This is a genomic window from Microbulbifer variabilis (assembly GCF_052468405.1).
Map to the genome: position 1 here is coordinate 865,774 of NZ_CP174343.1, position 113,971 is coordinate 979,744.

Annotated in this window: 112 protein-coding genes, 8 tRNA genes and 1 pseudogene (2 of these 121 running past the window's edge); 84 read left to right on the forward strand and 37 right to left on the reverse strand. The window is 48.5% G+C overall.

Going from position 1 to position 113,971, the window contains the following annotated elements; translation table 11 throughout:
* From ACJJJB_RS04220 to ACJJJB_RS04250, 7 genes are all read right to left on the reverse strand, one after another.
* On the reverse strand, positions 1-416 hold the 5' end (the start) of the coding sequence (locus ACJJJB_RS04220) for an alpha/beta hydrolase (RefSeq protein ID WP_353375007.1). It extends 484 nt beyond the left edge of the window; the window shows 416 of its 900 coding nt (coding positions 1-416); the start codon lies at positions 414-416; the stop codon falls past the left edge of the window.
* Positions 417-647: 231 nt separating this feature from the next.
* Complete coding sequence (locus tag ACJJJB_RS04225; protein ID WP_445365789.1) at positions 648-887, reverse strand: hypothetical protein; 240 nt, start codon at positions 885-887, stop codon at positions 648-650.
* A gap of 217 nt (positions 888-1,104) precedes the next feature.
* Positions 1,105-1,362, reverse strand: coding sequence for an ROK family protein (locus tag ACJJJB_RS04230; protein ID WP_445365790.1), 258 nt, complete (start codon positions 1,360-1,362; stop codon positions 1,105-1,107).
* Between the two features lie 574 nt (positions 1,363-1,936).
* A complete protein-coding gene (locus tag ACJJJB_RS04235) occupies positions 1,937-5,035 on the reverse strand; it encodes an efflux RND transporter permease subunit (RefSeq protein WP_445365791.1) in 3,099 nt (1,032 codons plus the stop codon).
* Positions 5,032-6,108, reverse strand: coding sequence for an efflux RND transporter periplasmic adaptor subunit (locus tag ACJJJB_RS04240; protein WP_444945379.1), 1,077 nt, complete (start codon positions 6,106-6,108; stop codon positions 5,032-5,034). Before ACJJJB_RS04240 ends, ACJJJB_RS04235 begins: the two co-directional genes overlap by 4 nt.
* Positions 6,109-6,843: 735 nt before the next feature.
* Positions 6,844-7,137 carry a hypothetical protein gene (locus ACJJJB_RS04245; RefSeq protein WP_020411841.1) on the reverse strand — a complete coding sequence of 98 codons (294 nt, stop codon included), beginning with the start codon at positions 7,135-7,137 and terminating at the stop codon, positions 6,844-6,846.
* A 17-nt stretch (positions 7,138-7,154) separates the two neighbouring features.
* Positions 7,155-8,717, reverse strand: coding sequence for a VCBS domain-containing protein (locus tag ACJJJB_RS04250; RefSeq protein ID WP_020411842.1), 1,563 nt, complete (start codon positions 8,715-8,717; stop codon positions 7,155-7,157).
* A gap of 1,344 nt (positions 8,718-10,061) precedes the next feature.
* Here ACJJJB_RS04250 and ACJJJB_RS04255 point away from each other — a divergent pair.
* The 6 genes from ACJJJB_RS04255 to ACJJJB_RS04280 all read left to right on the forward strand — a co-directional run bounded on the left by ACJJJB_RS04255 (position 10,062) and on the right by ACJJJB_RS04280 (position 23,097).
* Positions 10,062-19,649, forward strand: coding sequence for an RHS repeat-associated core domain-containing protein (locus tag ACJJJB_RS04255; RefSeq protein WP_445365792.1), 9,588 nt, complete (start codon positions 10,062-10,064; stop codon positions 19,647-19,649).
* 13 nt (positions 19,650-19,662) lie between these two features.
* Positions 19,663-20,109, forward strand: coding sequence for a hypothetical protein (locus tag ACJJJB_RS04260; protein WP_445365793.1), 447 nt, complete (start codon positions 19,663-19,665; stop codon positions 20,107-20,109).
* A gap of 68 nt (positions 20,110-20,177) precedes the next feature.
* Entirely contained in the window at positions 20,178-21,524 is a 1,347-nt protein-coding gene (locus tag ACJJJB_RS04265; RefSeq protein WP_445365794.1) for an RHS repeat-associated core domain-containing protein, read from the forward strand.
* A 1-nt stretch (position 21,525) separates the two neighbouring features.
* Positions 21,526-21,957: a hypothetical protein gene (locus ACJJJB_RS04270; protein WP_444945365.1), complete on the forward strand. Its 432-nt coding sequence runs from the start codon at positions 21,526-21,528 to the stop codon at positions 21,955-21,957.
* Between the two features lie 107 nt (positions 21,958-22,064).
* Positions 22,065-22,601 (forward strand): hypothetical protein, encoded by a 537-nt coding sequence (locus ACJJJB_RS04275; protein ID WP_445365795.1) that lies wholly within the window; start codon positions 22,065-22,067, stop codon positions 22,599-22,601.
* Positions 22,602-22,698: 97 nt separating this feature from the next.
* Positions 22,699-23,097, forward strand: a complete 399-nt coding sequence (locus ACJJJB_RS04280) for a hypothetical protein (protein WP_444945363.1) — start codon at positions 22,699-22,701, stop codon at positions 23,095-23,097.
* A gap of 249 nt (positions 23,098-23,346) precedes the next feature.
* Here ACJJJB_RS04280 and ACJJJB_RS04285 read toward each other — a convergent pair whose 3' ends face one another.
* The gene (locus tag ACJJJB_RS04285) at positions 23,347-23,754 is read right to left on the reverse strand and encodes a hypothetical protein (RefSeq protein ID WP_282951159.1); all 408 of its coding nucleotides are present in this window, start codon (positions 23,752-23,754) and stop codon (positions 23,347-23,349) included.
* 110 nt (positions 23,755-23,864) lie between these two features.
* On the opposite strand from ACJJJB_RS04285, the gene ACJJJB_RS04290 reads away from it, so the two are divergent.
* The 10 genes from ACJJJB_RS04290 to ACJJJB_RS04335 all read left to right on the forward strand — a co-directional run bounded on the left by ACJJJB_RS04290 (position 23,865) and on the right by ACJJJB_RS04335 (position 30,033).
* Positions 23,865-24,599 carry a hypothetical protein gene (locus tag ACJJJB_RS04290; RefSeq protein ID WP_445365796.1) on the forward strand — a complete coding sequence of 245 codons (735 nt, stop codon included), beginning with the start codon at positions 23,865-23,867 and terminating at the stop codon, positions 24,597-24,599.
* Entirely contained in the window at positions 24,593-25,024 is a 432-nt protein-coding gene (locus ACJJJB_RS04295; RefSeq protein ID WP_444945360.1) for a hypothetical protein, read from the forward strand. Before ACJJJB_RS04290 ends, ACJJJB_RS04295 begins: the two co-directional genes overlap by 7 nt.
* Before the next feature lie 54 nt (positions 25,025-25,078).
* Positions 25,079-25,567, forward strand: a complete 489-nt coding sequence (locus ACJJJB_RS04300) for a hypothetical protein (RefSeq protein ID WP_444945359.1) — start codon at positions 25,079-25,081, stop codon at positions 25,565-25,567.
* 142 nt (positions 25,568-25,709) lie between these two features.
* A complete protein-coding gene (locus ACJJJB_RS04305) occupies positions 25,710-26,180 on the forward strand; it encodes an RHS repeat-associated core domain-containing protein (RefSeq protein WP_445365797.1) in 471 nt (156 codons plus the stop codon).
* A gap of 11 nt (positions 26,181-26,191) precedes the next feature.
* A complete protein-coding gene (locus ACJJJB_RS04310; protein ID WP_444945357.1) occupies positions 26,192-26,914 on the forward strand; it encodes a hypothetical protein in 723 nt (240 codons plus the stop codon).
* A 64-nt stretch (positions 26,915-26,978) separates the two neighbouring features.
* On the forward strand, positions 26,979-27,287 hold the full coding sequence (locus tag ACJJJB_RS04315) for a hypothetical protein (RefSeq protein ID WP_444945356.1): 309 nt from the start codon (positions 26,979-26,981) through the stop codon (positions 27,285-27,287).
* A gap of 77 nt (positions 27,288-27,364) precedes the next feature.
* A complete protein-coding gene (locus ACJJJB_RS04320) occupies positions 27,365-27,949 on the forward strand; it encodes a hypothetical protein (protein ID WP_444945355.1) in 585 nt (194 codons plus the stop codon).
* On the forward strand, positions 27,939-28,643 hold the full coding sequence (locus tag ACJJJB_RS04325; protein ID WP_444945354.1) for a hypothetical protein: 705 nt from the start codon (positions 27,939-27,941) through the stop codon (positions 28,641-28,643). The genes ACJJJB_RS04320 and ACJJJB_RS04325 overlap by 11 nt, the downstream gene beginning before the upstream one ends.
* Before the next feature lie 137 nt (positions 28,644-28,780).
* Positions 28,781-29,539, forward strand: a complete 759-nt coding sequence (locus ACJJJB_RS04330) for a hypothetical protein (protein ID WP_444945353.1) — start codon at positions 28,781-28,783, stop codon at positions 29,537-29,539.
* An 8-nt stretch (positions 29,540-29,547) separates the two neighbouring features.
* Positions 29,548-30,033: a hypothetical protein gene (locus ACJJJB_RS04335; RefSeq protein WP_020414683.1), complete on the forward strand. Its 486-nt coding sequence runs from the start codon at positions 29,548-29,550 to the stop codon at positions 30,031-30,033.
* A gap of 546 nt (positions 30,034-30,579) precedes the next feature.
* Here the strand turns inward: ACJJJB_RS04335 and ACJJJB_RS04340 are convergent.
* The 3 genes from ACJJJB_RS04340 to ACJJJB_RS04350 form a co-directional block, all read right to left on the reverse strand.
* Positions 30,580-30,807, reverse strand: a complete 228-nt coding sequence (locus tag ACJJJB_RS04340; protein WP_445365798.1) for a hypothetical protein — start codon at positions 30,805-30,807, stop codon at positions 30,580-30,582.
* 197 nt (positions 30,808-31,004) lie between these two features.
* Positions 31,005-31,325: a helix-turn-helix domain-containing protein gene (locus ACJJJB_RS04345; protein WP_040629199.1), complete on the reverse strand. Its 321-nt coding sequence runs from the start codon at positions 31,323-31,325 to the stop codon at positions 31,005-31,007.
* 39 nt (positions 31,326-31,364) lie between these two features.
* Complete coding sequence (locus ACJJJB_RS04350) at positions 31,365-32,369, reverse strand: tRNA dihydrouridine synthase (RefSeq protein ID WP_020414686.1); 1,005 nt, start codon at positions 32,367-32,369, stop codon at positions 31,365-31,367.
* 481 nt (positions 32,370-32,850) lie between these two features.
* Here ACJJJB_RS04350 and ACJJJB_RS04355 point away from each other — a divergent pair, with 481 nt between their 5' ends.
* The 4 genes from ACJJJB_RS04355 to ACJJJB_RS04370 all read left to right on the forward strand — a co-directional run bounded on the left by ACJJJB_RS04355 (position 32,851) and on the right by ACJJJB_RS04370 (position 37,046).
* The gene (locus ACJJJB_RS04355; protein WP_020414687.1) at positions 32,851-33,084 is read left to right on the forward strand and encodes an OadG family protein; all 234 of its coding nucleotides are present in this window, start codon (positions 32,851-32,853) and stop codon (positions 33,082-33,084) included.
* A 56-nt stretch (positions 33,085-33,140) separates the two neighbouring features.
* Entirely contained in the window at positions 33,141-34,931 is a 1,791-nt protein-coding gene (oadA, locus tag ACJJJB_RS04360) for a sodium-extruding oxaloacetate decarboxylase subunit alpha (protein ID WP_020414688.1), read from the forward strand.
* A 16-nt stretch (positions 34,932-34,947) separates the two neighbouring features.
* Positions 34,948-36,264, forward strand: coding sequence for a sodium ion-translocating decarboxylase subunit beta (locus ACJJJB_RS04365; protein WP_026305252.1), 1,317 nt, complete (start codon positions 34,948-34,950; stop codon positions 36,262-36,264).
* A 320-nt stretch (positions 36,265-36,584) separates the two neighbouring features.
* Positions 36,585-37,046: a hypothetical protein gene (locus ACJJJB_RS04370; protein ID WP_020414690.1), complete on the forward strand. Its 462-nt coding sequence runs from the start codon at positions 36,585-36,587 to the stop codon at positions 37,044-37,046.
* A gap of 163 nt (positions 37,047-37,209) precedes the next feature.
* On the opposite strand, the gene ACJJJB_RS04375 is transcribed toward ACJJJB_RS04370, so the two are convergent.
* Together ACJJJB_RS04375 and ACJJJB_RS04380 are read right to left on the reverse strand one after the other, a co-directional pair.
* Positions 37,210-37,842 carry a type 1 glutamine amidotransferase gene (locus tag ACJJJB_RS04375; RefSeq protein WP_445365799.1) on the reverse strand — a complete coding sequence of 211 codons (633 nt, stop codon included), beginning with the start codon at positions 37,840-37,842 and terminating at the stop codon, positions 37,210-37,212.
* Position 37,843: 1 nt separating this feature from the next.
* Positions 37,844-38,497: a hypothetical protein gene (locus tag ACJJJB_RS04380; protein ID WP_445365800.1), complete on the reverse strand. Its 654-nt coding sequence runs from the start codon at positions 38,495-38,497 to the stop codon at positions 37,844-37,846.
* Between the two features lie 97 nt (positions 38,498-38,594).
* Between ACJJJB_RS04380 and ACJJJB_RS04385 the strand changes: the two genes are divergently transcribed.
* Positions 38,595-39,476: a LysR family transcriptional regulator gene (locus ACJJJB_RS04385; protein ID WP_282951132.1), complete on the forward strand. Its 882-nt coding sequence runs from the start codon at positions 38,595-38,597 to the stop codon at positions 39,474-39,476.
* A gap of 91 nt (positions 39,477-39,567) precedes the next feature.
* Here the strand turns inward: ACJJJB_RS04385 and ACJJJB_RS04390 are convergent, their stop codons facing one another.
* Positions 39,568-40,191: a hypothetical protein gene (locus ACJJJB_RS04390; RefSeq protein WP_444945350.1), complete on the reverse strand. Its 624-nt coding sequence runs from the start codon at positions 40,189-40,191 to the stop codon at positions 39,568-39,570.
* 234 nt (positions 40,192-40,425) lie between these two features.
* Between ACJJJB_RS04390 and djlA the strand changes: the two genes are divergently transcribed.
* The 3 genes from djlA to ACJJJB_RS04405 all read left to right on the forward strand — a co-directional run bounded on the left by djlA (position 40,426) and on the right by ACJJJB_RS04405 (position 42,905).
* On the forward strand, positions 40,426-41,208 hold the full coding sequence (gene djlA, locus ACJJJB_RS04395; protein ID WP_020414695.1) for a co-chaperone DjlA: 783 nt from the start codon (positions 40,426-40,428) through the stop codon (positions 41,206-41,208).
* Between the two features lie 84 nt (positions 41,209-41,292).
* Positions 41,293-41,607: a BolA family protein gene (locus ACJJJB_RS04400; RefSeq protein ID WP_282951129.1), complete on the forward strand. Its 315-nt coding sequence runs from the start codon at positions 41,293-41,295 to the stop codon at positions 41,605-41,607.
* Between the two features lie 455 nt (positions 41,608-42,062).
* Positions 42,063-42,905 carry an OmpW/AlkL family protein gene (locus ACJJJB_RS04405; protein WP_020414697.1) on the forward strand — a complete coding sequence of 281 codons (843 nt, stop codon included), beginning with the start codon at positions 42,063-42,065 and terminating at the stop codon, positions 42,903-42,905.
* A 383-nt stretch (positions 42,906-43,288) separates the two neighbouring features.
* Here the strand turns inward: ACJJJB_RS04405 and ACJJJB_RS04410 are convergent, their stop codons facing one another.
* On the reverse strand, positions 43,289-44,800 hold the full coding sequence (locus tag ACJJJB_RS04410) for a CoA-acylating methylmalonate-semialdehyde dehydrogenase (protein ID WP_020414698.1): 1,512 nt from the start codon (positions 44,798-44,800) through the stop codon (positions 43,289-43,291).
* 102 nt (positions 44,801-44,902) lie between these two features.
* On the reverse strand, positions 44,903-46,705 hold the full coding sequence (recQ, locus tag ACJJJB_RS04415; protein WP_353375041.1) for a DNA helicase RecQ: 1,803 nt from the start codon (positions 46,703-46,705) through the stop codon (positions 44,903-44,905).
* Between the two features lie 152 nt (positions 46,706-46,857).
* Here recQ and ACJJJB_RS04420 point away from each other — a divergent pair, with 152 nt between their 5' ends.
* Positions 46,858-47,289 (forward strand): hypothetical protein, encoded by a 432-nt coding sequence (locus ACJJJB_RS04420; protein WP_282951126.1) that lies wholly within the window; start codon positions 46,858-46,860, stop codon positions 47,287-47,289.
* Here ACJJJB_RS04420 and ACJJJB_RS04425 read toward each other — a convergent pair.
* Positions 47,270-48,097: a glutaminyl-peptide cyclotransferase gene (locus tag ACJJJB_RS04425; RefSeq protein ID WP_020414701.1), complete on the reverse strand. Its 828-nt coding sequence runs from the start codon at positions 48,095-48,097 to the stop codon at positions 47,270-47,272. The two genes, ACJJJB_RS04420 and ACJJJB_RS04425, sit on opposite strands and share 20 nt — an antisense overlap.
* Before the next feature lie 9 nt (positions 48,098-48,106).
* On the opposite strand from ACJJJB_RS04425, the gene ACJJJB_RS04430 reads away from it, so the two are divergent.
* Positions 48,107-48,748, forward strand: a complete 642-nt coding sequence (locus ACJJJB_RS04430) for a DUF502 domain-containing protein (RefSeq protein WP_020414702.1) — start codon at positions 48,107-48,109, stop codon at positions 48,746-48,748.
* Positions 48,749-48,756: 8 nt separating this feature from the next.
* On the opposite strand, the gene mnmC is transcribed toward ACJJJB_RS04430, so the two are convergent.
* The 4 genes from mnmC to ACJJJB_RS04450 form a co-directional block, all read right to left on the reverse strand.
* Positions 48,757-50,742 carry a bifunctional tRNA (5-methylaminomethyl-2-thiouridine)(34)-methyltransferase MnmC2/FAD-dependent 5-carboxymethylaminomethyl-2-thiouridine(34) oxidoreductase MnmC1 gene (gene mnmC, locus ACJJJB_RS04435; protein ID WP_445365801.1) on the reverse strand — a complete coding sequence of 662 codons (1,986 nt, stop codon included), beginning with the start codon at positions 50,740-50,742 and terminating at the stop codon, positions 48,757-48,759.
* 13 nt (positions 50,743-50,755) lie between these two features.
* Entirely contained in the window at positions 50,756-51,295 is a 540-nt protein-coding gene (fldB, locus tag ACJJJB_RS04440) for a flavodoxin FldB (protein WP_020414704.1), read from the reverse strand.
* 17 nt (positions 51,296-51,312) lie between these two features.
* The gene (trmL, locus tag ACJJJB_RS04445; RefSeq protein WP_020414705.1) at positions 51,313-51,783 is read right to left on the reverse strand and encodes a tRNA (uridine(34)/cytosine(34)/5-carboxymethylaminomethyluridine(34)-2'-O)-methyltransferase TrmL; all 471 of its coding nucleotides are present in this window, start codon (positions 51,781-51,783) and stop codon (positions 51,313-51,315) included.
* Between the two features lie 94 nt (positions 51,784-51,877).
* A complete protein-coding gene (locus tag ACJJJB_RS04450) occupies positions 51,878-52,408 on the reverse strand; it encodes a glycine cleavage system transcriptional repressor (RefSeq protein WP_444901908.1) in 531 nt (176 codons plus the stop codon).
* Positions 52,409-52,538: 130 nt separating this feature from the next.
* Between ACJJJB_RS04450 and ACJJJB_RS04455 the strand changes: the two genes are divergently transcribed.
* From ACJJJB_RS04455 to ACJJJB_RS04470, 4 genes are all read left to right on the forward strand, one after another.
* On the forward strand, positions 52,539-52,838 hold the full coding sequence (locus ACJJJB_RS04455) for an MTH1187 family thiamine-binding protein (RefSeq protein WP_020414707.1): 300 nt from the start codon (positions 52,539-52,541) through the stop codon (positions 52,836-52,838).
* A gap of 22 nt (positions 52,839-52,860) precedes the next feature.
* Positions 52,861-53,673: a class I SAM-dependent methyltransferase gene (locus ACJJJB_RS04460; RefSeq protein WP_445365802.1), complete on the forward strand. Its 813-nt coding sequence runs from the start codon at positions 52,861-52,863 to the stop codon at positions 53,671-53,673.
* A gap of 79 nt (positions 53,674-53,752) precedes the next feature.
* Positions 53,753-53,977, forward strand: a complete 225-nt coding sequence (locus ACJJJB_RS04465; protein ID WP_020414709.1) for a YheU family protein — start codon at positions 53,753-53,755, stop codon at positions 53,975-53,977.
* Positions 53,970-54,608, forward strand: a complete 639-nt coding sequence (locus ACJJJB_RS04470) for an alpha/beta fold hydrolase (RefSeq protein ID WP_445365803.1) — start codon at positions 53,970-53,972, stop codon at positions 54,606-54,608. The genes ACJJJB_RS04465 and ACJJJB_RS04470 overlap by 8 nt, the downstream gene beginning before the upstream one ends.
* Here the strand turns inward: ACJJJB_RS04470 and ACJJJB_RS04475 are convergent.
* Positions 54,583-54,870: an antibiotic biosynthesis monooxygenase family protein gene (locus ACJJJB_RS04475; protein WP_020414711.1), complete on the reverse strand. Its 288-nt coding sequence runs from the start codon at positions 54,868-54,870 to the stop codon at positions 54,583-54,585. The two genes, ACJJJB_RS04470 and ACJJJB_RS04475, sit on opposite strands and share 26 nt — an antisense overlap.
* Before the next feature lie 113 nt (positions 54,871-54,983).
* Here ACJJJB_RS04475 and tusA point away from each other — a divergent pair, with 113 nt between their 5' ends.
* On the forward strand, positions 54,984-55,214 hold the full coding sequence (gene tusA, locus ACJJJB_RS04480; RefSeq protein ID WP_026305254.1) for a sulfurtransferase TusA: 231 nt from the start codon (positions 54,984-54,986) through the stop codon (positions 55,212-55,214).
* A gap of 100 nt (positions 55,215-55,314) precedes the next feature.
* Here tusA and ACJJJB_RS04485 read toward each other — a convergent pair whose 3' ends face one another.
* On the reverse strand, positions 55,315-56,001 hold the full coding sequence (locus ACJJJB_RS04485; RefSeq protein ID WP_020414713.1) for a hypothetical protein: 687 nt from the start codon (positions 55,999-56,001) through the stop codon (positions 55,315-55,317).
* 293 nt (positions 56,002-56,294) lie between these two features.
* Between ACJJJB_RS04485 and ACJJJB_RS04490 the strand changes: the two genes are divergently transcribed.
* From ACJJJB_RS04490 to ACJJJB_RS04510, 5 genes are read left to right on the forward strand one after another with little or no spacing between them, the layout of a single operon-like run.
* A complete protein-coding gene (locus tag ACJJJB_RS04490) occupies positions 56,295-56,879 on the forward strand; it encodes an elongation factor P hydroxylase (protein ID WP_445365804.1) in 585 nt (194 codons plus the stop codon).
* Positions 56,876-57,769, forward strand: coding sequence for a 5'-3' exonuclease (locus tag ACJJJB_RS04495; protein ID WP_444901906.1), 894 nt, complete (start codon positions 56,876-56,878; stop codon positions 57,767-57,769). Before ACJJJB_RS04490 ends, ACJJJB_RS04495 begins: the two co-directional genes overlap by 4 nt.
* Positions 57,766-58,896, forward strand: coding sequence for a 4-phosphoerythronate dehydrogenase (locus ACJJJB_RS04500; protein ID WP_020414717.1), 1,131 nt, complete (start codon positions 57,766-57,768; stop codon positions 58,894-58,896). The genes ACJJJB_RS04495 and ACJJJB_RS04500 overlap by 4 nt, the downstream gene beginning before the upstream one ends.
* Positions 58,887-60,035, forward strand: coding sequence for an ATP-NAD kinase family protein (locus ACJJJB_RS04505; RefSeq protein WP_445365805.1), 1,149 nt, complete (start codon positions 58,887-58,889; stop codon positions 60,033-60,035). Before ACJJJB_RS04500 ends, ACJJJB_RS04505 begins: the two co-directional genes overlap by 10 nt.
* Positions 60,036-60,974, forward strand: coding sequence for a class I SAM-dependent methyltransferase (locus tag ACJJJB_RS04510; RefSeq protein WP_445365806.1), 939 nt, complete (start codon positions 60,036-60,038; stop codon positions 60,972-60,974).
* A gap of 179 nt (positions 60,975-61,153) precedes the next feature.
* Here ACJJJB_RS04510 and ACJJJB_RS04515 read toward each other — a convergent pair whose 3' ends face one another.
* Together ACJJJB_RS04515 and ACJJJB_RS04520 are read right to left on the reverse strand one after the other, a co-directional pair.
* Positions 61,154-61,555, reverse strand: coding sequence for a hypothetical protein (locus ACJJJB_RS04515; RefSeq protein ID WP_020414720.1), 402 nt, complete (start codon positions 61,553-61,555; stop codon positions 61,154-61,156).
* Complete coding sequence (locus ACJJJB_RS04520; RefSeq protein WP_020414721.1) at positions 61,555-62,769, reverse strand: pyridoxal phosphate-dependent aminotransferase; 1,215 nt, start codon at positions 62,767-62,769, stop codon at positions 61,555-61,557. Before ACJJJB_RS04520 ends, ACJJJB_RS04515 begins: the two co-directional genes overlap by 1 nt.
* Before the next feature lie 128 nt (positions 62,770-62,897).
* On the opposite strand from ACJJJB_RS04520, the gene msrB reads away from it, so the two are divergent.
* From msrB to cyoD, 17 genes are all read left to right on the forward strand, one after another.
* A complete protein-coding gene (msrB, locus tag ACJJJB_RS04525) occupies positions 62,898-63,311 on the forward strand; it encodes a peptide-methionine (R)-S-oxide reductase MsrB (RefSeq protein WP_445365807.1) in 414 nt (137 codons plus the stop codon).
* Positions 63,308-64,114, forward strand: a complete 807-nt coding sequence (locus ACJJJB_RS04530; protein WP_020414723.1) for a DUF1499 domain-containing protein — start codon at positions 63,308-63,310, stop codon at positions 64,112-64,114. Before msrB ends, ACJJJB_RS04530 begins: the two co-directional genes overlap by 4 nt.
* Before the next feature lie 135 nt (positions 64,115-64,249).
* Positions 64,250-64,325, forward strand: a tRNA-Glu gene (locus tag ACJJJB_RS04535).
* Between the two features lies 1 nt (position 64,326).
* Positions 64,327-64,402, forward strand: a tRNA-Gly gene (locus ACJJJB_RS04540).
* A 121-nt stretch (positions 64,403-64,523) separates the two neighbouring features.
* Positions 64,524-64,599, forward strand: a tRNA-Glu gene (locus ACJJJB_RS04545).
* A gap of 34 nt (positions 64,600-64,633) precedes the next feature.
* Positions 64,634-64,709: transfer RNA gene (locus tag ACJJJB_RS04550), tRNA-Gly, on the forward strand.
* A gap of 120 nt (positions 64,710-64,829) precedes the next feature.
* Positions 64,830-64,905, forward strand: a tRNA-Glu gene (locus tag ACJJJB_RS04555).
* Between the two features lie 39 nt (positions 64,906-64,944).
* A tRNA-Gly gene (locus ACJJJB_RS04560) sits at positions 64,945-65,020 on the forward strand.
* A gap of 211 nt (positions 65,021-65,231) precedes the next feature.
* Complete coding sequence (locus ACJJJB_RS04565; RefSeq protein WP_020414724.1) at positions 65,232-66,167, forward strand: ABC transporter ATP-binding protein; 936 nt, start codon at positions 65,232-65,234, stop codon at positions 66,165-66,167.
* Positions 66,164-66,937 (forward strand): ABC transporter permease, encoded by a 774-nt coding sequence (locus ACJJJB_RS04570; RefSeq protein WP_020414725.1) that lies wholly within the window; start codon positions 66,164-66,166, stop codon positions 66,935-66,937. The genes ACJJJB_RS04565 and ACJJJB_RS04570 overlap by 4 nt, the downstream gene beginning before the upstream one ends.
* An 8-nt stretch (positions 66,938-66,945) precedes the next feature.
* Positions 66,946-67,776 (forward strand): NADPH-dependent 7-cyano-7-deazaguanine reductase QueF, encoded by an 831-nt coding sequence (gene queF / locus ACJJJB_RS04575; protein WP_020414726.1) that lies wholly within the window; start codon positions 66,946-66,948, stop codon positions 67,774-67,776.
* Positions 67,777-68,014: 238 nt separating this feature from the next.
* Positions 68,015-69,436 (forward strand): DcaP family trimeric outer membrane transporter, encoded by a 1,422-nt coding sequence (locus tag ACJJJB_RS04580; RefSeq protein WP_444945336.1) that lies wholly within the window; start codon positions 68,015-68,017, stop codon positions 69,434-69,436.
* Between the two features lie 140 nt (positions 69,437-69,576).
* Entirely contained in the window at positions 69,577-69,993 is a 417-nt protein-coding gene (locus ACJJJB_RS04585; protein ID WP_445365808.1) for a hypothetical protein, read from the forward strand.
* A 238-nt stretch (positions 69,994-70,231) separates the two neighbouring features.
* The gene (locus ACJJJB_RS04590; protein WP_445365809.1) at positions 70,232-71,263 is read left to right on the forward strand and encodes a ubiquinol oxidase subunit II; all 1,032 of its coding nucleotides are present in this window, start codon (positions 70,232-70,234) and stop codon (positions 71,261-71,263) included.
* A complete protein-coding gene (locus ACJJJB_RS04595; RefSeq protein WP_020414731.1) occupies positions 71,260-73,329 on the forward strand; it encodes a cbb3-type cytochrome c oxidase subunit I in 2,070 nt (689 codons plus the stop codon). Before ACJJJB_RS04590 ends, ACJJJB_RS04595 begins: the two co-directional genes overlap by 4 nt.
* A gap of 8 nt (positions 73,330-73,337) precedes the next feature.
* Positions 73,338-73,970 carry a cytochrome c oxidase subunit 3 gene (locus ACJJJB_RS04600; protein ID WP_020414732.1) on the forward strand — a complete coding sequence of 211 codons (633 nt, stop codon included), beginning with the start codon at positions 73,338-73,340 and terminating at the stop codon, positions 73,968-73,970.
* Positions 73,963-74,283, forward strand: a complete 321-nt coding sequence (gene cyoD / locus ACJJJB_RS04605; protein WP_020414733.1) for a cytochrome o ubiquinol oxidase subunit IV — start codon at positions 73,963-73,965, stop codon at positions 74,281-74,283. The genes ACJJJB_RS04600 and cyoD overlap by 8 nt, the downstream gene beginning before the upstream one ends.
* A gap of 25 nt (positions 74,284-74,308) precedes the next feature.
* Here the strand turns inward: cyoD and ACJJJB_RS04610 are convergent, their stop codons facing one another.
* Entirely contained in the window at positions 74,309-75,703 is a 1,395-nt protein-coding gene (locus tag ACJJJB_RS04610) for an adenylate/guanylate cyclase domain-containing protein (RefSeq protein ID WP_020414734.1), read from the reverse strand.
* A gap of 239 nt (positions 75,704-75,942) precedes the next feature.
* Between ACJJJB_RS04610 and ACJJJB_RS04615 the strand changes: the two genes are divergently transcribed.
* The 3 genes and pseudogenes from ACJJJB_RS04615 to ACJJJB_RS04625 all read left to right on the forward strand — a co-directional run bounded on the left by ACJJJB_RS04615 (position 75,943) and on the right by ACJJJB_RS04625 (position 77,893).
* Complete coding sequence (locus ACJJJB_RS04615; protein WP_353375056.1) at positions 75,943-76,509, forward strand: nitroreductase family protein; 567 nt, start codon at positions 75,943-75,945, stop codon at positions 76,507-76,509.
* Between the two features lie 140 nt (positions 76,510-76,649).
* Positions 76,650-76,737 (forward strand) — tRNA-Ser (locus tag ACJJJB_RS04620).
* A gap of 1,003 nt (positions 76,738-77,740) precedes the next feature.
* Positions 77,741-77,893 (forward strand): annotated as a pseudogene (locus tag ACJJJB_RS04625) (DUF4113 domain-containing protein).
* Between the two features lie 91 nt (positions 77,894-77,984).
* On the opposite strand, the gene ACJJJB_RS04630 reads toward ACJJJB_RS04625, so the two are convergent.
* Positions 77,985-78,308 (reverse strand): hypothetical protein, encoded by a 324-nt coding sequence (locus tag ACJJJB_RS04630; protein WP_353375057.1) that lies wholly within the window; start codon positions 78,306-78,308, stop codon positions 77,985-77,987.
* Between the two features lie 237 nt (positions 78,309-78,545).
* On the opposite strand from ACJJJB_RS04630, the gene ACJJJB_RS04635 reads away from it, so the two are divergent.
* From ACJJJB_RS04635 to ACJJJB_RS04655, 5 genes are all read left to right on the forward strand, one after another.
* Positions 78,546-78,689 carry a DUF4113 domain-containing protein gene (locus ACJJJB_RS04635; protein ID WP_445366264.1) on the forward strand — a complete coding sequence of 48 codons (144 nt, stop codon included), beginning with the start codon at positions 78,546-78,548 and terminating at the stop codon, positions 78,687-78,689.
* Positions 78,690-79,276: 587 nt separating this feature from the next.
* The gene (locus ACJJJB_RS04640) at positions 79,277-79,777 is read left to right on the forward strand and encodes a GmrSD restriction endonuclease domain-containing protein (protein ID WP_020414737.1); all 501 of its coding nucleotides are present in this window, start codon (positions 79,277-79,279) and stop codon (positions 79,775-79,777) included.
* A gap of 459 nt (positions 79,778-80,236) precedes the next feature.
* Positions 80,237-80,917, forward strand: a complete 681-nt coding sequence (locus tag ACJJJB_RS04645) for a hypothetical protein (RefSeq protein ID WP_282951098.1) — start codon at positions 80,237-80,239, stop codon at positions 80,915-80,917.
* Between the two features lie 484 nt (positions 80,918-81,401).
* Positions 81,402-81,842 carry an acid-activated periplasmic chaperone HdeA gene (gene hdeA / locus ACJJJB_RS04650; protein WP_445365810.1) on the forward strand — a complete coding sequence of 147 codons (441 nt, stop codon included), beginning with the start codon at positions 81,402-81,404 and terminating at the stop codon, positions 81,840-81,842.
* Positions 81,843-82,002: 160 nt separating this feature from the next.
* Positions 82,003-82,140, forward strand: a complete 138-nt coding sequence (locus ACJJJB_RS04655) for a hypothetical protein (protein ID WP_020414740.1) — start codon at positions 82,003-82,005, stop codon at positions 82,138-82,140.
* 30 nt (positions 82,141-82,170) lie between these two features.
* Here ACJJJB_RS04655 and ACJJJB_RS04660 read toward each other — a convergent pair.
* A tRNA-Arg gene (locus ACJJJB_RS04660) sits at positions 82,171-82,246 on the reverse strand.
* Positions 82,247-82,690: 444 nt separating this feature from the next.
* On the opposite strand from ACJJJB_RS04660, the gene ACJJJB_RS04665 reads away from it, so the two are divergent.
* A complete protein-coding gene (locus tag ACJJJB_RS04665) occupies positions 82,691-82,873 on the forward strand; it encodes a PA3496 family putative envelope integrity protein (protein ID WP_020414742.1) in 183 nt (60 codons plus the stop codon).
* Positions 82,874-83,251: 378 nt separating this feature from the next.
* Here the strand turns inward: ACJJJB_RS04665 and ACJJJB_RS04670 are convergent, their stop codons facing one another.
* Positions 83,252-83,959, reverse strand: a complete 708-nt coding sequence (locus ACJJJB_RS04670) for a 2OG-Fe(II) oxygenase (RefSeq protein ID WP_020414743.1) — start codon at positions 83,957-83,959, stop codon at positions 83,252-83,254.
* Between the two features lie 311 nt (positions 83,960-84,270).
* Here ACJJJB_RS04670 and ccmA point away from each other — a divergent pair, with 311 nt between their 5' ends.
* The 8 genes from ccmA (at position 84,271) to ACJJJB_RS04710 (ending at position 90,318) form a co-directional block, all read left to right on the forward strand.
* Positions 84,271-84,945, forward strand: coding sequence for a cytochrome c biogenesis heme-transporting ATPase CcmA (gene ccmA / locus ACJJJB_RS04675; RefSeq protein ID WP_445365811.1), 675 nt, complete (start codon positions 84,271-84,273; stop codon positions 84,943-84,945).
* Positions 84,932-85,645: a heme exporter protein CcmB gene (gene ccmB / locus ACJJJB_RS04680; protein ID WP_444901896.1), complete on the forward strand. Its 714-nt coding sequence runs from the start codon at positions 84,932-84,934 to the stop codon at positions 85,643-85,645. The genes ccmA and ccmB overlap by 14 nt, the downstream gene beginning before the upstream one ends.
* Positions 85,646-85,658: 13 nt before the next feature.
* Positions 85,659-86,402 (forward strand): heme ABC transporter permease, encoded by a 744-nt coding sequence (locus ACJJJB_RS04685; RefSeq protein WP_445365812.1) that lies wholly within the window; start codon positions 85,659-85,661, stop codon positions 86,400-86,402.
* Position 86,403: 1 nt separating this feature from the next.
* Positions 86,404-86,628 (forward strand): heme exporter protein CcmD, encoded by a 225-nt coding sequence (ccmD, locus tag ACJJJB_RS04690; RefSeq protein ID WP_020414747.1) that lies wholly within the window; start codon positions 86,404-86,406, stop codon positions 86,626-86,628.
* 101 nt (positions 86,629-86,729) lie between these two features.
* Complete coding sequence (gene ccmE, locus ACJJJB_RS04695) at positions 86,730-87,179, forward strand: cytochrome c maturation protein CcmE (protein ID WP_020414748.1); 450 nt, start codon at positions 86,730-86,732, stop codon at positions 87,177-87,179.
* On the forward strand, positions 87,176-89,161 hold the full coding sequence (locus ACJJJB_RS04700) for a heme lyase CcmF/NrfE family subunit (RefSeq protein WP_445365813.1): 1,986 nt from the start codon (positions 87,176-87,178) through the stop codon (positions 89,159-89,161). The genes ccmE and ACJJJB_RS04700 overlap by 4 nt, the downstream gene beginning before the upstream one ends.
* A gap of 16 nt (positions 89,162-89,177) precedes the next feature.
* Positions 89,178-89,762 carry a DsbE family thiol:disulfide interchange protein gene (locus ACJJJB_RS04705; protein ID WP_353375060.1) on the forward strand — a complete coding sequence of 195 codons (585 nt, stop codon included), beginning with the start codon at positions 89,178-89,180 and terminating at the stop codon, positions 89,760-89,762.
* A complete protein-coding gene (locus ACJJJB_RS04710) occupies positions 89,725-90,318 on the forward strand; it encodes an IMPACT family protein (protein WP_026305260.1) in 594 nt (197 codons plus the stop codon). Before ACJJJB_RS04705 ends, ACJJJB_RS04710 begins: the two co-directional genes overlap by 38 nt.
* Here ACJJJB_RS04710 and ACJJJB_RS04715 read toward each other — a convergent pair whose 3' ends face one another.
* Entirely contained in the window at positions 90,319-91,518 is a 1,200-nt protein-coding gene (locus tag ACJJJB_RS04715) for a CaiB/BaiF CoA transferase family protein (RefSeq protein ID WP_353375061.1), read from the reverse strand.
* A 266-nt stretch (positions 91,519-91,784) separates the two neighbouring features.
* Between ACJJJB_RS04715 and ACJJJB_RS04720 the strand changes: the two genes are divergently transcribed.
* The 3 genes from ACJJJB_RS04720 to ACJJJB_RS04730 all read left to right on the forward strand — a co-directional run bounded on the left by ACJJJB_RS04720 (position 91,785) and on the right by ACJJJB_RS04730 (position 93,760).
* Positions 91,785-92,633, forward strand: a complete 849-nt coding sequence (locus ACJJJB_RS04720; RefSeq protein WP_353375062.1) for an HpcH/HpaI aldolase/citrate lyase family protein — start codon at positions 91,785-91,787, stop codon at positions 92,631-92,633.
* Positions 92,634-92,745: 112 nt separating this feature from the next.
* Positions 92,746-93,207 carry a MaoC family dehydratase gene (locus ACJJJB_RS04725; protein WP_353375063.1) on the forward strand — a complete coding sequence of 154 codons (462 nt, stop codon included), beginning with the start codon at positions 92,746-92,748 and terminating at the stop codon, positions 93,205-93,207.
* A 34-nt stretch (positions 93,208-93,241) separates the two neighbouring features.
* Complete coding sequence (locus ACJJJB_RS04730; protein WP_445365814.1) at positions 93,242-93,760, forward strand: MaoC family dehydratase; 519 nt, start codon at positions 93,242-93,244, stop codon at positions 93,758-93,760.
* An 86-nt stretch (positions 93,761-93,846) separates the two neighbouring features.
* Here ACJJJB_RS04730 and ACJJJB_RS04735 read toward each other — a convergent pair whose 3' ends face one another.
* Positions 93,847-94,569 (reverse strand): 4'-phosphopantetheinyl transferase family protein, encoded by a 723-nt coding sequence (locus ACJJJB_RS04735; RefSeq protein WP_445365815.1) that lies wholly within the window; start codon positions 94,567-94,569, stop codon positions 93,847-93,849.
* A gap of 1,325 nt (positions 94,570-95,894) precedes the next feature.
* Between ACJJJB_RS04735 and ACJJJB_RS04740 the strand changes: the two genes are divergently transcribed.
* The 5 genes from ACJJJB_RS04740 to ACJJJB_RS04760 all read left to right on the forward strand — a co-directional run bounded on the left by ACJJJB_RS04740 (position 95,895) and on the right by ACJJJB_RS04760 (position 101,439).
* Positions 95,895-96,320 carry a GNAT family N-acetyltransferase gene (locus ACJJJB_RS04740; protein ID WP_353375064.1) on the forward strand — a complete coding sequence of 142 codons (426 nt, stop codon included), beginning with the start codon at positions 95,895-95,897 and terminating at the stop codon, positions 96,318-96,320.
* Positions 96,321-96,799: 479 nt separating this feature from the next.
* Positions 96,800-97,252: a hypothetical protein gene (locus tag ACJJJB_RS04745; protein WP_445365816.1), complete on the forward strand. Its 453-nt coding sequence runs from the start codon at positions 96,800-96,802 to the stop codon at positions 97,250-97,252.
* A gap of 110 nt (positions 97,253-97,362) precedes the next feature.
* A complete protein-coding gene (locus ACJJJB_RS04750; protein ID WP_020414759.1) occupies positions 97,363-97,668 on the forward strand; it encodes a DUF2845 domain-containing protein in 306 nt (101 codons plus the stop codon).
* Between the two features lie 296 nt (positions 97,669-97,964).
* Positions 97,965-98,552 (forward strand): GNAT family N-acetyltransferase, encoded by a 588-nt coding sequence (locus ACJJJB_RS04755; protein ID WP_445365817.1) that lies wholly within the window; start codon positions 97,965-97,967, stop codon positions 98,550-98,552.
* A gap of 1,387 nt (positions 98,553-99,939) precedes the next feature.
* Positions 99,940-101,439, forward strand: a complete 1,500-nt coding sequence (locus ACJJJB_RS04760; protein WP_445365818.1) for a vanadium-dependent haloperoxidase — start codon at positions 99,940-99,942, stop codon at positions 101,437-101,439.
* A 287-nt stretch (positions 101,440-101,726) separates the two neighbouring features.
* On the opposite strand, the gene csrA is transcribed toward ACJJJB_RS04760, so the two are convergent.
* From csrA to ACJJJB_RS04775, 3 genes are all read right to left on the reverse strand, one after another.
* Positions 101,727-101,915, reverse strand: coding sequence for a carbon storage regulator CsrA (gene csrA / locus ACJJJB_RS04765; protein ID WP_020414762.1), 189 nt, complete (start codon positions 101,913-101,915; stop codon positions 101,727-101,729).
* A 670-nt stretch (positions 101,916-102,585) separates the two neighbouring features.
* The gene (locus tag ACJJJB_RS04770; protein ID WP_282951086.1) at positions 102,586-103,053 is read right to left on the reverse strand and encodes a GNAT family N-acetyltransferase; all 468 of its coding nucleotides are present in this window, start codon (positions 103,051-103,053) and stop codon (positions 102,586-102,588) included.
* Between the two features lie 102 nt (positions 103,054-103,155).
* Positions 103,156-103,572 (reverse strand): rhodanese-like domain-containing protein, encoded by a 417-nt coding sequence (locus tag ACJJJB_RS04775; protein ID WP_444945323.1) that lies wholly within the window; start codon positions 103,570-103,572, stop codon positions 103,156-103,158.
* Positions 103,573-103,692: 120 nt separating this feature from the next.
* Between ACJJJB_RS04775 and ACJJJB_RS04780 the strand changes: the two genes are divergently transcribed.
* The 6 genes from ACJJJB_RS04780 (at position 103,693) to ACJJJB_RS04805 (ending at position 112,392) form a co-directional block, all read left to right on the forward strand.
* Entirely contained in the window at positions 103,693-104,706 is a 1,014-nt protein-coding gene (locus ACJJJB_RS04780; protein ID WP_445365819.1) for a helix-turn-helix domain-containing protein, read from the forward strand.
* A 128-nt stretch (positions 104,707-104,834) separates the two neighbouring features.
* Complete coding sequence (locus ACJJJB_RS04785; RefSeq protein ID WP_020414766.1) at positions 104,835-105,845, forward strand: tryptophan--tRNA ligase; 1,011 nt, start codon at positions 104,835-104,837, stop codon at positions 105,843-105,845.
* Positions 105,846-105,940: 95 nt separating this feature from the next.
* Positions 105,941-107,512 (forward strand): AbgT family transporter, encoded by a 1,572-nt coding sequence (locus tag ACJJJB_RS04790; protein ID WP_445365820.1) that lies wholly within the window; start codon positions 105,941-105,943, stop codon positions 107,510-107,512.
* Positions 107,513-107,943: 431 nt separating this feature from the next.
* Entirely contained in the window at positions 107,944-110,163 is a 2,220-nt protein-coding gene (locus ACJJJB_RS04795; RefSeq protein WP_445365821.1) for a TonB-dependent siderophore receptor, read from the forward strand.
* Positions 110,164-110,268: 105 nt separating this feature from the next.
* The gene (locus tag ACJJJB_RS04800) at positions 110,269-110,856 is read left to right on the forward strand and encodes a hypothetical protein (protein ID WP_353375074.1); all 588 of its coding nucleotides are present in this window, start codon (positions 110,269-110,271) and stop codon (positions 110,854-110,856) included.
* Positions 110,857-110,883: 27 nt separating this feature from the next.
* On the forward strand, positions 110,884-112,392 hold the full coding sequence (locus ACJJJB_RS04805) for a PepSY-associated TM helix domain-containing protein (protein WP_445365822.1): 1,509 nt from the start codon (positions 110,884-110,886) through the stop codon (positions 112,390-112,392).
* Positions 112,393-112,415: 23 nt separating this feature from the next.
* Here the strand turns inward: ACJJJB_RS04805 and ACJJJB_RS04810 are convergent, their stop codons facing one another.
* The 3 genes from ACJJJB_RS04810 to ACJJJB_RS04820 form a co-directional block, all read right to left on the reverse strand.
* Positions 112,416-112,919: a GNAT family N-acetyltransferase gene (locus ACJJJB_RS04810; protein WP_445365823.1), complete on the reverse strand. Its 504-nt coding sequence runs from the start codon at positions 112,917-112,919 to the stop codon at positions 112,416-112,418.
* Positions 112,920-112,986: 67 nt separating this feature from the next.
* Positions 112,987-113,730 carry an esterase/lipase family protein gene (locus tag ACJJJB_RS04815; RefSeq protein ID WP_445365824.1) on the reverse strand — a complete coding sequence of 248 codons (744 nt, stop codon included), beginning with the start codon at positions 113,728-113,730 and terminating at the stop codon, positions 112,987-112,989.
* Positions 113,731-113,838: 108 nt separating this feature from the next.
* Positions 113,839-113,971: the 3' portion of a PH domain-containing protein gene (locus ACJJJB_RS04820; protein WP_445365825.1), read on the reverse strand. Its footprint extends 365 nt past the window's final position; 133 of the gene's 498 nt are visible here — the last part of the coding sequence; the start codon falls outside the window, past its right edge; it ends in the stop codon at positions 113,839-113,841.

Below are 113,971 nucleotides of genomic sequence, written 5' to 3' on the forward strand. Positions count from 1 at the left end.
GCACCACCACCCAGGGTATTACCCCTGATTTCTCCAGGTACCGGAGTAAAATCCGTTAAGCGCAAAGTGAAGTTGGAGCTGTCCAAGGGGTGTGAGATACCTACAAGGATCACCGGCGGAAGCTTGGTATTACCCTGCTCATCGGGAACTTGTTCATGGATCAGGTTCGGTGCCACCATGGGGAAGTTCATATAACCATCGGTCATATAAATCACTGGGTATCTGGTATTGTCTTCGGGGTTAAAGGAGAGCGGCAGTAGCACATCAATAACAAATCCACGCCCCAATAAATCGGAATGGAAGTTGTAAGAGAGAATGCCCTGGCGGGTAAATGTTGTAGGTTCAGCAGTGCCGGCTTGCACAAGCTGCGTGGCCATAACCATTAAGCCAACTGTCAATATTTTAATTATTTTCATCTTCATCCCTTATTGAGCAACGCTTAAGTGTGCTCAGCCCCGTCATAAGGCGGTCAAGACTGACAAGCCTATCAGATCGGATACAAGACTAGCTACCTTGCGCTGTGCCAACAGTCGCAAAGATGAGTATATAAGTTGGAAAGGGAGTTGTGGGGCGCAGTTTGGCGGGTGGAGTGGCGCCAGGAATATTCCCCTGGCGCTTCCACATCCCGTGAGGGAGGATTTGGTTATCTAACAGTTGGGGCAAAGTACCTGGGCCATACGCAGAGAGCCCACCTCGCCAGAGCGGCCGGCGAATTTTGGTGGGACTATAAAAGAGCGGATGTTGCCTTGGGATACCTGGGGTAAATAACCACTTGCCAGGTTGAGAAACTTGTGGTGAATGTGTGCAAATAGGCACGCTTGTTCCATGAAGCCACCACCGAGGATGATTCGCTCCGGTGAGTAGCGGCAGGTCAGGTTCACGCACATAGTGGCCAGATATCCGGTTTGAGGTCCCGGGCGGCATGGTCCCTGTCTATACTCTGGCCGCGCAAGCCCCAGCGGGATTCAATGCGGGGCCGCAGACGAGGCCTTCCAGACAATTGCCATGGAATGGGCTGTGGCCTGGATAGGGATCTCTTTATCGGTCCTGTGGCATCAACATATGGCCGATTTCCGAGAGCATGGCGCCGGTTACCATCCACTATTACCCGGCGCTGATACCGGTGCCGATGGTAATAAATAAACTCTTTACATCTATAGCGGCCCTGCGCAGGTGTTCTCCTAACGCTGCGCCATTGACATCAGTGTCAAAAGCCACGGGGATAGAGAGGGCCTTCTTCAGTTGGCCGGCCATGTTGGTGTTGGGGCACCCGCTTTTAGGGATGGCAGTGATATATCCGTAGTGTTTGGGTTGTGGATCCAGATCTTCTGGTCCAAAACTTGCGATATCCAGTGCAGGCATAGAGCCATGAGGTTGGGTGCCGGCGTGGAAAAATTTGGTTACCTTGCCCTTTCCTTTACTCTATTCGGCCCGGCGGCGATTGCATAATTTAACTTTGTACCGCCGGCTTCTATACCTCCAAGCAAGGTATTCACTGCTTTGCCTTGCACTTCCATCCGTATCTGCTCCGCAGTCTGGATAATGTATTCAATGGAATTATTAACCGGTTTGTCTTAACAGGTGACACCGTTAGGGGAGTGACTGCACTGCGGTTAGTTTTTGCTAAAGAAAAAGACCGGATGCCAACAGAGAAGTTGAGCTTTCGCTGTTTGCACGAGGCTCTAAATGGACTGTAAGCGAATTCCGGGAATAGGGAAGACAACGATCAAAAAGCGAAATGAAGCTGACACTCGTGGAGCGGCTGCTAATAGTCGTATTAACAATGTGGATACAAAATGCTCGAATATGAATCCTTGCTTTTTTCTGGCGAGAAAGACTAACAAGTAGCTCTCTTTTGGGTCGCCAAGGGTTAAGGCCAGTGTTTTCAAACTGGCCAAAGGACATTTTTAATTTTGAATAGAATAATCTTTAATGGCTATATTCCGCCCTCGGGTGTAAGTTCCCTAACTACCGAAGTTGGATTTATCCGATGTGCCGCAAACACTTTTAAAGATAGCATGGCAGACATAAAGCCCAATACAAAAAGAGCGCTGAATAACATGCCTCCGGTAATCACTGTTGCAAGACCCCGATAAATTGCGGCGCTGTCTCCTGGACTGAGTACTAACGGAAGGTTGCCAAAAATACAGGTTGTGGTCGTTAACATTATCGGACGAATGCGCAAGCTCACAGCACTTTTAATGGCATCAAATTGATGCATGCCTTTATTAATGGAACTTTGGAATTGATTCACTAAAAGTATCGCATTATTCACTACCAATCCCATCAGAATTACGAATCCGATCATCGTAATCACATCTAGATTTTGCATTACAAACAGGTTGAGTAGACGAAGACTGAGCATACCCCCGGCAAAGGAGAGTGGAATTGCAAATAAAACAGCCAAAGCTAATTTAAGGGACTTGAGAGCAAAGTACATAAGCAATGCAAGAATCAACAAAGCTACACAAAAGATCTGAAAGAACTCCTGCAGAAATAATTTCAGCTCGTTGGCACTGCCCCGAAATTGGGTATGCAGGTCTCCATACTGGCTCTTATTAAGAAAGGCCAAAACGCTTCGATCTACCTGCTCAGTAAAATCCTTCATGGCAACACCCGTTGGTGGGGTCAGATTTAGGGAGGTACTTACTTCCTGGCCGACACGAAGAATGCTGTCTGGAGCTTGCGTAATCTGTGCTGACGTTAACTGCCTCAAAGGAATCAGGCCCTGCCCAGCAATCATAATTTCTGTATTTAAGAGCTGCTCAAGGTTGGCTGGTTCTTTGGCTTTAAAGTAGAAGGGAAGGGTATTGGTGCCTGTGTAAAAATTACCGATATAAATGCCATCAGTAAGTGCCATCAAATGACGATTAAACTCCGGTAATGTCATTCCCATACGAATCAGTTGATCCTGGTTGGGCTCAAATTCAATACGCAATCCGCGATTGCTTAATGCGCTCCCTTCAAGAATTTGTGCGCCAGGAAACTCTGAACGAAGATGTTCTAATAAGTCGCGCCCAGCTGCTTGAAGAACCGGTAGTTCAGCTCCTTTGATATCCAGTTGGCTTACACGGCTATTGGGCATTGCAAACCGGAGAAGGCCCCCTTGCTGCGTATGAATTCTGGTACCTATCAGTCCGGAGACAATATCCTTGTCAATCCATTTCTTAAATGCTTCGAAATCCCAGTCCCCTTGAGTATAAATGTAAAGGTGACACATGGTTGGATAACAGAGTGTGCCATAAGTAACTATTTGCTCTTCGAATCTCCCTTTTCCTTGTTCAATGCGATCCATAATTACCTGACCGACTTCGCGCTCAACAACTTCAACCGCCATAGGGCCTTCAAAGTTTATAAAGGTTGAAATCATCGCCTGTTTGGGGTCTGGAAGCACATCGACTGAGGGCGAACTGAGATAAGTCACTAATAAGGCAACAGGTAACCCAAGCACTAAAACGCAGTTACGAAAAGTGACTCGACCAATTGGTATCACTGATATAGCAGTCCAGCGTTGTAATATTCTATTAAGGGATTGAGTTCTTCCTTTTGGATTTACCTGCGGTGAGCCTTTTAGAAGATGTCGTGCCAATGCTGGCAAGAGCAGGAGGGCAAATAACAATGATGCAATAAGTGCGCTGGAAATGGTATAAGCTAGATCTGTAAAAAGTTGCCCCGTGGCTGACTGCATCGCCAGGATAGGTAAGAAGACGATGACACTCGATATCGTAGATGCTGTCAAGGCACCGGTAACCTCCTTAGTCCCTTGCCTGATACTGGTTAGCAAGCTAGCTCCCTGGCCGCGTAAACGCTGGATATTCTCGATAACAATAATGGCGGCATCTACCATCAAGCCAATCGAGAGTGCAATACCTGCTAGTGAGATAACATTTATGCTTCTTCCGCCCAGATACAGACCCAAAATTACCAGTGCAATACAAGCCGGTATGCTAGTGAAAATCAATACGAGTGTTCTAAAGTCTCGCAAGAACCAATACAAAATAATGCAGGCGAGAAAAGCTCCCAGGATCAAGCTGCTATAGACTAATTGCAATGAGTTGCGAATGCTTTTGGAATCATCGCGGCTGATCGCCACTTCCATTCCCAATCTACCGAGTTCTCCCTCGTTTAGATCTGATATTAATGTTTTGATCATATCGATGGTATTTAAAACATTAATATCCTCAGTAGGCATTAAATAGAAATAGAAAGAGCGGTTGCCTTCTAAAGCAAAATAATTCCAGTCGGAGGCCATTCTATTTTTTACTTTTGCAACGTCACCTAGGCGAATAATATGTGGCCCCCTGGTAGCAATTGGTAGTTTCTCAATATCAGCAATAGGGATCTGGCCTTTAAAGTGAAGGGCGTATTCTCTTGATCCGATAGTTAAATTACCGCCAGAGCGGTCAACCAAGTCACTCAAGCGAGACTGCACTTCATTAATGGTGAGTGATGCCTGAGTCAGGCCCCTGGGATCGAATTCGATATCTATCCTTTGCTCAATAGGTGTGCCGGCTACAGTAACGGAGGCTACGCCTGGAATCTTACTAAATGCAGGTTGAACATGATCTCGGAATGCCTGGGAAAGCTCCTGTTCAGTGGCCTGGTTAGTGGAATAAAGAAAGAAACTGGCCAAGGTTGCTCCGGCACCATTACTAAAATTATAAAGGCGGGGAGCAGATACTTGGCTAGGCCAGTTGGGTACCTGGTTAAGCCGGGATAGAACGTCAATATACATCTGTTCCATATCGGCATTTGAATGAAAGGTAATCAATGTCCAGGCAAACCCGTTGCTAATGGTGGTCTGGATTTCCTCCAGAAAACCAAGGCTGGAGAGTTCCTGCTCCAATGGGGCGACAAGTGCCTGTTCTATTTCCATAGCTGTCTTGCCCGGCCAAGAGGTAGCAAGAGCTATTTGCGGTCTGTCTATATTTGGTAGTAGCGTATTTGGAATTTTTATCCCATAAAATACACCTAGGCAAATAAGAAGAAGGCCGAAGCTGATAATAACCGGACTATATTTTTCAATAATATTCATGAGTCGCGGTCCACCGGTACTACTTCTTGATCTGCTTGCAGGTTCCCATTACCGAGAACTACAAGCTGATCGCCGGGCTGAATCTCTGAGATAACAATAAAATGATCAGCAAGTGTATCCAGGATTTCAACTTCGACTTTACGAACTTTGTTTTCCAGTCCTAATGCCCATGTATGGTACTTTCCCCCCTCTAATAGCACTGCATCGGAAGGTAACTTGGTAATATTGCCTGCTTTTTCTCGAGGCCCTGTAGGAGAGAGCATGGCGATCTGGAAACGTTGGCCCACCAACAGAGACTCAAAGTGCTTCCCGTGGCCATCGAAGTATAGGGACAGATTCTGAGTGTCCCCGTCCATGGTTCGACCGATGTTTTTTAGGGAAAGCGGCTCTCCATCGTAACGAAATTCGTTCTTTTGAATAGCTAAATTCATTCCTACTTGATCCCTGGGTACCAAGCACTCCAGTTGTTTCTCATTCAAGGGAAGAAGCTGGAGAATCCGTTGTCCCTGAGTGAGTCTCTCACCAGGATGTGCCTCGACTTGTAAAACCTGGCTGTCTCTGGAGGCAAAGTGCTTCAGTCGCTCGAACCTATACTGATCTATTTCAAGTTGTTGCTTAAGTCTTTGCTTGCTCAGCCTGAAAGTACTGGCATTAAGTTTAAGGTCATTGAGTTGAGAGGGGGAAACCATTTGAGCCTCGCGAAGAGGCATAAGTCTGGCTAGTTCCTCCTCAGCATGAGAAAGCTGACGTTCTGCAATTTCCAGGTCTGTTTTCAGGATATCCATACCTCTGGACAGGTAAAATCCATCCTGTTCTGCGACCAGCTCCCCTGCCTTGACAATAGATCCTACAGGCTTTACTGATTTCAGTTCGGCTTCAGCATGACTGGAAATTTGTGTTAGGGGTGGAGAGTTGACTGTGCAATAAATTATTGACCGCGTAGCTTGAAGCCATTCTTGTGCAGGTTGTATCCTGACTTTCTGCAGATCTGAAGCGTAACACTGTGATTGATATAGTACAGTTGAAAAGGATAGCGAGACCATAACGGCTGCTACTTTGATAGTCTTTTTCATCCTTGATAGCTTTCTTATTTTTTATGGCAAATAATTGACGAAAATCGATTTGCTAAGCAACTTGATGTTGTGTGAGGGGACTAAGACTGTATTTTACTAGTAGAGTCAGCAAGGCGAATGAGATCAGTTGAGAGATAGAAGAGACAAGATAATTAGTTTACTTAGTGTACTCCCTATAAATGAGGAATATCTGCAGAGAAGAGCGCCAAGGCTTTATTTATCTTCTATCTTAATAGATCTTTTCCCGGTAGCATTCGTAGTGGCTGAAGCTTACAGATGTTTTTGCCATATATGCGGACAAGAAAAGTGAGACTATCGTATCATATGCCTCGGGTTCATCTTTCACTAATATGAAAGTTTTAGTATCAGGGCATCATATTTCAGTGTCGACGTTTTCGAACCATTTCAGCTGAATATCTAATCCCCAGCTATGAATCATTAAATAGTCAATTCGTGCTTCCGGGGCCCAAAAGACTGGCTGGATACTAGCAGCCAAGGCACGAAGGAGAATAGCTGATACTATAGTTTTTATTTGCGCATCCTTGTAAAAAAGCCAGCGACAACTTGTGGCTGGCTGGTTCCTTAGTGTTTTTATAATAATAAATAGCAAATTAATTGGAGGGGTTCGAAGCCTCTATTGCTGTCGTAGTAGGCAAGGAAAAGAACTGTATGTGTGCCTAAGCATGTTTAATAGTGCACACTTGCATAGTCTTGTCCGCTCCATAAATAGAGTTTCTATTTTTCCAATACTATTCTTTGCGACTCCCTAATCCTAATTCTGCGATTTTTCTGCCGCTCCCCTCTAATTCTTACGCGCTCTCCAGACTTCATTCCCTTTTCTTTTAATTCTTTTGCATCGACAAAATAATATCGACCGGTGCTCTCATCCTTGATAGAGAATCTATGGTCAATTTCTCCAGTTTCAAAGTTTTCGGAAATTTCTTCTTCCAATATACCAGTTACGGTTTCCTCAGCTTGGGAATAAGTGGTTAAGGAAATTAATATAATTATAGTTACGAAATATTTCATGGTCTTGCCCTCATTTGCTAGTTGCTGTAGTTAACAGCAATAGTGGCGCTGTTATTACTGCTGTCCTTGGATTTAAGCTCAATGGTGACCCCAGCAGATGAGTCACTAAATTGATCGCCAGTAGTGGTAAGGGTTGCCACTTGATTAGCGGTTCCGTCATTTAAATAATGAATTGTTACCGCATTTGCATGGTGAGGATAGGGGTTCAAAACATTATGGGGAATATGGTATTCCACGTAATAGTGATTTTCTCCATTTGTACTGCCGTTACTTTCAACTTTTAAAAGTTGCGGTAGAGAGCTATTGAGTTCACCTGCAGTAAGCTCTACGGCCTGCACTACATAATCGGCATTGTTGCCAGCAGACTGCCTGATGGTTGTAGTATATCCAGGGAAGCTCTCATACCAGCCCATAAATTCTCTATGGGCACTACCGAATAACCGTGACTTCCAGCTGTTACCCATAAAGGCACCATTAGCTCCGTATTCGCTTTCGCCTTGGTCATTGGTATCGCCATCGTTATTGTCATCGTTACCGGCGTGGCTAAGTCCAATATTGTGGCCCAACTCATGCCCCATCACTAGTTGATCGGTATCTGCGGTAATGATGCTCCATCCCCCCCGTACCGAAGCAACTCCTGTACCAACCAAGCCAGCATTATTTGCGGCTCGGGGAAAAATAAATACACGGTGTCTCCAGTCATTGAGATTCACAGGGCGGCTATTGGAATCTACAAAGTTATTTTGAATCCAGGTGGTAGCATTATCTCTCCAGGTATAGCCACCATCTGAATATTGACCATCCTGTGAGGAGCCAGAGCGAGCCTGGGCATTCCCAACACTTAGTACGCCCCCACTTTGACTATCGGGGATGCTATAAACAAAGCAATCAATTGAGCTACTCTCATTATTGTCTTCTCCATAACAGTATTGTGCGAGTGACTGGTCGCTAATGAGATGGCGCTTAAATTTCAGTTGGCCGAAGGAGTTTTCTTTGTAAGTATTGTCCAGAGAATCCGTATCATTGAATGTCATATTGGCGAGTTGTGAAATACTAACGTCGTCAGTGACAGCGGCATCTGAAAAATTCATCAGAATAAAAACTATGCTATTTTCGGTAGCTTCAATAGTTTGTATTGCAAAGGTAATGGAGTGTTGATCTCCGTTTGTTAATTGAATAGAGATGGTGTCTTCTACAGATTGACCATTGTTGAGACTGGATGTATTGCTATTTAGCTGGTACTCCCAGTTCCCGCTATCATATAGTTTAAAGCTACCGTATTGACCTTCGATAGTGGACGCTTGGAAACCAGGGCTTTTGCTATCAGTGCCCTCCAGCTCCAAAGTACCCTCTGCATACTCATTGGTACCTACAACCAAGGTGGCCAAGGGGTTAGCTGGATTGAATGTGTATTCACCGGTATCCGAATTCCCCCCATTTGTTCCGGTATCCGACCCTGTATTTGAGCCGCTGTCAGCTTGAGGGGTATCTGTACTTTCCCCTCCACTGGAGCCGCCGCCACAAGCGGCCAAGAGGGCGGATAAGGTGATTGCGGTAAATATCTTAAGTGAACCGTGCATTGCTCTCTCTACTTATCTGTATATGCGTGGTAGCTGATGAAAATAGATATCTGGTGGACCGTCGTTATTTGGTACGGTTCCTGTGATTTGGCTGATTGATAACTTAGTAAGGTCAATTAGTCACCTTACGCAATAAACCAGTCTTCTTGTTGAGTGTTTAGGAGCTTTGTGGGGCATTAGTAACAGGTTTCGGGTGTTACTTTTCTACATCGCATCCAATCTTGTTTTTTTATCTATTGGTGACATTGCTGGAGTGCTATTAAGTGGAATGACGCTGGGTGGAGGAAGGGGTAGCAGTGTTTCTTTTTTGGTTTGTTTGTGCTCCGTGTGACTTACTTTTTTAGCATGGTGAAAGGGTTGCCCCGTTGGCCTGATTACCCGTTATTAGTTTGTTGACAGGCAGCAGGTCATAAGTGAGAGAACTCAAGATCCGCATAGCAGCCTTATTATTGGTGTATTTGGATTTGGTGAGATGCAATTTAGCAAATGCTGACAGGGAGTAGCACTATATTATTGTGCTGCGGGTATCTCACTGGTGGTTCTTAGAATCTAGAGTGCTAATGAAGTTTATCGTGTTCTTCGCCTCTACATTGGTAACTTGAGGTTGTTCTGCCGTAGCTTGAGAGAGTATTTGTTTACTTCTAATTACAAGTGGAGGCTGGGTACTTAGGTACTTGGTGTTTTAAAGATTGGAAATCGCCTGTTAAATTTAGGGATGACGTTGTTAGGCTGGCTTCCGTTGATAATTTTTGGTCGAAATAGGTTTACTTTTTGTTGTGATCCTCAATGTTAATTGATGGTGGGTGCCTATTCATAAAAGGAGGGTCCTAGACTGTAAGAATATATTTTAATGATAGGGAATCACTTTTTTCTGGAATTGATTTTTTGCTGCCATAGGTGCTGTTTTTTCATGGTTTCTAGTATTGGGGGTTATGCAATCAACCAGTGAGTTTAGTAATTTAATGAAAGTACGTGGATGACCTGGAAAAGCGATGCTGTGGCAGTCGATGCAGTATAATAGCTGCCCCAAACACGAATTTTTGGTGTTTTGATGTATATATTTTCTTATTTGTTAGTTTCTAATAAGGTCTTTTGAGGTGAAGATTTATATGGGATGGGGTTGCTTAAACAATAAACAATAAACAATATAGAGGATTTAGAGTAGAAAAATAGAGCCTGTCAATTCATTATAAGCTGTCTTATTGGTTGATTTTTTCCGCGAAAAGGCACTTGTTATAAGCTGTAATTGGAGGAGTATTGACGCTCGGCTATACTGCCGATCCCACCTAATTCTTGAAATAGGTGGGAGAGAACTATAGTTTGCATAATAAGAGTATTTTTGCTGTGTCCAAGAGTTTTAGTGCACTTTCCAGTGCCTGGTTGTCTGGATTATTTTTTCTTTGGCTACCTGCTCTGGCCCTGGCTGGCATATCGGGCCCCTCATCCAGTTCTACAGGAAAATTTACAATAACTGGGGTTGCACGTGCTCAGTTTCTTACTGAATACAGAAATGGTCTTGCAATAAGAGATATCCCAGTCAGTGGGGACTCGGTAACAATTACTGTTTCATCGTCTGGAACCTACAAGTATGAGGGCTGGTGGCGGTTCTGTTTGCTTGATCAGCCCGGGCCTGGTCCTCTCGCGTTGAGTCTTCCCAACTCTGACCAGCCTGATGACAGCTGTGAAGCATGGGATAGTAAGAAGAACTCCATCGGCAGCCATACAGTTGAAGTTACTTTCGAACCTGACGTAAATCCCCCGGGTCCTATTTACTTTCCAGCTATTAGCACTTTACCTGATGTTAGCGAGGACATTAAATTGAACCTCCCTGGGAACAACTTGAGGGTGGCCTGGGGCGAGGCTTCTGGAAAACCGAACAGATATGAGCTTTGGCGAAAAAGTGGGGAGAGTACCAGCTGGCAAATGGATTACTCTGGCCCAGCTCTTTATAAGGATTTTACTAATCTGTTAACCGACACGTATCATTTTCGCGCCCGCGCTTGTAATTCTGGTTGCAGCAGTTTTACGGATATAAAGAGTATTACGTTGATTGGAACCCCTTTAGAGGTGCATGCGACTAACCTAAACGGGAGTGTGCTTGTATCTTGGCTTCCGGTTAGTGGTGCAGACAAATATATTCTTCAGGAACAAAAAGACGGCGGAGCCTGGACTCAGGTTTACAATGGTATAGAGACGTCCAATACTTTAACTGATCGCAGTACCGGTAGTTATCTATATCGTGTTGCCGCGATCAAGGGCGGTATTACTGGTGCATTTAAATACTCCTCTGCTGTTACTGTAGTCAGATCTCCACTCTCTATTAGCGTGCCTGTTGCGAGTGCCAATGGCATTTTGGCAATATCTTGGGCGGCAGTTTCTGGAGCGGACAAATATATACTTCAGGAACAAAAAAATGGCGGCTCTTGGACTCAAGCCTACAGTGGTAGCGAAACGCAAAAAACGTTAACTGGTCGGGGTATTGGCAGCTACAGTTACCGCGTTGCCGCAGTCAAGGGTAGTACCACTGGCCCCTATAAGCAGTCCTCCACGGTTACGGTAATTAGTACCCCTCAGTCGATTACAGTACCAGCATCGAGCACTACTGGCAGTGTGACTGTATCTTGGTCGCAAGTTGCCGGTGCGGACAAATATGTTTTACAGGAGCAAAAAAATAATGGTAACTGGGCCCAAGTATATGAGGGCCCTGAAGTCAAAGAGACCTTAAGTGGGCGGAGTAATGGCAGTTACAACTATCGAGTGGCCGCAGTTAAAGGCAATGTCATTACAGCTTTTAAGAATTCCTCGACTCTTACCGTATCCCGGCCTCCTTCGGTACCTGGTAACCTCACGGCGCCTGGTAATTCAGCTGGCTCCTATAGCGTCAGTTGGAACTCTGTTTCTGGGGTATCAAAGTATCACCTAGAACAATCAGGTGCCTCTATCGGAAGCTGGACACTAACCGCTACCAATAAAACTTTTACTCAGACTAATAATGGTAGCTATTCCTATCGAGTTCGGGCTTGCAGTACCTACAACTCGGTTGAGGCCTGCAGTGGCTGGTCGAGTAGCAAGACTGTTGCTGTCAGCCTGCCAGTTTTGGCGATTCAGTCAATTAACGGCGGGTCTGTCAAATTATCTTGGAATATCGACGCGCAGGCACAAAGGATAACCCTGAAGCGAGGTTCCACTACTATTTATGACTCTGGCTGGAAAGAATCAGTAAGTAAGCAGGGTACGTTTACCGACTCCATAAGCACCAGTGGTAGTTACTCTTACTTCCTCACCACCTGGTACTGTTCCGTTGGGATTCCCGGCGGAGGCTGCCAAGAAGGCGAGCCATTAAATAATTTTGGCCCGGAGACAGCCAATATTATTTTGAAGCCAGGCCCATCAAGTTTACTTGCAAGCGTATCCAGTAGTTATGACGGTTCTGTGGGATTAACCTCCAATAGCTCTGGCCCTATCGAGTCGGTGCGTTGGCAAAAAAGAAAAGCGGAAAGCGACTGGCCGGCAGATAGTTCCTACGGCTCTGCTGGGAGCAGTACCTTTTCCGTAACCGGGCTTACCGATGGTAATTGGGAGTTCCGCAGTAAAAATTGTAATTCCTCTGGCTGTAGTAATAGTTGGAGTACATCGGTTGGACTGCTGGTACGGAATCAACCCATACCTACGGCCCCGACGCTGGATACCATTACTAACAGTTCTACCGGTACACTTAAATTGAACTGGAGTGACCGCTCTGCCCAGCAAGTTTACAGGTACAAGCTCTACGAAGGCGGCAAGCTACTTGAAGAATTAACCACGAGCTCTGCGAGTCCAGCGCCTCTCTCTGGCACCACGCTTCAGCGAGATGATGGCAGTTACAGTTACTACCTGATAGCTTGTAATCTGCGTGCTTGTTCCACAGCCAGCAATGCTCAATCTGTTATCGTCGCTAAAACCCCAGGTGCACCCAAATCCCCTAATCTATCGACAACTTTCTCGCGCACCGGCGAGGTTGATCTCACTTGGGGTAGTGCTAGTGGCACGATAGTGCACTATGAGATTATTGCCGGTACCGCATCGTCGGCAGAGGGGCCAGTAAGTTGGGATGAAACCGCACCGAGTAAACATACAGACTTAACGCGTTTGAGCAAAAAGCTGTCGTTGGAGAATGGCTTCTTCGCCTATCAGGTGCGCGCCTGCAACCAGGTATCGAGTTTTAGTAGCTGCTCAAATACGGTTGCCACGGATATTGTTCAGGTTGACCAGACCCCACCACCTGTAATCGTGGCGGTGCCCCCTTACAAAGCCTCAGCACTATCTACTACCGACCCTAGTGTGTTGGCCTCCGATCGCGTCGGCATCTTGCCCGGGGAATTCCGCGTGAGTGAATCCGGCGCGGCGACTTATACCATTCCGCTGCAGGTGGGCCCTTCATCCGGTGGCAGTACCCCGGCGCTCAGTGTGACTTACAGCAGCTCCGGCAGTAACGGCCCGCTCGGGGCCGGTTGGGGAATTAGTGGATTGTCCGCTATTAGCGCCTGCCGTAGAACTTTTGAAGAGGACGGTGCCAATGGCAGCGTCTTCGATCGGTTCTGTTTGGATGGCCAGCGTTTGAAACTAGTGTCGGGTCAGTACGGTAGCCTCGGCAGCGAGTACCGTACAAGCCTGGACAGCTTTGTGCAGGTACGGCTGGTTTCCAGTCCGGTAGGTAGCGGCCAGGGTTTTGAAGTGTACCGCAAGGATGGCTCTATCTCTTATTACGGTATGCATGAGGATGCACAGCAGGAGAAAACCTGGTACCTGAATACCCAGGAGGATAGTGTTGGCAACCGTATCGAATACACCTACCTGAAAGACACCGCGCTCGGGGAGCACCTGATAGAGGCGGTCGATTACTCTGCGAATGGTCACGATGCAACGCTGAATCGGATTCAGTTCCACTACGATACCAGCCGCAGCGATAAACGCTACGGATACAGTTTCGGACAGAAAATGGCATCAACCCGCAGACTCACCGCAATTACATCCACTGCGGACTCGATGGAGTTGCGCAGCTACAACTTCAGCTACCAGGAAAGCGCTACTGGCCGTTTACTGCTCGAAGAGGTTGAGGAGTGTGTGCAGGGTAACTGTCGCAAGCCCACGATATTTACTTATGCCCAGTCTGCCGGAGCGGGCATGGTGAGTGCGGCTGCTAATCCTAATATCTTCCACTCCGGTTACGAGGGTGGCAAGTATGGAGATGTCAACGGTGACGGACTGACAGATCTGGTGTTTATCCGTTACGACGGCAGTCATGGCAAACGCTATCTCCGTGTTGCCCTGGGCACTGCCGAGGGGGAGTTGGCCCTGCAATCCGAACAGATGCGTATCCGCGCCAATGAGCGCAAGGAATGGCATCTGTTGGACTACAACAACGATGGTAAGGATGACCTGCTCCACGCGCCGATAGATGACACCGGCACCCACTGGGCCGTGAATTTGTCTAATGGTAGCGGGTTTAGCAGCACTGATAACCCCACGGCAATCAGCTATCAGAAAGATCAGCTGGGTCAGATGCACGACTTTAATGCCGACGGCTTGCCGGACTTCCTGTCATTTACTCACGCTGTGGGCCTTCCTTCAGTGAGTGATACGCCCACCATGAAAATCCGTGAGCTGCAGCGCGGCAGTAGCGGAACACTCTCCTTCAAAAGCTCTGAGACGACTCGCAGCTTATCCCTGCCCACGGTCAGCGCTCCCGGAGGAGTGTCCTCAGCAAACTTCCTACGCAGCACTCGAGTGAAACTGCGTAATACGGATATGGTGGCCGATTTCAATGGTGACGGTATTGCCGATCTGACTGCGATAATGCAGACAGATTGGACTTGTATCGAGGCACCGAGCGACTGCAACAATCAAAGTCATGTGACCGACAATCACTTCGTTGTACTGATGTCAGAGGGCGATAATAGCCACAGGGCGGTATTCCATCGTGCACTCAACGGAGAGATAGCACAGGTGGATGATGCCGAGCACCGGATCGCGGATCTCAATGGCGATAGTCTGCCAGACATGTTATTCCGCTCCAGCGCAGACTGGGATTGGGGCGTATATTACTTTACTGGTGAAGGGTTTATCTCCACGGGAACACTTCCAGGGGCTGTGGACGATAAAATCCAGCTATATGACTGGGATATGGATGGCCTGGTGGACATTCTCTATCCCAATGCCAACGATAAAGAAAACAACGAATACCAGTACCTCTATATGCTGCCCAACCATTCCAATGGTTTTGGCAGCGCCATTGATACTGGCTTGCTGTTCGGCGCCGATACCAATGATCACAGCCATTTGGTGATGGATTTGACTGGTGATGGGCGACCTGAAATAGTCGAGAACTGTGCGAACCGCGATGAGCAGGAAAATCATTGCGATGATATGCGCAATCACTCAGGCTTTTTTAGTGGTCTAGGCGCTACAGATAAATATGTGCGTGTCTTTAAGCCCAAACATGCCGACAAGCCGGTGGATGTTCTTGAGTCTGTAGTGAATGGCTTTGGGGTGAAAACGGAAATCCGCTACGCGCGCCTGAATGATACCAGCACTAGTGTCTACTCACGTAAACTGGGTTCTTTCAAACTGAACTACGGGCGCAGTTCACCGGTATTCGATCTCTACTCACCGATGTACGTGGTACAGAAAGTAATCTCCGATGCACCGGCGGCCAATGACAATAACAATACGGTTGAGGCCCATTACCACTATGCCGGTGGGCGCATGCAGAGCGGTGGGCGCGGCTTTCTCGGTTTTGAATCGGTCACCACCTATGACCCGCAAAACCAAGTGAAGACCACCACTCACTACCGCCAGGATTATCCCTTTATTGGTATGCCTTCACAGACGGCCAAGGTGATTGAGTCCAATGCCAGTAATATCAAAACCCCGGCTACCTGTGAGGGTAGTGGACTCACCCTGATCAGCTGCTCTATCAACACCTTGGAATCCATAGCACCGGTATCGGGCAAAACGGTAATGCCCTATATCAGCCAAGCGGAGGACAAATCTTACAGCCTGAGCGGGAGTTACCTTGGCAAGGTGGTGACAACCACCAACTACACCGCAGCCAATGATATTCAATATGGCAATGTCAGCTCGGTAACTGTGAAGCACTATGATGCTTCTAATAATTTAGTGCAGAGCAAATCTACAAGTAACACTTACGACAATGTGGTGAGCAGTGATCGCTGGCATTTGGCGCGCTTGCGTGAGAGCAGCGTCACCACCCAGCGATATGGTGCTCTGGTAGCACCGCAAATCACGCGAACCGCTCATTTTGATTACGATAACCAGACTGGCCTGTTAACCGATGAGTGGGTAGCTAAAGGTAGCGCACAAGAGTTACACACCCACTATGAGCACGACCGCTTCGGCAATCGTGTTGCATCCACGGTAACCAATGCGCAGGGCGAAAGCCGTACCAGTCGCACGGGTTTTGACGGCTATGGCCGCTACGTATTAAATCGGGTTAATGAACTCAAACAGACTGCCGAGCAAGCTCTGGAGATGGACCCCTTCGGCCAACCGCAGCGCGTGCTGGATATCAGCGGTGTGGAAACGCACTATGCCTATTCCCCGTTCGGCAATCGCTATTTTGAACACCACGAGACCGGCAGCCATGCTACTACCTTGAGCACACTCTGTGCTGACAGTGGTGGCTGCCCCACAATAGCCGGTGTGCCAGCTCACTTTAAAGTGACCACAGCCGGTATCGATCAGAGCCAGAGCGTGATGTACCACGATCGACTGGGTCGAGAGATCCGTAAACAAACTCAGGATTTCCATGGTAATCCAGTGTTTGTCGATACCCAGTATGATGAACAGTCCCGCGTTAAAAAGGTTTCCGACCCTTATGGCAGCGGCGGCTCTCCACGCTGGACCATTTACTCCTACGATATTCTCGGTCGCACCACTAATGTGGATACCCCCAGTGACCAGTGTGACAGCACGATCACTTATAATGGCCTCACGGAAACTGCTACGAACTGTGCCCAGCAAAGTAAAGTAACGGAGAAAAACGTCCTCGGTGAGTTGGCTCAGGTTACCGACAATATCGGCGGCAAACTGCAGTACAGCTACTATGCCGATGGCAACCTCAAACAGGTGCGTACCCTTAACAGCGGTGGCGGTGAAACTTCAGCAACCAACATTGAGTACGATAATCTCGGCCGCAAGACCCGCATGGTAGACCCGGATAAGGGCACATGGACTTACGGTTACACCGGCTTTGGTGAACTGGCCTGGCAGAAAGATGCCAAGGGGCAGGGCACCGCCATGAGCTATGACGCCCTCGGCCGTATGGTGACTCGCGCCGATTACACCAGCTTCGATAGCAATAGCCAAACGGGCACTCTGCAGAACTTCAGCCGCTGGTACTTCGACCAGGATCCCGGCTGTGATTCCAAATTCCGCTTCGAAGGCAAACTGGTGGCCGTAGCCCAGGCCCCTGTCGCTATTGCCGCCGGTTGCAATGCCAATCTGGAGGATGTCAATTACCTCAAGCTGCTGCAATACGATACCTACGGTCGTCTGGGTGAAACGAATACCGGGCTCGGTGTACTCGATGGCGAAGGGGATTTTTATGAAAAAGTCACCTACGACCAATACAGCCGCGTTAGCCGCAGTTTCGACGCCAGCAATCAGCAGGTGGGCGATAATGGGGATTATTTACGCGGTGTAGAAACTGTCTACAACAACTATGGCTTTAAAGTGGGTGTGCGCGATGTAACCGCCCCCGCAGACAGTGGTTACTATTACCGGGTTAAGCGCATGAATCTGCGCGGCCAGGTGGAAGAAGTGCTGCTAGGCAACGGCCTCACCACTACCTATGCCTACGATCCACAACATCACCGCCTCACCAGCATCTTAACGGATATCAATCCCGGTGTGGGTCAGGTGCAGAACCTGCATTACGATTGGAATACTATCGGCAATCTGCTCTCTAAAACCGACCTCAGTGGCGATGGCAGCTACCGCAAGGACCTGCAGGAACGTTTTGAGTACGACGGCCTCAACCGCCTGCGCTATGCGCGCCTCTATCAAGCCGGCAGCCAAACTGCCACCCAGGAGGTACGCTACGATGATGCCGGCAATATCACCTATAAAACGGGCATCGGTAGCTATGAGTACAGTGGCCCACGCCCTCATGCCGTAACCAAAGCCGGTAATACCAGCTATCACTACGACGACAACGGCAATATGAGTAGCGACTCAGGCAGTCGTACGCTGGACTACACCGTCTTTGATAAACCCAGCCTGATTAGTAAAGGCGGCCACGATACGCGCTTCTCTTACGGCCCGGACCGCAGCCGTTTCAAGCGGGTGGATGACAACGGCAAAGGCACAGTGACCACCTTGCAGATCGGCAGCGTCGAGAAAGTGATTGAGCGCAGCACCTCCGGTGCTTTTATAAAGAGCTTTTATCGCCGCAATATCGCAGGGGTTGCTATCGAGCGTATCGAGCTGAATGCATCGGATGAAATTGCCGGTACCAGCACCCAGTATTTACACAAAGACCTCCAGGGTTCCCTGGATGTAATTACCGATAGCACCGGTCAGGTTGCCAAAGATGCCACTGGTAACAAACTGGTTTACAGCTTTGATGCCTGGGGCAAACGCCGCAACGCCCTGAGCTGGGAGCAGATTGCCGGTGTACCTGAAAATACGGTTAGCACACTTAATGTAGGAATCTTTAATCACCTGAGTAGTAACCGCGGTTATACCGGCCATGAAATGCTGGATGAGGTGGGCCTGATCCATATGAACGGACGGGTCTACGACCCGACCCTGGCCCGCTTTGTCTCCGCAGATCCGCTGATCGATGGGGTGACTTCGGTCCAGGGCTACAACCGCTACGCCTATGTGCACAACAACCCGCTGACTTATACGGATCCTTCGGGGTATAGTTCTTGGAATAAGTTCAGGGACGCCTTTGTCAATGGCCGGGATGTAATGCGCTATCTCGGCAGCAAACCGCTGCTGAATGCTGTCGCCCAGATAGCACTTTGTGTCTCTACGGGGCCTAGCTGTCCTGGTGCGCTGGCAGCTTACAGTGCGGCGCAAACTTATCATGTTACCGGTGAGATCGGCCGGGCCTTTGCGAATGGCGTACTCGCAGCAGCTTCAGCGGCGGCCTTCAGTGGTATGCCTGGGGGCTGGAGTACGACCAATATTACCATTCGCGGTGTGATCGGGGGGGTGTTGTCGCAGATCGGCGGGGGCAAGTTTGGCCACGGCTTTATTTCAGCGGGGGTCGGTGGTGGTTTTGCCCAGGATACCCATGTGGTGGTGAAGATGGCGGTTACAGGGCTGGTATCTGAGGCTACTGGTGGGAAGTTTATTAATGGGGCGGTCACGGCGGCATTCGCTGCTGTTGTTAGGGAGCCTGCACATGAGGCATCTACAGAGTACGCATCTGGAAGAAATAGGAAAATAACGGACCCAGAAAAGATAGCTGCAATTGATGCAGATGTGGCAGCTGCTAATGCTGAGGCACTGAATGTTAGTGGTACTGAGGATGAGGTCGTGGCTTGGGCTAAGCAGAAGTCTACAGCTCTATATTCAAAACATAAGGTAGAGTTTGGTGGGACTATTGTTCGAGATGGCGATGCATTTGGTATTGGTCGCATAGTTACTGATTATCAGACTCATAGCTTGCCGTCACTTAGTCGGGTTTCGGGATATGCCCAGTTTCATACACATCCTGGGCCTGGCACATTCAGTACTGGAGATATATCGGTGGCGGTTGTGAAATGGCTCAATAAAAGTTATATGTTTCCACCTGATGGAAGTACATATATCTTTGATGCAGCGGGATACCGTCGAGTGCATGACTGGCGAAGTTTGTTGCATTATATGTCTCCCGAAGAGGCTGCAACGGCATCTCAATATATAACCATTAGGAAGTAGCGGAAGATAGATCATGAAAAATGGGGTTTTATTGCTGGTGATATCCTTTGTTTCTGCTATTGCCCTGGCGGGAACATGGACGCGTGTTGAAGCGAAACTAGTAGAGTTTCGCTATAGCCTTCCGGAAGGTTTTGGTGATACCAAGTTGGTATTTAATGTGTTAGGTAGTCAGTTAACAGGGGTAACAGCTTTTTACAAAGGTCATAAAGTGAATGCCGATCAAGATTTAGTTAGTGATATATCCCTGCCCTCATGGGACTCTTTAAATATTGTTTATGAAGATATTGACGATAACGGTTTTATAGAAGCATTTTCTTTTTGTTTTTATGAGAAGCCTGAATTAAATAGCGGCCAGCTGCAGAGATATATTACTTACTCGTTGTATAAGGGAAAATTCTACAAAGAAATCATTAAAAGCGAAAACTTAGTAAGACGTTGTGAGCCCAAAACGATAAAATAATCTGATCAGTTCGAACCAACCCCCTTTCAAATACCGGTTGACCGTCTTTCCTATGACTTTAGTCAGGCTTGCCTTCTTCACTAAACTGTTCATCATCACTATTAGCGCCTGCTGGTCCTCATCCGGTAACTCATCGCACTACCGGCCATGAAATTCTGGATCAGGTGGGCCTGATCCATATGAACGGACGGGTCTACGATCCGACCCTGGCCCGCTTTGTCTCCGCAGATCCGCTGATCGATGGGGTGATTTCGGTCCAGGGTTACAACCGCTACGCCTATGTGCACAACAACCCGCTGACTTATACGGATCCTTCGGGGTATAGTTCTTGGAATAAGTACCGGGACTCTGTTGTGAAGCCGGTGGTCGCCGTGGCCATTGCCATTTGGACCGGGGGACAGTCTCTCGTGGCCCTGCAAGCTACAAATTATGCAGCGGCGGTGGGCTGGGCCGCTGCCGGCGGCGCCGCGGCGGGAGCGGTGCAAAGTGGCACGGTGAAGGGGGCCTTTTTTGGTGCCTTCAGTGCTGTGGCATTTATGGGCATTGGCAATGCCTTTCAGGGGGCGACATGGGCAACGAAAGGGGTTGTCGGCAAAGGTATCATGGGTACGGGCCTGAACGGCTATGGCTATGCAGCGAAAGTCTTTGCTCACTCGGTTACCGGTGGTTTACTGTCTGCGGCTCAGGGAGGGAAGTTTAAACACGGCTTTGCCGCAGCGGGTGTGACCCAGGCCTTTGCAGGAGGTATAGATTCAATAGATGCTGGCAATGTTGGCTTTAGTGCGGCGAGAGTCATTGCAGCAGCGATCGTTGGCGGTACAGCCTCTGCAGTATCGGGTGGTAAGTTTGCCAATGGGGCAGCTACGGCGGCTTTCGCTATGGCGATGAGCTCTTTAGGCCAAAGAGGAACTCCAGAAGGTGCCCCAAATCAGGAAAGTATTGATCGAGTTAATGCCATTCCGGATTCTCTTGAGGAGCGCCAAGCTATATATGCTGAAGGTCTAGAGGCTGCGCAGAATGTTGATGCGGCAAATATTGATGCGGATTTAGAGACGATTATGCTCGGTCGTCGAAGCGGAAATGGTTGGGATTATCAAGGGTTTTCAACTAAGTCTGATGCCATCGCTTTTTTGGAGGCTAATTCTAGCTGGGGTATTGTGGATGGAATTCACTTTGGCGGTAACAGCATAGGTATTTATGCAGGAGCCACTGCTTCGGGAACTACGCTGCGAAGTGGCTCAATGTTAAAAGCCTACCTGCTAAGCGGAAGAACTTTCTCGACTAACATGACTGGAGTTGAGAACGTTATTCAAACCCTTGCACACGAAACCGGTCACGCTGCTGGTATTTCTCATGGTAATGCCATGCTGAATCGAGAGTTCAAGGCTATACGACAGTACCGAAGAGGATTTTGATATGCGTGCAAGTTTTTGCTTATTCCTTTTTCCTCTTTTTATTTTTGGTTGTGGTGCAGTACCGGTAGCCTCAGCTACGGAGTCTGTAGTTAATGAGGCGTTTATTACTGGTGAGGTTGCTAAGATTCCAGCATCGGACGCAAAAGAGCTTGGGATTAAAGTTGAGGTCGAGAAAAATACTGAGTCGGTATCGACTGTTTCTTTGCTGCTTTCTAGCGATTTGTCTGAGTCTGTGAAGCGAGGCGACGTGGAGATCTCTGGAAATGTATTCTCCCTTGCTGGAGAACTAATCGTAAGCACGCCCCCGATATCAAAATCTGCAGATTTTAATGTGAAGAAAGGCTTAATCTTCCGAATTTCTTTCGTTTCCAAAAGGGATATCGGTGTGTACAAAGCTGGTACGACCTATCTATTTGATTTAATTGATTATTAGCGGCTCTTGTTTTAGTCGTTGAGCACACAAAGTTGGCTTTAGTGCGACGAGAGTCATTGCAGCCGCGATCGTTGGCGGTACAGCCTCTGTGGTATCGGGTGGTAAGTTTGCCAATGGGGCCTTTTGCTTCATTGATGAGCTCGATAGGGCAGGATAGGCAAAGAAAGCCCTCTACATCCTATGATTCAGCAGGTGGAACGGAAAGTGTTGTACCAGAAGGAGAGAGGCAGGCTTATCTTGATAAACGATTAAGTGAATTTAAGAAAATAATTAGTGAAACGGAATATCCTTCGAGTTATGCGAGACCTAATGCTGAAAAACTAACGGTTAGTTACGATAGTTCTTATCGTGGTTTTGCTGTAATTAATTCAAGATCAGGAGAGATCACTGTTGATCCAAGATTTTTTACTGCCCTTGGCGCTCCGGTAGAGGCTACGCCTGCACAAGCAGTATTTATTAAGTCTTTAAATGCCAGTCAATATGAAATGTTTGTTTTTAGACATGAATTGGCTCATATGCATCCATCCAACATCAAAATGGTAAACAATTGGGTTGATCCTGTACCTTCCCGTGAGACTGCTCCCTGGGAAAAAGATGCTACTTCGAGGGCTGTAAATTGGGCGAGGAGAGTTTATACAGACTAATTTCCTTACATTGATTTTATATTTAGCTTTAATGTCTTCTGCAATTGCAGATCAAAGAGAGTTATCTTTCAGAATTCAAGGAGGGAGTGAAATTCCAATGAACATTGACTTTTATAAAAATGGTCAATTCCATAATAATGAGTACGATGTTAGTTGGAATTATACGGTTTGTGAAAATAGTAAAAGGTACAAATGTATTGTAACGTCTACCCCATTTTTAGTTTTCTCTGTTCCTAAGATTCCTTTATCAAAAGGTGACAAGTGGGAGTTCTCTGGGTATAGGTTTGAAGTGTTGTCGGAAAATGGTGGTGCGGGGGAAAAATTATATTTTATAGAATCAAAAGCTACTGATGATTTGAAGCGTAAGCTAACCGGGAGTAAGTCATCTTTTTCTTTGCAAAGGACGGTGTTTTTATATTCATTGGCTGAGGGGCTTGTGTCCTTTAATAAATATTTTGATAGCGCAACGGAAAGTTGGACGATTATTAAGCCCTAAAATTCCAGTTAACCGCCATTATTGGTAGCTGAGTTCGGCACTAGCTTTAGTGATTAGTTTCTGATGTTAGCAGGATAATCTGCCGGGGCTTTGTTGTTTTTGTGGGTCAGCAAAACCGCCTGAGCTGTTGCTCGATCTTGTCAAGCCCTGTTTGGTGAATGTCGGGAAACCTATCCACGGCGGCCACCAGCTCCCGCGCCGTTGGCGCAATCCAGGTAATGGCCTCCAGTGTGTCCCGATGTTGCCGGGCTAGGTCTTGCCAATGCCAGATAGGTTCATGATGAAAATCCGGTTGCGCAGATGGCAGATGCGCTGAAAGCGTCGGGAAAGGTTGTTGCGGGTGCGCAGGCGGCGGGGCATTTCTGGGAAGGCAGTTTTTAGCAGGCGAGGCCACAGTACCTGTTTATAGCGCCGATCCAGTAGGCTGGTCCAGAATCCAAAACTGAGTTCCGCGATCACGCGTCCGGCATCCAAACCACCCAAAGCCTGCTGCAAACCGGCAGCAGCGGAGTCAGCACCAGCGAACAAATTGCCGCCGCGTTCATAACGGAGCGCATGGAATACCTGCCGCAAGGCTGGAGCGTTATCGAAGCCTGGAAGCGGCTTGATACCGAATGGCAGTACTACGTGAGGCTGCTGCAACAGGAATGCCGGCACCTGATCGAAGCCATCGAAGAAGCGGCACCACCGTTCTAGCCAAGCACCAAGAGGGGCACAAACGTCCCTCGGCTTTAGCCGCCTGTCGGCGGTCAGGCGCTGGCTATGCAGTGAAAGTCTTTGCTCACTCGGTGACTGGTGGCTTACTCTCAGAAGCGCAGGGAGGGAAGTTTAAACACGGCTTTGCTGCAGCGGGTGTGACCCAGGCCTTTGCCGGGGGGATAGATTCAATAGATGCTGGCAACTCTGGCTTTAGTGCGGCGAGGGTAGTTGCGGCGGCGGTTGTAGGCGGTACAGCCTTGGTGGTCTCTGGAGGCAAATTTGCCAATGGGGCGATAACCGCGGCGTTTTCCAGGGCCTTTAATCATGAGAATCATCCTACTGCACAAAAGAGCAGATCTCCGCTAGATGAGGCTATTGGTAACGCTCATTCGCGACTTGATGCTCTTAGACGTGGCCTTGAAGATGCAAACTCAATTTGGGAAGGTCAACACTTAGGAATGTATGTATATGAGGTCGATGGGAAGTATATTCTATCACAACCCTTTCCAGCAGACGTGGAGGGTGGTTATTTGATTAACCCAGATAATCAAGGGTTTGCGGGCACCTCATTTTCTGTTGATCTTGACGAAGTAAATATAGCTGCTGTAGCTATTAATGATGTAACTGGGACATGGCGGTCTCCAGAACAATGGAGTAAAGGGGTTTATCTAAACTGGTCTAGTCAAATTGATGGGCCTGTTTCTGTGACTATTAATAATAATAGTTATCCTTGGTATAAAACTAGCTGGAGATTTCAACAGGATCAATGTATGAGAACTGGATGGAAAGATGGGCCATGTTGACAAAAACGATTGCTAAAATTATCTATGTAGGGCTAGTCAGTTTACTTGCTTGTAATGTACAGGGAGGTGAATTAGCGAAGCATGTATCAATTTATAAGCTCATAGTCGAGCCTGAAAAATATGATGGCCAGCTTGTGATGGTGTCCGGTTATATTGGTGGAAGGAATGGTCCTAGTAGAGGCTTGTTCGTTAGGAAAATTGATGCATTAATTACTAACACGGTGAACAAAATAAATTTTGATAGATCTTCTGCATCTGAAGCTGTATTCGAAAAATGTCCATGGTCTTATGCGACTATCGTTGGGAATTTTTCAGTTTCACCTGCCGCTGGTAAATTATCATTAAAAAATATTCGATCTGTTAGCTCCTTTGATATCTCTAATGAGGAGCAAGGGGTTAAACGCCTATCTTGCTATCATGAATAGTCGGAATCAGTATGGATCTGGAGCAATTTTCACGCTGCATATAAGCAATAAACAATGATTAATAAAATTTTTTTTAGTGTAATCTTGGTCTTAAGTTCTGTTTTTGCTCAGAGTGACGAAGTGGTAAATCAATTTAATAAAAAAGAGTTTATTTCTCACTTAAATGAGGATATGGATAGGTTGTATAGTTTGTCTCAATTAAAGACGTACGACAAAAATTCTTCGTGTAAAGAAGCTGAGATACTGCGTAAATATCTTTTGAAAAACCCTGTTGTAGAAGCGAATAATGCAATAGATAAAGGTGAGCTAAAATACTTGGTTGTCAGTGGACCGCAGTTAGAGATAGTTGCGGATGGGATGCCAGAGACGATAAGTCGGCAGTTAATAAATAGTGGGAAATTTGAAGTTGTTGAGGGAGTTGCCGATAGTGTCTCTTGTGGTGAACAGCTTTATCTAACGAGATATGCTCATTGGTATATCTATGTATATAACTCGGTTTTGTATATTAATTCTGTGAGTGCTATTCAAGATACACGCAGATAGGGAGATATGAAACACATTCTGGATATCCGGTGCACAGAGATATACCGGAAAAAAGGGAAGACTTGGGCTTTCTTCAAATCGTAATCTTACTGAACCGAATAAAAGCCCCGGCAGAATAACCTGCCGGGGCTTTTATTCGGGTATGCGTCCAGCGCCGAGCCTCATACTTCACAATCATGCTTTCCAGCAGTTCGCGGATAATCAACTGTTCCTCGTCCGCTTTGTCTCCGCAGATCCGCTGATTGATGGAATCACCTCGGTCCAGGGCTACAACCGCTACGCCTATGTGCACAACAACCCGCTGACTTATACGGATCCTTCGGGGTATAGTTCTTGGAATAAGTTCAGGGACGCCTTTGTCAATGGCCGGGATGTAATGCGCTATCTCGGCAGCAAACCGCTGCTGAATGCTGTCGCCCAGATAGCACTTTGTGTCTCTACGGGGCCTAGCTGTCCTGGTGCGCTGGCAGCTTACAGTGCGGCGCAAACTTATCATGTTACCGGTGAGATCGGCCGGGCCTTTGCGAATGGCGTACTCGCAGCAGCTTCAGCGGCAGCCTTCAGTGGTATGCCCGGGGCTGGAGTACGACCAATATTACCATTCGCGGTGTGATCGGGGGGGTGTTGTCGCAGATCGGCGGGGGCAAGTTTGGCCACGGCTTTATTTCAGCGGGGGTCGGTGGTGGTTTTGCCCAGGATACCCATGTGATGGTGAAGATGGCGGTTACAGGGCTGGTATCCGAGGCTACTGGTGGTAAGTTCTCAAATGGTGCCGCAACGGCGGCTTTTGCGGCGGCGGTGCAAGCTTTATCTCAAGATGATATTCCAGTAGCCGGGGAAGGTGAAGGAACAGGTGGCCAGGGTCAAGGTGATTACTCACAAGTAGAACAAGAAATAGCTGAAGCCTTGGGAATTGACGGAGAATATACTATTGTAAAAAAACGGAAATCGGAAATTTTCTCCGTTACCAAAGATAAAAATGCTCATGGGACAGTTCAGCGTGGCAAAGATGTCAATTATGAAATATGGATAGATAAAAGCTACAGGGGGAAAGATTATTGGACTTTAGTCTACCATGAGATGCGCCACGTTTGGCAAAAGGCAAATGGACTAACTTTACCGAAAAATTATTTCCCTGCCGGTCTTAACAATCGTCAAATACGGATTGTTAGAAATATGCTTGAGTATGACGCATGGAGGTATACTAAATATATTTCGCATACATCAGGAGTCGGATTGAGCAACGCCTGGATTTCTGAAAGATTTAATTATTATAGCGGCAGGCATTTTGATCAAAGTATTTTAGGGCGAGGAATGCCTCCTGTAGAAATAACGTGCTGTAATTGACTGGTAAAAGATAAAAAAGATAGATAACCACTTTATTGATTTATAGATTTTTTAAGAGACTGTAATGGTGAAATATTTTTTAGTCACTGTGTTGTTTTTAATGGCTGCACAAAGTTGCGCTATTAATTCTCAAGTAAGTTTTGCTACAAATGAGTCAGATATTGATGGGTGTAGCTATTTGGGAAGTGTAAGCACCAGTGGAAAAACAGAAGTTCAGGCAAAGAAGGATGCTTTGCAGCAATCAAAAAAAATTGGTGGTGACATTTTATTAGATGAGCCTGGTGTGGAATTAGCATTTTCTCATGGTAAAACTAATGACGGTCAATATTTCACATACTATGGGAGGGTATATACCTGTAAAAATAGAGATTGACGTGAATATTTGGGGGCGGAGTAAAATTTTGACGCATTTTTATTAATGGGGCGACCACTGCTGCATTTGCTGCTTTGATGAGTGAGGCAGCTGCCGGTTCAATTAATGGTAATGGAGATGGAGGGTTGAATGAACCTGGAGGAAGTGGCGGCAAGTTCAAAGCACCTGTGAATGTGGATGAGTCGGTAGCCTATTCATCGAGATCAGAGGCGCTAGCAGCAGCAGACGCTTCTGTAGCTGCTATGGGCGATGCTTATGAGTGGTCGAGTTTCGTCGTTGAAAAAGGGGGACTTTACTATACGACACACCCCACAACTTCACTACTTCAACATGGTGTAAGGTACGATGGCGCAAGTCTTCAACGGTTATATGATGATGGATTTTCCATTAAAGTTGTCCACCATAACCATCCCACGAACCCTTATTTCTCCGATTCAGACCGGAACTTCTCTGGAGGTGTAAGGCTTTCAAATATGACCACCAATAGTTTTGTGGTTACTTTGCGTCATGGTAATTCATTTAGGTATGTGACATCGATGATGTCGAGTATGAGCGATCGTGCTATAAGACAAAATTATGGCCTAACATCAAGACAAGTAAAGCTCCAGAAATTGAGCGGACGTATTGTTAAAGGACAAGTGTGTAATAATTATGGCTGTTAAGAAAAGTGTTTTAGTTGTATATGTTATTACTCTGCTATTTAGTCAGTATGCATATTCATGTGAAGGAGACGTTTGCTCTGAGCACTTTATCTATAAACTGTATGACTCTGTAGCCGATTATTATGATGCTGACGCTGTAAAGGAATACAGAGAGGTATTTCTTTCAGAGAAATCGACTATCGAAGATCAAAAAAAGTTGGCAGAGAGGTTTATAAATGAAACACCAGGGTATCATCAGTTCGTTGAAGACTATTACTATTTTCTAGGATTTGACTTGGATGAGAGTTCATTTGCTAATCTTGTGATTTCCGCAATATTTGAAGAGGGTGCAACAAAAACCTCTTTTGAATACGCATTGCTACGCTCTCATGCTGCATATACCTATAGAACTAGAGTGAACGAGATACTCTACAGGAAGGCACCTAAGAAATGTGGCTTTAGTAAAGTTATTATTCTGGGTGACGTTATTACAAATAGCGGAGATCCTATAGGTTGGCTTGATTTAGCGGATACCAATCATAAATTGATACGGTGTGCATCAGATAATCGTATTTGGTCTTATTCTTTGAGCAAAAAGCGCTGGCAAGAAATTACGCCAAGTCGAGCGGAAGGGTTGCTTTCTGATGTGGTTGAAGATGAATCAGATGCCGCTGCAATAGAAACTTTAGTGAGTATTGTTAGCGCCCGGCGGTAACTTCGCAAATGGCGCTGCGACGGCGGCCTTTGCGGCGGTTGTAAGTAGTGCTGCTGAAGCGAGCCAAGGTGGCGAAAGCCTAGAAGCTAAGTCCTAAACGTGTAAAAGTGTTTCTCATTGTCGTAAGGTATTTGAGAATGGGTACCGGCTTAAATGGGTATGGCTATGCAGCGAAAGTCTTTGCTCACTCGGTTACCGGTGGTTTACTGTCTGCGGCTCAGGGAGGTAAGTTTAAACACGGCTTTGCCGCAGCGGGTGTGACCCAGGCCTTTGCAGGAGGTATAGATTCAATAGATGCTGGCAATGTTGGCTTTAGTGCGGCGAGAGTCATTGCAGCCGCGATCGTTGGCGGTACAGCCTCTGCAGTATCGGGTGGTAAGTTTGCCAATGGAGCGATAACCGCGGCGTTTTCCAGGGCTTTTAATGAAGAGAATCATCCTACTGCACAAGAGAAGTGGAAACAGCGCTACGAGTTACTTAGATTTAAAGTTTTTAAAGGTGTCCAGGAAGGATCCGATACGCCTATTCAGTTAAGTCAGCTAGATATAATTACTATCGCAGAGTATATGAGCATTAAGGCTGATGAAATTAACCCTCTAAATATTTCTGAATTTTCAGAAAATTTTATTAGCAAGGCGGATACATTTCTATATGGATATGCTAATCAAGAATTTTATGTTGATAATATTGGGGTCTTCAAAGGGGGTGAAATAAACTATATTGGTGTTGGTGTATTTGCTGGGCGTTATGGATTTTCTGAAGCTACTCTAAATACACTCGTAGGCGCTTGGAATGTAAATGATGTTCTTGCTGGTAAAGGAAGCTACAATTTATATCAGGCACAAGCCGGGGGGCTTTGGTCAAGATTTGGTCGAGACTATTACAATATTAAGTGATGATGTAAATGAATAATAAGCTTATTAAACTTACTGTTATTTTTTTTCTCGGGCTACTCCTAATTGCATCATATTTTGTGGTTCAGTTTATTTCGGCTACTAAATCCCCTTGCTCTAATTTGCGGTCTTTATCTAAAGATGAAGTGTTATTGGAGCAGTTGTGGAGTGGTGTGGAAAATGTACTTAGTAATTTCTCAGATTATCGAGTAGATCACTCAAGAGTTGGATTGATGTACGCTGAGGATGCGTATAATAATTTTGATATTGATTGGGGATTATTTGATATTCCCGTTAATGTTGCTTCACTAGAATTTTATGGAAGAAATATCGATTATGGTCATTTTGACGTCTCACAGGTTGAGAGTATAAAAGTTGGTTATGGTTATAGATACTATTTGAAATTTAAACTAGCTCCCCACTCGGTTGGTGCAGATCAAGAAAAAGTAAATGATAAATTAAGATATACGGAAGTTCTTATTGAGTGTAGGGAGTAATTGCACAAAAAGGGTCGACCGGTAATTTTTCTCCTGTCCAGGAACCTATTTTGATGAAAATGGTGTTCCAGTTACCGTTGGGGTCGGGCCGTTTGGTAACACAGTTAGCGCAGATGGTACGACAGCCTATAGTTTTGATTCTAATACTGGGACGTTAATTAATCTGATAGCGACCGGTACAGCTGGACAGGTGTGCGCTATTGTTTGTCTAGCTCCGATAGCAAAATGTTTACAACTACTACTCAGGAGTTATGTTTCAGTGACGTCCTGGGCGGGGATAGGACAAACGGCTGATTTAGCTGCGTGACGTTGGATTATGGTTGGCGGCGCAACACGTTGGAATTATTTCAAAACGATGCTTTGGGGGCCTCAAGTAAGAGGTGGGCAGCTTATATTAAGAGGCTACCGTCAGAATCCCTTCTCAAACTCTATTACTGGCACTTTACCTAGGTCACAAGTGAAGTGGCCCGCTGGGGCAGAGATGTGGAGGGGGATATTTGGGCCGCGGCAAATTAAATAGAGGATTTTTTATATGCTTTTTGTCTTTTATGTTTGTGCTGCCTTGTTAGCGTTGAAGTTGTTATGGAATTTGATAATTCCAATATCAGTAACTTTTTTTTGGTCGAAAGATGAACGTAAAAATAGAGGGGTGTCACTTGCACCTATTGAGTTTTTGATTCTTCTTGTAATAACTGCGCTTTCTTTTTTTGATGAGAGACTGTCTATTTTAGGTGTAAATGGCTTTGCTTTATTTGGCGTTGGTGTTATTGCCATAGTGGCCACCTATGTATTCATATATATCTTTTTATGCTTATTTAAAGGGCGGTTTTCTGATTGAATTTTACTGAAAAGTAATTGCCGGAATCATCATAATAGTATGAAATCAAGACACCCATAGCTTAGAGAACGGTGCACAGCCAGTTTCTGAACTCCCACATAGCCCCAAGGATAACTCCGGCGGGGTTTTTTGTTTAACCGACTTGCCGCTTGGCATCCCAATGCCGGGATTGATACTTAATAATCATCCCGTCCAGCAACTCCTTGACGATCTCTTTCTCTTCCGTTGGCAGTTGGCTGATAGCTTCAAATTGCAGACTTAGCTGCTCATCCAGTCCGCGCTCGTCTTCTTCGAATACCAGTGAGTCAATGGTGATACTCATGGCGACAGCAATCTGTTTTAACGCCTCCAGGGAAGGCTGTGTTGCCTCGGCTTCATAGCGCCGAATCGGATTGACATGAACCCCGGTGGCGTCGGCCATCTGTTGCTGGGTCAGCTCGCGCTCACCACGCAGGGTAAAGTCTCTGTATCGCTTGGCGGACGATAGCTTTACTCAAGCAGCCTCAAACTTCTCTTGCTCACCACGGCGCTCTTGAAAAAATAGATTCTCGATAGCTTCCGCTTCTCGCAAGCGCTTAATTTTGTCAAAAAATAATTGAGCTTCAGGAAAGGCGAGTTTGAGATATGCCAGCCACTGCTTGATTCGGTTGCCCAGGTATTTAGCCGGATAAACTTCCCTGGTTGTTTGGTAGTATCCCCAGAGCAGTTCCAATACTTGCTGCCAGGCCATAGGGATATAGTTCTCCCCCGAACAATAGGCTTTAATTTGTAAGCCGAGGTCCGGCCTGGCCAAAAGGCTACGCCCAAACATAAATGCGCTACAGCCTGTTACCTCACGGCACCGCTGAAACTCCTTGAGAGTCCAAATATCGCCATTGGCGATAACGGGTATTTCCAGCTGTTGGCGAATCTCCCCGATATATTCCCAATAAGCGGGTGGCTTGTAACCGTCTACCTTTGAGCGCGCGTGTACTGCCAGTTCATTGGCGCCTCCCGCGGCTGCCGCCATAGCGTTATCCATGTAAGAGGATCTGTCATTAAAACCCAGGCGGATTTTAGCGGTCACCGGGATGCTTTCCGGGACGGCTCGGCGCACAGTGCCAACAATCGCTTCCACGCGATGGGGGCTTTGCAATAAGCAGGCACCGCCATCACTGTTATTGACGGACTTTGCCGGGCAGCCAAAGTTCAGGTCGATAGCTTTTGCCCCAACAGAGACGGCCTTTATGGCATTGGTGGCCATAGCTTCTGGGTTTCCGCCCAACAGTTGCAGGCGCACCGGGGTGCCGGTGGTTGTTTCGGCATCTTGCAGCAGTTCGGGGCAGAGTCTTGTAAATACACGGCGGGGCAACCGGGTGTTTGTCACTCTCACAAACTCTGTGACACAGACATCGACGCCTCCGACAGTTGAGAGCAGTTCGCGCACATGGTGGTCGATAACTCCCTCCATAGGAGCCTGGTAAATCTTTGGCTGCTGGGAATCTGTCTTGTCGGTCATAAAGCTGAAAATGGAGAAATAAAGGCTAAAAGTTGGCGCATATTCTATCAGCTAGTTGGTTAGGTTTTGTAAAAACACTCATTCATACGTAGTTTTATTTAGGAGGATCAGCCTCTATGCGAAGGGGGCGTGCACTAAAATTGAGCATGTTGAACAGTGCGTCACAGTTGCCTCTGAAACCATTAAGTGTTTGATTTTAAAAGCAACTTGTATTGATAATAGATAATTGTTCAAGCTTCCATGCTGCTGAATGGGGCTCAGATAGTAGATAGTTTTGTAAATTGTGCCCAGGGAAGTTTTGGGATGGTTGTATTTGCAAGTCTCGGGAATTAGATTGCGGGACGGATAGGCACATGCGATAGAGGGTTTGAAAAGACTCCTGCAAGGGCGAGGCTGACCTCAAGCTGGCGCAAAAATTATAGGGGCAGGCACGAGTGGGGATGGTTTTGATCGCGCCTGAAAACTTAGGGGGAATAAGATAGTGCAAGATTTACTTTTTCAACAGGGACTGGATATTACGCTGTTCGGGATGGGGATTGTTTTTACTTTCCTGTTATTGCTGGTGATTGGTACCAGTATTATGTCCCGAGTTATCACACGTTATTTTCCCGAGGCCGAGCCGGCCGTATCTTCAACAAACTCCCCATCAGGCGATAACGCGCGTCTGCATGCTGTTATCAAAGCGGCAATCGAACAACATAGAAAAAAACGCTAGCCGTATTAATTCGCATCTGAACAACATTTAATCATTTCTGCCGAGAGAGATAACCCATGACTGAGGTTAAAAAGCCATTGGGGATTACCGATGTAGTCCTGCGCGACGCCCACCAGTCACTGTTCGCAACACGTCTGCGACTGGACGATATGCTGCCCATCGCGGAAAAACTGGATAAAGTAGGATTCTGGTCACTGGAATCCTGGGGTGGTGCCACTTTTGATTCCTGTATTCGCTATCTCGGCGAAGATCCTTGGGAGCGTATTCGTGAGCTGAAAAAAGCTATGCCCAATACGCCCCAGCAAATGTTATTCCGCGGCCAGAATATTCTTGGTTACCGTCATTATGCGGATGACGTGGTGGAAAAATTTGTTGAGCGCGCTGCTGAAAATGGTGTGGACGTGTTTCGTGTGTTCGATGCCATGAATGATATGCGTAACCTGAAAACTGCACTGGCCGCAGTTAAAAAGCAGGATAAGCACGCTCAAGGCACTATCTCTTATACAGTGAGCCCAGTGCATACCATGGATCTATGGGTAGACTTGGGTCGTCAAATTGAGGATATGGGCGCGGACTCCATTGCCATTAAGGATATGGCGGGCCTCTTGCGTCCATATGAAGGTTATGAGCTGGTGACTCGCTTGAAGGCGGCAGTGGATATTCCTATCCATATGCAGTGCCACGCAACGACAGGCCTCTCTACCGCGACAGCTCTTAAGTGTATCGAGGCCGGAATCGACAATGTCGATACGGCTATCAGCTCAATGTCTATGACCTATGGTCACAGCCCTACTGAAGCCTTGGTAGCTATTTTGGAGGGCACTGAGCGCGATACCGGGCTGAATATCAACCTGCTGGAAGAGATTGCGGCTTATTTCCGCGAGGTGCGCAAGAAGTACGTGAAATTTGAGGGGTCTCTGAAAGGCGTGGACTCCCGTATCCTGGTGGCCCAGGTTCCGGGCGGTATGCTGACCAATATGGAGAACCAATTGCGTGAGCAGGGCGCGGGGGACCGCCTCGATGAAGTTCTCGAAGAAATTCCCCGAGTGCGTCAGGATTTGGGGTATATCCCACTGGTAACTCCCACCTCGCAGATTGTCGGCACCCAGGCGGTGCTGAATGTGCTGACCGGCGAGCGTTATCAATCTATCTCAAAAGAAACGGCTGCTGTTCTAAAAGGTGAGTACGGCTCAACTCCTGCCGAGGTCAATAAAGAGCTGCAAACCCGTGTGCTCGACGGAGCAGCTCCAGTCACTTGCCGACCGGCCGACCTGATCACCCCTGAATTGGATAAGCTCACTTTAGAACTGCAGGAGAAGGCCGGCGAGCAGGATATTGCACTCACCAATGGGGAGAGTGAAATCGACGATGTACTCACCTATGCACTCTTCCCGCAGATTGGTTTGAAGTTCCTGAAAAACCGCAATAACCCCGATGCTTTTGAGCCGGTTCCAACCGGAAAGGAGAATAGTGCGGTCAAGAATGATAAAGGTGAGGAGGTCTATACAGTTACTGTAGAAGGGCAGAGTTACACCGTTACAGTTGCGGATGGTGGTGACCTGACTGGTGTTGCTCCGGTAAATGGTATTGCCCCTGTTCCTGCTGCTAATACCAGCCCAATATCTGCAACTGGCGGAGAGCCAGTAAATGCGCCGCTCGCAGGTAATATTTTCAAGGTAATGGTGAAACCAGGTGATCAGGTCAATGAGGGGCAGGCCATCCTGGTTCTGGAAGCTATGAAGATGGAAACTGTGGTGAGTGCTCCCCGAAGCGGTAATGTTGCCAATGTGGCAGTAAAAGAGGGCGATTCCGTGGCGGTGGGTGATGCCCTGCTGTCTATCGCATAGCAGGTAGGAGTCGCAAGTGGATAATTTAATCAGTCTTTGGCAATCGTCCGGCGTTTCTCAAATGGCGCCTGGCCAGTTTGTCATGATTATTGTGGGGCTGGGATTGCTATTCCTTGCCGTTCGCAAAAAATTTGAGCCGCTGCTGCTGGTTCCAATCGGCTTTGGTGGAATCCTGGCAAATATTCCTGGGGCCGATCTGGCACTTTCTGCTGCAGAGACAGCACTGACTCAGGGAGATGCCAGTGTGCTGGCTCAGATGGGGCAGATTCTCGGCTTGGAGAGCGGGGCGAGCTTGGGGGCATTGAAGGAGGCCTTAGGTAGTGCGCCAGCTGCAGTGCAGGTTCAGGCTGCAGAGTTTGCAAGGGATGCCGGTTTCAACAATGGAATGTTGTACAGCTTTTATTCGGTAGCTATTGCTTCCGGTGTGGCACCCCTGGTGATCTTTATGGGGGTTGGTGCCATGACGGATTTTGGCCCGCTACTTGCCAACCCTCGCACCTTGTTCCTGGGGGCAGCCGCTCAGTTTGGTATTTTTGCCACGGTGCTTGGTGCGGTAGGTCTTTCTGTGGCTGGGATTATGGATTTCTCAATTGCTGATGCAGCGGCTATCGGGATTATCGGCGGTGCGGACGGTCCTACAGCCATCTATGTCTCGAGCCTGCTAGCTCCAGATCTCCTTGGTGCAATTGCCGTGGCAGCCTATTCCTATATGGCATTGGTCCCTATGATCCAGCCGCCGATTATGCGTGCCCTGACTACAGAGCAGGAGCGTCGCATTGAGATGGTGCAGTTGAGGCATGTGAGCAAGAGAGAGAAGATTACTTTCCCGCTGTTATTGTTGATCCTGGTTGCCCTGTTCCTGCCGGCGGCAGCTCCACTGTTAGGTATGTTCTGTTTTGGCAACCTGATGAGAGAGTGTGGTGTAGTGGCTCGCTTATCCGACACTGCCCAGAATGCCCTGATCAACATCACTACAATTTTCCTCGGTCTGTCTGTCGGCTCCAAGCTTGCCGCCGATAAATTCCTGGATCCAAAAACCCTCGGTATTCTCGCCTTGGGTATTGTGGCATTTGCTATTGGTACTGCTGCGGGCGTATTGATGGCCAAGTTGCTCAATGTGTTTAGTAAGCACAAAGTGAACCCTTTAATTGGCTCTGCTGGAGTATCTGCTGTACCAATGGCCGCGCGGGTATCAAATAAAGTTGGGCTTGAGTCCAACCCCCATAACTTCCTGTTGATGCATGCAATGGGGCCGAATGTGGCAGGTGTCATTGGCTCTGCGGTTGCAGCCGGAGTGATGATCAGTATGGTGCGTAGCCTTGCGGGTGGTTGATTTATCTGATTAGTAACTTCAAAAAAGGGGCGAGCTTCGGTTTGCCCCTTTTTCGTTGTCCTGCAGTAAGAGACTCGTAATCTAGTCAGAAATTGCAGCCATTTTGGCTGTTGATTTTGTTTACTTTTCGTGGCTTTTTGATAATCGAAGAATAACGAGTCCTCAAAGTACAAATTAGATTTGTGTCAATTTTAATGATGCTTTTTCGCAGGCTTTAGAGGTTCTCTCCCAAAACAAAATTCATTTTGAGTTAAGGTTAATTACGTTATATTTCTTCCAGTTAATTTCGTGCTATAAGAAACTGTATTGGAAGTACAAGTATGCGTAGTTTGCCTCTCCTTATTTCCCTGGCCTTATTCTCTGCTCCAGTCATGGCTCATGACAATCATGTAACCTCACAAGACCTTAGAGAGATTAAGAGGGAGGTTGTAAAGCTTCGCAATGAGGTTCATTCCCTTAGGGGTGAAGATCAGAGTTCAAGTGAAGTTCGCAAGTTGAAGAAAGAGGTTGTGAGGCTTCGTAAGGACATTCGTTCTATGCAAGATATGATTTTGCAGTTACAAACGATGGTTGAGGAACAATCGAATGGAGCGCAAACAGGGGTGGTGCTCCAACCCGTAGAGGAGCGTCCTAAGTGGGCATGCTATATGAAGGATATGCGAGCGGGAGGTATGCATTCTAAAGGGTTCACTCGTGTAGAGGCGAAAGGGAAGTTGCTTGAGACCTGCTCTCAACGCGGCGGAGTCTGTTTCGAAAATAAAATTACCTGTTCTAACGAATAAGTTTTTGGATGATAGGGCCTGCTATCCTGATGATGCTTACAATAAGCGTTTGTAGGCCCTCGTCCGATTTTCCCCCACGGGTTTCCATTGCTAGTCATTTAACTGCTAGAACGCCGCTTTGGCTTACTCCCTTTTTTTACTGAAAATTAAGTTATGGCTTAATCTAGAGTGCGAAGTGGGTATTAAGTAGTCTAAATAGTGCTTTTTTACTTGCTATGTGGTTGCTTTGAGGGGAACCGTAGGATTTATAAAAGCCCGGGAATAGTGCGGCAATAACTTTTTGTGACCACTCTAGGTGAAATTGTATACCCAGTACTTTTTCCTTGAATAAAAATGCCTGGTTTGGACATTGCTCAGATTCGGCTAGGCGCTCGGCTCCAATCGGGATATCAAAATAATAGCTATGGGCTTGAAATACTTTTTCGATATTCAGGTTTAGTTTGTGGGAGCCTTTTATTGGTAGCCAGCCCATCTCTTCCTGATCTAATGGTCGGATGTTTGCCCCCAATATATAGGCAAGAATCTGTGCGCCCAGGCAAATGCCTAATATCGGCACAGCTTGCTCAATATGACCTTTCAACCATTCAATCTCATCGGCAAGCCATGGCAATTTATGGCGATCATCAACGTTCATCATCCCACCCAAGAGAATGATGCCATCAAACTGGCCTTTTGGCAGATGAGAATTTTGTGGGTTTACCGTGGTAAGTGAAACATGATGATCTCGGGCCCAGTCTGAAATATATCCTGGTCCTTCGGTTTCCTCATGTTGGATAATTAAAATATGTTTACCCACTTTATTGAAAGTCCTGGCTTTCAAAATACAGTTGCTTCTTTAAGTCAATGCCTGCCTTTGTCAACTTTTCAGGCCAGCTCTTGCTCGTTAGTGGTTTTTCACTATCAATACTAATTTCTATCGGGGAATTTGGAGTGACGTTGACTAGCAGAATTTGGTCGAAACTAGGGTTGGAAGCTATCTCATGGATCAGTAGTGCAAAATTATTATGTTGTACTAGTTGATAGGAACCATTTCCCCCTTGTCTTAAGGGGTGATCTAGTAATTTTCCTGTTACTTCAAAACGAATAGGATCCTGGTCAGCTTTACCCCCCCTCTCAAAGTGTCCTTTAAATACTCTGGCGGAAAAGGACTTTAACTCTCCACTGCGTAGTTTGTTTAATGAGAATTGTTCGGGCTCAAGCGTGATAAGTTCAGAGCCCTGAACTAAATCGTCCACTTTGACGTGGTCATTGGTTTTAAGTGTAAGAATAATCTGGTGACTGTGGCGCCCGCCATGAAGAGGCATATGAGAAGCTATCAACTGGCCATCTATAGAAAACAGTGCCATTCCATGAACGCCGATTGAGTGGTCATTATGGGAGGGAGCTGATGCTAGTGCCGGGGATAAGCTTGATTGAATGAAAATCATCCAGGCCAGAACAAATTTCTTCATCGGTTACTACTGTGCTTTTCTACGTTTTTGAGACTTAGGGATTCTAGATGTACATTAGTGATGAATCGATTCATTTTACTCAATATTTGATTCCAAAATGGAAATAGAAGCATTAGAGAAATTTCTCGATATTGCCGTTACTGAGAACCTGCAACGTTCTGCTGACCGACTGGACATGACGCCTGGGGGGCTGAGTAAAATTTTGCGCCGTCTTGAGGGGGAGCTGGGTGTACGCCTCTTTGAGCGTGTGGGAAAGCAACTCAAGATCAATGATGAGGGTCGCAGACTACAAAGTCGTGCTAGTGAGATTGTTACTCTTGCCAGGAAAGCCCGGGTAGAAGTTGGCGGTCTTGGTACTCACTTGGAATGCCGGATAGCTGCGCCTGCCATGTTGCAGTTAACTTGGGCTGCACACATCCAGAAGCAAGTAACGATATACCAGCCAAACATACGCCTGTCATTTATATCTGCTTTTGAGTCTTTGGCCCTTAAGATGCTGATTCGGGGTGAGGTGGATATGGCACTAATTTCGGGAGTGGTGCTAGGGCAGGTTCCTTCTTCTATGGAGGTCCACAGTATTGGCTCAACCCGCATGTGTATAGCGGCTGGCCCTGAGCATCCATTGGCCAGTGGTGGTCATTCCGAAGTGGTGGTGACGTTGGACAATATTTTGCAATACCCTTTTGCTGCTCCACGAATATCTCCTTTCTGTGGGGAGGAGCGGGGTATAGGCAGTGATGGGTGGCCAGAAGATCTCTTCTCAAGAAAAATACACGCGGTTGTGAATGATTATGGCGTGCTTTGCCGGCTTGTAATGCAGGCTGAATTACTTGCCTTCCTTCCAGAAGCGCTAGTGGATGAGATGGGGGGAGTGAAACTTAAGGTTGAAGGGGGGCGTGTTCAGTCCCAGGAGGACCTTTTCATTGTTTGGAGGGGTGGGGACGGTAGTTGGCTGGATAAATTGATTGGCTTTTTTTAGTTGACAGTAAAGTGTTTAGTTTTAGCTGCGGATAAGTAATAAAAGCGAGCTTAAATCATGGCTCGCTTTTATTGAATAAACCTTGATTGAGTTAGTTTGAGGTGCGTTCTGGGGGACAGGGCGTGCCTGCAGCAATCCATCCTTTCATAGCTTCAACCAGCTTTTCATGTGGAATGGTCACGGGTTGCCTTTTTCCCCCTGGGTTCCAGCCCCAGAGTGCCAGGGGGTTATCACTCATAAACTTCAGTAGGCTCTCGGGAGAGCGGCCGCCATTATCTTGTGGGGTTGTAAGGAGCTTGCAGATTTGAGCTGAAGACATATGTGACCAGTTAAGTTCGATTGGTGCCATGGCCCATCCTGGGGCACCTGGTGCTCCTGTCACAGGATTATTTTGATTGGAGTGACAATTGCGGCACTGCATGGTCCCTGATCCCATATTATTTGGGCCTCGCTCTACACGAGGGATATGTGGGGAACCTTCGTTGATCAGGGGCATCTCTAGCTGATGGCAATTTAGGCACCGGGGGTGCAGGAGAACCTCTACGATAGTTTCCCAGTCCTGATGTCCGGTGTTGTCAGCTCTGGCGTCCTGCGTTTGCCTTTCAGCTGTCTGGCTAGGCTTGCCCGCTCGGTCCTCGCAGGCCGTGAAAACCAGAAACAGTGATGCGCAAAAGGCCATGTGTGGTAATAAACGTACTGCTTGTCGCAGTTTCATTTAATCCGTCCTCAGTTCTGGGAAGAATACTCAACCTTAATTGTGGCAGATTGCCAGGGACAGCTAGCGGACTTGATAAGGATATCCAGCCTAAATTGTACATCTAAGCCAAGCGATTTTTGACCGATAAGTCATAAATGTATCTTGGCGCAAACTTCTGCGTGGTATTATGTGCGCTCTTTCAAGTAGAAATATCTGATATTGGAGTGCTGATTGGCACTCGGAGGAGAGAGTATGTCCTGGTTAGGGGCGGGAATCGGCGCCGGGTTTGGCTTTATGTTTGGAGGGCCCATTGGAGCAGCTTTGGGTGCTTGGGTAGGTAGCTCCTTCGGCTCAGGGTTGCGGCGCTTGGGTGGTGCCAAGGCTGTGCTTAATCGAGATGGAGCACAGACAATTTTTATCGTGACGCTGTTTTCCATGTTGGCAAAGATGGCCAAGGCCGATGGGCTTGTTTCCAAAGCGGAAGTGCAGCTGATTGAGGAGTTCATCCAAAATAATCTTCGCCTCGGAGGTGAAGAGCGCAAAGATGCTATTCGTATTTTTGAGAATGCGAAGACTGATAAGTACAGTATTTATGATTATGCCAGGCAGTACCGGATGCTGGTGCACGATCAAGCAATGCGTGAAATGGTTTATCGCCTTTTGTTTGCTGTTGCCTATGCGGACGGTGAATTACATGCTGCGGAAGAAGAAATTTTACGCCGAATCACTGCTGACCTGGGGCTGCATGAATCTCTTTTTACTGCCATGCAGAATGAATTTGGGCGACGGGGTGGAAACAGCGCATCCGATCTGAAGCAGCACTATGCGGTACTTGGCTGCTCTCCGGAGACCAGTGATAAAGATCTGAAGCTGGCTTATAGGCGCAAAGCTGCAGAGTATCACCCAGATAAAATAGCCGCCAAAGGCCTCCCTGAAGAGTTTATGCGCCATGCTGAAGATCAGATGAAAAGCATCACTGTCGCCTATGAAGCAGTTGTTGAGGAAAGAAAGCGTAAGGCAAAAGTTGTAAGTTGATTGTGGGGTGTTAATACCCCCATTCTTTTTATTCGTCAGAGCTAAACACGCATACTTCACCCTATTGAGTTTTTGAGAGATCTTATGAGTCTTGCCCAAAAAATAGAAGAAAAATTAAGCGCCGTATTTAACCCGCAATATATTGATGTCCAGTGTGAAAGCCATATGCACAATGTGCCAGTGGGCTCAGAGATGCATTTCCGGGTGGTTTTGGTTAGTGATGTTTTTAACTCCATTAGAAAAGTTCAGCGCCACCAAAAGGTATATGCTGCTCTTTCTGATGAAATGGCTGGCCCGATACATGCGCTTGCATTACATACTTATGCGCCAGATGAATGGCAAGGCGAGGCTCCGAGTAGCCCTGAATGCCAAGGCGGGAGTAAAAGCAAAGGCAAATAAGTGCCTTAGTTATTTTGAGAAATTAGGTTTCATCGTTTTATAGATAACTCCTCCCCTAGGTTTGGCTACATAAAGCTCAAATGAAGAGCCTTATGTAGCTCTTATACTATCTGTCGAGTCTGTTCTTTTTTTGTCATTTTTTTCTTTTTCTATCTACCGGTCTAGTTCATCTTGTATTCATTATCCGCCCAATAGAGCTGGGTAGAGAGAGGCATCTTGGGAGGGGTATGGATAAGCAGGTAAAATAGATTAAGCCATAAAAACCGTAACTAACCACTATTCTGACTAATCAATAACGCGCCAAAAGATTTTATATCTGCCATAAAAATAAAAAACTAAGTTTAGGCGCCAACAATTGAGCGTTTTTTCTACACCCGTATTTTCGTGCGACTAGACTGACCATTGATTGGGCTGATTGCTGTTTGATCTGCTGAATTTCAATGGAGTTACCACAAATGAAGATGACGCGTATTCTGATACCCGTAATGACGCCCCTCGCCTTAGCAATCTCTAGTGTCGCTTCGGCAGGACCCGCTGGCTATGCCCCTCCGCCACCGCCTACACAGGAATTTAAGGTCCGTATTGGTGGTGCTTACATTTCTCCGAATTCGGATAATGTGACTTTTGCTGATAGTTTGCTTATCTGGCCGGATCCTATTAACCCTAATTTCAATCGTCAATGGGGCGCTTTTAGAACTAATATCGACCCAAGTGACGAATGGGGTTGGTTTATTAATGCGGAATGGAAGCCTTGGGATCACTGGAGTGTTTCTTTAAGCTATACCGATGGTGATCGCCATACCGGTGGACGTCGAGATGGCTGGCATAATCGCTTTGGTTTGCGTGAGTTCGGCCGTAGAGGTGATTTTGCCCGCTGGGAACCCCAGATGACGGCTGCATACCTGAACTGGTACCCTTTGCCTCCTAGCTGCCTGATACAGCCTTACATGGGTGTTGGTATTAACTATACCGACTTCAGCAGTGAGCGCCTAAGAGATTGGGGTTGGATCAACCCATTCACTGGAAGGAGTGAATTCTGGGGTGGTCGGCTAAACCTGGGGGATAATTGGGGTTATACCTGGCAAATTGGTGTTGACTTTACTTTTGGTCATGATAGTAGCTGGCTAATAAATATTGCTGGTATATATTATGATGTTGATACTGATATTGAAGTTGATACTTTCTTCACAGATGTACCAAGGCAGGTGAACTATCGTCATAGATTTGGCGGTGATTATCTGTTTGATCCCTGGGTTTTTAATATCGGTGTAGGTTATAAGTTTGACTTCCACTGGTAATTAATCTTACCTTGCAAGGGGTGCTGTGCACCCCTTTCATTTTTTAAGATACTGTCTATCGCATCCTTTTTTAAGTCTAAAAATTTCTCCTCTGCATTCCATCGATAATTCATTTTCTGAATTTTATGGTGAGAATTTTTCTTATATATTTTAATTTCTGATCTCGCTTAACTTTTTATGTGATCTTGAGATTTTCTCTTGGTTTATGGAGATTGAAATGTAGGGTGTTGGTGGTTGTTAATAATGCAGTAGTGGTTGATTTATTGTGTAAGATATCTTAAATAGTAAATGATCTGCTTTTAATTTTATTTCCATAGCGCCGGAAGTGGTTTTTATTTTTAGTTGATAAGGGGCTAGCTACGAGCCCCGAAGTACCTTTACAACTATCCATTACTTGGAAAGCTAAACTGGGCTCCCTCTCTAACCCCGCTTGCCGGCCAGCGTTGAGTAATGGTCTTACGTTTGGTGTAAAAGCGTACCGAATCCGGTCCGTATGCATGTAAATCGCCAAAGAGTGAACGCTTCCAGCCGCCGAAGCTGTGATGTGCGACGGGTACGGGTAGCGGAACATTGATACCTACCATGCCGACTTTGATATTGTCACTAAAATATCGAGCCGCTTCTCCATCACGAGTGAATAGACAAGTTCCGTTTCCGTACTCATGGCGATCAATAATATCCATGGCTTCCTGCATGGTTTCTACACGCATAATACAAAGAACAGGGCCAAATATTTCACTGCTATGGATTATCATTTCAGGTTTAACATGATCGAACAGGCAGGCTCCAAGGTAATTACCTTGCTCTAAGCCTGGAGTCCTTAAATTGCGACCATCGATAACCAGCTTCGCACCTTCCTCGACCCCTGTGGCTATAAGGCCTTGAACTTTTTCCAGGTGGGCAGAAGTAACTAATGGACCCATGTCATTCTGGTTGTCCATGCCATCGCCAACTTTGAGTGTGGCTATCTGTTCTTTGAGTTTCTCGACTAAGGTATCGGCTGTATCATTCCCAACTGCGACAGCTACAGAAATGGCCATACAGCGTTCGCCACAGGAGCCGTAAGCGGCTCCCATTAGGGCTGCGACAGCGTTATCCAGGTCAGCATCGGGCATCACTATGGCATGGTTTTTGGCTCCGCCAAATGCTTGAACTCGTTTTCCATGTGCGGTGCCGGTGGTATAAACATATTCCGCAATCGGAGTAGAGCCGACAAAGCTAACTGCCTGAATACGCTTATCGGTGAGTATTGTATCTACAGCTTCCTTATCACCGTTGACGACATTTAAGACTCCTGCAGGGATACCTGCCTCAATACCTAATTCTGCAATAAATAGGGCTGAGGAAGGAGTGCGCTCTGAAGGTTTCAGTATGAAAGTGTTGCCGCAGGCAATGGCCATTGGCCACATCCATAAAGGGACCATCGCCGGGAAATTAAAAGGAGTGATCCCTGCGCAGACACCTAGGGGCTGAAATTCGCTCCAGGAGTCAATTGCGGGGCCGACATTTTTGCTGTGTTCTCCTTTGAGCATTTCAGGAGCTGAGCAGACATACTCTATATTCTCAATCCCGCGCTGCAGTTCTCCCATCGCATCGTTAAGCACCTTGCCGTGCTCCAGGGTAATCAGTTCACAAATCCTGTCTGCGTTTTGTTCCAGCAGATCTCTCAGGCGGTACATGATCCGCACACGCTTGGCGGTCGGGGTGTTACGCCAGGCAGGGTAGGCGGTTTCGGCAGCTGCAATGGCCTCTTCCACGGTAGCTTTACTGGCTAGTGAAACTTTGCCGAGAACTTCATTGGTAGAGGGGTTGGTGACATCCTGTAGGCGGAAACCGGCACCACTGTCATCATTATGGGTCAGGGCGCCATTAATCAGGTGGCCTATCACTTTCATAGGATTTTCTCGCTGGGGATTAACGCATTATTTTTTTACTTCTTTCCGCCTTTTTAACACAGGTAAACCCAAGGTGGAAAAAATCCCAGGAGATAAAAGGTTCTACAGCTTGGGGAAATCCCGCAAGACGGCGAGAAAAGCATCCCCGAAGCGCTCGAGCTTACTGTCACCTACACCGGAAACTTTAAGTAACTCTGCTCGAGTGTACGGGTGAGCCTTGACCATGCCTCTTAGGGTGGCATCGTGAAATACGACATATGGAGGCACACCACGCTCCTCCGCCAGTTGCTTACGGCAGTTACGCAGGGCTTCCCACAGCGGCTGCTCCTCTGGGGCTAGCTCTTCGAGATTCGCGGTATTCCGAGTTTGTGTTTGAGTCGCATTATTTGGCAGCTTGCGCAAGAATAGAGTTTCTTCACCTCGTAATAAGGGACGACAGATTTCTGTCAGTCTTAAACATTGATATTCACCCTCAACCTCCAGGTAGCCGCGCACGATTAGCTGGCGGACCACCGCGCGCCACTCGATAGTGGAAAGACTTTTACCAATCCCATGGGTGGAGAGTTGATCGTGACCAAATTTGCGCACTTTCTCATTTTCTGAGCCCCGCAGTACGTCGATTACGTGGCTGGCACCAAAGCGCTGGCTGGTTCGATAGACGCAGGAGAGCAATTTGACAGCAGCTTCGCTGCCGTCCCAGGTCGCGGGAGGTTCAAGACAGGTGTCGCAGTTACCGCAGGGCTCTTCCAGGTCCTCTGCAAAATAATGCAGAAGAGACTGGCGGCGACAGCTGGTAATTTCGCACAAGCCAAGCATGGCATTGAGGCGAGCACGTTCCTGGCGCTTGTGCTCTTCACTGCCCTCGGATGCTTCCACCATTTGTCCAAGTTTTACTACGTCCTCAAGGCCATAAAGTAGCAATGCGATGGAGGGTTCCCCATCCCGTCCGGCTCGCCCGGTTTCCTGGTAGTAGGCTTCGATACTTTTGGGCAGGTCCAGATGGATAACAAAACGGACATCCGGTTTGTCGATTCCCATACCGAAGGCAATGGTAGCGACGACAATAACACCTTCCTCTCGCAGGAAACGCCGCTGGTGTTCAGCCCGGGTCTCTACTGGCAAGCCAGCGTGATAGGGCAGGGCCGTAAACCCCTGTTGGCACAGCCACTCAGCAGTATTCTCCACCTTGGCGCGGGACAGGCAATAGATAACCCCGGCATTACTTCCATGGTCATTTTTGAGGAACTGCAGCATTTGGCGGCGTTGGTTATCTTTTGGCTCGATGCGATACTGGATATTGGGGCGGTCAAAACTACTGACAAAATGACGTGCGCCCTCAAGATCCAGGCGCTGGGCAATTTCTGCACGAGTGCGCTTATCGGCGGTCGCTGTCAGGGCGATTCGTGGCACTCTGGGGAACTGCTCGTGCAGGCAGTTCAATTGCAGGTAATCTGCACGAAAGTCGTGCCCCCACTGGGATACACAATGGGCCTCATCAATGGCAAATAATGACAGCTGGATTCTCTGCAGGAGAGCAAGAGTACGAGGCTGTAAAAGCCGTTCCGGCGCCAAGTAGAGAAGATCCAGTTCGCCGTGCAAAAGCTGGTGTTCTATCGACTGTACTTCATCGTAGGAAAGTGAAGAATTCAGGAAAGCCGCGCGTATACCCGCTTCCTGTAGCGCCTCCACTTGATCTTGCATCAAGGCGATAAGAGGGGATATCACTATTCCACAGCCAGGTCTGGCCAGGGCTGGGATCTGATAGCACAGGGATTTCCCCCCACCGGTAGGCATTAAAACCAAGGCGTCCTCTCCGGCCATCAAAGTATTGATCACCGCTTCTTGTGGGTCGCGGAAATGGGTATAGCCGAAGACGTGTTCGAGAATATGCTGTGGAGAATTCATGGCGGCGGAGTATACCCCGCAGGGCAGGTTTGTGCGGTGAGTTTATTTATCGTTTTTTTCTTGAAATACCATGCAATGGCAGTTTTTGTTTTGTGAGATGAATCACGGGGTATAATCGCAAGCTATCACAGCGACCGGCTATGGATAGGGCTATGCGCACTTTGATCCTGTATTTTGTGTTGTGGTTTTGTACTTTGGCTGGGCCTCTGGGTTGCTCATCGATTGCTCCACGTGAGTTAGCGCAGTCTGTTGTTGCAGATACTCATTTGGGGTGGCGTTCCGCCCCGGAAAACCAGCTGGTATTTTCTCTTGCTACCGTATCAGGTGTTGCGCAAGTGGAGCTGCAGCCACTCCCCGAAGAGTTCACTTTGGTAACCCTTGAATTACCGGGAATGCGTAAAGTGGAAGGAATCCAGTGGCAGGATGAGAGCGGCCAATCCACAGTGCTTTACGATGGTGAAGATGGGTTAGATGGTGTCAGCCTCCAAAGCCGTGGCTATGGTTTCGAATTGCAATTACAGCTTTCGTCTATGGACTATCTACGCAATGGCGGTGTACTGACGGTTATCGACCAGAAGCGCTGACTTTTGATGCTTCAGGTTTTATGGTATCGGGGTTGTTGAAGCCGAGCCCTTGCGGGCGAATCAAATATAATTGTTTCCAGTATTTCCCCGTTACCCAGAGGCCGTTGCGCTCCTTGTCCCAGGCTATGCCATTGGCCACAGTATCCGGATGATTGCGTACATCTGGGGTCAGTTGCTGCAGATCTATACCGCCTATTACCTGTCCGCTTTTCGGATCTATGGCAATAATACGGTTGTCCTGCCAGATATTTGCCCAGATCATACCTTGAGCAAACTCAAGTTCGTTTAAGTGCGACCACTTTTCCCCTGCACCCTTTACTTTGAGTTTGCGTAGTATTTTGAAATTATCCGGGTCGCGAATAGCAAGTTCGTCACTGCCGTTGCTCATAATCAGGTGTGTGCCATCGCTGGTAAGTCCCCAACCTTCACCGCTGTAGTTAAGGATCTCCAGGTGATGAAGGTCACTGGCTCGGTAGATATGGGCCTCGCCGGCTTTGTAGGTAAGCAGGTAAAGTTTGCCCCCAAGAACCGTGAGACCTTCGGCAAAAAGTTTACGCGGTAACCATTTGCGCCTTACGGGTTTTGCTGCTGGGTCGGTATACTCGGCAAGCCAGGAGCGGCGATATAATCCGCTGCTTTCCCACCAGCGCTGTCCATCATAGAAAAGCCCTTGAGTGAAGTGGTTTCCACCGCGCTGGCGCTCTTCCAGGATGGAGAATGGGGTCAACTGGAGCTGTGCCTCTGCTGCCAGTGGCAGCAAGGTAGTAAGTAGTAGCAGTATCCAGTTGCGAATTCTAAGTCGGTACATCAATAGTCTATGACCAGAGTAAAAACCTTTGTCACTTTGACCCTGTTGGGTGGCCTGGCAGTCGTGCTGCCTATAGCCATTTTTGTGCTGCTGTTTCAGTGGCTATTTGGTCAAATTAGTGAAATCGTAGCGCCAGCCGTTGTTTGGCTGGAGGCCCACACGGAGTTTAAGGATACCCTTGCACGGCTCGTGGTGATAGCGTTGATTTTGGGTAGCTGTTTCCTGATTGGTTTATTGGTAAAAACCAGTATCGGCCATTGGCTGCATCACCATGTGGATCACTGGTTGGGGCGCTTGGCGCCGGGATATAGCACCATCAAAGACGTGGTTCTCCAGTTTATAGGAGGCGGCGGTGAGGGAGTGTTGTCAGGACCAGTCGCGAGAGTGCGAATTCATGGGGCCGATAACCCGCTGGCGGTTACTGCTATTGTGACTTCACAGCACGCCAATGGGGATATGACCGTTTATGTCCCTACTGCCCCGGTTCCGACTTCCGGCTTTGTGTTCCACGTACCTGCAGAGTGTGTGGAAATATTACCGGGAGTGACGGTAGAGGCCGCGATGAAAACTATAGTGGCCTGCGGCGCCGGTAGTGCCAATCTACTGGCACTACCGGCGAAACCTTCTGAAAAAGGAAAAGGGCGCGATTAAGTGGGGTTTTAGCTGCGGTTTTTGCCCAGGTTGCGAATGGCGAATCTTGCCGGGTGCAGGGCTTTAACCAGGTCTGCTTTGGCCGGCAGGGGCTCGCCCAAGATCCAGGCAGTAAGTATTTCTGCAGTTAACGGGGCATAAGTAAATCCGCGGGAGCCCAATCCGCCCATGACATATAAACCGGGCTGGTAGCTGGCCTGCTTATCGATAAGTAGTTTACGGTTTTTACGCAGGTCACTGTAAGTATTCTCAAGTGAATCCCATTTGGGTAGCGGGCCCGCCAGGGGCAGGTAGTCTGGCGTAGCGGCACGCAGGGCGGCGCGGCCAGTAAGGGTCTGGTCTGAAAATTCTTGAGCGACTCCGGGCAACAGCCCGGCCAAGGTCTCCAGGTTTTCCCGGTGTTCGCTATCTCGCAGATCTATAGCGGTCTCCTTGAGCTTGAATGTTGCCCCAAAGCTCTGGCGGCCTTCATATGCGGGGGTGATGTAACCCTCGCCGCAAAGGGCCATTTTGAGCTTTGCAGAGCCGGCTGTAGCCAGTGCTCGGGATACCTGGCCTCGTATGGGTCTCAGTGGCAAGGCGGTAGCTGGGGCGAAACTGCGAATATCATTGGCCCCACAGAGCACCACAATGTCGGTTTCAATTTTTTCACTGCCAGCTTGCAGTAGCCAACTGCCACCTGAGTGCTCCAGCAGATCAATATTGCTGGTGTGACGCCTTTCAATATTTTTGTGCTCCAGTAGGGCGCTGCAGACTTTCTGCGGTTCCAGCCAGCCTGCGTCAGGGAAATAGAGCCCCGAGAAAGGCAGGCGAACGCCAGCCAGCTCACTGGCCTCGGTTGAGGTTACAGCTCGTGCCACCATTTGCCCCGGATATAATGCCAAGGATGCGGCAATTTGAGACTGGAGCAGTTGCTCTTTTTCGGTCTGGGCTAATTGCAGCAGGCCGCTGAAATGCGCTACCTGAGGGCAGTGCTGGCGATAGTAGCGCTGGGCGAACATCAGGGCGTGCAGGTTGAAGTCGCCATTTGGTCCTGGCTTGGGGGAGAGCTTTCCGTAGAGAATGCCTTGGTTGTTGCCTGAGCCACCGCTGCCGGGGGAGTCTCCTCGTTCAAAGACCCGTACTTGAACTCCACGTTCCGCCAAGGCCCTGGCAATAGTAGCGCCGGAGATTCCACCGCCAATAATGGCAGCAGTTTGAGGGCGTTTGGGGGCCGCTGTCGGCAGGTGCCAGGGGGTCGCGCTGACCCCGCTGGAGTAGAGCTCCTCGAGCGAGCCGCTCAACATCTCCCGCTTGCGGCCAAATCCGGGCACTTTGTGCAGCTTAAAGCCAGCGTCACGGAGCCCGCGCTTAACCAACCCTGCACAGGTGAAAGTGGCAAAGGTAGCGTCGGGTTTACTCAGGGTGGCCATAGCCGTAAACAATTGCGGCGTCCACATATCCGGATTTTTGGCTGGAGCAAAGCCATCCAGGAACCATGCATCCACCACCCGGTCACGGGACTCCTGTTGCAGGCGTAAGTTACTTAAGGCTTCACTGGCTTCCCCGATAATCAGGGTCAGGTTGACCTGGCCGAACTGCAGTCGATGCACGCCCTCAGCCAGCAGGGGCGGGTAGTTGCTGATCAGTTGTTGGCAAAGCGGTTGAAGTTGGGGCCAGAGCTCCAGGGCGCGGCTCAAGTCCTGCGGTCGCAGTGGAAACTTTTCCACGGATATAAAGTGCAGGTGAGCGCTTTTGGGCGCAATTTTCTGCCACAACTCCCAAGCGGCCAGGAAGTTAAGGCCGGTGCCAAAACCGGTTTCGCCGATAGTAAAGGTGCCGTTTTCTGGCAGGTCTGCCCAGCGCTCCGTCAGGGAATTTTGCTGTAGGAATACGTAACGAGTCTCTTCCAGTCCAGAGGCGGTAGAGAAATAAATATCGTCGTAGGCTCGGGACAAGGGTTGACCATCTTCGCGCCAATCGATATCCGCGTGCTTATTGCTGGGTTCGCTCACAATTGTGCTTCCGTCAGGCCTCGTCTCGCAGGCCAAACTCGCGCATTACCTGATCGCACCAGCGCTGGATACGCTCTTCACTGAGGTCGAATTCATTTTCCTCATCGAGAGCGAGGCCAACAAACTGGCTGCCATCGGAAGTAAGGCCTTTGGACTCCTCAAACTCATAGCCCTCTGCGGGCCAGTAGCCCACTATACGGGCTCCACAAGCCTGCAATTGAGCGTGCAGGTAACCTAGAGCATCTTGAAACCACTGGGGGTAGCCTTCCTGGTCGCCAAGGCCGAACAGGGCTGCAGTTTTGCCGTGTAAGTCCAGTTGCGCCAGGTCATCCCAGATATTTTCCCAATCTTCCTGTAACTCGCCATAGTCCCAGGTAGGTATACCGAGCAGCAGGAAGTCATAATCCTCAGCCTGGGCGATATCCACTTCAGCCACATTGTGTATGTCTATCCACTGGGTCCCGATACATTGGCGGATTTTCTCTGCGGCCATTTCCGTGTAGCAGGTGCTGGAGCCGTAAAAGAGCCCTATTGGGGCTTGAGAATTTTGCATAACAAGTGAAATTCTTACTACTGGGTGAGGGCGCCACTAAAGTCCAACTGCCGCCAGGCTTCGTAGATGACGATGGCGGCGGCATTGGACAGGTTGATACTGCGGCTCTCCGCACGCATCGGGATACGCAGGGTGTTTTGGTGGCCTACTTCCTGCAGAAATTCCGCCGGCAGCCCCCGGGTCTCGGGGCCGAAGACGATAGCGTCGCCGTCATGATACGCCACAGAAGTATGGCTATGACTGCCTTTGGTGGACAGGGCCAATACCCGGGCCGGTTTTTCGCTGTCGAGAAAAGTCTGCCAGTCCTGGTGGCGAACTACACGGCTGTATTCACTGTAATCGAGCCCGGCGCGGCGCAGGCGTTTATCGTCCATATCGAAGCCGAGGGGCTCAATCAGGTGCAGCTCGGCGCCGGTATTGGCGCAGAGGCGAATAATATTACCGGTGTTGGGGGCAATTTCAGGTTGGTACAGAACAATCTTGAACATTCGCTGGGAGTCGCCTGTGGTGGCGCTATATGGCTTGGCTGAATTGAGCTGGGCGGAAGTGCCCAGCTTCGCATGGCTGCGGATTATTCCACAATTAGATGGGGGTGGCGATCTCCTCGCAGTCGATTTCCACACCCAGTTCGTTGGCAATCTGGTCGAGTTCATCGCGCAGGCCATCGAGATCTATATTCTCGTCCACACTGATGGTGCATTCGGCGGTGAATAGGGGTTCGCCACTCCAGGGTGTGCTGCTGTAGATGGTCTCCAACTGTTCCATATTGATATGGTGGGCGGTGAGCGCACGGGAGATTTCTCGAACTATGCCCGGACGGTCATTGCCTACCAGCTTTAGGGTAAGGGTCTGCTGTGGGGAGGTTGAAACGGCCACGGCATCTTCGATTACCAGGTTGTATCCGTCGTCGGCCAGTTTGGCGAGGGCATCTTTCATGGGTTGGCTTTTGTCACCGGGTACGGCGACACGCAGAATACCGGCAAACTTTCCTGCGAAGTGCGCCATATGGCTATCTTCCCAGTTGCCGCCGTTATCAGCAATGGCTGTCGAAAGCTTCTCTACAACACCGGGCTTGTCGTCACAGATCAGAGAGATAACGAGATGCTGTTGCATGTAATATTCCTTTACTTCACTAGAGACCAATAGAAAGCATTGTAATAGGATCTCGTCGGATAACTCTATCGGTCAATCTCAAAGCCATTATCTTTCACGCCCGTACCGGGTAACTTGCGAGGGACTGTCGATGAAGGTACTTGCCGATTTATGTGTGATTCCCATGGGTGTAGGGGTGTCCGTAAGTAAGTATGTTGCAGAGTGCGAGAAAGCGTTGGCGGAAGCCGGGCTTACTCACCATTTACATGCTTACGGCACCAACATAGAGGGGGAGTGGGATGAGGTGATGGCGGCAGTGAAAGCCTGTCATGAGCGGGTGCATGCAATGGGTGCTGAGCGCATCACCACCAGCCTGAAATTGGGAACTCGTGTAGACCGTGACCAGTCATTACAGGATAAGATCGACAGTGTGCGATCGAAGCTGGATTAACGATAACAAAACAGGAACGATTATGACGATCAATATCAAGAAATCTCTGGTAGCGCTAGCTGGTGCTCTGGCCCTGGCCACTGGCGCGCAGGCTGCCGACTTGAGTTCGGTAATCAAGGGAGACCAGCGCAGCAAGGAGTACGCCGCTCGTGACCAGTACCGCAATCCCGCAGAAACCCTCAAGTTTATGGGAATTGAGCCGGATATGACCGTTGTGGAGATTACTCCCGGAGGCGGTTGGTATACGGAAATTCTCGGCCCCTACCTGAGTGAGAAGGGTAAGCTCTACGCGGCACACTTTCCTCAAGACAGTGAGTCTGCTTATTATCAGCGCTCCCTGAAGAACTTTAAGGAAAAGCTCGCAGGTAATGAAAAAGCCTACAAAAACGTAGTTATTACTGAGTTCTCACCCCAGACTGGCCGTGAAGTTGCACCTGCCGGCAGTGCTGATGCCGTAGTGACCTTCCGCAATGTACACAACTGGATGTACCGCGATTATCAGGATAAAGCGTTTGCCAGCTTTTTCGCTGCCCTAAAGCCTGGCGGCATCCTGGGTGTGGTTGAGCATCGCGCCAAACCTGGTACCAGCATGGAAGATATGATTAAGAGTGGTTATGTCACCCAGGAGTACGTAATTGAAGTCGCTAAGAAAGCGGGTTTCGAGCTGGAGGAAGCCAGTGAGGTGAATGCCAACCCGAAAGATACTGCCAAGCACCCGAAAGGGGTTTGGACCCTGCCGCCCTCGCTGCGCCTGGGGGATGAGGATAAGGATAAGTACCTGGCCATTGGTGAGAGCGACCGCATGACCCTGCGCTTCCGCAAGCCAAAGTCTTAAGCCACAATCCCACCTCGCTGATATCGTCAATATTGGGAGCGGCATTTGCCGCTCCCATCTCACCCTATCTGATAGTTGTATGATCATTCCCTATGAACAGCTGGATGCCAGCACCCTGCAGAACTTGTTGGAAGAATACGCCACCCGAGAAGGCACCGAATATGGTGAGAGCGAAGTGGAATTACCGGAGAAGGTTGCGAGCTTACGCCGACAGCTTCAGTCCGGTGAGGTAGTCATCTGGTTTGAACCGGGTGAGGAGAGCGTCAACCTGGTGCTCGCCCAGGATCTGCCCACCGATGTCTAATTACCTGATAGATAGCCCCCAGTCACCCAAAGCCCGCTTTCTGTTTGCCCACGGTGCTGGCGCGCCCATGGATAGCGAATTTATGCAGGCTCTTTCCCTGGGGCTGTGTGGACAGGGTGTAGAGGTGATTCGCTTCGAGTTTCCCTATATGGCCCAACGTCGCACCGGTGGCAGTAAGCGCCCGCCTAACACCATGCCCCAGCTCGAGGAGTGTTTTCGCGAGCAGATTGCGCATTTTTCGGGAGGTTTTCCCTTATTTATTGGTGGCAAGTCCATGGGGGGGCGGGTGGCGAGCCTGCTTGCTGATGAAAGCTTTGCCGAGAGTTTGATTGCAGGAGTTGTCTGCCTGGGCTATCCGTTCCATCCTCAGGGCAAACCGGACAAGCTGCGCACTGAGCATTTACAGGCGATCTCCTGCCCGACGCTCATCGTTCAGGGGGATAGAGACCCTCTAGGCAACCGTGTAGAAGTCGACACTTACGGATTAGCAGATACTATCGAAGTTGAGTGGCTGGAGGATGGTGATCACGACTTTAAGCCCCGCCGTGCCAGTGGTTTTACTCATGCAGGGCATTGGCAGTCTGCGGTGGAAATAGCGGCGCAATTTATGCTGCGGTCTCAAGGACGATAATACGCTCTTCCTGAACCAATAAGGGGCTCAACATGGCCATTTGGGCGCGGCGCTCCTCACTAGTGTACCAGTGTTGCCAGTGCAGCTCGGATTGCCACTTCGATAAGGTGAAGCGGCGCAGGGGATTGCCCTTTTCGATATAGGTCTGCCCTTCGATAAAGCCGATGGTGCGGTAGGCACAGGTCAGTACCTTGCGTGCTGCCTCCTCATAGCTACTCTGCATTTCGGCAGCGATCTCCCGCTCAATCAATACATAAATCATTGTGTACCCAAATCGCGATAGGGCCTTAGAGGAGTTTAGTGCGTCAATCCTGGATTTAGGTGACTGCCAGTTTTCGGGTGACGAAGCCCGTTAAATTGCGCACAATTGGCTATATGAAGTTTGATCACACTCTCGACGCCCGCGGCCTCTTGTGCCCGGAGCCTGTAATGATGCTGCACTCAGCGGTGCGAAATGTCGCCGATGGGGAGGTACTGAAAATGCTTGCCACTGACCCGTCCACCCAGCGGGATGTACCTAAGTTTTGCCAATTTCTTGGCTATGAGCTGGTTCAACACGTTGAGGAGAATGACGAATTCGTTTTCTGGATTAGAAAAGGGGAATAGCCGGTCGAGATCTTTTGCTGCCGCCCCAGCCCATAATGGCAGGGACGGCAACACACTCCTGGATACAATTCTCTGCCGACTAGATGGTCGGTCGAATAGATTATGGCGCCGTTACCAGTGCGGCGATGGCGGCCAAGGCCTCCGGGTCCTCTGATTTGATCTTGTTGGCGATATGGTGCTGGAAAAAGTAGCGAAAGCCCACGCTCTCCTGTGCGGGGTACAGGCAATGGTCACCCGGCAGTACCGGGGTGGTCTCAACGATATCGTGGTCGATCAGCATGCCGTGGATCAAACCATCGGCGTGCAGGCGCCAGCTGATCACCTCAATTAACGTCAGGTTCTCCCGATCCTCATCCATAAACACCGCGTGGGTGCCGATGGTATCGGGGATCTCCTGCAGCACTTCTTCAGCTTTGCTGCTCTCAAACTCAAAGTATTCCGCCGCAGTCTCCAGCTCGACGACTTTGTGAATGGGTGGGTGGTGGAAGATTTCCTCAATGCCGGGATCGTAGTAGCCTTCAAAGCGTCCATCTAAAGGGTCCTTGATGTCTGGACAGGCCACTATTGAGTTTAACCAGGGAACGAGGCCTACGACCTCGCCATTTGCTTTAAGCCCCCAGCACAGCACTTTCAGACTGTAGAAGTCTGTTCCGCTGGAGTTGTTGGAGTAGAGCATTTCCAAGCCGTCGAGTTCTGGCGACAGGCGGATAAAGCGCCGGTCCGCAGAAGTCTCGATCGGCTCGCCGGTGAAGAGGTCAACCACATTGTTAATGCTGTGGTCTGTCATGGAACACCTCCTGGCAGGGCCGGTTGTAAACCGTCTCCACTCAGACAAAGGTGCGACTACCTATGCCCTATCTCTGAAGGAAGACTGAATCAGGAGGGTATTTGACTACTTTATCCCTCCTCCGGGAATTCGCTGAAAGGGCAGGTGCCCAACGCGGCATCCCTGCCAGTAAAGGTATATGTTGATTTGCGGAAATACAACCAGCGCTGTCAATTGGCTCCACTGCGGCACAGCTTTGATCGAGGCGCCTGCGTTGATATAGTCCCCGCCTTTGCGGTACCCCGGAGAACACCTTGCCCGTTCCTAACCCAGAAATGGCTTCAGTTTCTACAATTTTGCCTATGGCGGATCGCATAATTGGCGTCTTTAATCGTTGTTTTGCGGATCCAAATGGGCTCAATACCCGACTTTGTGGCGGTTTTCCTGAACCCTACTACCGCCCCGCCGCCATGAACAAGGGGGTTCACCAGGTGGAATTTACCTTGGATTATGCCGCCAGCGCCCTGCACGAAGTGGCCCATTGGTGTGTGGCCGGGGAGGCGCGCCGCCTGCTTCCTGACTATGGCTATTGGTATGAAGCGGATGGGCGCAGCCCTGAGCAGCAGGCTGAGTTTGAGCTTGTGGAGGTCAAGCCCCAGGCGCTGGAGTGGGTCTTCGCGCGCGCCTGTGGTTTCCGGTTTCGGGTCAGTGCAGACAACCTACAAAGCGGCCTGGGCCCTAGCGACACCTTTAAGAAGGCAATCTGGGAACAGGTGCAGGAGTACTGTGCCCAGGGGCCAAACGCTCGGGCGAAGACTTTTGCCCAGGCACTGGCTGAGGAGTTTGAGTGCCCGGACCCGCTCGATAAGGTTGCCTACCAATTGGTGGAGTTATCGTGAGCAGCTATCTGATTGACGCCTCCGTCTATATTTTCCGCTATTACTTTGCGCTGCCGCCCAACTGGGAGAGCCGCAGCGGTTACTCCACTGAAGCTGTTTATGGCTTCACTAATTTCCTGCTGGATATGTTAGCGCGAGATCCGCGCCATATAGCCTGTGCTTTTGATGAGTCTTTGGGCAGTTGCTTCCGCAATGAGCTGTACCCGGACTATAAATGCAGTCGCGCTATGCCCGATGAGGCATTGGCCTTCCAGCTGGCGGCGTGTCGGGAGATGGCGGAGGCCCTGGGAATTGCCAGCTTCTCCAGTGAGCGTTATGAGGCAGACGACATTCTTGCCACCCTCACCCGAAAGCTGCGAAGGCACAAGCCGATTGTTGTGAGCCGCGACAAGGATCTGGGGCAATTGCTGGATAGGGGGGCCTCCTCCCTTTGGGACTTCGCTGCGGATCGCCATATGGATAGCGAAGCCTTGGAGCAAAAGTTTGGGGTGAAACCGGCACAGATTGCCGATTATCTGGCACTGGTAGGGGATAGCAGCGACGATATTCCCGGAATTCCAGGTGTTGGTCCCAAGACAGCGGCGCGACTACTGGAGGCTTTTGAGGGCATAGAGATGCTCCTGGTGCAGCTGGAGCAGGTGGCGTCACTACCTATTCGTGGTGCCAAGGGAATTGCCCAGCGCTTGCAGGAATTTGAAGAGCAGTTACGTCTGGCCAAGCGCCTCACCAGCCTGGAAGAGAATATCCCCCTGGGTATTGCTGTGGCAGATCTGCGTCCGCAAGTAGTGGACCTGGATCTGGCCCAGGCCCTCGCGGAAGAATTTGGTATCGGGGGCCTGAAAGGGAAGATGGTGCGGACCGTGAGCCGTATGGATGGAGAGCTTGCATGAGTGAAAGTTTAACTAATGGTGCCAGCCTGAAGATTGTCGCGGATGAAAATATTCCGGCCCTAGAGCAATACTTCGGGGATCTGGGCACACTGGTGCGTTACCCTGGCCGAACCCTTACCCGTGAGCAACTTGCCGACGCCGATATTCTGCTGGTGCGCTCGGTCACGCGAGTAAACCAAAGCCTGTTGGAAGGTACGCCAGTCCGCTTTGTTGGTAGCTGCACAATTGGCACTGACCACCTGGATACCGACTGGCTGGAGCGCAATGGCATTTATTGGAGCGCCGCGCCGGGCTGTAATGCCAACTCCGTTGTGGAATATGTATTCTGTGCTCTGGCGGCCCTGGGGGCCGACTGGCGTGGGCGCAGCTTTGGAATTGTCGGTTGCGGCAATGTTGGCGGCCTGCTGCAGAAGCGGCTGCACAACCTGGGCGCTACCTGCGCTATTTACGATCCCTGGTTACCAGAGAACCCAGACTATGCGCCGTTGGAGCAGGTGCTTAGCCAGGATATTGTGTGCCTGCATGCTCCTCTGGTTAAAAGTGGCCTTTACCCGAGCTTACATATGATTGGTGCGGAGCAGCTTGTACATATCCGGGATGGAGCGGTGCTGATTAGTGCCGGGCGGGGTGCGGTGGTAGATAACCGCGCACTGCTTCAACTCCTGCAAAAAGAGCGGCGTTTTAGCACAGTGCTGGATGTCTGGGAAAATGAGCCGGGTATTGATACTGAACTATTGAAATTGGTTGACCTGGGCACGCCGCATATTGCCGGCTATAGCCTGGACGGCAAGCTTGCGGGTACTCACATGATTCGAGAGGCACTGTCGAATGCGCTGGACCTGGCACTACCTGCAGTGGATAAAAGTACGGGATGTGAGGCCGCGCAAAATAGAATTGTCTCAGGAGGCATCCAGGCAGAACTGCTGTTGCAAATGTATGATCCCCGCAATGATGATTGCCGTCTGCGTGAAGCGGCGGAAGGCCCTGAGCCGATGTCTAAAGCCTTCGACCGTTTGCGCCGAGAATACCCCGAGCGCCTGGAATTTTCTCATTACAGTACGTCGGCGCAAAACCTGAGTGAAAGTGATAAAGAGCAGTTAGCGGTGTTGGGGCTTAAGTGCAATTAGACAAGCAAGTAAAAAAACTGGGGCTGATTATCAACCCCTGGGCGGGTGTCGGTGGCCCGGCGGGGCTTAAGGGCAGTGATGGGGCTGAGGCGGTGGCACAGGCGCTGGCTGCAGGGATCGAGCCTCAATCCCACAAGCGCGCCGCAATCGCCCTGGAGGCATTAGCCCCTTTTCGCGAGCAATTGGAGCTTCTGTGTTTTGCCGGTGATATGGGTACAGATACCGCTCGCGCGCTCGGTTTCTCTGTCAATGAGGTGGGGGCTGCCGATAGCAGCCCATCCACTCCCGCAGACACGGAAAAAGCAGCTAAAGCGATTCGCGATGCCGGTGCTGACCTAATTGTTTTTATCGGTGGAGATGGCACTGCACGCAATATGGTTAATGCCCTTGGGGAGCATTTCCCTGTGCTGGGTATTCCTGCCGGAGTCAAGATGCATTCCGCATGTTTTGCTATTTCCCCCAAAGCTGGCGGCGAGGTTTTACGGCGCCTCATGTCCGGTCAGTTGGTGGATTTGTGTGAGCGCGAAGTGCGGGATATCGACGAACAATCTTTTCGCCAGGGTAGAGTGAGCACCCGTTATTACGGCGAACTGTTGGTGCCCCAGGAGGGGCATTTTTTACAGGCAGTAAAAAATGCCGGGCGTGAGGTGGAAGAACTGGCTGTGGCAGACATTGCCGCTGAGATTGTTGAAGAGTTGGACCCCGGTACCCTGTACATTGTTGGCCCCGGCTCAACAACCCTGGCGATAATGACTGAGCTGGGCTGTAAAGGTACTTTGTTGGGGGTGGATTTGCTGATCGACGGTGCCTTACAACAGACGGATGTGGGTGCACCACAGATTGAGGCGGCGATCGCTGTGCACCAGGGCCCAATAAAAATCTTGCTCACTGCTATTGGTGGCCAGGGGCACTTGATTGGCCGTGGCAACCAGCAGTTTTCCGCAAGAGTTCTACGGGAAGTCGGGCGTGATAATTTAATGGTTGTCGCTACTAAAACCAAAATAACTGAACTTGGAGGCCGCCCCCTGTTGGTGGATAGCGGTGAGCCGGAATTAGATCGGGATTGGAGTGGCTTTATCCGGGTAGTTACCGGCTACCGGGATGCGATTTTATACCCATTGAGTAACGGAGAAGTTTGAGTGTCTACCAATTGGCAGCAGCTACTGGAGCTGGTTGAGTCCAAAATAGCGCAGGGTGGCAGAGACAGTCGTCGTCTGTTCCACGGCCGTGGCCGTTGCTATGAGGGGTTGGAGCAGATTTGTGTCGACAGTTTTTTTCCAGCGCTGCTGGTGACTTTTTTCGAAGAGTATGAAGGAGAAACGGAGTTGTGCGAAACGCTCTGGCAACTGGCAGAGCCGCATGATTACCGTGGTATTGCTACTCAGCGCCGCTACCAGACTGGTGCCCCGATAGAGTGGCAGTGTGGTGAGCCTGTGGCAGCTCCGATGGCACAGCGTGGCGAACTGAAGTTTCCCCTGACCTTTGAGCGACAGAACGTTGGTTTTTTCCTGGATATAGAACCAGGGCGCACTTGGTTGGAAGAACAGATTCGTGCCCGGGCGGAACAGGGGGCTGTGAAAATGCTGAACCTGTTTGCCTTTACCTGTGCCTTTTCTGCTGTGGCTCGTGCAGCAGGGGATATTGAAATCGTCAATGTGGATGTGAATCGCGGTGTGTTAAATCGCGGGCGCGAAAACCACGAAGTGAACGGTTTGTCCCTGAACGGCATTCAATTCCTGCAATTTGACGCGCTGCGTCAATTCAAGCGTTTTGACCGCCGAGGCCCTTTCCAGTTGGGCATCGTAGATCCGCCCACACGCCAGAAAGGCCGTTTTGATGTGAGTCACAATTACGAAAAACTCGTACGACAATTGCCGGCCTGCCTTGCAGATGAGGCGGATTTGCTGATGGTCATCAATTCCCCCCGTCATAGTGAGGCGCATTTCCGCGAGCTGATCCTCGGCGCTGACAGAGGGTACGAAATTGTGACCCGCTTAGCGCAGAGTCCGGATTTTCCCGATCGGGACCCGGATGCGGCATTAAAAATGTTGCACGTAAAATACCGCCGCCAGGAATAGCGGCGCTATCTTTTTAGGGTATTTGAGCGGGCTGTTGAAATTTTTTGGCCGCTTGCCGAGCGGAACAGAAATTCTCCAGTCTTAAGTTGTGTATGTGAGTGCATGACCGGCCGAAAAGGGTTTATGGAAAGGTGTCATAAACCCTAGTTGAAGAGCAATAGATCCTTTTGGGCAGGTTGTTAAATAGCAGCAAATTCCCGCATCAAGCGTTCCATTAGGGTCTGTAATTTTGTAGATGATGCATCGCGTACTGCGCTATTGAGAAGCTGCGCGTTGCTCTGTCCTGACTCTGCATCTGCATTAATCAGCAATAGAAACCCGCGGTGGGTCAGTACAGTTTCTTCTGCCGCTTCCTGGCGAACCAGCTGGGAAAAAGTAATATAGCCACTTTGCTTTAGCCAGCTGATTGCTCCCAGGCAGGCCAAATGACGTGGCGAATGTAACCCGAATTCATCAGGGCTATCGGGCCCGGCGATGTCCTCAACATAAATTGTTGTGGGTAGGGGAAACTGGCCGAACAGTGCCAGCAGAATCCTGCCGGCATCCCGGTAGAAATCGTGAATATGTAAATCGTCCAACATCAGCGGGAATATCGCTCCAGAAAGTAGCCCAGGCGGGTCATCGCGTGGGATAGGTCATCTGCCCTTGGCAGGAATACGATGCGTAAATGATCCGGTGCATCCCAGTGGAAAGCGCTGCCCTGTATCAGCAGGATTTTCTCCTGGCGTAAGAACTCCAGCACCAGCTGCTCATCATTTTCGATCTTGTGGTGATCGAGGTTCAACTTGGGAAATAAATAGATGGCGCCGCTGGGTTTAACGCAACTTACTCCCGGAATGTCATTTAGCATCTGATGGCCCAAGTCCCTCTGCTGGCGCAAGCGTCCACCGGGTAGCACGAGATCGTTGATACTCTGGTAGCCACCAAGGGCTGTTTGTACAGCAAACATTGCCGGTACATTGCCACATAGTCGCATGGAGGCAAGTATATCCATGCCTTCAATAAACCCTTTAGCGCGATGTTTCGCGCCGCTCACTATCATCCAGCCTGATCGAAAACCGGCTAAGCGATAAGACTTGGACAGACCGTTGAAACTCAGGCAGAGCACGTCTGGAGCCAATTTGGCCATTGGGGTGAACTCGGCATCGTCGTAAAGAATTTTGCTGTAAATCTCATCGGCGAAAACGACCAGGTTGTGGCTGCGTGCCACTTCAACGATATCCTCCAGTAGCTCCTTTGGGTAAATGGCGCCAGTAGGGTTGTTGGGATTAATTACGACAATGCCGCGGGTACGAGAGGTAATCTTTGATTTAATATCCTCGATATCCGGCAACCAACCTGATTCCTCATCGCAGCGGTAGAGTACTGGTGTGGCACCGGTGAGGTTGGTGGCCGCCATCCAAAGAGGATAATTGGGCATGGGCAGTAACAGCTCATCACCGTTATTGAGCAGTGCCTGGGTAGCCATGGAAATTAGCTCTGAAACACCGTTGCCCAGGTAAATGTCGTCAATATCAACGCCCTGGATACCCAGGGTCTGGCACTCCTGCATAATGGCTTTACGCGCAGCGAAAAGGCCCTTTGATTCGACATAGCCCTGGGCTTGGGAGAGATTATGGATAACATCCTGGATAATCTCATCAGGAGCGTCGAAACCGAAAGGGGCGGGGTTGCCGATATTCAACTTCAGGATTCGGTGGCCTTCTTCTTCCATCCGGTAGGCCTGCTCCATGACAGGGCCGCGGATCTCATAGCAGACGCCGTGCAGTTTTTCAGATTTATGGATGTCCTTCATGGTGGTTCGGCAGCCCTGTAGCTTGGCAGGAGCGGTCCTGGGCCGCGTGCGAGCTGCGCGAAAGCCGGGAAGTTCACTGGCGGCGAGTGCCGCTCCTGCGGGAACTGGTAAAAATGGAACAAGAGAGTATGTCAAAACCAAAAGACGATAACTACTGGCGCGATAAGCTGACAGATGAGGAGTTTGAGGTATGTCGCAAGGGGGGGACAGAGCCACCATATACCGGCGAATATTGGGATGTTTTTGACGAAGGCGTTTATCGTTGCAAGTGTTGTGGCGAAGTTCTGTTTGATTCCGGAGCGAAATTTGAGAGTCACTGCGGCTGGCCCAGCTTTGATGCAGAGTTTGCCGAGGGGATAGTGCGAGAGCTCCCTGATAACAGTTTCGGTATTCAGCGAGTGGAGGTGCTTTGCAGCAAGTGTGACAGTCATCTCGGGCATATATTTGATGATGGCCCTACAGAAACCGGGTTGCGTTACTGTATTAATTCCTTATCGGTAAAACTGGATAAAAGCAGCGGCGAGGAAGGGGAAGAAGAGTGATTGAAAAACACTGGAGTCGCTGGCTGTTGTGGGCCCAATGGGTGCTGCTCAGTGCGATTGTTCTGGCCGGACTCGCGCTGAGATTTGGGCTGCTGCATTTCAGTATGGCTTTCAAGGTGTTCACCTACGCCGGTGCTGCGGCCCTGGCGATCGCCTTGGTCAGCCTGTTGATCTTTGTCTGGGGGGTACGTAGTAACAGCGCCGTGACCCGTAGTAATGCGTTGTGGGCAGTACTGCTCGGCCTACTGCCGGTGGCAATTCCGCTGATCACGGTGGGCAAGGACAACTTTACTGTGCCGAGAATTCACGATATCACCACTGATACCCGTAACCCACCCCAGTATCGTGTGGTGCCGGGCCTGCGTAAGCCGGGGGAGAACAGTGCGGAATACGGAGGGGAAGAGGTGGCAAGGTTGCAGCGGGAGGCCGATGTTTATGGCGATATCTACCCCTTGCATGTGCACCTGCCGGTCGAGCGCACTACTGAACTGGCCGCTGAGGTGGCTAAGGAGCTCGGCTGGGAAATTGTTTCCTACGAGCCCAGTAATGGCCACCTCGAAGCCGTGGATAGAACTCTGTTGCTGGGATTCACGGATGATATTGTTGTGCGAGTCAGGGCGGAAAGTGACGGTAGCTCACGAGTGGATGTCCGGTCCAGCTCACGGGTTGGGGTGAGTGACCTTGGTGCCAATGGAAAGCGTATCCGAGAATTTCTGGAGGAGTTGCGCCTGCATGCAGTCAGTGCGGCGAACAGTGCCGTCTCCCAGGGCCGGAAATCTGTTCCCTCGAATCCACCGGGTTAGGTAAGTGCCTGACAATAAAAGAAAAAAATTTTAACTCGGGTGTTGACAGCACCCTGAACGGTACATAGAATGCGCCCCACTTCTGACGCAGAGCTACACTTTAAAACGCAGCGATGACGACAGAGGTGATTCTGGGTCCCCATCGTCTAGAGGCCTAGGACACCGCCCTTTCACGGCGGTAACAGGGGTTCGACTCCCCTTGGGGATGCCACGCGGGAATAGCTCAGTTGGTAGAGCGCAACCTTGCCAAGGTTGAGGTCGCCGGTTCGAACCCGGTTTCCCGCTCCAAGTTTCACGCTTCACGAGTAGATCTCTAGTCCGCTCGGGAAGTATCGCCACAGAGAAATCCGTGGCCACTGCCATGGACAGCATGGCAGCACAGGGCCGAAAGGCTGCAGTGCAAGTTTCTGTCCCCATCGTCTAGAGGCCTAGGACACCGCCCTTTCACGGCGGTAACAGGGGTTCGACTCCCCTTGGGGATGCCAATACGACCTGGCAGCAATGCTGCCGGGTCAAATTGCGGGAATAGCTCAGTTGGTAGAGCGCAACCTTGCCAAGGTTGAGGTCGCCGGTTCGAACCCGGTTTCCCGCTCCAAGTTTTGCTTTACAGGGTGATGTTCAGGTCATATCTGGAGAGTGAAGTCACTGGAATACCAGTGGCAATGCCATGGACAGCATGGCAGCACGGGACCGACAGGTTGTAGTGCAAGTTTCTGTCCCCATCGTCTAGAGGCCTAGGACACCGCCCTTTCACGGCGGTAACAGGGGTTCGACTCCCCTTGGGGATGCCAATAAGGCCCGGCAGCACTGCTGCCGGGCCAACCCAAAGCGCGGGAATAGCTCAGTTGGTAGAGCGCAACCTTGCCAAGGTTGAGGTCGCCGGTTCGAACCCGGTTTCCCGCTCCAAATAAAAAGCCGCTCAATCGAGCGGCTTTTTAATTTTCCGATATATTGCTTCTTAATTTATCGCTTGTGCCAGAGCTTTTGGGACTGTAAGCGCGCGCCTGGACTTTCGGCAATTGCCAGGCTGGGCCACACTGTCAAATCCCAGTATTCCACCGGTTGAATTCCTTTGGGCAAGCGCGTTGAATGGCGCCTCCAGTAACGGGAGTGAGAGATGACCGCCGCGCTATCTATCCAGAATCTGCAAAAGACCTATGAAGGTGGCTTCCAGGCCCTGAAGGGCATCAGCTTTGAGGTGCAGCCAGGGGATTTCTTTGCCTTGCTGGGCCCCAACGGTGCGGGGAAGTCCACCACCATAGGCATTATTTGTTCCCTGGTGCGCAAGAGCGCCGGGAGCATCTCTATTTTTGGGGTTGATATCGATAGTGATTTTCCAGCCGCCAAGCGTCTATTGGGCGTGGTACCGCAGGAATTTAATTTCAGCCAGTTCGAGAAAGTATTCGATATCGTGGCCACCCAGGGCGGCTTTTATGGGATGCCGCGCAAGTTGGCGGAAGAGCGCACTGAAAAGTACCTCAAGCAACTCGGACTTTGGGATAAGCGGGCTACCCAGGCTCGTATGCTGTCCGGCGGTATGAAGCGCCGCCTGATGATCGCGCGGGCCCTGATCCACGAACCCAAATTATTGATTCTCGATGAGCCCACCGCAGGGGTGGATATCGAGCTGCGCCGTTCCATGTGGGCTTTCCTGGAGCAGATTAATGCGCAGGGCACCACTATTATCCTCACTACCCACTATCTGGAGGAGGCAGAAAGCCTGTGTCGCAACATTGCGATCATCGACAAAGGTACGATTGTTGAGAACACCTCAATCAAGTCCTTATTGAAGACCCTCAATCGTGAGACATTTATTCTCGACTGTAGTGAATATCTGGAAAAGGCGCCGGGGCTTTCAGGGTTTGAATGTCATCTGTTGGATAGCCACTCCCTGGAAATCACTGTCGAGAAGGGGCAGTCGCTGACAGAGGTTTTCATTGAGCTTAAAGCCCAAGGCGTTACTGTGACCAGTATGCGCAATCGTGCCAACCGCCTCGAGGAGCTGTTTATTTCCATGTTGTCCGAGGAAAAAATGGAGGGTGTGGACGAGTGAGCAGCAGATTAACCTGGATCTCCTTCAGCACAATTTTCCGGCGGGAAGTGCGTCGCTTTATGCGTATATGGCCGCAGACACTGGTGCCGCCAGTAATCACCATGTCATTGTATTTTGTGATTTTTGGTTCTCTCATTGGGAGCCGAATCGGAGATATGGGGGGTTATCCCTATATGGAATTTGTGGTGCCGGGTCTGATAATGATGTCGGTAATTACCAATTCTTATGCCAATGTTGTGTCCTCTTTTTATAGTGCCAAATTTCAGCGCAGTATTGAGGAGCTTTTGGTATCACCCACTCCCAATTGGGCGGTAATGGCTGGATATGTACTTGGCGGCGTGGCGAGGGGCTTGATTGTCGGCTTGATTGTCACCCTGGTGGCGATGTTTTTTACATCGCTCAGTGTTGAGCATGTTGGCGTTACCATAGCTATCGTTTTCCTGACCGCAGTACTTTTCTCTTTGGCCGGGTTTATTAATGCTATCTACGCCAATAGCTTTGATGCTATTTCTATTATCCCCACCTTTGTATTGACCCCGCTCACATACTTGGGGGGTGTTTTCTACTCTATCGAATTGCTTTCGCCCTTTTGGCAAGGGCTGTCAAAGCTCAACCCGATTCTCTATATGGTGAATTCTTTCCGCTATGGGATACTGGGAGTTTCAGATATCAACGTGGCTTGGGCTTTTATTGGGGTTTTGGTATTTATTGCACTTCTCGCCAGTTGGGGGCTCTACCTGATGAGTCACGGCAAGCGATTGAGGCATTGAGGTTGATTATGAGCAGAGAAGATTGGCAGAACCTCCCGCTGGGTCGGGAAACCACTTACGAATCCACTTATAACCCGCAGTTGCTGCACCCAATTCAGCGTTCCATCTCCCGCGCGCAGCTGGGCCTGTCCGCGGGGGCCCTGCCATTTTTTGGTGAGGATGAATGGTGGGGCTTTGAGCTCTCCTGGCTGAACCCGAAGGGTAAGCCGCAGGTTGCAGTAGCGCGATTTAGCTTCCCTGCGGAAAGCCCCTGTATGGTTGAGTCCAAGTCGTTCAAGCTGTACCTCAACTCCTTTAATCAGAGTAAATTTGAGTCTTGGCGATTGGTTCAAGATACCCTGGCAAAGGACCTGGGCGAAGCTGTTGGAGCTGCGGTTGAGGTGAATCTCCTGGATGTGGAAGATGCTGCCCTGGCGGTAGAAAGACCGCAGGGTTTTTGCCTGGATGACCTGGATATTGCCGTGGAGCAATACCAGCCGGCCCAATCGCTACTCGCTTTGGAAGGAAGTGGGGAAGATGTCAGTGAAACCCTCTACAGTCACCTGTTGCGTAGTAACTGCCCGGTTACTGGCCAGCCGGACTGGGCCACGGTTATGGTGGAGTACAAGGGGCCGGCGCTGAAAAGAGAGGCGCTGCTGGCCTACATTGTTTCTTTCCGTGAGCACCAGGATTTCCATGAGCACTGCGTAGAGCGGATATTCTGCGATCTGCAGCAGTTGGCGGAATTTTCTGAGCTGACGGTATGTGCCCGCTATACACGTCGTGGTGGCCTGGATATTAACCCATTGCGTTCCACTCGTATTGAGAAACCGCTGCCACCGCGTTTCGCCCGCCAATAATAATTTCTCTAGCTCTTATAGGCCTGGCACTAGCTGGGCCAGCTAAAGGCGCTTTTCTCCTTTTTATTTCCATCAATTGGCCAGCTTTGTAAAGGCTGGTACAGGATCAATACCAGTATTTCAGAGTCTTGAACTACGCTTTCTTGAATAAAACTGTGGGAAATATGCATCAGCTGCTGAAATAGCACTTTTAATTTGAGCAGGCCGGGCCCGAGGGAGATGGAGTCAAGCCTTAGATATGGAAATCAATACACAATCCCCTGCGCTTCCTGCTGTGATTGTGTTTGCCATACAGGCTCTTTTTGCCCAGCCTTCGATTGCGCAGGTATATGTTGAGGCGGATCAGTTACTGCGTGTTATCGAGGATCAGCAGCGCCAGCTGGAAGAGCAGGAGGCACAAATCCAGCGGCAAAAAGCGGCTCTTGATGCCCTGCGCCAGCAGGTGGAGGAGCTGCGGCGCGCAATCCCCCAAGACCCTTCACCCCCTCCTCGCATAAAAAACCATCCTCCCGAAATTTCACCCTCTGAATTGGAAGCGGCGATCGCCGAAGCACCAACAGACTGGCCAGGCTCAATTCAGGTAACTGGGACTGAGCTACGGATCAAGATAGGCGGCTTCGCGGAGCTGGATGCCAACTACGACACTGGTGCAATTGTGAGTCCCGCTGAATTTACTACCAGCGCTATTGTCACCAGTGACAGAACCGCAGCCGAAGGGGAGGATGGGCAGACCAATGTCAGTGTGCAGGTTTCGAGGTTAGAACTCGAGACCAAGATGCCCTGGGGGGGGAGGCAGATCAAGACTGAAACGACAATGGATTTCCTCAGGGATACCACTATTGCCGAGCCAATTTTACAGTTGCGTAAGGCTTATGGTCAGGTCAGCGATATCCTACTTGGTGGTGATTTACTGATCGGCCAGGACTGGTCCACATTCACTAATCTTAATGCCTGGCCAAACACCCTGGATTATGAGGGGCCAAATTCAATGCTGTCCCTGCGGCATCCTATTGTGCGTTGGCATCGCAAATATCACCCAACACTTACTCTGGAAGTTGCTTTGGAGGCGCCCGATGAGCGAGTGTTTGAGGGCGCTGTAGAAGTTTCTCGTTGGCCTGATGCGGTAGTCGCTGTTATCTCCCAGACGGACCGTTTTAATTTTCAAGGCAGTTTTATAGTGCGGGATTTACGTGGCAGTGGGGAACCACAATCCGCTGTTTCAGATACCGGGTGGGGAGTGAATTTGAGCGGTGTTATAGATATGCCTGGGCGCTTAGCTCCGGATTTCATTACATACTCCTTAAGCTTTGGGGCGGGATATGGGGGGCTCCTGAACGATTTTCCTGCAGATGCCTCTTATGATTTTTATGAAAACCGGCTGGAGGCGATTCCAACACTTGCCTGGTACATCGGCTACCAACATTGGTGGAGCCCATGCCTGTATACCGTCGCTACCTACGGATTGGTACAGCAGGATAATTTCGACTTTCAGCCTGGCTTTGCATTCCGGGAAACTCAATACAGCAGTATTAACCTGACATGGACTCCGACACCGCAATGGTTATTTGGTGTGGAGGCTCTCTACGGTACTCGGGAGGATAAGGATGGCGCCTACGGTTCGGTTTGGCGTACCCAATTCACTAGCCGAATTTCGTTTTAAGGGGATGGCCAGTGGTTATTAGAGGAGTTTTACTTCTGGCCTTCCTGTGTGTGTACAGCTGCCATTCTGCGAGAACCATAGTTATTCATAGCTGGCATTCTCCATATATAAGTGCACGCCCTCTGGGGAAAACTTTGGTATTGACCTACACAACGGTACCTCGTCCAATCGTTGGAATTCATGTTGAAGATGTTTGGATTGATGAATTGAGCCGCTACGAGATACAGGCCTACTCCTGGAGTGATTTTGCAACGGGGCACGAGGTCCCATCCATGGAAGAGGTCGCCGAAGTGCTGGCAGCTTATCAATTCGATACGCTGTTAGTAACACAGCTAAGTGAGTTCAAACATTTGAACCGGAATATCTCTAACTCCCAGGTTGCCATAGTGGAAACCCGGCTCTATGAGGGCACTAGTGAGGAGCTGTATTGGTCATTGAAAACTGAAACCTTTCTGGTGAATTACATTGACGGAGAAATTCGTCGGCCACGGGAGGGGGATGCTCTGGAGTATGTGGAGACGGTTCTTCAGGAAATGATGAAGGATGGTGTTTTCTAGGGTGATAACTCTTCAATCGCCGATTAAATGTAATCGTCCGCCAGAAACTTAGCCCAGCAGGAGAGTACACGAGGTTAAAGAATATTTTAATCAGCTATTCTGGTGAGACAAGTCGCATAATAGTGCCCGGTGAGTACAGGGAGTACTTGGCTATAAATCCTAGGGTTTCGCGACTGTTTTAGTGTAACCGGTAGCCTGAAATGGGTGCCAGCGAGTCCTTTCGTCGGTAGGCTTTACAATGGATTGGAAAGTTGACACGCCAATGGGGTTTTCTCAGAACTTTATACAGTTTTTTAGGTGGTTTTCTCACTTTTTTTCCCGGCCAGTATTGGCTCTGCCCGTTATTCTTTTGTTTTTACTGAATGCCAATCCCGCCTTTGCATCCGAAAGCTTCCTGATGCCATTGGGTCCAGTGGCACATGAGCAGAAAACCCATTTCTTCTGGGCTACAGCCCTCACTATGGTGGCTGTGTTGCCCGTTTTTATTTTGGTGCCAATTATTTTATTTAAATACCGACGCAAAAAAGGTACCGGTATTTATACGCCCAAATGGGAGGTCTATGGCCCGCTGGAAGTCGTGATGTGGGGCGTGCCTTTCCTGGTTATTCTGGTGCTCTCGGTCATGCTTTGGCGTGCCACGATTAGCCTGGATCCTTACGAGGAAATTCAAGGAGTGGTACCGCCTGTTAAGGTGGAAGTGGTGGGGCTCGATTGGAAGTGGCTGTTTATTTATCCCCAGCTGGAAATTGCCACGGTGGGGGAGTTAGTTGTCCCGGTACACACACCGGTATCTATGACTCTCACCAGTGATACGGTGATGCAGTCTTTTCTCATTGCAGCGTTGGCGGGACAAATTTATGTCATGCCAGGAATGACGACCAAGTTGAATTTTATTGCCACCAAGCTTGGGAAAACCCAGGGGGAAAACACCCAATTTACCGGGAAAGGTTTTACTGACCAAAAATTTGATGTGTTAATTAAGAATGATGAGGATTTTCAGGCTTGGGTAGCACAAGTTCGCGCCTCAGGTATCCCGTTGAATGAGGATACTTACCATCGCCTGGCGACACGTACCACCCGTGAGGAGGCGCACAAAGAACTGGCCACGGCGCAAATGCCTGCCCAAGCCATTTATTTCACTCTCCCAGATGCCAGTCTCTTCCAGGATATAGTGATGCGCTACCACTCCGGTAAACCCCTCAGTATTGAGGAGCAGCCCGGCACCGAGAAATTTGGACGGGATAAGGAAGTGGAGGGCGCGCAACCATGAATGAATACGGTTGGTTGGGCAAACTAAACTGGGACTCCCTTGTTTTCAGTAAATTAATCACCGATCCCTCGGTGAGCGAATTTGTCGCCAGTACCGCCGGCAGTATCGTGATTATTGCCACTGTCGCAATTCTCGGCTTGCTGACCTGGTTCCGGGTATGGGGCACCCTCTGGTCCGAATGGCTTACCAGTACTGATCACAAAAGAATTGGCATCATGTACATAGTGTTTGCACTGGTAATGATGACCAGGGGGCTGCTGGAAGGAATGGTAATGCGGGCGCAGCAGGCTGCCGCGCCAGATGGTTTTCTCTACGCCGATCACTTTGCCCAGCTATTCAGTACCCACGGCACCATCATGATATTTTTTGTTGCCGTACCTTTTGTGGTTGGGTTGGTTAACTATGCGATGCCATTACAGATTGGTGCACGGGATGTTGCTTTCCCTGTTCTCAATCAAATCAGCCTGGCAGTTACGGTTGCATCTGGAATTTTATTAATGGTTTCCCTGGTGGTAGGGGAATTTTCCACTGGCGGTTGGTCTGCTTATCCACCTTATACCGGAGGGGATTTTAATCCAGGTGTCGGGCCCGATTATTGGATATGGGCCATTGTGTTCTCGGGTGCCGGTACCACCCTCACGGGTATTAATTTCACCGTTACAATCATCAAATGTCGCGCTGCTGGAATGAAATTCTTCCGTATGCCGATGTTTTGCTGGACGGTACTTTGCTCCTCTATTTTGATGATATTTGCCATGCCACCCTTAAGTGTGGCGGCGTTGATGCTGGGTTTCGATAGATACCTGGATTTCCACTTTTTCACCAATGATCTCGGTGGAAATATGATGAACTATGCCAACCTGTTTTGGCTGTTCGGGCACCCGGAAGTTTATTTGTTAGTGCTACCGGCCTACGGCATATTTTCCGAAGTTTTCTCTACCTTTTCTGCAAAGCGCTTGTATGGCTACAAGTCTCTGGTGATCGCCACTATGAGTATTGGTGTGTTGAGCTTTACTGTATGGCTGCATCACTTCTTTACCATGGGTCAGAGCCCCACAATTAATATTGTGTTTGGTATTGCCACCATGTTGATTGCAGTTCCTACCGGAGTGAAGGTCTACGATTGGATGGCGACCATGTACCGGGGACGAATCCGTTTTACCACGCCGATGATTTACTCCATCGGGTTTTTGATTTTATTTGTAATTGGTGGTCTATCCGGTGTGATCCTGGCTAATCCCACCGTGGATTTCCAGGTACACAATACCTTGTTCCTGGTGGCGCACTTCCACAATGTTTTAATTCCGGGCGTGCTGTTTGGGTTGCTCGCCGGATACAACTATTGGTTCCCCAAGGCTTTTGGTTTTCGTCTCAATGACAAGCTTGGGCGCTGGTCGGCATTCCTTTGGGTTCTCGGTTTTATGCTGACGTTTTTCCCACTATATGGTGCTGGCCTGTTGGGAATGCCAAGGCGTTCCTTCAGTTATATGGACCTAACTTTCAAACCCTACATGCTGGTTGCATTTGTTGGAGCCATGGTGGTTTTGTGCGCATTAATCAGCTTGGTGGTGCAATTGGTAGTCAGCCTGAGAGACAGGGATAAAAACCGTGTTCCAGTGGGGGACCCGTGGGATGGCCGGTCTCTGGAGTGGTCAATTCCTGCTCCAGCGCCTTCTTACAACTTTGCCGAACTGCCGAGGGTCACTGATCGGGACGAGTTTACCGAGGCCAAGGAACAGGGGCGCGCTTATCTGGCGCCAAAAGTCTACCGTGATATCGAAGTGCCAAAAAATAATCCGCTGGGTTTTATCCTCTGTGTGTTGAGCGGCATCCTCATGTTTGCGCTGGTTTGGTATATCTGGTGGCTGGCACTGATATCCGCTGTGGCCATTATTGTTGCAGTAATAGCCTCCACTTTCCGTTGGGACAGTGAACGGGTAATCCCAGCAAGCCAGGTGCAGGAAGACACGGAAAAGTGGCTGGAGCAGGTGAAGAAGAGCAGGGCGGTTGGCAGGGATTTGGAAAATACCCCTGCCAATGTTGGGTACGCCAAGTTGGAGCACTAGGCTGACAAATGAACGGAACCCCTTCGACCAGTAACCCCAGTGTAAACCCAGGCCAGGTGCCTGGGGCGATTCACAAAGACCCGGATATGGTGATCTTTGGGTTCTGGGTTTTTATGATGAGCGACCTCATTTTCTTTGGGGTGGTCTTCGCCATCTATATCACCATGATTGGGGCTACCGCAGGTGGTCCTGGACCTAGGGAATTATTCGATTTTGGCAGTTTATTCGCGCAAACCATGTTGCTGCTTACCAGTAGCCTTACCGTGGGCATTGCAACTGTCACCATGAAGCACCAACGCAGCCAGGCGAGCTTTCTGTTCTGGGTGGTGGTAACCCTAATTTTAGGGTTGGGCTTCCTGACATTGGAGCTCTACGATTTTTCGCAAATGGCGGCACAGGGTGGTGTGCCCCAGCGCAGTGGCTATTTATCAGCTTTCTTTGGCCTGGTGCCCTTACACGGCTTACATGTCAGCTTCGGCTGTTTATGGATGCTGGTGTTGATTGTGCAGATATGCAAAGTGGGTATGCTGGATATTATCAAGTTGCGCTTCCTGCGCCTGGCCCTTTTCTGGCACTTTCTGGACTTGATCTGGATCGGGATTTTCTCGGTTGTCTATTTTGGCGGATGGGTATATGGCTAATAAATCCGGTTACGCGGCCCATTTACGTACCTACCTAACCGGTTATGTTCTGTCGGTAGTGCTTACCATTGCGGCATTCTGGGCAGTTTTGGCAGTGGGGCGGGAAAATAAAAGCGTACTTATTTTGGTTGGTTTGCTTGGGGTAGCGCAACTGGCAGTGCAACTTAAGTGCTTCTTGAATGTTACAACACAAAAAGAAGGACGGGACAACCTGGCCTTGGTTCTTTTTTCAACCCTGATTCTGCTGATCATTGTGGTAGGTACTGCATGGATTATGGGGAACCTGGCTGTGCGTATGCATACCACTATGTAAAGCTAATTGGCAGAAACCGGGCGAGCTAGATAATGACCTTGCTTTTGAGGCTTGAGGTGGCTTTCTCCAGGGATTGCAGCACCTTGCCCTTGTCATAATTACGTATCTTATCCAGATCCAGGTGCATAGAGAAACCCGGGGCGTGTTCTTCCAGGTAGCTTTGTTGACCACCGAGGTTTTTACGCAGGTCTGTCACCTGGTAAACCTTAACCGGGGTGCTGATGCCTTTAACAGTGATATGGCCTTTATCACGGCACATAACTGTGTGCTTGATCATTGCCCAGGTCTCATGGCTGATCAGGATTTCCCCTGGCTGGGCCGCACCCTCAAGGCGTGAAGCCAAGTTCACATGGGTGCCCATTACGGTATAGGACTGGTAGTTGGCTGTGCCAAAGATTCCAACAGTACAGTAACCTGTATTAATTCCCATTCGCACTTGCAAGGGGCGGGAGATCCCCTTGTTGTACCACTCCTGCTTCATCTCACGAACCCGCTTGCGCATGGCCAAGGCCATAGCGACACAGCGCAGAGCATCAGATTTGGGGCCCTTGCTTTCATCATCCCCAAATACCACCATAACCGCATCACCGATAAATTTATCGATGGTGCCGCCGTATTGGCCGGCGATACGTGCCATTTCTGAAAGGTAGTTATTGAGCAATAGAGTAAAGGTTTCAGCCTCCAGCTCCTCGGTAAGCTGGCTGAAATCCTTGATGTCTGAAAAGAAAACTGTCAACAGCTTACGCTGTGTAGTCAGGGCCTCTTCATCACCAGTAGTAATAGAACGCCATAGGCGCTGCGGCAGATATTTGGAGAGTTTATAGGAGCGTACCTTACTTACACGTTGCTCGGTGGTGAGGGCATGATTGGCCTCCTTGAGCTGGCTGATTTGTCGGTGGGTAAAAAATGCATAGGCACATAGATAGGCGAGGATGCCTATTAAACTCACGGTGCTAATAGTGAGGTCGGCATTAATCAACAGTGCCGGTCTGTGTATCAGGTAGCCAACTACAACACCGACGAGAAGGCCTGTGTTGTGTTCAAACCACTTTCTGCCACCGCCCTGAGTCAGGGCATTGAGCTGCACCACAGTGACAAACAGCAATGATGGCAACATGCTGAAATTGGCTAATGCGATAGTGATACCAACAAATATGGTATCGATAAAGGATAGACAGCGCCGGGTTTTATAGGCTTTTTTATCGCGGGACTTATAAAGCAGGAATTGGGCAAAGCCGCAGTAAGCGAGTAGTAATACTGCTATGCCAATTGTAATCAGCTTGTCCAGTTGCCATGGAGAAGACCAATCGACAGTATTTGCCAGGGTGCCCGTAGCCGCAAAACAAATTAAGGTGCGGAAATAGGTAGAGTAATGGGGGCTAATGCCCCGCTCTGTGTTCCCCTCAAGCTTGTCCTGCATCTGTGGTTATCTTTTTGTCCGTTTAGCGGAATTATACATATAGCGAGCGGCCCGTAACCGGTTTCAATATCCCTGGCTTTTACTCGCAGTGCATCGATTTACTGGGCGAAGTGTACTCCTCCAAAAGCCAGATTGCTAAAAAACCGATATTTATACTGGGTTTTAATACGGGGCGCACGTATGCGCTACGTAGGCTGGTTAGGGTACACTCCGCGCTCAGACTTCAACTGGAGAAAACGATGGATGCCCTGACCGCCTTGCATAACAGAGTCTCAACGGGAAAGCTTATTGAGCCAGCTCCCAATGAACAGCAGCGCCAGAACATCTTTCGCGCCGCCCTTCGCGCGGCGGACCACGCCTGTTTGCGCCCCTGGCGCTTCCTGCTAATAGAGGGCCAGGAGCGTAATCGATTGGGGGAGCTATTCCTGCAGGCGGCTGAACAAGCTGAAGGCGCTCCACTAGTGGAAGCCCAGCGCAAGCGTACATTGGCTATGCCGCTGCGAGCGCCTTTGATCATTGTGGCTATCACCCGTCTACAGGAGCATCCCAAGGTACCTCACATGGAGCAGCATATGTCTACTGCCGGCGCCGTACAGGCTATGCTCACCGCTGCCTTCGCAGAGGGTGTTGGCGCCTACTGGCGTACTGGCCCCCTGGCCAGTAACCCGGTGGTTGCTGAGGGGCTCGGCCTTGCGGAAAATGAGCGTATAGATGGTTTTATTTACTGTGGGACCCCGGATAAAGCTCCCCGCCAGGCACCGGATTTACAGGTGGATACATATTTTTCCCAATGGAATGCACAATAGTACTTGCACATCAGGAAACATTTGGGTAAAGTGCGCGCTCTCTCGACGACACAGCAGCTATCTTCCTGATTTTCTTGAAGATTTCGCTAAAGAGAGATCCCCGCTGAAAGGCGGATTGCCCTCCCAGAGGGTGACAATTTGGTGAGGTGTCCGAGTGGTCGAAGGAGCACGCCTGGAAAGTGTGTATGTCGAAAGGCATCGAGGGTTCGAATCCCTCCCTCACCGCCATCTACTAAAAGCCCGGTTTATGCCGGGCTTTTTTATTTCTGTGTACTGCTTAACTCTCCGTTATCTTTTCGGCAATTATTATGCTGACTGTATAGATATTCGTTTGTCAGATGGGCCTCAACTATTTAAAGCGGCACTATCTGGTTAATTCTCTATTCAAGCTTTTATTTTCTGGCTGCCCCAACCGATAGCGCCAGGACCTATTGAGTGCTGCTATGGAGAGATATCTTTTCATTGGCTACCCGGTAATGCTGCTGTGCTTATAGCCGGTGAATCGTTCGATCTAAGGTGAGCGTAAATACAACTTGGTATGTTCATGCAGTTTAAACGCTTCTATGGGTTGCCCCTTATTGTGGCTCTTCTTGTCTGTTGGCATTTCCTCTACTGACAAAGTTGCGCGGGTTTGGTTCGCTCAATTGAATGGATTGCAGTTGCGAATTTAACTTGCTGCCGTTGCTTTGAGTCACAGCGGCGCCTTTTATCTTTTCAGTGTTTATCTCGCTCGCATCTGCATCATGTATTTTTACTGACTTGGTTTGCTTTTTAGAAAATTATTACCTGGTGAGTAAAGGCGTCATGTTCATAAATATTTCCTACTTCTTGTTTTTATCTTCTTTAGTATGGAATTACCCCGTATTTGTTAGCTGTTCTAGTGCAACAGCCCGGACAAGATTGGCTTAACTAAAGCGGCTTCGTCAGAGTCGATTTAGTTAAGTTGCACGGCCTACGCGACCTGTCGATAATTCAATCCAATACCGTCCGCCACCTACTTTCTCTTGACGGTAGGCAGAGTAATATCGAGTCCAGCACCACCGTTTGTGGGCTGTCTTGGGCGAGCTGATAATCACGCTGGGCAAGCATAAGCCGGAAATCTCCGATAACCGCAACGGTATAAAAGTGCCGCTATATGAAAGCAGGAGTGAGGCTCGTCGAGATTATTCCGAGCGCGCTAGGGTAGGGTGATCTGTTCACGCCAGGTCAATCGGCAAGGGCCAGGGAGACTATGCAAGCCAGTGATAGCATCAACTGCAAGTTTGGTCGGGGCACTCCTTTCCTGGGGGCTGAAGGCATCCAGAAGAAATGAAAGATGCGGCAGGCTTATACATCGCCTGCCTATACCACTTGGTGGTGGGACTTGCTTCAGGTGATGGCTTGAGTTGTTACCGGAAGCAGCGCTTTAGGAGTTTTATGCCAAGAGCAGTGGCAGTTATTTGGGGTGGGCTGCCATTGCTGCTAAGGTTTTTTAACTAGATGTTTACGTAGACTGCGTTGATTTTTATCCAGGAGCTTTGACAACCTTCAACATTCAGCCTTACTTCTTTCTCCGCTATAGCGGCGGATAGCAGTGTAGATTTCAAAATTGGGTCATCGTCACTACTTATGCCTGCGTAGCCATTATTTGTTGGGCATTCAGCTTTTGCTTCGTCGCTAAACCCTTCTTTCAATTTAAGTGCAACGGCTCCATTAGCGGTTGAATAGTAGTAGCTGATGGTTCCAATTGTTTGTGCGGAATGTGCTGGGATTGATGCCAGCATTATAAGCAGTGAGGTTAGCAGCGTAGGCTTTTTCATAGGTTTCCTAATTAATTAAGTGTGCAAATCTAATGCTTGCGTAATAGTAATCACTATCAACTTCAAGGCAATCTGGCAGCGCACTTTGCCGTATGAACTGCATTATTTCAATTAGAGTTTGAATGAGCAGAACTCCATTCTCAATTGGTGACCTGTAGGTAACTGTGAAGCTGTTGAGAAAGGCTAGGTCGGGATGATCTAGTCACGCCAGATCAATCTGCAAAGCCAAGTGAGACTATTGATAGTATCAACCACAAGTTTGGCCGGGGGACTCTGTTTCTCGGGGCTGAAGGTATCCAGAAGAAATGGAAGATGCGGCAGGCTTATACGTCGCCTGCCTACACCACTAAATGGGGTGATTTGCCTAAAGTGACAACTTAATCTGATTGTACTAATTAGATTCCGATAGATTTCATACTTTGCAAAGCCCTCAGTAGGTTAAAATGAGTGCATTTGTATAAATATACAGCAGGGATTGGCGCCCCAAAAAATGTCTAAGATTTGCTCCTAAATTATTGATCTATATAGAGCAAAAATGAGTAATAAAGGGTAGTTTTCTTAGACAGAGATTCCCCGGAAAGCTAGCAATCACGAGAGTTAGAGGGCTTTTTAGTCAATACTGCTGCAGTATATGAGTGCCTTTATGAAACCCTCCTACTACCAGGCTGAGGTTACTTAAGTTGCCTAGTCGACCATAAGTAATTATCGTTTTCAAAGAGGACGCCGCTCCGACAGGCGGCTTCTATAAAATTCTCAAGTACTATCCAGTATTTGTTCCTTATTGCGAAATGCCTTCTTCTCTCCTGTCGCGGGAAATTGATCGAAACCCATAAGCAGTAAGCTCCCCTCGCTTTGTCCGGTGTAATACTATTGGCATTTCCATCTTGGATAATTGAATGCTTTATTGACTCAACTCCAGGGGGCAACCAAAATACCTGCCTAGTAGTAATTTGCCGCAGTTTAGTTTTATGCGACTTAAGTCTTTGTTATTGATTTCCTTGCTCTCAGTAAGCGGATGTTATGAGGTTGCGCCTCAGTCTTACAATCGTAGTGAGTGGTTGCCTGGTTGGGCTGATGTGGATGGAGATTGCCAGAATACTCGCCAAGAGCTTTTGATAAGGCTTTCATTGGCTCCGGTAGTTTTTAGCAATGAAAAAGGTTGTACAGTGGTGTCCGGTTTATGGATAGACCCATATACAGGGCAGTTTTTTGAAAAGGCATCGGACTTGGATGTAGAGCATATAGTACCGCTTTCCTGGGCCCATAAACATGGTGGCTCCACTTGGAGTCGAGAGCAGCGTAGGGCATTTGCCGAAGATCCAGCTAATCTTTGGCTGGTGGATGATGGCCACAATCAACGTAAGGGTGGTAAGGGGCCGACTGAGTGGTTACCTCCATATCAGCCAGCCCGAAGCGTATATAGGCGGCAGTTCATGGCTATCGCCAGGAAGTATGGGCTCGATCAGTGAAGTAAATAGTGAGATGTCCCTTCACTTGGCAATTTATATTGACTTTTGAAGGGGCAATTTTTGATTGAGTTCTGCTTATTCTAAATTATTGCTTACCCTTTTATAGGCAATCTCTCTTTTTGAATTTTTTTGTTTTATATTCTCTCGTCTGATTAATATGTCTAGGTATTCTGTGCCTCGCAGCCAGATTGATTAATTAAAAGCGCACTGGTCATAGTTGTTTAAGATCTTGGGACCGTGATTCTAAATATCTTGGCATAACTATCTACTTGTACCGCAATACTACTGCGCTTCGTTGCCTTGGGTGATAAGTTCTGCGACTACTTGACCTTGTGGTAAGTTGGGGTGTTGTCGAGAACGTGTCTATAGGTTGCATAATTAAAGTGCTTCTTATGGGGTGAGAGCCTTTTAGGTAGGGAAGTAATTTCCTGGTTTAGTGGAAGAATAAAGGATAACAGTATGGACAGGGTTGCCGGAGTTTCATCAATATGTATGGGGCTAATCTATATTGCCGCTTTTTTATTTTTTGGATTTTTTTGGGCCTTTCCATCGGGTGGAAGTCCTACAGAAAAGATGGCATTTCTAGCAGAAAATCAACTGCTATTTAGTAGTGTTTATATATTAATGTACCTGGTGTTTGCTGTCTTTTTGGGGTGTTTGGTGGTTTGCCTTTATGAAAAGCTCAGGAATAGAGGCAGGAGGATCACAGCTCTAGCTTCCTTATTTGGGGCAATCTGGGTTGGTCTTTTGATTGCTAGCGGTATGATTGCGAATATTGGGCTTGCTTATGCCTTGGGGCTCTCCGAAGTCAATGTAGAAAAAGCTTTTGAAGCTTGGGGTGTTATATACCTGTTGGTTGAGAGCCTTGGTGGAGGGAATGAGTTGGTTGGTGGGCTTTGGGTCTTGCTGATTAGCGTGGTTGCGTTGCAAGCAAGGGTTTTCTCCCGCCCATTAAATTACCTTGGAGTGATAGTAGGAGTCGCTGGAATTGCGACCGTTTACCCTGCTGATATTCTCACGGAAATTTTTGGTGTCACTCAAATAGGCTGGTTTATCTGGATGGGTATTTCTTTATTAGGGAAGAGCAGTAATAGGCAGACTTGGGAAGCTGCTAACGCTGTTAATGGTGCTACGGAATAGTTTCGTGCTGACTAATTATTCTTCAGTGTAGAGAAGGCAAGTATTTTGTTGTGGTTATTATCGCCTCCACTTCCTAATGTTTGCCTTCATTGGCCCCCTCTTGGCATTATCAGTGGGGTGACTTTGTCTGTTCCACTGGTCTTGCTTACTTTACTTTCTGCTGGAGGATTAAAACTGGAGCTTCTGGCTTCACAAGAAGTGATATCAACGGCTGCTTAGCATTTTTTTGGATCTCGCGCCAAAAAATGAAAAATGCGTCTATTCTTTCAATGGGCCAGACAGTCTTTAAAGAGGTGTCCTGGCTAGAGTTTCCGCTGTAAAAGGTGTGGTGTAGAGACGGGCTTTACCAGTTGCCCATTGCTTTCAGTGTATTTAGGCATGAATAGCTAGTCTCAACCTGCCAGCTCCTGGGAAGCGAGCGGATAGCACATTACCTGCAATTGATTTACAGGCTGATAGCCCTGGAAACTTTGGAGATCTTATTGTGAAAAGCAAGCAGTACATCCTTCCTTTGGTAATTGCCAGTCTTGCTGCTTCTGCTGCCCTTGCGGATTCTCATCCCAAGAAGCCGGCGAAGGACTGGACTTGTGCAGATTTCCTGGCCATTGATGATGAGTTTAAGCCTAAAGCAGTCTATTGGGCTGCGGCTTATTCAAAGCGCGGTAAGGAAGAGGGTGATATGTTGGATATCGAGGGCACCGAAAAGGTGACACCAATGATTATCACCGCCTGTGCCAACGCGCCAAAAGAGTCCTTCTGGGCCAAGTTTAAGGATGAGTGGCACAAGATGGGGCGCCACCACGGTAAGGACCAGGCGAAGCAAATGATGAACATGCAGGGTGGCGGCAATAACATGGGTACCGATGGCAATAACAGTGGTACCAACGGCAGCAACAATATGCAGAAGCAAAAACAGAAGCAGTAGCCCACTGCGTTGGATGATACCCGGCTTCGGCCGGGTTTCGTCTATTCTGGTCTTGAAGCTTACCTCTGGCGGGGTATAGGCTATTGGTAAGTTTTCAAACCGGCTAGAGTTGGAGCTGCGATCATCGCCGGGTAATCAAGTAGTCAAATGGAGTTGTGCTATGGGGAAGTCTGTTAGGGATGGTGTGAAGCGTGGACGGAACATTAATCGTTCTGCCAGGCTGTTTTGGGGTGCGGTGCTACTGGCGGGCCTCTTCATGGCGCTGTTTATGCACTCAGCCAAGGCGTTCCCTCTGTAGCGCTTTTCTATAGCATAAGGGGGATAGAGATGGCGCCCCCGGGTGGACTCGAACCACCAGTCCGGACTTAGGAGGTCCGTGGTTTATCCTGTTAACCGACGGGGGCAGGCACTTTAACCGAACTTTGTATCTGGCTATGGGTGCGAAGGGCGGCCATTCTATCCGGTATGCCGGCAAATGTCATGTCATCCTGCACCCTCAACGTCTATCTGCTTAGTTTCATTATTCGCCGATACTCGCGAGTAGACCTGTCACTCTAGGTAACAGGCAGAAGCTCTAGTTACCGCATTACCCGCTGTTTCCTATCTGTGCGGTTTTCGAAATTTTTTCATAATTATTTGCTGTGCCATCGTTGGTTTTGTGTTTGAAAAACGCAATTTGGCGGACATTTTTGCGTGCTGAAAAGCGGAATCTGATTGAAGTCAATTTGTCATTGTTTAGGTGTAAATTTTTGCTTGACCATGATTGTTTAGCATCGCTAATCTGCAGTGGCACCCAAGGTGCAATAAGGATATTTCTGCTTTCGCGAATCAAGATTATGGAGTTTCGTATGAGCGGTAACGTTAACGAAAAGTACATGGATTTTGACAGTGTGGATATTCCACAAATTGCTAATGAAGTACTAAAGCAGGCTACTTCCCAGCCGCCGCGTGACGCGCGCAGGATGGTGGAGGATAAACTGGAGGAGATACGCTTGAGGCGGGAGTTAATGGATTATGATTTTGAAAACTAAATACTCAAAAGGGATTTAAGTTACCAATTATTTTAGGGTTGTACGGGGTTGCCACTAGAGCCCCGTACAATTTGAGAACTAATTACATCCATTTATTTACTGCTTTATTCATTGCTAATAAATTTCCCACGGATTAATTTCCATTGAAATTAGCTGATAACTAGTTGATGGGAAAATCTATCAATAACGCCCCAATTATCGCTGATGCAATTAAATGCTGACGTCCAGCGCTCAGAATTTCTCTATTACTACGTAGAGTTTTGCCGCTAATGACTTTGTAACTAAGTAGTGGTTCTCTATGCGCTTTTAAGCAGGAATGAGCGCTCTATAAGGAATTGCAAGCAAAGGCGGCCCAGGAGCCGCACCTTTGGCATTTAACTACATTTGTGTAGCTGTTCCTTCATCCCCTTTACTTTGCTTGCCGCCAAACCAGCCCAACAGTTGCTTTAGCTTATGGGATAACTTGCCGCGCTTGGCTTTACGTTCTTTGTCAGCAGCACTTACCAGCCAGGCTACCTGGATGACCATTCGCTGCCCCTCAAAAGGCAAATGGCCGTGGAACGAATTATCCGCGCGCTTAAAGGCAGCAAGGGTGCCGTAGACAGGAGAGACTTCAGGCGCAACAGTATCTTCGAAGTCATCTATGCGCTTAAGGAAACGTAGGCAGCCGTTGCCATCCACGGTCCACTCAGGGTTGAGGTAGAGCAGGGCGGTAGCGATTTTGGATTTACCGTCGGTATGAATCCTGCCGTGTCGCTTTTTCAAGGTGCGGCTGATGGAGACATAAGTTGGGTATTGGGAGAGCTGTTCAATGCCCAGGTTGTCACCGATGGCATTGGCAAATTCCGGATCGGTAAACTGGGTGATCAAGGTATTAATGGAAGTCCCGCATTCCTCCTTTTCATGGGGGAGGTAGCCAGCGCCTTTAAGGCGCGGAAAGTCTTCAATAAATGAAGACATCATGTTTTCGTTCAAAACTTTCTGGGCTACAAAGAATGGGAAGGGCTGGCGGTTAATCAGGATATCTTCGCCGGTCAAGTCACTGGCATTGAGCCAGCGGCTGGCTTCAGCAGCAGGGCTAGTCATTATTGTGCATCCTTACAAACTGGTCCGGTGTAGCCACCGGGTCACATCGAAGTTTTTGTTGATGTCGACCACAGAGTTTCAGCCCTGGTTCACCTGGGCATACGGCACTTGGCGCCGCCTCACGACAGTGCGAAAAGTATCAGAGCCAGGCTCTCGGGCCAATACCAGCGTACAAATACTGCCCCGATTTCTGGCTTTGCCTTGCTTGAAATCAAGGGCATGTGAGATAGGTTGCGTTGAATACCATGCATTTGGCGCAAGTGCCGGTATAATGCCGTTCAGATTTTCGTCAGAGCGGTTTTATCCAAGCAATGTCTGTGACTTCCAAGTCCCCAGTTGTATTGCAAGTACGCGACCTCGCCTGTGAAAGGGATGGTCGTCGCTTGTTTGAGGGCCTTGATTTCTCACTCCCAAGCGGGGCTGCGATCCAGGTTAAAGGTGCCAATGGGGCGGGTAAAACCACACTGTTGCGCACCTTAATTGGCAGTTCCAGTGATTTTAGCGGAGAGATCCTCTGGCGCGGCAATCCTTTCCCTGAGGCTTTGCGGGGAATGCGTGAGTCCCTACTATATATCGGCCATCGGGGTGGGGTACGGGCTGGATTAACTCCCTTGGAAAACCTCACCTGGTATGGGGCAGATAATGAGTCTGCTCTGCAGGCTCTTGATAGGGTGGATTTGTTCGGTTTTGAGCACAGTTTGTGCCATAGCCTGTCTGCCGGGCAAAACCGCCGAGTAGCCCTGGCCCGGATGTTCTTGCCGCGGGCGCCACGTTTGTGGGTCCTTGATGAGCCCTTGACTGCCCTGGATGTTGTCGGGGTGGCTGCGCTGGAAAAGCAGATGTCTGCGCATATGGATAAGGGTGGTTCCATACTCCTGACCTCTCATCAACCACTGGCCTTACCTGGGCTCGATTTTATCGATCTGTCTGACTTTGTAGTCGATGAGTCTTTTACAGATATCGGGGGAGAGCATGTCTTCAGTTGATGTCCAATCCCCGGTGAGTGAAGCCCGTACAAGCCCCGGTTTTGTTGCACTCTTCCGGATTGAAATGCTACTGGCCCTGCGTAAGCGGGCAGATATTGCTAACCCCTTGCTGTTTTTTGTCACAGTGCTCGCGCTTCTACCCCTTGGAGTAGGACCGGGGCCCGATCTATTGGAAAAAATGGCCCCCGGAATGATCTGGGTGATGGCTCTACTCGCCACCATGCTCTCCCAGGAGAGCCTGTTCCGCGGAGACTTTGAGGACGGAACCCTGGAGCAGTTAACCCTGTTGCCGCAACCTCTATATTTTGCCGTATTGGCAAAGTCATTGGTGCACTGGGTTGCTACCGGGTTGCCACTAGCGCTTTTATCGCCGTTGTTGGCATTGATGCTGAATCTCCCCGTCGAGGGATATCTCTGCTTATTTATTTCGCTGTTCCTAGGGACGGCAAGCCTCAGTTTGATAGGCGCAATAGGCGCGGCGCTCACAGTAGCTCTGCGTCGCCCCGGTCTGCTGCTGGCGCTAATTGTTATGCCCTTGTATGTGCCCGTGCTAATCTTCGGCACCGGCGCGGTGCAGGCGGCTATTGATGGCTATGCCTACAGCGCACAGCTGGCGATTTTGGCCGCTCTGCTGGCCGCCGCTGCAGCCCTTGCTCCGCTCGCTGCTGCCGGGGCGATACGTATCAGCCTGGATAATTGATTCGGAGGTCTTCTTGGCTTGGCAATGGTTTCACCGTTTAGGTTCGCCGCGTTGGTTTTATCAGAAGACCAATGTGTGGCTTCCCTGGCTGGCACTGGCAAGTGTTGTATTGTTGTCAGTGGGTACTGTTTGGGGACTTGGTTTTGCGCCGGAAGATGCCAAGCAGGGCAATAGCTATCGCATTATTTTTATTCATGTGCCAGCTGCTTTCCTGGCCCTGGCCGGCTACTACATTATGGCGATCAGTGGGGCTATCGGCCTTATCTGGAAGATGAAGCTTTCCTTTGCGGTGATGCGGGCCGCAGCGCCTATCGGTGCGGTGCTAACTTTTATTTCCCTTTTCACCGGTGCTGTTTGGGGCAAGCCTACCTGGGGCACTTACTGGGTATGGGATGCTCGTATAACCTCCATGTTGATTCTGTTATTCCTGTATATCGGTGTGATGGCCTTGTCGCAAGCTGTCGGCCGTGAGCAAGTGGCCGATAAAGCCAGCGCACTCCTTGCCCTGGTAGGCACGGTGAATATTCCGATTATCTACAAATCGGTAGACTGGTGGTTCACTCTGCACCAGCCTGCCACCATCCGCCTTACAGAATCCAGCAGCATCGATCCGAGTATGTTCTACCCATTGCTGACCATGATCATCGGCTTTTACTGTATGTACGCCTGGATCCTGCTGACCCATACTCGCGCTCTGTTATTGCGCCGGGAGGTTCGCACCCAGTGGGCACAACAGGAATTAGCGGGAGGAAAATAACGTGGAGTTCCAGTTTTCCAGTTTTGCAGATTTCCTGGCGATGGACGGTCACGGTATCTTCGTGTGGATCTCTTACGCCGTTACTTTTGCAGCACTGGCTGCCATGGCTCTTTATCCCCGACTTGCCCGCCGCCGTCTGCAGCGGGAACTGCAACATCAGCAACGGATTAGCCAGCGGCGCCAAAAGGTGAAAGCAGCGAGGCAAGCTGTAAAGGAGCCCGCATAGGCTGTGCCGGCTCACAGGTTTAGATTTAGATGTTTGCCCGGTTGTGACCGCTGCCCAGCTAACAAGATCAAAACTTAAATATATGGAGTTTAACTAAGACAATGCATCCTGTACGCAAGCAACGTCTGATCCTGGTACTTGTCCTGGTCACCTTGTCTAGTGTCGCCGTGGGTTTTGTGACCTATGCGATGCGTGAAAATATGGATTATTTCTACGCGCCCAGTGCTTTTGCGGCTGGAGAGGTCCCTTTTGAAAAGCGCATTCGCGCAGGCGGTTGCGTAGTGCCAGGCAGTGTGCAGCGCGCTGAAGATAGCCTGGATGTGCGGTTTGTTATCACTGACGGTGAAGCCGAACTGGCCGTGGTATTCGACAAGATACTGCCGGATTTGTTTGCTGAGGGTGAAGCTGCAGTAATTTCCGGGCGCCTGATGCAGGACGGCACCATGCGTGCAGACCAGGTCCTGGCCAAGCACGATGAAACCTATACGCCACCAGAGGTGGCTGAGTCTATGGTTTCTCACGAAAGCTGTGCTGATGGAGCAAAAATATGATCCCTGAGTTGGGCCATTTTGCACTGGTAGCGGGATTGCTGCTTGCTATTGCCTTATCTGTCCTGCCTATTGCTGGCAGCTATACCGCTCGGCCCTTATGGATGGAGGCCGGTAAACCCCTCGCCATGGGCGTATTCGTCTTTGTATTGATCTCTTTTACTTGCTTGACGATTGCCTTTGTACAGAGTGATTTCACAGTTAATTACGTCGCAAAGAACTCCAATAGCATTCTGCCTGTTTACTACAAAGTGACGGCAGTTTGGGGAGGGCATGAGGGCTCCATACTTCTGTGGCTTTTGATTCAGGCTGGTTGGGCAGCTGCGGTTGCCATGTTCGGCCGGCAGTTGCCACCGGAGCTGTCGGCACGGGTGCTGTCTGTAATGGGCATGGTGCTGATCGGTTTCTTCCTCTTTATCCTTTTAACTTCGAATCCATTCGATAGAACCCTGCCTTTCCCGCCGATGGAAGGTTCAGATCTGAATCCACTGTTGCAAGACCCGGGAATGATTTTCCATCCGCCTCTACTGTATATGGGTTATGTGGGGTTCTCTGTGGCTTTTGCATTCGCTATTGCAGCCCTGCTCGGTGGCCAACTGGATGCAGTGTGGGCGCGCTGGGCCAGGCCCTGGACGGTCGTGGCCTGGGCTTTCCTCACCCTGGGTATCGCCCTGGGTAGTTGGTGGGCTTATTATGAACTCGGCTGGGGTGGCTGGTGGTTCTGGGACCCGGTGGAAAATGCTTCCTTGATGCCATGGCTTGTTGGCACTGCACTGATGCACTCACTGGCGGTAACAGAGAAACGTGGTCTGTTTAAGAGCTGGACTATTTTGTTGGCGATATTCGCCTTCAGCCTGAGCTTACTAGGTACCTTCCTGGTACGTTCCGGAGTGATTACCTCAGTACATGCTTTTGCTACCGATCCCCTGCGGGGCAGTTTTATCCTTGGCTTCCTGGCGCTGGTTGTCGGGTTTTCCCTGTTGCTGTTTGCTTTGCGCGCGCCTTCAGTCAGTGCTCGCAGTGTATTCTCTTTCCGCTCCCTGGAGACTTTCCTGCTCGGCAATAATATTTTGCTGATCCTCATTATGGCGGTGGTGCTGACTGGTACTTTGTATCCATTGGTTGCAGATGCCTTGAACCTCGGCAAGATCAGTGTGGGACCGCCGTTCTTCAATCTGTTCTTTGTGCCGATAATGGTTGTGTTGTGCCTGCTGCTGGGTATGGGAGTGCACGCCAACTGGAAAGACAGCCGTTGGGACAAGTTATTGAATATTTGGCGTTTGCCGTTTTTGGCAGCATTGGTTATCGCTCTGGTTTGGCCGTTGGCTTTCGACCATTACCATTGGGGGGCAGTGCTGGGTATCTTTATCGGTGCCTGGGTATTCTGTGCGAGCCTTGCCGATATCGTAACCAAGACCCGCAACGCCAAGTCTTTCTTTGCTGGATTAAAGCGCCAGCGTGCCAGCTATTATGGTATGCATCTCGCGCATATTGGCCTGGCTGTTGCAGTACTCGGGGTTGTATTAACTACGGTATACAGCGTGGAAGATGACCTGCGCATGGGGGCTGGGGACAGCCATCAAGTGGCTGGCTACGATTTCAAATTTGATGGGGTGCGCCTCGCTCAGGGTCCAAACTACCGTGCCTTTGAAGGGGTGTTGCACGTTAGTAAAAATGGTGAGCCTGTAGCAGAGCTGCTTCCGCAGAAGCGGAATTATTTCTCTGGCGGCAATACCATGACCGAAGCGGCGATCGACACTGGCCTGTTCCGCGATATATACGTAGCCCTGGGCGAACCCTTGGACCGCAGCAATCCCAGCGGCGATTGGGCGGTAAGGCTGCAATATAAGGCATTTGTAGTATGGATCTGGCTCGGTGCTTTATTAATGGCGATTGGCGGTGGTATTGCGGTTGCGGATAAACGTTATCGTAAAGCCAAAGTGGCACGTCAGGTGCCGATTGCTGGCAATGTAGCTACTGCGTAGATTTGGGGAAGATAGTATGTCCAGATTAAAACTTTTCTTGCCTCTGATTATTTTTATAGGATTGGCCGCACTTTTTTGGCGCGGCCTGTCCCTGAATCCGCAAGAAATGCCCTCCGCATTGCTTAACAAGCCGGTGCCGGAATTTTCCCTGGAGAATGTTGCCGATAGTAATCAACTGTTGCAGAAGAGTGACTTGCCAAAAGGGCCGCACTTGCTCAATGTGTGGGCGACCTGGTGTGTTGCTTGCCGGGTGGAACACCCCTACCTGAATGCCTTGGCGGAGCAGGGTGTCCCTATTGTTGGGGTCAACATGAAGGATGAGGACGAAGCTGCAATCAAGTGGCTGGAGAAATTCCACAACCCTTACATTTACAGCCTTGCAGACAGGGAAGGGCGCCTGGCCCTCGACTTGGGGGTTTTTGGAGCCCCGGAAACTTTCCTGGTGGATGCCGAGGGTACCATTCGCTGTAAGCATGTAGGCGTAGTGGATAACAAGGTGTGGCAAACCAAGCTACAGCCCCTTTACGAAAAGCTGAAAACCCAGCATTGGGACGAGTTTGCCGGTGACCTATCAGATTCCCTCGTCTCCCGTTGTCAGTGAGACCGAAGAAAAGAAAAGCCGCTTTATCTGTTGGTTGGGGCCGGTCGAAGATAAGGTGGAATTTCAGCAGCAACTTGACCTGGTTCGTGCAACATATCCGGATGCCAGTCACCACTGTACAGCATTGGTGATTGGCAATCCTTCCAATCCTGAAGTGATGCAAGCGGATGATGATGGTGAGCCTGGCGGCAGCGCCGGTCGTCCTATGCTGGAATTGCTGCTCAAACAGGGTATCGGTAATGTCGGAGCTATAGTTACCCGTTATTTTGGTGGTACCAAGCTGGGGGTTGGGGGGCTGATGCGGGCCTATAGAGGCTCAGTTGGCAGCGCCCTGCAAGAGGTCAGGCTCGACACTTTTGTACCTCTGGAAAGTATTGTCGTTGGCTGTAATTTTGCCCAGGAATCCCGCTTGCGTTTCCTGGTAGGGCGTCATCAGGGAAGCTGTGGGCCGGCAGAATATGCGAGCAAGGTTGTTATTCCCATCTCCCTGCCAAGTAGTGAATGGCCGTCTTTACGATTACAGCTTCTGGCTGAAAATTTTGAAGTACAGGATTAACTAAATAATCCCATTGTTCTTCAGCTGCTTAATTTCTGTTTCTGAATATCCCAATTGGGAGAGAATGTCGAAGTTGTCCTGCCCCATTGTTGGGGCTTGCTTGAACTCTGGCATTTCTTTGTCACAGCGAATCGGCGGTGCGAGAATTTTAATTTGCTTTCCATTGTCATCATACATTGATTGTATTTTGCCATTCTCTGTGACAAATGGGTTGGTCAATGCTTGCTCCACGTCATAAATAGGAGCTGCAGGAACGCGACTCGAAAATAGTTTAAGCCACTGGTTAGTCGTCTTCTTACTGAGAATCATATCCAGTATTTCTGTGAGTTGATCTCGATTTTTTAGGCGTGTTTTGAAATCCAAAAATCTGGAGTCAGTGGTTAACTCAGGGTGCTCTATAGCCTTACATAGTTCTGTCCAGAATTTTTCCTTATTACACATTAGGTAAATCCAGTCGTCTTTGGTCCTATACAGTTGGCAAGGGGTAAGGGAAAAATGAGCCGAGCGGGGCTGTCGATGCTGGTTGTGCCCGGCATTCAACTGCCACATAGCTACATAGTTTAAATTATATAGTGCGTTATCAAATAAGCTGATATCGATATCTCTTCCCTTTTCCGTTTCCCTGGCACTGAAAATACCTGATACCAATCCAAGTGCCATAGCTACCCCGGTAGATAGGTCCACTAGTGAGAGGCCGCAACGTGTGGGTGGTCCGTCGGGTTCTCCTGTCAACTTGAAGTAACCGGCCTCCGCTTGCATGGGATAATCGTAGCCTGGCCAAGATGCTCTTTCTCCACTCCTGCCAAAAGCGGTTAGGTGGGCGCAGACAATTTTAGGGTTGACCTTTTTAAGGGCATCAAAAGTGATTCCCAATTTTTCAGGTACGTCACCACGTAGATTACCGGTTACCCCATCAGCAGTTGCAACGAGCCTATGGAGTATTTCCTGCCCTTCTCTCGATGTGAGGTTAAGGGACAAGCTCCGTTTATTGTGGTTGAGTCCCTGGAAAAACAAGCTGCTGTTATCTGATTTTTCACCTTTTATAAAATAGGGTCCAACGGTGCGGGCCACATCCCCACCATGGGAAATATCCTCGATTTTTATGATTTCAGCGCCTAAATTGGCGAGAAATAATGTGCCAAAGGGACCTGCGCCATATTGTTCTACGGCGATTACCCGCAAGCCGGAAAGAGGGAGCATTGAGAAGTTCACCAATCTTTGTTTATCGTCAATTACGATTTTAGGACAGATAAATCTGGGAGTGCTTCCCAGCAGTGTTGATTAAGGAATGGGAGGCTGGCGCAAAAAAGAGTTTCAGTCCGATAAGCCATTTTAATTGACAGCGCTTAATGAGTTCATGATTTTTAGGGCTGCTAATATGCTGGGATAGATCTAAGTATGAAGATGTCATTAAGAGTTAAATTTTAAAGATTTGGGCGAAGAAACCTGGTAAGGCGAAAGTGCAAATGATGGACCGTGAGACAGTTTGTTTTTTTCGCAGTATTTTGTTTGTTCCCGCTACACGTCCCGACAGATATATAAAAGCGTTAATGAGCGAAGCCGATGTGGCATGTGTTGATCTGGAAGACGCTGTGGCACCAGGTGAGAAAGAAGCTGCCAGAGAGAAAGTCGTCGATTTCTTTAAAGCCGAAACCTCAAATTCTATTCAACGGGCATTGCGAATTAATCACCTGGCAAGTGAGCAGGGATTGAGAGACATGTTGTTGATATTGAAGATGGAGCCGTTGCCAGACATCGTTATGATACCGAAGGTGGAATCCTCCGAGGAGATCGCTTGGTTTAACGAAGTCATGACCTCTCTTGATCACCCTGTCAGATTAATACCCTTGGTTGAAACGACAAAAGGATTGGAAAATGCCATCAAAATTGCAATGGCGCCAAATGTAGTGGCTATCGGTTTTGGTTCAGCAGATTACTCATCCGAAGTAAGGGGAGATATGAGCTGGGATTCCCTGCTGTATGCTAGAGGGCGTATTGCGCAGGCAGCTGGACATGCCAATATAGCGGCAATTGATGGGCCCTGGTTGGATCTAGGCGATGACCGCGGCCTGCTTGAGGACACACAAAAAATAACGGCATTGGGTTTTACTGGAAAAATTGCACTACATCCGGGTCAACTGCGGGGAATACATCGGGGAGTCTCTCCGTCGGAAGAAAGTCTACGTCAAGCGCAAAAAATTGTAGATGCTTACAGGGCAAACAGGGGAGGGGTCTTGGTGGTCGATGGCCGGATGGTGGATATACCTGTGGTTGAGCGGGCGCAGCGGCTGATCAACCTGGCAAATAGGAAATAGCCTTTCAGTTATGGCCAGGTAATTTACTTTTCAGGAATATATTTATATGGAACATCTTTGTTATCCCGGATATATAAGGGTAGGCGATAACCGATATAGGGAGAGATACGGTTTGGATTTTGAAGATTTTCAGGTGGGCCAGGTTTTTAAACACCGCCCCGGAGTCACTATAAGCCAGCAGGATAATGTCGAGGAGTGTATTACTACATTCAACCAGGCAATGATACATTTTGATTCAAATTATGCAGCACAGACAGAGTTCAAGCAGCCACTAATTGTGACCACCTTGATTGTATCGCGCCTGATGGGAATGACCTGGAAAACGTTCAATCGGCGAAAAAGCATACTGGAGTGGAAAAGTATTGACATGCTCGCACCAGTATTTGGTGGGGATACTCTCTATGCCGAAAGTGAAATCTTATTTGTTGGTGCAACTTCCAAAGACTCAGACGCAGGCCTGATAGAAGTCGCTGTTCACGGCATTAACCAGGATAAAGTAAAGACGAATGAAATGCGTTGTAGTATGTTGATTTTCAAGCGGGATCATCTGCCGTTTTCCGCAAATAATTACTAATGATTAAATCAATAGATTCCGTTGGAGAGCCATTGTGAAGGATTCATTCAGTTTTCTCCGTGAGGTTGAGCCCAATGTATTTATTGAAACTTATGGGGTAGATTTTGAGGATTTTGAAGTAGGCCAGGTTTTTGAGCACCGGCCGGGCCACACTTTCTCAGAAGCCAGCTCACTGAGCTATGCACGCAATGTATTTGATCTCAGCCCCGGCTATGCTGATCAACGCTATGCCCGAAGGGTCTATGGTGACCGGATAAAGGTATCTGAGACTTTTGTTTTAAGTGCGATGGCTCTTACAACCAAAACATTTGGTAAAGTCGTGGCAAACTTGAGTGTGACGGATTGTAAGGTTGAACCAGTATATGTTGGTGATACTTTATATTTTGAATCAGCAATTCTCGGAAAACGCAAATCCAAATCACGCCCCGATCAGGGACTGCTACATGTTAGTTCACGTGCGCATAATCAAGATGGCGCTTACGTATTAAGTTTCGAACGGAAACTGCTAGTTTACAGACGCCATGTTGGTCCTTATACAGCTGCCGGCTACTAACTAATAGGATTAAAGTGTTCTGGGAGCCGATTATATAATGTAGTTCTTTTACCAAAAGCTCATTAATTCTAATATTATCAAGGGTATCAATATTCAATAAGTGTGAGAATACCTCCTTGATGGAAACAGTATTTTCCATCATATATTTGACCCGACCTCACCTCAGGGGTTAGATTCCTTAGTAGTTTCAAAGATATTGTTTGCTGTACATGGTCAATGCTGAAAACTTCAGCGTCGAGGAAATCAAAATATTGTTTTACTTTTGGGTAGAGGGCTTTGAACAGGCTTTCCTTGATAGAAAATATCAAAGTTAACCAATTGGCGTAAGGTAAGCCGGAATTGGAGAGTAATAGCTTTTCCTTTTCACTCACTATCAGGTTACCAATTTCATTGGCGGTCTTATCTGTCACGGGTAATTCATAATCAATACCAAGCCCAACAGATTGTCTGCTGATTGCACAAACAGCTCTATTACCCGCATGTGTAATAGATCCAATCACACCTTTTGGCCATTGCGGGGACCGGTCCTGCCCAATCGGAATATCAATATTTTGATAACCATAATGATTTAAAGCTTGTTGGGCACAATACCTCCCTGCAAGAAACTCAGATTTACGTTTGTCTCGAGCTAAACGAACATCTTCAGATAAAGTAACATCCAGAGCCTTAAATAAAAGGTCGCTATACTCCTTGGGATTGAATTCACACTCGAATAGCTGACCCTGTAAAGGAAGCTTGGTAACTGGCCTTACTTCCGAAATAAATTCTTTAGTTCTCTGATTTTGAGGTGGAGTACTTGTATGTATCATGGTGACATGAAGGTTGGTGTCTATATTCTTTGCTTCAATCTCGCTTCCCCCCTTGTTATCCGAGGATAGAAGTAAGGATGTAAAATAGGATTTGCGAAGGTAGTAATTTCAGTATCATTGTCACAGATAGCTGGAGAACTGCAAGAGAAAAATAGGGATCTTTGAAAAAATACTATCTCTATTTACCCCTTCGCTATAATTCCCTAAATACCAAAGTTATCGCTGGTTAATTTCTGTGCAGCCCAGCGATTGATTGTAGTTGTTAGTATGGTTCTATGAGGTATCTCAGAGTAAATCAAGCCCGTTAAAAGCTACTTCTACTACAGGTTAGGGCACTAACGTGGAAAGTTAATTCGCACACTTATCCCTGGGAATTGAGAATATCCATAGCAGTTGTGTTTCGAGAATCGGTAGAGAAGCAGTACAAATCTATTTTGTTTAGGATAGTTTCTCAGTTACTTTGACTAGCTCAGTAATTTTTTGCCAATTGATGACAAGATGTTTGACGTCAAGAAATCCGACGTGATGATCAAATCTCACCAGGTCGGTATTCCTTTTAATCTCTCCCTAAAATAATCACTCAACTTAAAGATGCTCTGCTCTAAACAAACTGATTTGCTCGATAATTAACCAGCGGGCTCCGGAAGTGTATGTGCATAAATTTGTGCCGTGACGAAAAGTGACGAGACCTGGACTGTAGGTTCAATTACCGTGACTGCTATTTCTGAATAGTAACTTGATTAGCTTAAAATAAAATCATAAGGTTGTGTACTGATGGATATTTCGGGATAGTTGTCATGATCACTTTATAAATGTTAAGTTATCTATGAATTGGATATGCGGCGTTTCAGTGGCGAAGTTATCCAAATGATCAATTAAAATGGGTAAATTTGAAGTAATTGAATATAGTGGCAATATTTCAGTAAAAGCTTCTGATATTGTTTCAAATTGATTCGAAATCTTTCAAAGCTTGATAGAAAGTTACCGTAGCTTAGCATACGTTGTGGTGGGAACCTTATTCGTACTACCGTTTTAACTATTCCAGTAGCATTGGTTTAAGACTATCGAGGAAACTGGAACCAAGGCCTGTGAGCTACTAGGAGAACCGGCCTGGTGGTATGGCAATGTATATGATCCGCAAAATAATTCATTTAATTAGTGGATGTAGCTGGCTTCACGATGCAAAGCCCTGTGGCCGAATAATTTTCATTGCACGAACTATTTATGACTCTACTTTTGTGTTATGGCTACCAAGATGACTAATCTATCACTTTTCAGTGAATTATAACCCCCTCAGAATTTACCAAATACTTAAGGAGGTGTGAATGAACATCGAAGTAACATCAACCCCACAAAAAGAAGATTTAAAATTTATTAGCGAGGGGATAAAGAAATATAATCAGAAGTATATTCCGGATGATGTTGTATTTGAAGAAGATACTAAATTTGCAGTGTTTGCTAAAAGTGAAAATGGAGAAATTCAAGGTGGCATCCGGGCAACAGGGTTCTGGAACTATTGCATTATCGAGTTACTTTGGTTGTCGGAGGATACCCGCGGTCTAGGTGTTGGTAGTGAATTGGTGGCTGCTGCTGAAAAATATGCTCTTGAAAAGGGGTTTCAATATATTCGCACGGAAACATTAAGCTTCCAGGCTCGTCCTTTTTATGAAAAACTTGGCTTTAAAGTTTATGGTGAGTTGCCAGATTACCCCAAAGGACATACAACATACTGCCTAGTAAAAAAGTTGTAACAATGTGTTCTAGGGGCGCCCTATCAAGTAGCCCCAAAAGTCAATGCTAGGTGGTTGTTCAGCTAAGGTTCATAGTTTAATAGAGAGAATATTAAACTTTGAATCGGAGGTTCAGCATGTACGAAGATTTAGCATTAAGAGCAACCATGACGGAGTTTCCTCAATCATTACGTACGAGATCGATATTAATTCCGGTTTGAAGGAAAGAGCTTAGCTTGACGGAGAGTGTTCTTAAGATTCCCTCATAGCACTCAACTATGTTGCTAAGTACTAGTTGTGAAGCTTAGTAGGTTATGAATCAGGGTTTTGGCACTTATGTAATGGCAGTAATTATCTAATTTTAAGTAATAGTGATGCTGTGGGGTGTATAGCATGGATTCCGTAAGAGCTTCTATCCTAGAAAGCCACTTGACAAATGGTTAAAGCTGGTTAAGGGCGCAAAACTCAGCCTGCTATTTTAGGTGTATTAGACAAAAAATATGAAACAGCTTTCAGAATTGACGATTAAGATTTTGGCGGCATATCTGGTTCTAAGTAATTTAGGAAATGCCCTACCGTTTATCATTGCACCTGCATCTTGGGGTATCAGTGGGCCAATACCCATTGCTCCCGTTCTTGGGTCGATAGTAGTGCCAGCTGTTATTGGCATAATTCTTTGGGTATTGGCTCCAAAAATAGCACCTAAAATCATCAGATCTAGCGATGGGGATGCCCCTGTTTCTGAGAAGGGACTGGTGGCGGCTGGCACTTTTCTTATAGGAGTTTACTGGGCTTTAAAGTCTGTGGGAGTTATTGTTGGCCAGCTTTTTACTCAGGGAACTATCAATTACGGTTATGTCACTGTTTTGCAAATTTCACTCGCAATGATTTTTGGTGGTAGGTTTGTTACTACCATGTACCATCGATTACGCACAGCAGGTACGGGTGTATAACCAGGTATAGTACTTGGTTATCCACCTTTTTACTGGTTGCTTTATGCACATTTCTGGACTAGATATATAGCATTGTCCTCTGATGAGAACGGCAATAAAAGAGAGTTGATATGAAGAAGATTGTTTGTTTTATTTCTTTGTTAATATTTGCTAACAACGCCTTTGCATTGAGATGCGGCAACGAGTTGATATCGGTAGGAGACATTAAGTATAAGGTGTTGAGCGCTTGCGGCCAGCCCGTAAGTGAAGAGGTTATTGGGTATATTGATCGGGAAGATGCTGCGGGGAACAGGGTTCGGGTAATGAAGATTGAGGAGTGGATCATTCAAGTTACTAATTATGGAAAAACCAATTACTACAGTTTGGTTTTTGAAGGGAATAAGCTTTTTAAGATAAATGCTGTTGACCAAAATTAATTGTGTCGTATTTTCAACTTCCTATGCTACACAAGCTGTTGGTCAAGGGCTGGCACTACATGTTAGCCTCATCGCTATCTTATATGATTTTCAGGTAAGCAAGTACTTGTTTGGTGTGACTGGTATATACATACCTTTAGTCTATAGATATGGAATTAGCATTTTATAATAGACTGTTTGGTGAAATCAAAAACTCTGAGTTAACAGTTTTGTTATCTACCTGGAAACATGATTGTTGTCCAAAACTTAGTGTATATCTGAAATATACCGTCAAATATATTGGTTTAGGATAAGATATGAATGTGAACTACAGGCTTGGAAAAAAGGATGATTGTCGCCGTATTGCAGAGCTAGACTATATTGCATCTGACGGAGCTGTAGAGTATCTATTTCATGATTTGATACCTAATGTGCCAGCTATTGAAGTGCTTTCCAATGGTTTGGAGCAAGATATTTATCCACATACTTTCCGTAGTTGTATTGTTGCTGAGTCTAATCAGGAAATTGTCGGGGTAGCTTTGTCTTATCCTGCAAAGTTTCACTGTATAACAAAAGAGTTAGTGAATTTTCTTCCCCCGGATCGTTTAAATAGGTTTCGAGAATTTTATTCCAGCAGGGTTGAAGGGAGTTATTTTCTAGGTGCTATGTGTGTTGATGAGGCATATCAGCAGAGAGGGATTGGAAAATCATTGCTGGAACAGACGAAAGAAAAATCAAGAAATGAAGGCTACAGTGAGCTAAGTCTTATCGTATTTTCTGACAATACCATAGCCATTAAGCTTTACGAAGAGCACGGATTCAAAAGCATTAAGAATATTAAATTGGAATCACATCCACTTATTCCACATGTTGGTGGGTGTAAACTGATGAAATGCTCGTTGTAAGGAGTTTATGTTGTAAACAGATTAAACAATGGTTTATTTTAGTATATTACCTAATGAGGCAGCAGGTTAAGTTTTCAGTAACCCTGATGTTTAGTGATATGCGCTTGCGATAGCGGAAAAATCATAAGATGCATATAAATGATTTCATTCCAATATGGCGCCTTCTAACTTACTGATATTCACAAAATGTAAGCCCGTCAAGAGCTGGCGCAATCTGGGGCAGCCTTGAGTGCTAACCGGGCTAAACAGGATCTCTCTAGTACTAGTCCGCACAGATTACCTAAGACTTTCTTGGGTTATTCTTGTTGGTGACATTGCTTGCCGTGGGTGTTTGGCTGAACGCTTATTTCTCTATTTAAAAGTGTATCAAAATTCAGTAGGAAAGACTGATAACTTCTTATTAAGTCTAGATTTACAGCTATGACAAATTACAAGAAAAATTTGCAAGTTCGAGCTGTCAATTGGAAGTCATTTGATTAGTGGCTTGAGTTATCTACATGAATCATAACTTCATGATGTTATCACAAAAAATCTTAATTTTTCTTTTTTTAATTTTCACGCGAGATTAATCCTGGCTGTAAGTTGATGTATTTTTGCGTGCTTGGCTAAAATGTGTTGATCGGTTAGGCTTTCTCGAAATTGTTAGGCTCACTTCGGTGGTTTCTTAGGCGAGATACCTGGGCTAACTCTTAGTGGCAACCAGTTAGTAAAAATGTAACAAATGATTGCATCACAATATGGCCGCTGCATAGTTTTCACTTGATTCTCATCAGGTTGCGTTACTAGTGGGGAGTGTCAGGCGGTAGGATGTAAGATTAATAATATATTTTTAAGGGCTTCGTGATTCTAGTTAATAAGTTAACACTATTCTTTCTTATATTTCGGTTTGCAACTTGGTTACAGAAATAGGCTGTATTTCAGTAGAATTTATTTGGCTGGAGTTCCTGAGGTGAATTTTCCAGTCACAACAGTTTTATAGTTGTAAAGTTTGACCATTATATACCAAGTGTCAGAGCCAATATGGCTCTTCTCTATATAGGAGGGGATTCACTGACCCCACAGCGTAGAGTAGGTTAACCAAAATATTATTGAAATCAAATAGATAATTTTTAAGTTTTTGGAGCATAGGTGGCGGAGACTAAATTTTTTTGGTGCAAGTTGATGTGTTGATTGTAAAGCTTCAGCAAATGGACATTTCAACAGTATTAATCTTCAATTTGGGTTTTCCGAGTGTGAACGTTGTGGTTACTTCTGGTTTAAAAAAGGGGGCAAGAGTATAGGGAGTTTAATGAATCTTTAAAGTGTGTATGTCTGATTTTAATAATACGTGTTTAGTTGCCTAAAGGGGCCTTTCAAACACGCTAATCAAGTAAAAATGGATAGATCGATGCTTAAAAATAAGATTTATAAAAGGGCTTTAAAAGGGATTGCCGGGGTATTATTTATTTCTGCGAGCTGGCAGGCACAGGCGTTAACCTGCCCGCAACTGGAAGACGTTCAATTGCCACCCAAGTGTAACTCTACAGATCTGGAAAGCTGCAACGTCGCAGTGCAGAATATTATTCCTGCAGCGGCGTGTGCAATTTTTGAAGTGTCTCCCGCTGCTAACGACGCCACTTTAGTGCTCCGTTTTACGACGCTAATTACCAACTCTTGGTTTGATGCCACAGCCCCTTATCATCCGACTGCCAAAGGAATTTACTCAGATATTGCTCGGATGGCTGAGCCGACAGATAACAGTGAGCTAAATATTGCACTTTCCTATGCGTCTCATAAGGTATTGAGTGGGTTGTTCCCACACTTGGTATCTGAATGGGATAATCTGTTACTTGAGTTAGGGTTAGATCCTGATAACTTTTCAGAAGATACTACTACCCCGATTGGTATAGGGAACTATGCCGGTAGAAAAGTATTGGAAGGGCGTGTTAATGACGGCATGAATCAGCTGGGTAATGAGGGTAATCAGTTGTATCACCGCTTACCTTATGCCGATTATACCGATTTCAAACCAGCTAACACTGCCTATAAATTACGTTTTCCTTCAAAGTGGCAGCCAGCAGTTTTAATGGAGCGCCCTGGCGTATATCGGGTTCAACAATTTGTCACGCCCCAGATAGCGCTGACGAGGCCATACAGTTATGAGTCTCCGGATGAATTCACTTCGCCGGTACCTCTAAAATCAAAAATATGGAACTATCCAAGTTACGTGGCGCAAGTAAATGATGTTTTGACTACGTCTGCTAACTTAACTGATGAGCAGAAAATGAAGGCAGAGCTGTTTGATATGAAGATCTTCAGCTTAGGCTTTGCTGCTGTGTTTGCATCGGAGGCTCAGGGTTTATCGCTGATGGATTTCATTCATTACGATTTCCTGACTAATATGGCTGCCTTTGATACTGCTATTGCGATTTGGAAGGAGAAGCGTCGTCACAATTCCGTACGTCCCTTCTCTGCAGTTCGGTATATTTATAAAGACGAGCCTGTTACTGCCTGGGGAGGAGTGGGAAAAGGAACGGTAAATGATTTGCCTGCTAGTCAGTGGACCAGCTATTTGCCTGTTGCTGATCACCCAGAGTATCCGTCTGCTTCTGCCAGCTTTTGTGCCGCGCATGCTGAAACAAGCCGTCTCTTTTTACCCCAAGGTGATACATTGGGCTACACCGTGTCAGCGTTTGCAGGAAGCTCGCAGATTGAGCCAGGCATAACACCACAAACCGATTTGTCTTTGCACTTCCCAACCTGGACTTCATTTGAAGAAGACTGTGGTAATAGTCGTGTTTGGGGAGGTGTGCACTTTGAGCCCTCAGTTCCGGCGGGCCAGGCGATAGGTCACCAGGTTGCAAACCGTGCTTATCAATTTTATCTTTCTAAAGTGGCGGGTGAATAACAGGTAGAAGTTGGGATGGAGGATATATTTATCAATCAATATGATAAATGTTTATACCCTCCATTCCGTTTTAGTTGTAAGGGTAGCGTAAAAAAATTCTGGCTTGTTATTCTATTAGGTACACGAAACATTACATTTGGAAAATGAACAATTGCTCTGTTGGGGTAAGCAGCATGGATACTTCGGCTGATTTCTATAGCTATCTTTTTAATGAGATTCTCGTTACGAATAGAGCTGCTTCAAGACTGGCAATTTGCCGCAGAATACAACCGGTGAGGGCCATATTCTCAACGGTTTCTATTGCTTGCCTCCTGTTTCTTTTGGATACGGATATAAACTTCTTCTCGGTGAACAGATAAGGATTTAGGGGCATGTATTCCTATCTTTACCTGATTACCGTTAACCTCCAATACGGTGAGAGAGACATTCGCCCCAATTCTTAGGTTTTCGCCAGTCCGGCGTTTCAAGATCAACATTTTTATTTCCTGTTAATACTTAATTCATGGGTGGGCGCTTTTGGGTGAAAAGCTTAGAAGTCGACATTTGGAGGGCTTGAGGGGTGGGGCGCGGGAGCGGTGGGCACAAAATAGGAAAAGGCGGACGCTAGGCTCCCGAAGCTTGGGAAGTCGCTCCAAGCTGCTGAATATTCTCGACTTTATTGAAGACGAGCGGGTTTCTAGCGTACTATGCATATAGCCAACTTGATACTTTCTCTATCAATTTGGTTAGCTGGCCCCTGGTGTTGGTAGCACCTTGGGTCAGCGCCTTTTCTCTATTCTTAGGTCACGTTACCGCTCTCCTATTGAAGGGTGGATCATTGTGAAAGTTTTAGGCTCCTTTAAGGTATGAGCCTTACACAGCTTGCTTGATAACCAGCCGCAATACTGATAAATATCTATTGATTTTACGCGGCTTTGACACAGATAAAAACCAAATAAAATCCAATAAGATTATTCGTGCGCCTAAATTTTTACAGGCACTATTATTTTTTCGGATTTTTAGGTGGCTAAAGGAATCTCATGCTTTCACAAGTTAAGCATATTTGTAGTATCTGACTTAACCGGTTCCGCAGCTCATCCAGCTGATTTCGAGGCTCTTTTTTGTGTGGGATTTTGGGTGGCGGTTGATAGGGCTTCTTTGTAAGTGTTAGTTGATTTTGGCTTCCTTTGTACTAAGGGACCAGGTTTGCCATTGCTGTTCTACAGATGCGCCCAGCTGCTTATAGAAATCTTGCGCATTGATATTCGAGCAAAGTACTTCCCACTTTATTTTTGTACTACCTTGCTTGCGGGCTTCATGGATCAGTTGTTGCATTAAAGATTTGCCTATTCCTTTTCGGCGGTATTTCATACTGTCATTTACATATAGTTCCTTAATCCAGAACCAGGGAGTTAAGTCATAAGTAAATGGCAGGGGGTAAAAGGCCAAGTAGCCAATAATTACTCCATTATCTTCAGCGACTAGACACTTGAAATCTGCTTGATCGAATAGCCGGCTTTTCAGTTCACGCTCGTTGACTTTGAACTCAGTTAGGTAACCTTCAAATTTGGCGAGGGCACGCATCATTTTTAATAATTGGGCACCATCGCAAGGCATTGCGTAACGTATTTGCATTGGTCTCTTTTTTCTTTATTGGAATTCAGCTTGGGGAGACGATTTTGGGCGCAGTCCTGCGCCCCCTTGATTTCTGAATTGGTGAGACAAGATCCAACTTGCTTACTCGGCGTTGGTAGTTTCGCTATCTTTAATAAGATGAAATCCTTCATCTATCCAACCAGTAACACCACCAATCATCTTTTTTACCGGGCGACCCAATTTGGCAAGCTTGATAGCGGCTTTCTCTGTGGCATTGCAGTGGGGGCCTGCACAGTAGACAACAAACAGTGTATTGGCTGGATAGTTGGATATAGATTTTTCATTGATACGTTGGTGGGGTAGGGAGTGAGCGTCCTGGATGTGGCCTTGCCGGAATGATTCTTCGCCACGGACATCCAGCAGAACAAAATCCCGTCGCCCATTGGTAATGGCATGGTGGACATCCCAGCAGTCGGTCTCGTAGGCCAGCAATTCCTGAAAATGAAGCAGGGCTTGTTGGCTGCTGGCTGGGGCGAAGCGGCTTACAGCTGAGCTCATAAGTATCTCCTTGGTTCTTACTCTCATAAAAGCTTGTGCATAGTTTGTTCCTTGGCTGACAATTAGGCGATTGGCTTGAACGCCAAATAGCGTTAAGTTTGAGCCAAGCGTTGAATGGTGATGACTGATAAAGGGGCTGGGCCAATGGGGTGTAGTGATCCAAAGCGAGTAGCGATTCTGGTGCACCGGCAAGTTGCCTTGTTTGAACTTGGCTGCGCGACTGAGCTGTTCTGTTTGTCTCGCCCGGGTATGGATGAGCTCTATCAGGGTGAGGTGGTCTCCTTTGCCCCAGAAGCCCCGGTAGGCGTGGGCGGGGTGTCTCTGCAATGTAAGCAGATCAGCAGTTTGTTGGATTACGATCTGCTAGTGGTTCCCTGCTGGTCTACTACGTCACTGGCCAAAGATCGTTATTTGGACTCTTTGTACGGTGCTCTGGAGGGGTTCGTTGCGGAGGGTCGGCAAATCCTGACTTTCTGCTCGGGTTCATTTCTGCCTGCTGAAGTTGGCTTGCTCGATGGGAAGCAAGCTACTACCCACTGGCGCTATGGGGATGTCTTCAAACAGCGTTTTGCCAATGTGGAGTACGTGGGGGATGTGCTTTATGTCTGGCAGGGTGCGCTGGCCTGTTCGGCTGGCAGCTCGGCGGCAATAGATCTGGGGATAGAGTATTTGCGTCGCAACCATGGCCATGAGTTTGCCAACTCTGTGGCTAAGCGCTTGGTGATGGCTCCCCACCGACAGGGAGGGCAGGCCCAGTTCGTGGAGACTCCAGTTCCCAAGCGGCCAGACCATTTCGCGGGGGCGCTGGATTGGGCCCTTGCCAATCTGCATAAACCTATCATGGTGGGGGATCTGGCAGAGCAGGCCCATCTTTCACGTCGCAGTTTTGATAGGAAATTTCGCCAGTCTATGGGAGTCGCTCCGAAGGCGTGGTTGGTTCAGCAGCGTTTAAGGATGGCGCAGAAGGCGCTGGAGTCTGGCAAGAAGAGCGTCGATCTTGTGGCGCAAATTGCAGGCTTTGAGTGTAGCGCAACCCTTCGCCACCATTTCCGCAAAGCCTTCGGTATATCCCCCGGGCAATACCAAAGGCAATTCGCCTGTCCGGAAAGGCTTGGGGTTATAGAAGAGGAGTGAGTCTTTGGCGATGAGAGCAGGGGGCTTACTGGCTGGAAGCCGATCCCTTCCGTTGATACAACCCTAGCCGCGAACAGGTTATGATTCGCCCTTTATTGCCTGAATTCAGTACAGGAAACAAAGGATTTATGACCAAGCAGCGCGTATTGACCGGTATTACAACTACCGGCACTCCTCACCTGGGTAACTATGTTGGCGCCATTCGCCCGGCTATCGCGGCCAGCCAGGACGAGAATAACCAATCTTTTTACTTCCTGGCCGATTATCACGCGCTGATCAAGTGTCAGGACCCGGAACAGGTACATCAATCCACCCTGGAGATTGCCGCCACTTGGCTGGCGTTGGGCCTCAATACAGACAATGTCGTGTTCTATCGGCAGTCCGATATTCATGAAATCCCGGAGTTGACCTGGCTGCTGACCTGTATGACTGGCAAGGGCCTGATGAACCGCGCCCACGCATACAAGGCTGCCGTGGATGCTAACCGTGTGGATGGCGAAGATTCTGACTTCGGTGTGACCATGGGTTTGTATAGCTATCCGATCCTGATGGCTGCAGACATCCTGATGTTCAATGCCAATAAAGTGCCGGTGGGCAAGGACCAGGTCCAGCATATAGAAATGGCTCGCGATATTGCCCAACGCTTTAATCACCATTATGGCGAACACTTCGCGCTGCCAGAGGCGGTAGTGGACGACCATGTTGCCGTATTGCAAGGGCTTGATGGTCGAAAAATGAGCAAGAGTTACGGCAATACTATTCCGTTATTCCTGCCTGAGAAGAAACTGAAGAAGCACATCAATAAGATCAAGACCAATCTTCTGGAGCCAGGAGAACCTAAAGATCCTGATACTTCAACGGTCTTCCAGATCTGGCAGGCATTCGCTACTGAAGAGCAAACCGCAGAAATGCGTAAGGCGTTTGAAGAGGGTATTGCATGGGGGGAGGCCAAGAAGCAGCTATTCGAGCTGGTTAATGGTCAGATCGGTGAAGCCCGTGAACGGTATAACACGCTGCTTGAAAACCCATCTCAGATTGAAGCAGAGCTTGAAAAAGGGGCGGCTAAGGCGAGCGCTTACTCTGCTCCGTTTATTGAGAAATTGCGCCATGCGGTAGGTATCCGCAAGATCGGTAAGTAATGTTTTGAATTAAAGTTGGGAGGCTATGGCTTCCGTAGCCGTCCTATAGATAAAAGAGCATTAATAAAAATATAACGATACAACAGGGATTCATTATGGAAAATGTTCAAGCTAACCCTGCAGAGGGTGGCGACGCGAACAAGAACGGCTGGATCAACCGGGCGCTCAACTTTATTGAAGTGGTGGGGAACAAGCTTCCCGACCCGGCAGTACTCTTCCTCGTATTAATGGTTGCTATCTGGGTGCTGTCCTGGATGTTGTCTGGAGTAAGTTTCGATACCTTGCATCCAGCCACCGGTGAGGCAATCCAGGTGACCAACCTGCTCTCCAGTGGGGAGCTGGCTCGCTTCCTCTCCAGTATGGTGACCACCTTTACGAGCTTTGCTCCACTTGGTGTGGTGCTGGTGGCCATGCTGGGCGTTGGCGTTGCGGAGCAGAGTGGCTTTATTAATGCCGTTCTGAAAAAGCTACTGGCGGTGACCCCGCAGATGCTGCTTACCCCGATGCTGATTCTGGTGGCGATTGTCAGCCATACCGCTGTAGATGCCGGTTATGTATTGGTGATCCCCTTGGGCGGTGTAATCTTCTATGCGGCTGGCCGTCATCCTTTGGCAGGTATCGCTGCGGCGTTTGCCGGAGTATCCGGAGGCTTCTCAGCAAACTTTGTTCCTTCGGCCATTGATCCCTTGCTGCAGGGCTTTACCCAAACCGCGGCACAGATTGTTGATCCCGAGATTCAAGTAAACCCTCTCAATAACTGGTTCTTCACTTCGGCTTCCTGTCTCGTAGTAACTATGTTGGGCTGGTGGCTCACCGATAAGGTGATTGAGCCCCGCCTGAAGAATGTCGCCATTGATGGGGACAAAGAAGATATGCCAGTAATGCAGGAGCTGGGTGCTCGCGAGAAAAAGGCGATGTACCTGGCAGTGACTGTCATGGTGGCTGGAGTTGTGGGCCTTATCGCCTGGATGTTGCCAGAGACTTCTGCATTGCGCGACTCCCAGGGGCAATTGGCCTCCTTTAGCGCGCCGGTTATGAAGTCTATTGTGCCGCTGATCTTCTTACTGTTTGTTATCCCTGGAGTTGTATTTGGATATGCCGCTGGGACCTTCCGTAAAAGTAAGGATGTGATCAATGCGATGTCCAAGACCATGGGCTCCATGGCTTACTACATCGTGATGGCATTTTTCTGTGCCCTGTTTATTTCTGAATTTGCCCGCTCCGGTTTAGGCACCCTGTTATCAGTAGAGGGAGGCAGCCTGCTGGCTGCCATGAATCTGCCGGGCCCAATTACCCTGATGGGTATTATTATGCTGGTGGCATTTATTAACCTGTTTGTGGGCTCGGCCTCTGCTAAATGGGCGCTGCTCTCGCCCATTTTTGTACCCATGTTGATGCAGATTGGTTTCTCTCCGGACCTGACCCAGGCGGCATACCGTGTAGGTGATTCTTCCACCAACATTATTACGCCGTTAATGCCTTACTTCCCACTAGTAGTTGTCTATTGCCAGCGCTACGTGAAGGGAACAGGCATTGGTACACTGGTATCTATCATGTTGCCCTACTCGGTGGTGTTCCTGATCTGCTGGTCCATATTCCTGGTGATTTACTGGAATCTGGGTATGCCTTTGGGGCTGCAAGCCAGCTATACCTATCCAACGCCATAATGAGTAGCACCGGTGTGGTTTTACCCACCCCGGGATGCATCATTTCAGTTTCCACTCAGAGGTGTCCGGGTTCCTGGGCGCCTCTTGCCCAAGCTCTCCCCAACTAAAAATCAACCTGATCTTTGCCAGGTAGTCCCTTCTATTCATCTTTTTAAATATAAAAATATCGATTAATTCATGGCTTGTGCTGGGTATGAGCGAGGCTGAATTTCGATGGTCCCATGTGCTTACACCTCGCTCCTCCAGAGTATCTATTTCAGGCGCAGGTTTGCTCCCTTGCCTGCAATAAGGACACGGGCCAGACCGCATTAGTAAAAAAATGTTCTAATAAAGTTGTAAGTGATAACGATTCCTATTAAGATCCGCGTCAACTTATTTCGGTAGCAACTGCTGCGGCAGATAATATTTCCACTGAATTTTGAGGGATATCCATGGGCACCGCTCGAATCCAAGGTTTACGCCAAAACTCTTCTCCCATTCTTTCTGGGCTGAGCCACTCCCTGTTGGCATTGGCTATTGCAGCAGGCGGCTCTACTGCAGCTTTTGCAGCAGAGGATAAGAATGAGGGTATTGAAGAAGTTCATGTAACCGGCGAGCTGAACCTGTCCCGCCAGACTTCTATTGGCAAGCAAGATATTCCGGTTGATGAGACGCCGTTCTCTATTTCTCTGCGCGATAAAGATTTCTTCGATGTAACTGGCTCTAAAACTGTGCAGGATATCCTGCAGTACTCTGCCGGTGTGAATGGTGGCTTGTTTGGCGTTGATGCTCGCGGTGACTGGTCTACCGTTCGTGCTGTTGAGCCAATCATGTTTGTCGACGGACTAAAAACTACTTTCGGCAGTTATACCGGTTCACGTGCAAACCTGTATGCCTTTGAGCGTGTAGAAATCCTCAAGGGGCCTTCTTCTGTGCTTTATGGACAGGGTTCTACAGGCGGTATAGTTAACTTGGTATCCAAACGCCCCAAAGAGGAGTTTGGCGGTGAGCTGATGGTACAGGGCGGTGACTATGATCGAATAGTTATAGCTGGTGACGTAACAGGTGCTTTCGATAGCGATGGCGAGTGGCTCTATAGGGTAGTGGGTTACGCTCGCGATGCCGATGCTCAAGTTGATCATGTTGATGATGACAGCACCCTGTTAATGCCTTCCGTTTCCTGGCGCCCCAGTGCGGATACTGAGATTACTTTCCTGGTGAATCACCAGGAAGAAAAGACCGGTACCACTGCAGCTTTCCTACCTTGGGGCGGTACCATTGTCGATAACGTAAACGGTGAAATCCCGACTGACACATTTATTAGTGAGCCGGGTTGGGATAAATACAATACTGAGCAAACCGCTTATAGTTTGTGGGTTGATCATCGCTTGAATGATAGCTGGGGTATCAATGCGGGCCTCCGTTATTCAAAAGGGGATGTTGACTACAACTCGATGTATGCTGACTACACACTTGCATTGCGTCTGCAAAAAGACCTCCGTGAAGTATCGCGGACTGTCTATATGAAAGATGCGAAAAGCGACCTTTTGATTTTTGACCTGCGCTTGTCAGGCGAGCTGACTACAGGCTCTCTTGAACATCAGATTTCAGCGGGTGTTGATAGCCAGAATGCAGAAATCGATAACAGTATTTTAAGAGCCCGTGGCTACGGTGGTGATATCGATATTTTTGACCCGGTTTATGGTTATGTGCCAGAGGGACTGGAAGGGCTGGATAGAGAAATTACCGATGTCAATGCTGAGCAAGTAGGTATTTACTTCCAGGACCAAGTTAGCCTTGGGAACTTTATTTTTAATTTGGGCTTGCGTGAAGATAGGTTGTCTTCTAGGACCCATAGCAATGTTTCTACGAAGGCTAGCGACAAGCAGAGAGAGACGGAACTCACAAAAAGATTTGGCGTGATGTATGCCTTCGACAGCGGTGTATCTCCCTATGTTAGTTATTCAGAATCTTTTGAGGCTGTTTTAGCAGATCCGAATAGCCAGGGCGGTACCTACGAGCCTGTGAAAGGGGAGCAGATTGAAGCCGGTATTAAATACCAGCCAGAAGGCACTAATATCCTGATGACTGCCTCTGCCTTTGAGATTAAGCAGAAAAATCGCTTAACTTTCGGTCCTGACAGGTCCTATCGACAAATCGGTGAGGCGCAGATCGATGGATTTGAGCTTGAGGCCAGTGGGCAGTGGGGTAATCTGACACTGGTGGCTAATTACAGCCAGATGGATACTGAAATAGTAGAGAGTAGCGATCCATTTGAGGTTGGCACTGAAATTGAGACTGTGCCTGAGGAGCAATTCTCTCTTTGGGGAAACTATGACTTTAGTGAGTGGATACCTGGTCTAAGCGTTGGAGTAGGGGCTCGTCATGTTGGTGACAGTTACACCGGTATTGATAAAGTTCATGCGCAGTTGGTAACTGCTTATGCCGAGCAGGCTGCTTATTACGATTATGTTTTTGCAGATTTCCCTACCGAAAATCCTTCTTACACCCTGTATGACGCTACTATCGGCTATACCCTGGAAAGCTGGAAGTTCCAACTGAATGTGAAGAACCTGACTGATGAAATTCACACGACTTCTTGCCTGAGCCGCGGTGATTGCTTTTACGGTGAGCGCCGTTATGTAACTGCTGAGGCACGTTACACTTTCTAAGTTAGAGTAGGCTGGGAGTTTGTCCACAGGGGGAGTCTGTGGGCAGACTCCCTTTTTTACGTTTTAACAATCAGCCGGGAAGCGAAATTTCCCAGTGTGGTGGTTATGCAAGATTCCTTTTACTTCGTTGCTGGGTTAGCCAGTGTTTTTGCCTTTGCAGGTATTTTTTCCTTGTACTCGGCTTGGTCCAGTAAGGGGGCTCAGCCATTACGTAGTTGGCTTGGTTGGGCAATGCTGGTTTTGTCGGCCGTTGGCTGGAGCCTGGCAGTCGGTACAGAATTTGGGATCAGTATTGCCGCCTTAATAGTAATGCTCGGCGTATTTGCATTACTTGCCGTTAGGGGTGAATGGCCCAGCGGCCCCCGGCCTATTGAAAAGCAACGATCGGGTGGTGTTTCAGAGCCCGGAGCCCTGCGCCAATTGTGGTTGCGGGGCATTTTGCGTTTTTTAAGTGCCACATTTTTACCCTTGGTGAGCGGGATCGTTGCCGGGTTGCTTTTCTTTGGTTTTACCGGCCTCTCTGATAGTTGGCGACTAGTTGGTGGTGCTTTTGTTTCGGTGACCATTTGGACCCTGGCGATGGTGTGGGTTTGTGCCGACAAAAAATTGTTGCGTCCTTCGGCAGGCCTGCTGGCATTTTCAGTGCTCAGTGGCCTGATGTTGAAACTTGCCATTCCCGCTGTGGCAGCTTAGTAAAACGGACCTGAGTAGGGATCTAACGTGAAATTATCCTTTAAGCCGACGCCTGCTTTTGTAAGAAATATGACCGATGGGCATTCGGTTCTCGGACTGGCGGTATCGACACTTTTATACATTGTCTGTGTCAGCGGAACACTCGCAGTTTTTTACAATGAATTTGAACGCTGGGAGCAGGCCTCCGAACTGGAAAATCTCAGTGTGGCTGCGTCTGTGTATCAGACTGCTGCTGAGCAGGCGATTGCGCTGGCAAAAGAGCAAAATGAAGAGTTTGACTCAGTAAAATTCACTATTCCAAATACAGATATGCCCCGGCTGGTTGTCGAGGTTGGTGATATTGAGCGCTATGTTGCCGAGGACGGCGCTCTTCTGGGGGAGGTAAAACATGAGTGGACACACTTTCTAGCCTATTTGCATTTCGCCCTGAACCTGCCTTTGGGTTTGGGGGTGCCGCTAGTGGGGCTGATAGGTGTTTTAATGGCGGCCCTGATAGTCTCTGGATTGCTCGCGCACCCCAAAATTATCAAAGATGCATTCTCTTTCCGGCTATCCGGGTCTAAGCGCTTGCAGCAGGTGGATCTGCATAACCGCCTTGGTGTCTGGGCTTCTCCTTTCCATCTGGCCATCGCGATTACCGGTGCCTTTATCGGTCTTTCCCAGGTTGCAGCCTTTGCAATTGCGGGCCTTTTCTACGATGGGGATGCAGAGAAAGTTGAGCACATCCTGTATCGTGAGCATCCGGTTATGCAAGAAAATGCTCCCGAAACCTCACTGCCAGACTTTGCCGCTGTACTCGCAGAAATGGAGCGTATTGCCCCCGAAGAGGAGCGAACCAGGTTGGAGGTGGCTTTCCCTGGTCGCGAGGGGCAGGTGGTAGAAATATGGACTCGTGTTCCCGAGCGACTGGTTTGGGGAGAGCGCTATCACTTTAATCCAGACGGAAGCCTGATTGAGAAGGAGGGGTGGTCTGAAGGGGACAGCGCTAAGCAGGTCTATCTTTCCACCTTCCGTTTGCACTTCGGCCATTTCTCCGGATTCCCTGTGAAAATTGCCTACTTCCTGTTGGGTATTGGCATGTGTGTGCTTGTGGTTTCGGGTATCAATATTTGGTTGGTGCGCAAGCGCCAGAGAGGTGCTCCGGCTGTGCGGCTTGAGCGTGTATGGATGGCCCAGGTTTGGGGGATACCCTTTGCTATAGCCTTGAGCGCGGTGACTTATTTGGCCTTTACTGCGTCGGCAGTAAAAGTGTTCTGGCTAACCACGTTAAGTTTAAGCGTGGTCGCCGCTTTTGCGGGCACTGCAACAGGCTGGTCTATATTATTGAGAGTGGCGACCATCATCGCATGTCTAATGGCGGTCATTGTGCATGCTTCTATTTTCGGTGCAGACTCTTTTGTGCGTGCCTCATTGGTGGCCAATGCAGTATGGTTGCTAACTGCTGCCGGTATCGCTGCTTCTTGTCTGTATACCTGGGTGCGTCGCCGCGATAGCAATTTTGCTGCTGCGGTGAGCGGCGCTGTGGGCAGTAACTAACGAGGAGAATTGCCCGGTATTCGTCACGATGCCGGGCGCAGCATTTCTATATGGGGTATGCCGTCTTCGTCGTAGGGGTCGGATACCCTCTCGAAACCATATTCCCCATAGAACCGGGCCAGGTGTTCCTGTGCAGAAATACGAATTCCTCTATTGGGGTATTCATTCTGCGTCTGTTTGACAGCGCGATAAATAAGTTCTTTGCCTAGTCCTGTTCCGCGGCTGGACTCCGCGGTAAGTACTCGTCCAATGGAGGGTTCACTATATTTCTCACCGGGAAATACAACGCGTAGGTAAGCCTTTATTTGTGGGTTTTCATTGTTCCCGTCCCAGCAGATCAGGTGCCAGGCATGCTGGTCTTTGCCATCGGCATCTTGATAGGGGCAGTCCTGCTCTACGGTGAAAACCTCCTGGCGCACTCGCAGAATTTCATAGAGCTGGTTGATGGAAAGTTCATTAAAGCTGCACCATTGCCATTGCATCTTGGTTATTCCCTCATAAATAGAGTTTTTATTTTCCGCGCTCATAGGCTGGGTTGCTAACGATAACCTTTGGCAAAAAAATATTGCCAATTTTTAAGTTTTGCCGAGCCGGTTAGTTCCCGGTTGTATTGCCTGGACTGGCAGGGGTTGGGTTTTGTTTGCTTTTGGCAAAAGCACCATGCTCCAGATAGTGGAGGACCTGGGAGATTACCTTTTTATCTTTCATCATAAATACATGGGTAACAGGCATTTCCAAGTGATCATTCATGCCCTCTAGCTTGGTGCTGGAGACAGAAACTTTGCCATCGTCGGTTTCGGGTATCATTTGCGATAGTAGGAGGTTAATGCTGCGTGTCCCGGCGATAATACCAACATCAAAATCTGCCTTTCCCAGTTTGTTGGGAACACTCATTGCGCCGGTGCCCAGCTGTAATCCGGCATCGCCAAAAGCAAACTGAAAGCCCGGAAAATTACCGAGCTTATCTACCACTTCGCTGCCTTTGTTGGGAGGCCCTAGCATAACCACGCGGTTCAAATTTTCAATGTTCACTTTGCTCAAATACTGGCGAACCAGAATGCCGCCCATAGAGTGGGTGACGAAGTTAATTTCATTTTCACCGGTGCAAGCATCCAATGCTGGTGCGATTGCTTTGCCGGCCAGCTTCTCTATGGGAAACTTTGTGGAAGGATAGTCCACATTGACCGTTTTATATCCTGCATTGCTGATTGCACGCTCCATCTTGGCCATAGAGCTATCAGATTTGGCGAGGCCGTGAAGTAAAATAACGCAGGCGGAGTGGGCATTTACCGACAGGGCGCCGAAGGCGAGTGCCAGCGCAACAACAACTTTTCTCATTTACTTCCTTACCAGTATTACGTTTTGCAGGAGTATGCTGCTCGTCCTGAAAAAAGCCAAGTATGCCGCAGGAGTTGAGCTTTCCCGCTGGCCGGATGTGTGGCAGGGCTAGGAAGTATGCCGGTTAAGTATTTCAGCCATACGTTCTGGCCTGTCTGGGGTGATAACCAGTGTTTTGGTAGGGAAGTTTAGTACTACGGCCTTGTCGTGATCGGTCGCAAAAGCGCGGTAGCGCCCCAGC

What these genes read in the sequence shown, in the direction of transcription:
- ACJJJB_RS04225 (WP_445365789.1), bottom strand. Translation starts at nt 887, where the DNA reads ATGTGCGTGAACCTGACCTGCCGCTACTCACCGGAGCGAATCATCCTC.
- ACJJJB_RS04230 (WP_445365790.1), bottom strand. Translation starts at nt 1,362, where the DNA reads ATGCCTGCACTGGATATCGCAAGTTTTGGACCAGAAGATCTGGATCCA.
- ACJJJB_RS04235 (WP_445365791.1), bottom strand. Translation starts at nt 5,035, where the DNA reads ATGAATATTATTGAAAAATATAGTCCGGTTATTATCAGCTTCGGCCTT.
- ACJJJB_RS04240 (WP_444945379.1), bottom strand. Translation starts at nt 6,108, where the DNA reads ATGAAAAAGACTATCAAAGTAGCAGCCGTTATGGTCTCGCTATCCTTT.
- ACJJJB_RS04245 (WP_020411841.1), bottom strand. Translation starts at nt 7,137, where the DNA reads ATGAAATATTTCGTAACTATAATTATATTAATTTCCTTAACCACTTAT.
- ACJJJB_RS04250 (WP_020411842.1), bottom strand. Translation starts at nt 8,717, where the DNA reads ATGCACGGTTCACTTAAGATATTTACCGCAATCACCTTATCCGCCCTC.
- ACJJJB_RS04260 (WP_445365793.1), top strand. Translation starts at nt 19,663, where the DNA reads ATGAAAAATGGGGTTTTATTGCTGGTGATATCCTTTGTTTCTGCTATT.
- ACJJJB_RS04270 (WP_444945365.1), top strand. Translation starts at nt 21,526, where the DNA reads ATGCGTGCAAGTTTTTGCTTATTCCTTTTTCCTCTTTTTATTTTTGGT.
- ACJJJB_RS04280 (WP_444945363.1), top strand. Translation starts at nt 22,699, where the DNA reads ATGAACATTGACTTTTATAAAAATGGTCAATTCCATAATAATGAGTAC.
- ACJJJB_RS04295 (WP_444945360.1), top strand. Translation starts at nt 24,593, where the DNA reads ATGTTGACAAAAACGATTGCTAAAATTATCTATGTAGGGCTAGTCAGT.
- ACJJJB_RS04300 (WP_444945359.1), top strand. Translation starts at nt 25,079, where the DNA reads ATGATTAATAAAATTTTTTTTAGTGTAATCTTGGTCTTAAGTTCTGTT.
- ACJJJB_RS04305 (WP_445365797.1), top strand. Translation starts at nt 25,710, where the DNA reads ATGCGTCCAGCGCCGAGCCTCATACTTCACAATCATGCTTTCCAGCAG.
- ACJJJB_RS04315 (WP_444945356.1), top strand. Translation starts at nt 26,979, where the DNA reads ATGGTGAAATATTTTTTAGTCACTGTGTTGTTTTTAATGGCTGCACAA.
- ACJJJB_RS04320 (WP_444945355.1), top strand. Translation starts at nt 27,365, where the DNA reads ATGAGTGAGGCAGCTGCCGGTTCAATTAATGGTAATGGAGATGGAGGG.
- ACJJJB_RS04325 (WP_444945354.1), top strand. Translation starts at nt 27,939, where the DNA reads ATGGCTGTTAAGAAAAGTGTTTTAGTTGTATATGTTATTACTCTGCTA.
- ACJJJB_RS04330 (WP_444945353.1), top strand. Translation starts at nt 28,781, where the DNA reads ATGGGTACCGGCTTAAATGGGTATGGCTATGCAGCGAAAGTCTTTGCT.
- ACJJJB_RS04335 (WP_020414683.1), top strand. Translation starts at nt 29,548, where the DNA reads ATGAATAATAAGCTTATTAAACTTACTGTTATTTTTTTTCTCGGGCTA.
- ACJJJB_RS04340 (WP_445365798.1), bottom strand. Translation starts at nt 30,807, where the DNA reads ATGGCAATAACACCAACGCCAAATAAAGCAAAGCCATTTACACCTAAA.
- ACJJJB_RS04350 (WP_020414686.1), bottom strand. Translation starts at nt 32,369, where the DNA reads ATGACCGACAAGACAGATTCCCAGCAGCCAAAGATTTACCAGGCTCCT.
- oadA (WP_020414688.1), top strand. Translation starts at nt 33,141, where the DNA reads ATGACTGAGGTTAAAAAGCCATTGGGGATTACCGATGTAGTCCTGCGC.
- ACJJJB_RS04370 (WP_020414690.1), top strand. Translation starts at nt 36,585, where the DNA reads ATGCGTAGTTTGCCTCTCCTTATTTCCCTGGCCTTATTCTCTGCTCCA.
- ACJJJB_RS04380 (WP_445365800.1), bottom strand. Translation starts at nt 38,497, where the DNA reads ATGAAGAAATTTGTTCTGGCCTGGATGATTTTCATTCAATCAAGCTTA.
- ACJJJB_RS04385 (WP_282951132.1), top strand. Translation starts at nt 38,595, where the DNA reads ATGGAAATAGAAGCATTAGAGAAATTTCTCGATATTGCCGTTACTGAG.
- ACJJJB_RS04390 (WP_444945350.1), bottom strand. Translation starts at nt 40,191, where the DNA reads ATGAAACTGCGACAAGCAGTACGTTTATTACCACACATGGCCTTTTGC.
- djlA (WP_020414695.1), top strand. Translation starts at nt 40,426, where the DNA reads ATGTCCTGGTTAGGGGCGGGAATCGGCGCCGGGTTTGGCTTTATGTTT.
- ACJJJB_RS04400 (WP_282951129.1), top strand. Translation starts at nt 41,293, where the DNA reads ATGAGTCTTGCCCAAAAAATAGAAGAAAAATTAAGCGCCGTATTTAAC.
- ACJJJB_RS04405 (WP_020414697.1), top strand. Translation starts at nt 42,063, where the DNA reads ATGAAGATGACGCGTATTCTGATACCCGTAATGACGCCCCTCGCCTTA.
- ACJJJB_RS04410 (WP_020414698.1), bottom strand. Translation starts at nt 44,800, where the DNA reads ATGAAAGTGATAGGCCACCTGATTAATGGCGCCCTGACCCATAATGAT.
- recQ (WP_353375041.1), bottom strand. Translation starts at nt 46,705, where the DNA reads ATGAATTCTCCACAGCATATTCTCGAACACGTCTTCGGCTATACCCAT.
- ACJJJB_RS04420 (WP_282951126.1), top strand. Translation starts at nt 46,858, where the DNA reads ATGCGCACTTTGATCCTGTATTTTGTGTTGTGGTTTTGTACTTTGGCT.
- ACJJJB_RS04425 (WP_020414701.1), bottom strand. Translation starts at nt 48,097, where the DNA reads ATGTACCGACTTAGAATTCGCAACTGGATACTGCTACTACTTACTACC.
- ACJJJB_RS04430 (WP_020414702.1), top strand. Translation starts at nt 48,107, where the DNA reads ATGACCAGAGTAAAAACCTTTGTCACTTTGACCCTGTTGGGTGGCCTG.
- fldB (WP_020414704.1), bottom strand. Translation starts at nt 51,295, where the DNA reads ATGCAAAATTCTCAAGCCCCAATAGGGCTCTTTTACGGCTCCAGCACC.
- trmL (WP_020414705.1), bottom strand. Translation starts at nt 51,783, where the DNA reads ATGTTCAAGATTGTTCTGTACCAACCTGAAATTGCCCCCAACACCGGT.
- ACJJJB_RS04450 (WP_444901908.1), bottom strand. Translation starts at nt 52,408, where the DNA reads ATGCAACAGCATCTCGTTATCTCTCTGATCTGTGACGACAAGCCCGGT.
- ACJJJB_RS04455 (WP_020414707.1), top strand. Translation starts at nt 52,539, where the DNA reads ATGAAGGTACTTGCCGATTTATGTGTGATTCCCATGGGTGTAGGGGTG.
- ACJJJB_RS04460 (WP_445365802.1), top strand. Translation starts at nt 52,861, where the DNA reads ATGACGATCAATATCAAGAAATCTCTGGTAGCGCTAGCTGGTGCTCTG.
- ACJJJB_RS04465 (WP_020414709.1), top strand. Translation starts at nt 53,753, where the DNA reads ATGATCATTCCCTATGAACAGCTGGATGCCAGCACCCTGCAGAACTTG.
- ACJJJB_RS04470 (WP_445365803.1), top strand. Translation starts at nt 53,970, where the DNA reads ATGTCTAATTACCTGATAGATAGCCCCCAGTCACCCAAAGCCCGCTTT.
- ACJJJB_RS04475 (WP_020414711.1), bottom strand. Translation starts at nt 54,870, where the DNA reads ATGATTTATGTATTGATTGAGCGGGAGATCGCTGCCGAAATGCAGAGT.
- tusA (WP_026305254.1), top strand. Translation starts at nt 54,984, where the DNA reads ATGAAGTTTGATCACACTCTCGACGCCCGCGGCCTCTTGTGCCCGGAG.
- ACJJJB_RS04485 (WP_020414713.1), bottom strand. Translation starts at nt 56,001, where the DNA reads ATGACAGACCACAGCATTAACAATGTGGTTGACCTCTTCACCGGCGAG.
- ACJJJB_RS04500 (WP_020414717.1), top strand. Translation starts at nt 57,766, where the DNA reads ATGAGTGAAAGTTTAACTAATGGTGCCAGCCTGAAGATTGTCGCGGAT.
- ACJJJB_RS04515 (WP_020414720.1), bottom strand. Translation starts at nt 61,555, where the DNA reads ATGTTGGACGATTTACATATTCACGATTTCTACCGGGATGCCGGCAGG.
- ACJJJB_RS04520 (WP_020414721.1), bottom strand. Translation starts at nt 62,769, where the DNA reads ATGAAGGACATCCATAAATCTGAAAAACTGCACGGCGTCTGCTATGAG.
- msrB (WP_445365807.1), top strand. Translation starts at nt 62,898, where the DNA reads ATGTCAAAACCAAAAGACGATAACTACTGGCGCGATAAGCTGACAGAT.
- ACJJJB_RS04565 (WP_020414724.1), top strand. Translation starts at nt 65,232, where the DNA reads ATGACCGCCGCGCTATCTATCCAGAATCTGCAAAAGACCTATGAAGGT.
- queF (WP_020414726.1), top strand. Translation starts at nt 66,946, where the DNA reads ATGAGCAGAGAAGATTGGCAGAACCTCCCGCTGGGTCGGGAAACCACT.
- ACJJJB_RS04580 (WP_444945336.1), top strand. Translation starts at nt 68,015, where the DNA reads ATGGAAATCAATACACAATCCCCTGCGCTTCCTGCTGTGATTGTGTTT.
- ACJJJB_RS04590 (WP_445365809.1), top strand. Translation starts at nt 70,232, where the DNA reads ATGGATTGGAAAGTTGACACGCCAATGGGGTTTTCTCAGAACTTTATA.
- ACJJJB_RS04595 (WP_020414731.1), top strand. Translation starts at nt 71,260, where the DNA reads ATGAATGAATACGGTTGGTTGGGCAAACTAAACTGGGACTCCCTTGTT.
- ACJJJB_RS04600 (WP_020414732.1), top strand. Translation starts at nt 73,338, where the DNA reads ATGAACGGAACCCCTTCGACCAGTAACCCCAGTGTAAACCCAGGCCAG.
- cyoD (WP_020414733.1), top strand. Translation starts at nt 73,963, where the DNA reads ATGGCTAATAAATCCGGTTACGCGGCCCATTTACGTACCTACCTAACC.
- ACJJJB_RS04610 (WP_020414734.1), bottom strand. Translation starts at nt 75,703, where the DNA reads ATGCAGGACAAGCTTGAGGGGAACACAGAGCGGGGCATTAGCCCCCAT.
- ACJJJB_RS04615 (WP_353375056.1), top strand. Translation starts at nt 75,943, where the DNA reads ATGGATGCCCTGACCGCCTTGCATAACAGAGTCTCAACGGGAAAGCTT.
- ACJJJB_RS04630 (WP_353375057.1), bottom strand. Translation starts at nt 78,308, where the DNA reads ATGAAAAAGCCTACGCTGCTAACCTCACTGCTTATAATGCTGGCATCA.
- ACJJJB_RS04640 (WP_020414737.1), top strand. Translation starts at nt 79,277, where the DNA reads ATGCGACTTAAGTCTTTGTTATTGATTTCCTTGCTCTCAGTAAGCGGA.
- ACJJJB_RS04645 (WP_282951098.1), top strand. Translation starts at nt 80,237, where the DNA reads ATGGACAGGGTTGCCGGAGTTTCATCAATATGTATGGGGCTAATCTAT.
- ACJJJB_RS04655 (WP_020414740.1), top strand. Translation starts at nt 82,003, where the DNA reads ATGGGGAAGTCTGTTAGGGATGGTGTGAAGCGTGGACGGAACATTAAT.
- ACJJJB_RS04665 (WP_020414742.1), top strand. Translation starts at nt 82,691, where the DNA reads ATGAGCGGTAACGTTAACGAAAAGTACATGGATTTTGACAGTGTGGAT.
- ACJJJB_RS04670 (WP_020414743.1), bottom strand. Translation starts at nt 83,959, where the DNA reads ATGACTAGCCCTGCTGCTGAAGCCAGCCGCTGGCTCAATGCCAGTGAC.
- ccmA (WP_445365811.1), top strand. Translation starts at nt 84,271, where the DNA reads ATGTCTGTGACTTCCAAGTCCCCAGTTGTATTGCAAGTACGCGACCTC.
- ccmB (WP_444901896.1), top strand. Translation starts at nt 84,932, where the DNA reads ATGTCTTCAGTTGATGTCCAATCCCCGGTGAGTGAAGCCCGTACAAGC.
- ccmE (WP_020414748.1), top strand. Translation starts at nt 86,730, where the DNA reads ATGCATCCTGTACGCAAGCAACGTCTGATCCTGGTACTTGTCCTGGTC.
- ACJJJB_RS04700 (WP_445365813.1), top strand. Translation starts at nt 87,176, where the DNA reads ATGATCCCTGAGTTGGGCCATTTTGCACTGGTAGCGGGATTGCTGCTT.
- ACJJJB_RS04705 (WP_353375060.1), top strand. Translation starts at nt 89,178, where the DNA reads ATGTCCAGATTAAAACTTTTCTTGCCTCTGATTATTTTTATAGGATTG.
- ACJJJB_RS04715 (WP_353375061.1), bottom strand. Translation starts at nt 91,518, where the DNA reads ATGCTCCCTCTTTCCGGCTTGCGGGTAATCGCCGTAGAACAATATGGC.
- ACJJJB_RS04720 (WP_353375062.1), top strand. Translation starts at nt 91,785, where the DNA reads ATGATGGACCGTGAGACAGTTTGTTTTTTTCGCAGTATTTTGTTTGTT.
- ACJJJB_RS04735 (WP_445365815.1), bottom strand. Translation starts at nt 94,569, where the DNA reads ATGATACATACAAGTACTCCACCTCAAAATCAGAGAACTAAAGAATTT.
- ACJJJB_RS04740 (WP_353375064.1), top strand. Translation starts at nt 95,895, where the DNA reads ATGAACATCGAAGTAACATCAACCCCACAAAAAGAAGATTTAAAATTT.
- ACJJJB_RS04745 (WP_445365816.1), top strand. Translation starts at nt 96,800, where the DNA reads ATGAAACAGCTTTCAGAATTGACGATTAAGATTTTGGCGGCATATCTG.
- ACJJJB_RS04750 (WP_020414759.1), top strand. Translation starts at nt 97,363, where the DNA reads ATGAAGAAGATTGTTTGTTTTATTTCTTTGTTAATATTTGCTAACAAC.
- ACJJJB_RS04755 (WP_445365817.1), top strand. Translation starts at nt 97,965, where the DNA reads ATGAATGTGAACTACAGGCTTGGAAAAAAGGATGATTGTCGCCGTATT.
- ACJJJB_RS04760 (WP_445365818.1), top strand. Translation starts at nt 99,940, where the DNA reads ATGCTTAAAAATAAGATTTATAAAAGGGCTTTAAAAGGGATTGCCGGG.
- csrA (WP_020414762.1), bottom strand. Translation starts at nt 101,915, where the DNA reads ATGTTGATCTTGAAACGCCGGACTGGCGAAAACCTAAGAATTGGGGCG.
- ACJJJB_RS04770 (WP_282951086.1), bottom strand. Translation starts at nt 103,053, where the DNA reads ATGCAAATACGTTACGCAATGCCTTGCGATGGTGCCCAATTATTAAAA.
- ACJJJB_RS04775 (WP_444945323.1), bottom strand. Translation starts at nt 103,572, where the DNA reads ATGAGCTCAGCTGTAAGCCGCTTCGCCCCAGCCAGCAGCCAACAAGCC.
- ACJJJB_RS04780 (WP_445365819.1), top strand. Translation starts at nt 103,693, where the DNA reads ATGACTGATAAAGGGGCTGGGCCAATGGGGTGTAGTGATCCAAAGCGA.
- ACJJJB_RS04785 (WP_020414766.1), top strand. Translation starts at nt 104,835, where the DNA reads ATGACCAAGCAGCGCGTATTGACCGGTATTACAACTACCGGCACTCCT.
- ACJJJB_RS04790 (WP_445365820.1), top strand. Translation starts at nt 105,941, where the DNA reads ATGGAAAATGTTCAAGCTAACCCTGCAGAGGGTGGCGACGCGAACAAG.
- ACJJJB_RS04795 (WP_445365821.1), top strand. Translation starts at nt 107,944, where the DNA reads ATGGGCACCGCTCGAATCCAAGGTTTACGCCAAAACTCTTCTCCCATT.
- ACJJJB_RS04800 (WP_353375074.1), top strand. Translation starts at nt 110,269, where the DNA reads ATGCAAGATTCCTTTTACTTCGTTGCTGGGTTAGCCAGTGTTTTTGCC.
- ACJJJB_RS04810 (WP_445365823.1), bottom strand. Translation starts at nt 112,919, where the DNA reads ATGAGCGCGGAAAATAAAAACTCTATTTATGAGGGAATAACCAAGATG.
- ACJJJB_RS04815 (WP_445365824.1), bottom strand. Translation starts at nt 113,730, where the DNA reads ATGAGAAAAGTTGTTGTTGCGCTGGCACTCGCCTTCGGCGCCCTGTCG.